110 protein-coding genes and 5 pseudogenes (2 of these 115 only partly in view) are annotated in these 113593 nt (G+C 56.2%); 56 read left to right on the plus strand and 59 right to left on the minus strand.

Annotation, left to right across the window (positions count from 1 at the left end; genetic code table 11):
- The 9 genes from mdcH to CWM58_RS02565 all read right to left on the minus strand — a co-directional run.
- On the minus strand, positions 1–418 hold the 5' end (the start) of the coding sequence (gene mdcH / locus CWM58_RS02525; RefSeq protein WP_100680141.1) for a malonate decarboxylase subunit epsilon. It extends 485 nt beyond the left edge of the window; the window shows 418 of its 903 coding nt (coding positions 1–418); the start codon lies at positions 416–418; the stop codon falls past the left edge of the window.
- Positions 418–1035: a malonate decarboxylase holo-ACP synthase gene (locus CWM58_RS02530; protein ID WP_100680142.1), complete on the minus strand. Its 618-nt coding sequence runs from the start codon at positions 1033–1035 to the stop codon at positions 418–420. Before CWM58_RS02530 ends, mdcH begins: the two co-directional genes overlap by 1 nt.
- A 3-nt stretch (positions 1036–1038) precedes the next feature.
- Positions 1039–1998: an AEC family transporter gene (locus CWM58_RS02535; RefSeq protein WP_012541868.1), complete on the minus strand. Its 960-nt coding sequence runs from the start codon at positions 1996–1998 to the stop codon at positions 1039–1041.
- A gap of 136 nt (positions 1999–2134) precedes the next feature.
- Positions 2135–2935, minus strand: coding sequence for a biotin-independent malonate decarboxylase subunit gamma (mdcE, locus tag CWM58_RS02540; RefSeq protein ID WP_061154710.1), 801 nt, complete (start codon positions 2933–2935; stop codon positions 2135–2137).
- Positions 2935–3768: a biotin-independent malonate decarboxylase subunit beta gene (locus CWM58_RS02545; RefSeq protein ID WP_012541866.1), complete on the minus strand. Its 834-nt coding sequence runs from the start codon at positions 3766–3768 to the stop codon at positions 2935–2937. Before CWM58_RS02545 ends, mdcE begins: the two co-directional genes overlap by 1 nt.
- Positions 3761–4060: a malonate decarboxylase acyl carrier protein gene (gene mdcC / locus CWM58_RS02550; RefSeq protein WP_012541865.1), complete on the minus strand. Its 300-nt coding sequence runs from the start codon at positions 4058–4060 to the stop codon at positions 3761–3763. The genes CWM58_RS02545 and mdcC overlap by 8 nt, the downstream gene beginning before the upstream one ends.
- 17 nt (positions 4061–4077) lie before the next feature.
- A complete protein-coding gene (locus tag CWM58_RS02555) occupies positions 4078–4920 on the minus strand; it encodes a triphosphoribosyl-dephospho-CoA synthase (protein WP_100680143.1) in 843 nt (280 codons plus the stop codon).
- Positions 4920–6575: a malonate decarboxylase subunit alpha gene (mdcA, locus tag CWM58_RS02560; RefSeq protein ID WP_100680144.1), complete on the minus strand. Its 1656-nt coding sequence runs from the start codon at positions 6573–6575 to the stop codon at positions 4920–4922. Before mdcA ends, CWM58_RS02555 begins: the two co-directional genes overlap by 1 nt.
- 225 nt (positions 6576–6800) lie before the next feature.
- Entirely contained in the window at positions 6801–7835 is a 1035-nt protein-coding gene (locus CWM58_RS02565) for an AI-2E family transporter (RefSeq protein ID WP_100680145.1), read from the minus strand.
- Between the two features lie 441 nt (positions 7836–8276).
- On the opposite strand from CWM58_RS02565, the gene kpnE reads away from it, so the two are divergent.
- Both kpnE and kpnF read left to right on the plus strand, forming a co-directional pair.
- Positions 8277–8639, plus strand: coding sequence for a multidrug efflux SMR transporter subunit KpnE (kpnE, locus tag CWM58_RS02570; protein WP_008805029.1), 363 nt, complete (start codon positions 8277–8279; stop codon positions 8637–8639).
- Complete coding sequence (gene kpnF / locus CWM58_RS02575; protein WP_061154707.1) at positions 8626–8955, plus strand: multidrug efflux SMR transporter subunit KpnF; 330 nt, start codon at positions 8626–8628, stop codon at positions 8953–8955. The genes kpnE and kpnF overlap by 14 nt, the downstream gene beginning before the upstream one ends.
- Positions 8956–9011: 56 nt before the next feature.
- On the opposite strand, the gene CWM58_RS29510 is transcribed toward kpnF, so the two are convergent.
- A complete protein-coding gene (locus CWM58_RS29510) occupies positions 9012–9101 on the minus strand; it encodes an ArsR family transcriptional regulator (protein ID WP_407028635.1) in 90 nt (29 codons plus the stop codon).
- Here CWM58_RS29510 and CWM58_RS02580 point away from each other — a divergent pair.
- Positions 9061–11217, plus strand: coding sequence for a putative bifunctional diguanylate cyclase/phosphodiesterase (locus tag CWM58_RS02580; RefSeq protein ID WP_100680146.1), 2157 nt, complete (start codon positions 9061–9063; stop codon positions 11215–11217). The genes CWM58_RS29510 and CWM58_RS02580 overlap by 41 nt on opposite strands.
- Here the strand turns inward: CWM58_RS02580 and CWM58_RS02585 are convergent, their stop codons facing one another.
- Positions 11218–12030 carry a trypsin-like serine peptidase gene (locus CWM58_RS02585; RefSeq protein ID WP_012968314.1) on the minus strand — a complete coding sequence of 271 codons (813 nt, stop codon included), beginning with the start codon at positions 12028–12030 and terminating at the stop codon, positions 11218–11220. It lies immediately after the preceding gene.
- A gap of 626 nt (positions 12031–12656) precedes the next feature.
- Between CWM58_RS02585 and CWM58_RS28320 the strand changes: the two genes are divergently transcribed.
- Positions 12657–12794: a hypothetical protein gene (locus tag CWM58_RS28320; RefSeq protein ID WP_153690771.1), complete on the plus strand. Its 138-nt coding sequence runs from the start codon at positions 12657–12659 to the stop codon at positions 12792–12794.
- Positions 12795–12967: 173 nt separating this feature from the next.
- Here the strand turns inward: CWM58_RS28320 and asr are convergent, their stop codons facing one another.
- Positions 12968–13387 carry an acid resistance repetitive basic protein Asr gene (gene asr / locus CWM58_RS02590; RefSeq protein ID WP_043875352.1) on the minus strand — a complete coding sequence of 140 codons (420 nt, stop codon included), beginning with the start codon at positions 13385–13387 and terminating at the stop codon, positions 12968–12970.
- 175 nt (positions 13388–13562) lie between these two features.
- Entirely contained in the window at positions 13563–15050 is a 1488-nt protein-coding gene (locus CWM58_RS02595) for a carboxypeptidase M32 (RefSeq protein WP_100680147.1), read from the minus strand.
- Between the two features lie 226 nt (positions 15051–15276).
- Between CWM58_RS02595 and CWM58_RS29125 the strand changes: the two genes are divergently transcribed.
- Entirely contained in the window at positions 15277–15369 is a 93-nt protein-coding gene (locus CWM58_RS29125; RefSeq protein WP_004206050.1) for a KPN_01571 family protein, read from the plus strand.
- A 30-nt stretch (positions 15370–15399) separates the two neighbouring features.
- Here CWM58_RS29125 and CWM58_RS02600 read toward each other — a convergent pair whose 3' ends face one another.
- Complete coding sequence (locus tag CWM58_RS02600) at positions 15400–16650, minus strand: MFS transporter (RefSeq protein WP_008805023.1); 1251 nt, start codon at positions 16648–16650, stop codon at positions 15400–15402.
- Positions 16651–16780: 130 nt separating this feature from the next.
- Here CWM58_RS02600 and CWM58_RS02605 point away from each other — a divergent pair, with 130 nt between their 5' ends.
- From CWM58_RS02605 to bioD, 3 genes are all read left to right on the plus strand, one after another.
- On the plus strand, positions 16781–17683 hold the full coding sequence (locus CWM58_RS02605) for a LysR family transcriptional regulator (protein WP_100680148.1): 903 nt from the start codon (positions 16781–16783) through the stop codon (positions 17681–17683).
- 124 nt (positions 17684–17807) lie between these two features.
- Complete coding sequence (mlc, locus tag CWM58_RS02610; RefSeq protein WP_044649713.1) at positions 17808–19028, plus strand: sugar metabolism global transcriptional regulator Mlc; 1221 nt, start codon at positions 17808–17810, stop codon at positions 19026–19028.
- A 127-nt stretch (positions 19029–19155) separates the two neighbouring features.
- Positions 19156–19851: a dethiobiotin synthase gene (gene bioD, locus CWM58_RS02615; protein ID WP_061154702.1), complete on the plus strand. Its 696-nt coding sequence runs from the start codon at positions 19156–19158 to the stop codon at positions 19849–19851.
- On the opposite strand, the gene clcB is transcribed toward bioD, so the two are convergent.
- The 6 genes from clcB to CWM58_RS02645 all read right to left on the minus strand — a co-directional run bounded on the left by clcB (position 19804) and on the right by CWM58_RS02645 (position 26225).
- Entirely contained in the window at positions 19804–21099 is a 1296-nt protein-coding gene (gene clcB / locus CWM58_RS02620) for a voltage-gated ClC-type chloride channel ClcB (protein ID WP_100680149.1), read from the minus strand. The two genes, bioD and clcB, sit on opposite strands and share 48 nt — an antisense overlap.
- Positions 21100–21232: 133 nt before the next feature.
- Positions 21233–21841, minus strand: a complete 609-nt coding sequence (dmsD, locus tag CWM58_RS02625; protein WP_008805018.1) for a Tat proofreading chaperone DmsD — start codon at positions 21839–21841, stop codon at positions 21233–21235.
- Positions 21842–21882: 41 nt separating this feature from the next.
- Positions 21883–22740 (minus strand): dimethyl sulfoxide reductase anchor subunit family protein, encoded by an 858-nt coding sequence (locus CWM58_RS02630; RefSeq protein WP_100680150.1) that lies wholly within the window; start codon positions 22738–22740, stop codon positions 21883–21885.
- A gap of 1 nt (position 22741) precedes the next feature.
- Positions 22742–23359, minus strand: a complete 618-nt coding sequence (locus CWM58_RS02635; protein WP_008805016.1) for a DMSO/selenate family reductase complex B subunit — start codon at positions 23357–23359, stop codon at positions 22742–22744.
- Between the two features lie 10 nt (positions 23360–23369).
- Positions 23370–25805, minus strand: coding sequence for a selenate/tellurate reductase subunit YnfE (ynfE, locus tag CWM58_RS02640; protein ID WP_100680151.1), 2436 nt, complete (start codon positions 25803–25805; stop codon positions 23370–23372).
- A gap of 150 nt (positions 25806–25955) precedes the next feature.
- Complete coding sequence (locus tag CWM58_RS02645) at positions 25956–26225, minus strand: DUF1161 domain-containing protein (protein WP_008805014.1); 270 nt, start codon at positions 26223–26225, stop codon at positions 25956–25958.
- A gap of 101 nt (positions 26226–26326) precedes the next feature.
- Between CWM58_RS02645 and CWM58_RS02650 the strand changes: the two genes are divergently transcribed.
- Entirely contained in the window at positions 26327–27037 is a 711-nt protein-coding gene (locus CWM58_RS02650) for a YnfC family lipoprotein (RefSeq protein ID WP_100680152.1), read from the plus strand.
- On the opposite strand, the gene speG is transcribed toward CWM58_RS02650, so the two are convergent.
- Positions 27031–27591 (minus strand): spermidine N1-acetyltransferase, encoded by a 561-nt coding sequence (speG, locus tag CWM58_RS02655; protein WP_008805012.1) that lies wholly within the window; start codon positions 27589–27591, stop codon positions 27031–27033. The two genes, CWM58_RS02650 and speG, sit on opposite strands and share 7 nt — an antisense overlap.
- A gap of 78 nt (positions 27592–27669) precedes the next feature.
- A complete protein-coding gene (locus tag CWM58_RS02660; RefSeq protein ID WP_004206035.1) occupies positions 27670–28011 on the minus strand; it encodes a DUF1283 family protein in 342 nt (113 codons plus the stop codon).
- Between the two features lie 108 nt (positions 28012–28119).
- Between CWM58_RS02660 and CWM58_RS02665 the strand changes: the two genes are divergently transcribed.
- From CWM58_RS02665 to CWM58_RS02680, 4 genes are all read left to right on the plus strand, one after another.
- On the plus strand, positions 28120–28482 hold the full coding sequence (locus tag CWM58_RS02665; protein WP_162493261.1) for a YnfA family protein: 363 nt from the start codon (positions 28120–28122) through the stop codon (positions 28480–28482).
- Between the two features lie 114 nt (positions 28483–28596).
- The gene (locus CWM58_RS02670; protein ID WP_100680153.1) at positions 28597–29880 is read left to right on the plus strand and encodes an MFS transporter; all 1284 of its coding nucleotides are present in this window, start codon (positions 28597–28599) and stop codon (positions 29878–29880) included.
- A gap of 286 nt (positions 29881–30166) precedes the next feature.
- Positions 30167–31630: a mannitol dehydrogenase family protein gene (locus CWM58_RS02675; protein ID WP_100680154.1), complete on the plus strand. Its 1464-nt coding sequence runs from the start codon at positions 30167–30169 to the stop codon at positions 31628–31630.
- Positions 31631–31896: 266 nt separating this feature from the next.
- A complete protein-coding gene (locus CWM58_RS02680) occupies positions 31897–32328 on the plus strand; it encodes a universal stress protein (protein WP_100680155.1) in 432 nt (143 codons plus the stop codon).
- Positions 32329–32379: 51 nt separating this feature from the next.
- Here the strand turns inward: CWM58_RS02680 and CWM58_RS02685 are convergent, their stop codons facing one another.
- A complete protein-coding gene (locus CWM58_RS02685) occupies positions 32380–33066 on the minus strand; it encodes a GntR family transcriptional regulator (RefSeq protein ID WP_008805006.1) in 687 nt (228 codons plus the stop codon).
- A gap of 91 nt (positions 33067–33157) precedes the next feature.
- Positions 33158–33907, minus strand: coding sequence for a bifunctional NADP-dependent 3-hydroxy acid dehydrogenase/3-hydroxypropionate dehydrogenase YdfG (gene ydfG, locus CWM58_RS02690; RefSeq protein ID WP_061154691.1), 750 nt, complete (start codon positions 33905–33907; stop codon positions 33158–33160).
- A gap of 130 nt (positions 33908–34037) precedes the next feature.
- On the opposite strand from ydfG, the gene dcp reads away from it, so the two are divergent.
- Positions 34038–36083 carry a peptidyl-dipeptidase Dcp gene (dcp, locus tag CWM58_RS02695; RefSeq protein ID WP_100680156.1) on the plus strand — a complete coding sequence of 682 codons (2046 nt, stop codon included), beginning with the start codon at positions 34038–34040 and terminating at the stop codon, positions 36081–36083.
- A gap of 153 nt (positions 36084–36236) precedes the next feature.
- On the opposite strand, the gene CWM58_RS02700 is transcribed toward dcp, so the two are convergent.
- The gene (locus CWM58_RS02700) at positions 36237–36707 is read right to left on the minus strand and encodes a GNAT family N-acetyltransferase (protein ID WP_050887873.1); all 471 of its coding nucleotides are present in this window, start codon (positions 36705–36707) and stop codon (positions 36237–36239) included.
- Between the two features lie 480 nt (positions 36708–37187).
- Here CWM58_RS02700 and CWM58_RS02705 point away from each other — a divergent pair, with 480 nt between their 5' ends.
- The 4 genes and pseudogenes from CWM58_RS02705 to CWM58_RS29515 form a co-directional block, all read left to right on the plus strand.
- Entirely contained in the window at positions 37188–38867 is a 1680-nt protein-coding gene (locus CWM58_RS02705) for a ShlB/FhaC/HecB family hemolysin secretion/activation protein (RefSeq protein ID WP_100680157.1), read from the plus strand.
- A 53-nt stretch (positions 38868–38920) separates the two neighbouring features.
- A complete protein-coding gene (locus CWM58_RS02710) occupies positions 38921–44266 on the plus strand; it encodes a DUF637 domain-containing protein (protein WP_100680158.1) in 5346 nt (1781 codons plus the stop codon).
- Positions 44267–44275: 9 nt separating this feature from the next.
- Positions 44276–44641 (plus strand): DUF596 domain-containing protein, encoded by a 366-nt coding sequence (locus CWM58_RS02715; protein WP_100680159.1) that lies wholly within the window; start codon positions 44276–44278, stop codon positions 44639–44641.
- A 315-nt stretch (positions 44642–44956) separates the two neighbouring features.
- A pseudogene (locus CWM58_RS29515) lies at positions 44957–45106 on the plus strand (DUF637 domain-containing protein); the annotation flags it as partial.
- Here the strand turns inward: CWM58_RS29515 and CWM58_RS02730 are convergent.
- From CWM58_RS02730 to CWM58_RS02740, 3 genes and pseudogenes are all read right to left on the minus strand, one after another.
- Positions 45101–45454: pseudogene (locus CWM58_RS02730) on the minus strand (SOS response-associated peptidase family protein); the annotation flags it as partial. The pseudogenes CWM58_RS29515 and CWM58_RS02730 sit on opposite strands and share 6 nt — an antisense overlap.
- Before the next feature lie 84 nt (positions 45455–45538).
- Entirely contained in the window at positions 45539–47032 is a 1494-nt protein-coding gene (ltrA, locus tag CWM58_RS02735) for a group II intron reverse transcriptase/maturase (protein ID WP_050484414.1), read from the minus strand.
- 591 nt (positions 47033–47623) lie between these two features.
- A pseudogene (locus CWM58_RS02740) lies at positions 47624–47941 on the minus strand (SOS response-associated peptidase family protein); the annotation flags it as partial.
- 276 nt (positions 47942–48217) lie between these two features.
- Here CWM58_RS02740 and CWM58_RS02745 point away from each other — a divergent pair.
- From CWM58_RS02745 to CWM58_RS02765, 6 genes and pseudogenes are all read left to right on the plus strand, one after another.
- Positions 48218–48466 (plus strand): annotated as a pseudogene (locus CWM58_RS02745) (M3 family metallopeptidase); the annotation flags it as partial.
- Between the two features lie 483 nt (positions 48467–48949).
- Positions 48950–49591: an SLATT domain-containing protein gene (locus CWM58_RS02750; RefSeq protein WP_227520694.1), complete on the plus strand. Its 642-nt coding sequence runs from the start codon at positions 48950–48952 to the stop codon at positions 49589–49591.
- Positions 49592–49846, plus strand: a complete 255-nt coding sequence (locus CWM58_RS29130; RefSeq protein WP_227520695.1) for a hypothetical protein — start codon at positions 49592–49594, stop codon at positions 49844–49846.
- Between the two features lie 18 nt (positions 49847–49864).
- Positions 49865–51376, plus strand: coding sequence for an alkaline phosphatase D family protein (locus CWM58_RS02755; RefSeq protein WP_100680164.1), 1512 nt, complete (start codon positions 49865–49867; stop codon positions 51374–51376).
- Between the two features lie 19 nt (positions 51377–51395).
- A complete protein-coding gene (locus tag CWM58_RS02760) occupies positions 51396–52319 on the plus strand; it encodes an alpha/beta hydrolase (protein ID WP_100680165.1) in 924 nt (307 codons plus the stop codon).
- Positions 52320–52798: 479 nt separating this feature from the next.
- Positions 52799–54493 (plus strand): thiamine pyrophosphate-binding protein, encoded by a 1695-nt coding sequence (locus CWM58_RS02765; protein WP_100680166.1) that lies wholly within the window; start codon positions 52799–52801, stop codon positions 54491–54493.
- Here CWM58_RS02765 and CWM58_RS02770 read toward each other — a convergent pair.
- The 3 genes from CWM58_RS02770 to CWM58_RS02780 form a co-directional block, all read right to left on the minus strand.
- On the minus strand, positions 54490–55410 hold the full coding sequence (locus tag CWM58_RS02770) for a LysR family transcriptional regulator (protein ID WP_100680167.1): 921 nt from the start codon (positions 55408–55410) through the stop codon (positions 54490–54492). The two genes, CWM58_RS02765 and CWM58_RS02770, sit on opposite strands and share 4 nt — an antisense overlap.
- A 67-nt stretch (positions 55411–55477) precedes the next feature.
- Complete coding sequence (locus CWM58_RS02775; protein ID WP_100680168.1) at positions 55478–56110, minus strand: histidine phosphatase family protein; 633 nt, start codon at positions 56108–56110, stop codon at positions 55478–55480.
- Positions 56111–56402: 292 nt separating this feature from the next.
- On the minus strand, positions 56403–56807 hold the full coding sequence (locus CWM58_RS02780) for a carboxymuconolactone decarboxylase family protein (protein ID WP_100680169.1): 405 nt from the start codon (positions 56805–56807) through the stop codon (positions 56403–56405).
- A 101-nt stretch (positions 56808–56908) separates the two neighbouring features.
- On the opposite strand from CWM58_RS02780, the gene CWM58_RS02785 reads away from it, so the two are divergent.
- Positions 56909–57820, plus strand: coding sequence for a LysR family transcriptional regulator (locus tag CWM58_RS02785; protein WP_100680566.1), 912 nt, complete (start codon positions 56909–56911; stop codon positions 57818–57820).
- Positions 57821–58512: 692 nt separating this feature from the next.
- On the opposite strand, the gene CWM58_RS02795 is transcribed toward CWM58_RS02785, so the two are convergent.
- Positions 58513–58794 carry a hypothetical protein gene (locus CWM58_RS02795; protein ID WP_206056618.1) on the minus strand — a complete coding sequence of 94 codons (282 nt, stop codon included), beginning with the start codon at positions 58792–58794 and terminating at the stop codon, positions 58513–58515.
- A gap of 97 nt (positions 58795–58891) precedes the next feature.
- On the opposite strand from CWM58_RS02795, the gene CWM58_RS02800 reads away from it, so the two are divergent.
- From CWM58_RS02800 to CWM58_RS02810, 3 genes are all read left to right on the plus strand, one after another.
- On the plus strand, positions 58892–59473 hold the full coding sequence (locus CWM58_RS02800; protein WP_100680567.1) for a cytochrome b/b6 domain-containing protein: 582 nt from the start codon (positions 58892–58894) through the stop codon (positions 59471–59473).
- 53 nt (positions 59474–59526) lie between these two features.
- Positions 59527–60216: a VIT family protein gene (locus tag CWM58_RS02805; RefSeq protein ID WP_100680170.1), complete on the plus strand. Its 690-nt coding sequence runs from the start codon at positions 59527–59529 to the stop codon at positions 60214–60216.
- Positions 60217–60361: 145 nt separating this feature from the next.
- Positions 60362–60955 (plus strand): LysE family translocator, encoded by a 594-nt coding sequence (locus CWM58_RS02810; RefSeq protein ID WP_100680171.1) that lies wholly within the window; start codon positions 60362–60364, stop codon positions 60953–60955.
- Between the two features lie 4 nt (positions 60956–60959).
- Here CWM58_RS02810 and CWM58_RS02815 read toward each other — a convergent pair whose 3' ends face one another.
- Positions 60960–61853, minus strand: a complete 894-nt coding sequence (locus CWM58_RS02815) for a LysR family transcriptional regulator (RefSeq protein ID WP_100680172.1) — start codon at positions 61851–61853, stop codon at positions 60960–60962.
- 219 nt (positions 61854–62072) lie between these two features.
- Here CWM58_RS02815 and CWM58_RS02820 point away from each other — a divergent pair, with 219 nt between their 5' ends.
- Both CWM58_RS02820 and CWM58_RS29520 read left to right on the plus strand, forming a co-directional pair.
- Positions 62073–62612, plus strand: a complete 540-nt coding sequence (locus tag CWM58_RS02820) for a GNAT family N-acetyltransferase (protein WP_100680173.1) — start codon at positions 62073–62075, stop codon at positions 62610–62612.
- 344 nt (positions 62613–62956) lie between these two features.
- Positions 62957–63079, plus strand: coding sequence for a small membrane protein (locus CWM58_RS29520; RefSeq protein ID WP_012541799.1), 123 nt, complete (start codon positions 62957–62959; stop codon positions 63077–63079).
- Here CWM58_RS29520 and CWM58_RS02825 read toward each other — a convergent pair.
- Positions 63076–63705 carry a helix-turn-helix transcriptional regulator gene (locus CWM58_RS02825; RefSeq protein WP_100680568.1) on the minus strand — a complete coding sequence of 210 codons (630 nt, stop codon included), beginning with the start codon at positions 63703–63705 and terminating at the stop codon, positions 63076–63078. The genes CWM58_RS29520 and CWM58_RS02825 overlap by 4 nt on opposite strands.
- A gap of 428 nt (positions 63706–64133) precedes the next feature.
- Complete coding sequence (locus CWM58_RS29445) at positions 64134–64229, minus strand: YnaM/YnfT family protein (RefSeq protein ID WP_272482055.1); 96 nt, start codon at positions 64227–64229, stop codon at positions 64134–64136.
- On the opposite strand from CWM58_RS29445, the pseudogene CWM58_RS28330 reads away from it, so the two are divergent.
- The 3 genes and pseudogenes from CWM58_RS28330 to CWM58_RS02845 form a co-directional block, all read left to right on the plus strand.
- Positions 64189–64281, plus strand: a pseudogene (locus CWM58_RS28330) (hypothetical protein); the annotation flags it as partial. The gene CWM58_RS29445 and the pseudogene CWM58_RS28330 overlap by 41 nt on opposite strands.
- Before the next feature lie 444 nt (positions 64282–64725).
- Positions 64726–65199, plus strand: coding sequence for an Hsp20 family protein (locus CWM58_RS02840; protein ID WP_100680175.1), 474 nt, complete (start codon positions 64726–64728; stop codon positions 65197–65199).
- A gap of 168 nt (positions 65200–65367) precedes the next feature.
- Positions 65368–65880, plus strand: a complete 513-nt coding sequence (locus tag CWM58_RS02845; RefSeq protein WP_061154672.1) for a 2-oxo-tetronate isomerase — start codon at positions 65368–65370, stop codon at positions 65878–65880.
- A 20-nt stretch (positions 65881–65900) separates the two neighbouring features.
- Here CWM58_RS02845 and CWM58_RS02850 read toward each other — a convergent pair whose 3' ends face one another.
- The 7 genes from CWM58_RS02850 to ltnD all read right to left on the minus strand — a co-directional run bounded on the left by CWM58_RS02850 (position 65901) and on the right by ltnD (position 73603).
- Positions 65901–67118, minus strand: a complete 1218-nt coding sequence (locus tag CWM58_RS02850; protein ID WP_100680176.1) for a diguanylate phosphodiesterase — start codon at positions 67116–67118, stop codon at positions 65901–65903.
- 445 nt (positions 67119–67563) lie between these two features.
- Positions 67564–68175 (minus strand): helix-turn-helix transcriptional regulator, encoded by a 612-nt coding sequence (locus CWM58_RS02855; protein ID WP_100680177.1) that lies wholly within the window; start codon positions 68173–68175, stop codon positions 67564–67566.
- 426 nt (positions 68176–68601) lie between these two features.
- The gene (locus tag CWM58_RS02860) at positions 68602–69966 is read right to left on the minus strand and encodes a GntP family transporter (protein WP_008804987.1); all 1365 of its coding nucleotides are present in this window, start codon (positions 69964–69966) and stop codon (positions 68602–68604) included.
- A 57-nt stretch (positions 69967–70023) separates the two neighbouring features.
- Complete coding sequence (locus tag CWM58_RS02865; RefSeq protein ID WP_040968490.1) at positions 70024–70806, minus strand: HPr family phosphocarrier protein; 783 nt, start codon at positions 70804–70806, stop codon at positions 70024–70026.
- 4 nt (positions 70807–70810) lie between these two features.
- The gene (locus CWM58_RS02870; RefSeq protein WP_100680178.1) at positions 70811–71431 is read right to left on the minus strand and encodes an aldolase; all 621 of its coding nucleotides are present in this window, start codon (positions 71429–71431) and stop codon (positions 70811–70813) included.
- Positions 71424–72689: a 3-oxo-tetronate kinase gene (gene otnK / locus CWM58_RS02875; RefSeq protein ID WP_100680179.1), complete on the minus strand. Its 1266-nt coding sequence runs from the start codon at positions 72687–72689 to the stop codon at positions 71424–71426. Before otnK ends, CWM58_RS02870 begins: the two co-directional genes overlap by 8 nt.
- An 11-nt stretch (positions 72690–72700) precedes the next feature.
- The gene (ltnD, locus tag CWM58_RS02880; RefSeq protein ID WP_100680180.1) at positions 72701–73603 is read right to left on the minus strand and encodes an L-threonate dehydrogenase; all 903 of its coding nucleotides are present in this window, start codon (positions 73601–73603) and stop codon (positions 72701–72703) included.
- Between the two features lie 260 nt (positions 73604–73863).
- Between ltnD and CWM58_RS02885 the strand changes: the two genes are divergently transcribed.
- Positions 73864–74625 carry a DeoR/GlpR family DNA-binding transcription regulator gene (locus CWM58_RS02885; protein WP_074385925.1) on the plus strand — a complete coding sequence of 254 codons (762 nt, stop codon included), beginning with the start codon at positions 73864–73866 and terminating at the stop codon, positions 74623–74625.
- Positions 74626–74643: 18 nt separating this feature from the next.
- Here the strand turns inward: CWM58_RS02885 and blaLEN are convergent, their stop codons facing one another.
- The gene (gene blaLEN / locus CWM58_RS02890; RefSeq protein WP_100680181.1) at positions 74644–75504 is read right to left on the minus strand and encodes an LEN family class A beta-lactamase; all 861 of its coding nucleotides are present in this window, start codon (positions 75502–75504) and stop codon (positions 74644–74646) included.
- Positions 75505–75798: 294 nt separating this feature from the next.
- Here blaLEN and CWM58_RS02895 point away from each other — a divergent pair, with 294 nt between their 5' ends.
- Positions 75799–76059 (plus strand): hypothetical protein, encoded by a 261-nt coding sequence (locus tag CWM58_RS02895; RefSeq protein ID WP_008804980.1) that lies wholly within the window; start codon positions 75799–75801, stop codon positions 76057–76059.
- 87 nt (positions 76060–76146) lie between these two features.
- Positions 76147–77235, plus strand: a complete 1089-nt coding sequence (locus tag CWM58_RS02900) for an AAA family ATPase (protein ID WP_100680182.1) — start codon at positions 76147–76149, stop codon at positions 77233–77235.
- A gap of 30 nt (positions 77236–77265) precedes the next feature.
- Here CWM58_RS02900 and CWM58_RS02905 read toward each other — a convergent pair whose 3' ends face one another.
- Together CWM58_RS02905 and CWM58_RS02910 are read right to left on the minus strand one after the other, a co-directional pair.
- A complete protein-coding gene (locus CWM58_RS02905) occupies positions 77266–78531 on the minus strand; it encodes an MFS transporter (RefSeq protein ID WP_008804978.1) in 1266 nt (421 codons plus the stop codon).
- Positions 78532–78585: 54 nt separating this feature from the next.
- Complete coding sequence (locus CWM58_RS02910; RefSeq protein ID WP_100680183.1) at positions 78586–81693, minus strand: beta-galactosidase; 3108 nt, start codon at positions 81691–81693, stop codon at positions 78586–78588.
- 196 nt (positions 81694–81889) lie between these two features.
- On the opposite strand from CWM58_RS02910, the gene CWM58_RS02915 reads away from it, so the two are divergent.
- Both CWM58_RS02915 and CWM58_RS02925 read left to right on the plus strand, forming a co-directional pair.
- On the plus strand, positions 81890–82954 hold the full coding sequence (locus tag CWM58_RS02915) for a LacI family DNA-binding transcriptional regulator (protein WP_100680184.1): 1065 nt from the start codon (positions 81890–81892) through the stop codon (positions 82952–82954).
- Positions 82955–83219: 265 nt separating this feature from the next.
- Complete coding sequence (locus CWM58_RS02925) at positions 83220–83660, plus strand: GNAT family N-acetyltransferase (protein ID WP_100680186.1); 441 nt, start codon at positions 83220–83222, stop codon at positions 83658–83660.
- A 52-nt stretch (positions 83661–83712) separates the two neighbouring features.
- On the opposite strand, the gene CWM58_RS02930 is transcribed toward CWM58_RS02925, so the two are convergent.
- Positions 83713–83928: a DUF4177 domain-containing protein gene (locus CWM58_RS02930; RefSeq protein ID WP_004205985.1), complete on the minus strand. Its 216-nt coding sequence runs from the start codon at positions 83926–83928 to the stop codon at positions 83713–83715.
- On the minus strand, positions 83897–84994 hold the full coding sequence (gene ftrA / locus CWM58_RS02935; protein ID WP_100680187.1) for a transcriptional regulator FtrA: 1098 nt from the start codon (positions 84992–84994) through the stop codon (positions 83897–83899). The genes CWM58_RS02930 and ftrA overlap by 32 nt, the downstream gene beginning before the upstream one ends.
- Positions 84995–85061: 67 nt before the next feature.
- On the opposite strand from ftrA, the gene CWM58_RS02940 reads away from it, so the two are divergent.
- The 7 genes from CWM58_RS02940 to urtE all read left to right on the plus strand — a co-directional run bounded on the left by CWM58_RS02940 (position 85062) and on the right by urtE (position 92368).
- Positions 85062–85460, plus strand: a complete 399-nt coding sequence (locus tag CWM58_RS02940; protein ID WP_100680188.1) for a rhodanese-like domain-containing protein — start codon at positions 85062–85064, stop codon at positions 85458–85460.
- Positions 85461–85608: 148 nt separating this feature from the next.
- Entirely contained in the window at positions 85609–86712 is a 1104-nt protein-coding gene (locus tag CWM58_RS02945) for a cobalamin-independent methionine synthase II family protein (RefSeq protein WP_100680189.1), read from the plus strand.
- Positions 86713–86882: 170 nt separating this feature from the next.
- A complete protein-coding gene (gene urtA, locus CWM58_RS02950; protein WP_012968272.1) occupies positions 86883–88154 on the plus strand; it encodes an urea ABC transporter substrate-binding protein in 1272 nt (423 codons plus the stop codon).
- A gap of 61 nt (positions 88155–88215) precedes the next feature.
- Complete coding sequence (gene urtB / locus CWM58_RS02955) at positions 88216–89790, plus strand: urea ABC transporter permease subunit UrtB (RefSeq protein WP_061154657.1); 1575 nt, start codon at positions 88216–88218, stop codon at positions 89788–89790.
- On the plus strand, positions 89790–90863 hold the full coding sequence (urtC, locus tag CWM58_RS02960; protein ID WP_100680190.1) for an urea ABC transporter permease subunit UrtC: 1074 nt from the start codon (positions 89790–89792) through the stop codon (positions 90861–90863). The genes urtB and urtC overlap by 1 nt, the downstream gene beginning before the upstream one ends.
- Positions 90863–91660 carry an urea ABC transporter ATP-binding protein UrtD gene (gene urtD / locus CWM58_RS02965; RefSeq protein ID WP_002904321.1) on the plus strand — a complete coding sequence of 266 codons (798 nt, stop codon included), beginning with the start codon at positions 90863–90865 and terminating at the stop codon, positions 91658–91660. Before urtC ends, urtD begins: the two co-directional genes overlap by 1 nt.
- A 9-nt stretch (positions 91661–91669) precedes the next feature.
- Entirely contained in the window at positions 91670–92368 is a 699-nt protein-coding gene (gene urtE / locus CWM58_RS02970; protein ID WP_008804968.1) for an urea ABC transporter ATP-binding subunit UrtE, read from the plus strand.
- 35 nt (positions 92369–92403) lie between these two features.
- On the opposite strand, the gene CWM58_RS02975 is transcribed toward urtE, so the two are convergent.
- Both CWM58_RS02975 and ydeE read right to left on the minus strand, forming a co-directional pair.
- Positions 92404–92886, minus strand: a complete 483-nt coding sequence (locus CWM58_RS02975) for a helix-turn-helix domain-containing protein (RefSeq protein ID WP_100680191.1) — start codon at positions 92884–92886, stop codon at positions 92404–92406.
- A gap of 140 nt (positions 92887–93026) precedes the next feature.
- Entirely contained in the window at positions 93027–94220 is a 1194-nt protein-coding gene (ydeE, locus tag CWM58_RS02980) for an efflux MFS transporter YdeE (RefSeq protein ID WP_100680192.1), read from the minus strand.
- A gap of 194 nt (positions 94221–94414) precedes the next feature.
- Between ydeE and eamA the strand changes: the two genes are divergently transcribed.
- Positions 94415–95314 (plus strand): O-acetylserine/cysteine exporter, encoded by a 900-nt coding sequence (gene eamA / locus CWM58_RS02985; protein WP_061154654.1) that lies wholly within the window; start codon positions 94415–94417, stop codon positions 95312–95314.
- Positions 95315–95359: 45 nt separating this feature from the next.
- Here the strand turns inward: eamA and marB are convergent, their stop codons facing one another.
- Genes marB through marR form a run of 3 tightly spaced genes read right to left on the minus strand, consistent with a single transcriptional unit; the run spans position 95360 to position 96447 of the window.
- Positions 95360–95578, minus strand: a complete 219-nt coding sequence (gene marB / locus CWM58_RS02990) for a multiple antibiotic resistance protein MarB (protein ID WP_038422522.1) — start codon at positions 95576–95578, stop codon at positions 95360–95362.
- A gap of 40 nt (positions 95579–95618) precedes the next feature.
- Positions 95619–95993, minus strand: a complete 375-nt coding sequence (gene marA, locus CWM58_RS02995) for an MDR efflux pump AcrAB transcriptional activator MarA (protein WP_002904397.1) — start codon at positions 95991–95993, stop codon at positions 95619–95621.
- 19 nt (positions 95994–96012) lie between these two features.
- Positions 96013–96447, minus strand: coding sequence for a multiple antibiotic resistance transcriptional regulator MarR (gene marR, locus CWM58_RS03000; protein ID WP_008804963.1), 435 nt, complete (start codon positions 96445–96447; stop codon positions 96013–96015).
- Between the two features lie 261 nt (positions 96448–96708).
- Between marR and CWM58_RS03005 the strand changes: the two genes are divergently transcribed.
- Complete coding sequence (locus CWM58_RS03005; protein ID WP_002904403.1) at positions 96709–97377, plus strand: MarC family NAAT transporter; 669 nt, start codon at positions 96709–96711, stop codon at positions 97375–97377.
- 70 nt (positions 97378–97447) lie between these two features.
- Here CWM58_RS03005 and CWM58_RS03010 read toward each other — a convergent pair whose 3' ends face one another.
- Positions 97448–98647 carry a sugar transporter gene (locus CWM58_RS03010; protein ID WP_008804962.1) on the minus strand — a complete coding sequence of 400 codons (1200 nt, stop codon included), beginning with the start codon at positions 98645–98647 and terminating at the stop codon, positions 97448–97450.
- A 201-nt stretch (positions 98648–98848) separates the two neighbouring features.
- On the opposite strand from CWM58_RS03010, the gene CWM58_RS03015 reads away from it, so the two are divergent.
- Positions 98849–99643: a PhzF family phenazine biosynthesis protein gene (locus tag CWM58_RS03015; RefSeq protein WP_100680193.1), complete on the plus strand. Its 795-nt coding sequence runs from the start codon at positions 98849–98851 to the stop codon at positions 99641–99643.
- 45 nt (positions 99644–99688) lie between these two features.
- Here the strand turns inward: CWM58_RS03015 and CWM58_RS03020 are convergent, their stop codons facing one another.
- The 4 genes from CWM58_RS03020 to CWM58_RS03035 all read right to left on the minus strand — a co-directional run bounded on the left by CWM58_RS03020 (position 99689) and on the right by CWM58_RS03035 (position 104153).
- Entirely contained in the window at positions 99689–101008 is a 1320-nt protein-coding gene (locus CWM58_RS03020; RefSeq protein ID WP_061154652.1) for an MFS transporter, read from the minus strand.
- A 63-nt stretch (positions 101009–101071) separates the two neighbouring features.
- Positions 101072–102022, minus strand: coding sequence for a phosphoglycerate dehydrogenase (locus CWM58_RS03025; RefSeq protein WP_100680194.1), 951 nt, complete (start codon positions 102020–102022; stop codon positions 101072–101074).
- 84 nt (positions 102023–102106) lie between these two features.
- Positions 102107–102991 (minus strand): dihydrodipicolinate synthase family protein, encoded by an 885-nt coding sequence (locus CWM58_RS03030; protein WP_100680195.1) that lies wholly within the window; start codon positions 102989–102991, stop codon positions 102107–102109.
- 13 nt (positions 102992–103004) lie between these two features.
- Positions 103005–104153 (minus strand): iron-containing alcohol dehydrogenase, encoded by a 1149-nt coding sequence (locus tag CWM58_RS03035; protein WP_061154649.1) that lies wholly within the window; start codon positions 104151–104153, stop codon positions 103005–103007.
- A 175-nt stretch (positions 104154–104328) separates the two neighbouring features.
- On the opposite strand from CWM58_RS03035, the gene dtnK reads away from it, so the two are divergent.
- The 3 genes from dtnK to CWM58_RS03050 are packed head-to-tail and all read left to right on the plus strand — an operon-like array spanning position 104329 to position 107306.
- Positions 104329–105564 carry a D-threonate kinase gene (gene dtnK / locus CWM58_RS03040; protein WP_100680196.1) on the plus strand — a complete coding sequence of 412 codons (1236 nt, stop codon included), beginning with the start codon at positions 104329–104331 and terminating at the stop codon, positions 105562–105564.
- Positions 105557–106543, plus strand: coding sequence for a D-threonate 4-phosphate dehydrogenase (locus CWM58_RS03045; RefSeq protein WP_008804955.1), 987 nt, complete (start codon positions 105557–105559; stop codon positions 106541–106543). Before dtnK ends, CWM58_RS03045 begins: the two co-directional genes overlap by 8 nt.
- A gap of 1 nt (position 106544) precedes the next feature.
- Complete coding sequence (locus CWM58_RS03050) at positions 106545–107306, plus strand: DeoR/GlpR family DNA-binding transcription regulator (protein WP_012968265.1); 762 nt, start codon at positions 106545–106547, stop codon at positions 107304–107306.
- Between the two features lie 14 nt (positions 107307–107320).
- On the opposite strand, the gene CWM58_RS03055 is transcribed toward CWM58_RS03050, so the two are convergent.
- A complete protein-coding gene (locus CWM58_RS03055; RefSeq protein WP_061154647.1) occupies positions 107321–108265 on the minus strand; it encodes an L-lactate dehydrogenase in 945 nt (314 codons plus the stop codon).
- Positions 108266–108410: 145 nt separating this feature from the next.
- On the opposite strand from CWM58_RS03055, the gene CWM58_RS03060 reads away from it, so the two are divergent.
- Positions 108411–108893, plus strand: a complete 483-nt coding sequence (locus CWM58_RS03060) for a GNAT family N-acetyltransferase (RefSeq protein WP_100675614.1) — start codon at positions 108411–108413, stop codon at positions 108891–108893.
- Here CWM58_RS03060 and ptrR read toward each other — a convergent pair.
- A complete protein-coding gene (ptrR, locus tag CWM58_RS03065) occupies positions 108847–109725 on the minus strand; it encodes a putrescine utilization regulator PtrR (protein ID WP_012968263.1) in 879 nt (292 codons plus the stop codon). The genes CWM58_RS03060 and ptrR overlap by 47 nt on opposite strands.
- Before the next feature lie 106 nt (positions 109726–109831).
- On the opposite strand from ptrR, the gene sad reads away from it, so the two are divergent.
- From sad to CWM58_RS03085, 4 genes are all read left to right on the plus strand, one after another.
- On the plus strand, positions 109832–111217 hold the full coding sequence (sad, locus tag CWM58_RS03070) for a succinate-semialdehyde dehydrogenase (RefSeq protein ID WP_100680197.1): 1386 nt from the start codon (positions 109832–109834) through the stop codon (positions 111215–111217).
- Positions 111218–111297: 80 nt separating this feature from the next.
- A complete protein-coding gene (gene glsB / locus CWM58_RS03075) occupies positions 111298–112224 on the plus strand; it encodes a glutaminase B (RefSeq protein ID WP_061154644.1) in 927 nt (308 codons plus the stop codon).
- Complete coding sequence (locus CWM58_RS03080; protein WP_061154643.1) at positions 112224–112592, plus strand: DUF4186 domain-containing protein; 369 nt, start codon at positions 112224–112226, stop codon at positions 112590–112592. The genes glsB and CWM58_RS03080 overlap by 1 nt, the downstream gene beginning before the upstream one ends.
- 114 nt (positions 112593–112706) lie before the next feature.
- A protein-coding gene (locus CWM58_RS03085; RefSeq protein WP_165785673.1) for a GGDEF domain-containing protein crosses the window boundary here: on the plus strand, positions 112707–113593 show its 5' portion. It continues 538 nt past the right edge of the window; the window shows 887 of its 1425 coding nt (coding positions 1–887); its start codon is at positions 112707–112709; its stop codon lies off the right edge, out of view.

Here is a 113593-nt window from a genome sequence, read left to right on the forward strand (position 1 = left end):
GGCCCTGCATCAGCGCCTCAACCCGCGGGCGGGTCAGGCCCATAATCGCCGTCAGTCCGTAACCTTCAGGATACGCCTGTTCCATTAAATCACCGCGGAGCGCCACCAGCCGCAGCGCGCTGGCGAAATCGAGTGCGCCGGCGATCACCGCGGCGGGAAAGGCGCCGATTGACAAGCCGCTGACCATCTGCGGATCCACGCCCTGGCGCTGTAGTTCACGCGCCCAGGCGACACCGGCGATCAGCAGACAGAGCTGTACCGCACGGGTGTGTTTTAGCGCAGCGGCGCTATCGAGGCTATCGACTTCATCCCCCAGCACGGCGCGCGCCTGGGTGAAGATAGCCTCGCGATCGGGGATCGCCGCCAGCATGCCGGGGCGCTGGCCGCCCTGACCGGGAAAAGTAAATAAAATCTTCATCATTCCTCCCTGTGCCACGGCGTCGTGGTTAAGCGCGCGCCGCGGGATGTTTTCAGCAGCGCACGGCCATCGCGCAGCCACTCATTAAGGGCGAAGGCGCCATACGGTGTTTCTATCTGGGTATCGGCGCGGCACGGCAGTTGGGCCACGCGGGCCTGCCATTCCAGCAATGCCTCGCGGTCCAGCGGCTGCGGCGCGCGGATCAGCAGATCCAGATCACTTGCCCCATGCAGAACCGGGATTTCGGTTGCCAGCGCGTAGCCGGTACTGCCGGTGACGCCCCAGCGCCAGGGCCAGTTGTGCAAGGTAAGGGCGATAGCCGCCTGGACCGGCGGCTGTGAAACAAAAGGCGAATGGAGTAAGACCTCACGATCAACAAGCATCTCCGGGGTGACGCTGCGCACGATATTGTGCGCCTGTACCCAACCGGCGGCACGTTGCTCGCGTTTCATGCCCCGCACCCCAACCGGGATGCGGGCCTGGCCGTCAACGTCGCGCCTCACCACTACCGGCAGCGCGGCCCGCCACTGTTGAGCCACCCACGGCTCGGCAATAGCTTCCAGGGCGCTGGCGTGGTTTAACCAGATTAAATCGTGGGGACGCGGCGTTGATGACATGGTTTACAGTCCTGAAGTCAAAGAGATAAACAGCGGTAGCGACAGGATACACAGAACCGAGCTCAACAGCAGCACGGCTTCAGCATCCGGAGACTGGACGCCGAAACGGTTGCCGAAGACCACGCCGAAGAAGCCGGCGGCCAGGGCAATCATCAGGATCGCGGTAATGGCGATGGATCCGTGCAGACCCAGCAGCATTACCAGACCCCAGGCAATAAACGGCTGCACCAGCAGTTTCACGATGGTGGAGGTGGCGATCAGCGCATTGAGCTGCAGTTTACGTGCCGACAGGATCACCCCGGTGAGGAACAGCGCGGCAGCGGTGGCGGCCAGGCCCAGCGGTTTGATGGAGGCCAGCAGCATTTCCGGCATTTTAATGCCGATAGCGGAAAGCACCACCCCAAGCAGCGGGCCCCAGACGATCGGTTTTTTCACCGACCGCCACATCAGCACTGGCAGCATCGCCAGCGTAGAGCCGCTGTTTTCACCCGCGGCGCGGGCTTTCTCACGTTCCAGAATCAGCAGGCAGAACGGGGTCATCAGTACCGAGCCGCAGGCGATAGAGACCGCTACCGACAGCGAGGTTGACGCGCCTTCACCCAGCACGCTGCCGAGGATCGGCAGACCCAGCGCGGCATAGTTTGGCAGGGCGACGGTGAGGGTCAGCACTGCGGCATCCTGCGGCGTGCGTTTGAACACGCTGGTGGCGAGGAAGTAGATCGCGGCATAGGTGATCCACATCGCGCCGGTCAGTACCAGCACCAGCGGCGACTGGGCGACGATACCGGCCCACGGCGTTTGTACCGTGGCGCTAAACAGCGTGGCGGGTAAGGCAAAATCCATTACAAAAATATTAAGCAGCGAGACGTTTTTGTTATCTACCATCCCGGCCTTTCCGGCCCAGAAACCCAGCAGCATGATAACGAAAATGGGCGCGAGAGCATGAATAATCACATAAGTCATAAATCACCTGTAAATAAAATAGAGTACTGGCGCGATTGTTATTTTTTCTAAAAGCCATCCCTTCCCGGAGCACTTGTTTCGCGCCCCGGGGGACGACTTCCGGCAGGTTTTCTTCTACTACTTACGTACGAACGTCTTACCAGCTGGCGCGCATGCGATCGCGAACCAGTTGTGAGCTGCGGCGGTTTTCCGCGCCCAGGCGGCACTTCAGCGAGGTATCTTTGCGCGCGTCAGCGATGGCGTCGCGCAGCGTGTTGCTGACCAACGACAGATCGTGGTCGTCAGGGGCATCCGGATTATTAATATCCAAAAGGGCGGAGAGCAGGCCGAGCGTCGCATAGTTGCTGACGTCGTAGGCCATCGGCGGAATTGTCGCCGCTAATTTCTCCAGCGCTTCTACGGTACGCAGCGTAATGCGCGCTGCCGACTCTTTACCCATGGCGTGAACCAGCACGCCGCTATCGTTAAAGGCGATCAGGCGGTTGGCCTGGTAGCCATGGGCCAGAAACGCCCCGGACATCGCTTTTCCGACAATCAGACCAACCACCGGGTGGCCGGCAAGACGGGCTTTGGCGTAGGCGCCCGCGGCTCCGGCCAGTGCCTGGTGGATGCCGAAAGCTTCTTCGCGGCGGCCATAGGCCTGGCTCGGTACATCGATCACTGCCACGATTGGCCGTTTGATAGCCTGGTCGGCGTCGGCAGCGATGGTTTCGTTGACCACTTTCGCCAGCGTCCAGCCTTCCAGCAGGCCGACTTCGCCGCCGGCGGCGCGCGGGTAGTGGTTGTTGGCGTCAGGCACCACGGCGATAAAGCGGACGCTTTCGCCATCAATTTGGCCATCTGCGACCTGCACCGACGGGCACAGACCACTCATCAGCGGCGCGTCGGGCGCCAGTTTATTCAGCCACAGCGCGGCGCGGTTTGGGAACTGACTCATTATTTATCCTCCCGGGCAAAAAGCTGTTTAATCTGCGCGGTATCCGCCTGCTGGCGGGTATCGAACTGGCTCAAGCGACGCAGATAATCGTCATAGTTGTCGCTGCGGTGCTGGGCCGGTACGCCTTTGGCGATCGCCTCATTCATTGCGGTTTTAACGGCGTTAACGCCATCGTTAACCAGCGCGTCGACCAGTCCGCTGGCGGCGCGAATTTCACCCCCGGTCATGCTCCAGATAAACGGCCGGTTACGGGAGTCGTACTCTTCAATGCCGGCTTCCTGCTCGATAACCTGCGGGCCGTTGAGGCCGAGACGGGCTTCACGGGTGACGATAAGGTAGCTGCACAGCGCCGCGGCGATGGACATGCCGCCGAAGCAGCCGACGGTACCGGTGATAATGCCGACCACCGGGGTGTAGCGGCGCAGGTCGACAATCGCGGCGTGAATATCGGCGATGGCGGCCAGACCAAGGTTGGCCTCCTGCAGACGTACGCCGCCGGTTTCGAGGCACAGTACCGCCTGCGTCGGGATACCGTTGCGGTTATCTTCCGCCGCCAGTTCCAGCGCGGCGGCCATTTTGGCGCCGGAGACTTCGCCCATGCTGCCGCCCTGGAAGGTGCCTTCGATGGCAATTACCACCGCAGGTTGCCCGTTGATAGTGCCTTTGGCGACCACCATACCGTCGTCGGACTGCGGGACGATGCCCTGCGCGCCGAGCCACGGCGACATAATGCCTTCAAACGGATCCAGCAGTTCGCGGTAGCTGCCGTCGTCCAGCAGGGCGTGGGCGCGTTCGCGAGCGCGCAGTTCGATAAAGCTGCGATCGTTACGCATGAGCGGCCTCCTCAAAGACTTGTTCAATACGAATACGGGCGACGCCCGGCGTGGCACCGAAGTCGTGGATAATCAACTGCCCGGCGGGCAGACCGTTGATCAGGTTCAACCTGTCGAACAGCGCCTGCCAGCGCGCCTGGCTGTTATCCACGGAGGTGGTGATCTGTACGTTGAGCGTGGCGCTCTGTGCGGCGGTATAAAGCACTTCCATATCGCCTGAACCTACGACCCCTGCCAATGCTTTGCCGCTGAGGGCGCGGTTGGCAGGAAATGACAATGTAATCTGTTCCATAACATCCTCTGAATGCGTTAGCCGGAAACCCGGTCGAGAAACAGGGTGGCGGCAAGGAGATCGGCCGCGCCACCCGGCGAGGCGTTTTGCGCCAGCATCTGCGCATCAAGGCGCGCCAGCGCGGCGCGACCGGCGACGCTGGCGCAACCGCCCGCCGCCAGAACCTCGCGAGCGCCTTGCTGCATAGCGTGCAGGCCGTTCATGCCGGCGCGCGACAGCACACAGGTATCGCTCAGCGAGGTCATGATGGCCATCAACGCGTCGAGGCGCGCCTGCGGCTCGCTGGCGCCTCGCGCCCGGCTTTGCTGCAGTTGCGGCAGCGCCAGGGTGGTAACATGCGGAAATCCGCGCTGCGCTTCCTCGCGTGCGCCCGGCACCTGCCAGCGGCGGCTGGCGCGCAGCCCCTTACTAAAGCTTTTCGGCGCGAAGCCGTCAGGCAGACGGGCGAGGGCGGCGGCGGTCCCGGCGATCGCCTGTGATTGACCCTCCCCACCCAACATCGCCACCGCGCTGACCAGCAGGCCCAGCGCCCAGATGGCGCCGCGGTGGGTGTTAACCCCACCCGTCGCCATCATCATCTGCGCTTCACCTTCGCGACCGAGGCGGCCGACGGTTTCGCGCAGGGCGATATCCGCCGGACGCTGCCAGCTTTGCTGTGCCAGCGCGTGAAAGGTCGGCTGCAGGCTGCGGGCGGAGCGTTCCATCAGGTCCAGATTGAGATCCTGATGCGCGCCGTTGCCGCGACTATCGACCAGACCCGGTTTCGGGCTCAGACGGGCTTCGTCAATCAGACACGCGCTGGCGGTATGCGCCAGCCAGCTGACGCGGCTTTCTGCGAGTTGGGGAGAGAGATTTTTCATTACCAGCTCCGGAATTTTGCCGGTGGGTTGTACAGTCCGTCGGACCATTCCACCAGGTCGGCGACGCTGCCGGCCGCCAGCAGCGAGCGGGTGGCATCGCTGCGGCGAATGCCGATATCTTCCGGGTAGACCACTTTGCCGCTCTGGCGCAGGGCGGCGACACGTTTGGCGTCCACCCCGAGGCCAATATCGGTGATCCCGGCCACCGCGGCGACCATCGCCCGGCGCTCTTCAAGGCTCTCCGCGCGGTACAGGTAAGCGATACCTTCTTCGGTCAGCACGTGGGTCACGTCATCGCCATAAATCATCACCGGCGCCAGCGGCATGCCGGAAGCTTTCGCCACCTCAACCGCGTCGAGGGTTTCAACGAAGGTCGGTTTCACGCCGGCCTGGAAGGTTTCGACCATCTGTACCACCAGTTTTTTCCCGCGCTGCATCGGGTCTGGTTCAGTGATCATATTGAGCCAGGCCGGGGTAGCGTGGCGGCGACCGTGCGGGTCGTGGCCCATATTCGGCGCGCCGCCGAAGCCGGAAAGGCGGCCGCGGGTGACGGTGGAGGAGTTCGCCAGGCCATCAACCTGCAGGGTCGAACCGATAAACATATCTACCGCGTACTGACCTGCCAGCTGGCAGAAGGCGCGGTTAGAGCGCATCGAGCCATCCGGGCCGGTAAAGAAGATATCCGGGCGGGCGCGGATGTACTCTTCCATCCCCAGTTCGCCACCGAAGCAGTGCACGCTCTCCACCCAGCCGCTCTCGATGGCCGGGATTAAGGTCGGATGCGGGTTCAGCGTCCAGTGTTTACAGATTTTGCCTTTCAGGCCGAGCTGCTCGCCGTAAGTGGGCAGCAGCAGCTCGATGGCGGCGGTATTAAAGCCAATCCCGTGGTTGAGCGACTGCACCTGGTGTTCCGCGTAGATGCCTTTGATCGCCATCATCGCCATCAGAATGTGTTCTTGCTTAATCAGGCGCGGATCGCGGGTGAACAGTGGCTCAATAAAGAACGGTTTATCGGCGACCACCACGTAATCGATCCACGAGCCGGGAATATCGACCCGCGGCAGATCGCATTCGTCGTCCACCAGTTCGTTGACCTGGGCTATCACAATGCCGTCGTGGAAGGCGGCGGCTTCGACCAGCGCCGGGGTATCTTCGGTACTTGGCCCGGTATACAGGTTGCCTTTACGGTCCGCTTTATAGCCGGCGATCAGCGCAACGTTTGGCGACAGGTCAACGTACAGGCGGGAGTAGAGTTCGATATAGGTGTGGATGGCGCCGATTTCGAGCAGGCCATCTTCCAGTAGCTGCGAGATGCGCAGGCTCTGGGTGCCGGAGAACGAGAAATCCAGTTTACGGGCAATGCCTTTTTCAAACAGGTCCAGATGCTCGCTGCGTCCTACGCTGGGCATAATCATATGCAGGTCGTGAATTTTTTGCGGATTGACCTCGGCGAGCATGCGGGAGAGGAAATCAGCCTGTTTCTGGTTGTTGCCTTCCAGTACCACCCGATCGCCCGGGGCGAGCAGATTTTCCAGTACGCTGACCAGCTGGTCAGTGGGGATGACTTTGCCGGCGATCTTCGCTTCGGCCAGCCGCCGCTGTTTTTCCGTCCGGCGACGGTTCCAGACCCGCGCCGTCGTTTGTTCAGCATTCATTGTTAACCTCCTGATTCGACAAATCGTTTCGTTTGTCCTGGTGGAAGTTAGTGTGCGATGCGTGGCGCTGCGCATCAATTAAGCACGGCGGCTGATTGTTAGCTTTAGAGTAACGATTGGGTCTTACCGTTTGTGATAGGGATCAATAATACGAAAGGCGTAGTGGTCTACGGGGAGAGCGCAGGTGAGGAAGCCGGCCGGTACACGGCCGGCCGTGGGAAGGGGTTATTCTTTACTGACATCACTTAATAAGAAAGCAATACTCTGACCGCCGCTGGTCTGCTCGAGGGCAATTTTGGCGATAATCGTCAGTGGCACCGACAACAGCATGCCGACCGGACCCAATAGCCAGCCCCAGAAGATCAAGGACAGAAACACCACCAGCGTGGAGAGCCCCAGGCCACGTCCCATCACCCGTGGCTCCAGAATGTTGCCGAACACCAGGTTGACGATCAGGTAGCCGGCCAGGACCACCAGCGCCTCGTACAGCCCGCCAAACACCAGTACCTGCAGGATCGGCGGGATAGCCGCCAGCACGGAGCCAATATTGGGAATATAGTTGAGCGCGAAGGCCAGCAGTCCCCACATAAAGGCGAAGCGCACGTCCAGCAGCACCAGCATGCCCCAGACCACCAGGCCGGTCACCAGGCTAATCGCGGTTTTCAGCACCAGATAATGCGACACGCTGTCGATGGCGCGCTGAATGGCGCCCATCCCTTCAACCGGACGGGACATCAGCTGTTGCAGCTTGGCGGGAAGCTGGGGGACCTCCAGCAGCATAAATACCACCGTCAGCAGCAGCAGAAAAATCGAGGACATCGCGTTCGACAGCTGAGTGAGCAGGCTGGTGACCAGCGTCATCACCGCGTTAGGGTCGATGTATTTATTCAGCTCCACCACCGAGACGGTGAACCCCATGCGCTGCAGCCAGGGGGCGATGGTTTGCATCGGCTCGTAGAGATAGTTGCGATACTGCGGTAAGGTGCGCGCCAGCTCGTTAAGCGAGGTCCCCAGCGAGGCCAGCAGCACAATGGCCAGCATGACGATGAGGCCAATCAGTATCGAGATCGCCAGCACGCGTGGGACCCGGCAGCGGACCAGCAGTTGTACCAGCGGATTAATGATCACCGCCAGAAAGAGGGCGAGAATAAAGGGGACAATAATGTCCGCCGCAAAGCGAATGCCGGTAAGGATGATCACCAGCATGCCCAGCATGATGACCATCTTTAATCCGTTAAGTGTAATAATGGGTTTAGCCATAGGTCCCGACCTCAATCTTCCTTGCCTATTAACAGGTTGCGTTACATTAGCATAATGACGTTTTTTTGCAGAAAAAACGCATTGAAGCAAAACGGCGGCGTAAAGAACTGCAAATTCTTTGAATTAAATGTAGCACTATGCTACAAATTTACCTGTGTATAACTACTGAGGACAATTTTCATCCGCAACGGACGAGAAGCAACACCGCGGATAATTGTAATTTTATGGACAATCAGTTCAGGATGTATATTTTAAACCACCCCGCAGTCTCTCTCTCTTTTTCCCGTTTTGCCGGCGAGCAGCACTGGCATTCGGCGCTATAGTCACCTTCTCTCTGCCTGAGCTGGCGCCAAGCGCACAGCGAAATCTACGTCAGAAATTTTCCTGTTTACGCCTCGCGTAAACGGTAATGGATTATATTCTCAAGCAGGAGAAGGGATCATGTTTTATTGGATTTTATTAGCTTTAGCTATTGTTGCTGAAATTACCGGCACCTTGTCGATGAAATGGGCAAGCGTGAGTGGCGGGCACACCGGCTTTATTTTAATGCTGGCCATGATTGCTCTGTCATATATTTTTCTTGCCTTTGCGGTTAAAAAAATTGCCCTGGGTGTGGCCTATGCGCTATGGGAAGGGATCGGCATTTTGCTGATTACCGTGTTCAGCGTGCTGTTGTTTGATGAAAGCCTGTCGCCGCTGAAGATCGCCGGCCTGACCACCCTGGTGGTGGGGATCGTCTTAATTAAATCCGGCACCCAGAAAAAAGCGTCGTCAAAGCAGGAGGTGGCCCATGCAGCAGTTTGAGTGGATCCACGCCGCCTGGCTGGCGATCGCCATCGTGCTTGAAATCATTGCCAACGTCTTTTTGAAGTTTTCCGACGGCTTCCGCCGCAAGGTCTACGGCATCCTGTCCCTGGCGGCGGTGCTGGGCGCATTCAGCGCCCTGTCGCAGGCGGTCAAAGGTATCGATCTGTCGGTCGCCTATGCGCTGTGGGGCGGCTTCGGTATCGCGGCGACCATTGCCGCCGGTTGGGTACTGTTTGGTCAGCGCCTGAATAACAAAGGCTGGGCGGGGCTCATCCTGCTGGTGGCCGGCATGGTATTAATTAAACTCGCCTGACGTCTCGCCGCCTGCAAAGCCAGGCGGCAAAACAGGTCCTCTGTAGTATGCTTATCTCAAGACCGGCCCCGCTGAGTTTGTGTCCGGTGACGATGAGGACTGCGCATGTTCAATGCTTTCGGCTGGCGGAAAATTCCTTCCGCCAGGACGTTGTCGATAATGATTTTTCTCGCCGGCCTCGGACTCACCGCGTCGGTCATTTCCCTGCTTTATCTTTCGCAACACCTCATTGCCAGTAAATCCAATGAAATTGACCAGCAGCGGTCAGTCCTCTCGGTGGAAGGGGCCGTGCAGACCTCGGTCAATCGGGTGCTGTCGCTGGTTCTGGATAATGCCATCTGGGACGATGCGGTCACGCAGACTTACGCGCCCTCGCTGGATCAGAAATGGCTGTACGACTCGTGGGGGTCAGGCTTTAAAATCAATAATCTGTACGATGGTACCTTTGTCCTGGACGAACACTATCGCATCCTGTGGGGCGCCTTTCAGAGCCAGGTCATGCCCCGGACCGACCTCTCATTCCTTGGAGCTGGCCTGACCAGTCTGATCCACTATCATGCGCAGGCATTGCGTGAGGGAAAAAACGCCTTTGCCGGTATCACCCGCACGGAGGCCGGGATCGCCTTTGTCGGTATCGGTCTGATACGCCCGACGACAGGTCGGCTTCAGGTATTTGATGCGACGCGGCGCTATCTGGTGATTACCCGGCATATCAACCCCCAGCTGCTGGAACGCCTGGGCGACACCTTCCAGATAAGCCATCTGCATCTCGCCGAGGGCCCCGGCGCCTACCGTATTCCGCTGCGAACGCGGTCGGGTGAGGTACTGGGATACCTGGCCTGGCAGCCACGCCTGCCCGGAGCCGAAGCGGCGCAGGCCTCGTCAGGCAGTATGCGACTGATCGCCGGTGTGGCGGCCAGCCTGATCCTGCTGTTTATCCTTTTTAGCAGTCTGGGCATGTATAAGCTGGCGCGCGGCGAACGTCAGGCGCGGGAGATAGCCATGATTGACTGGCTGAGCCGTCTGCCTAACCGGCGAGCGCTTCTGCTGCGGTTAAGCCAGGTATGCGAGACGGGGAAACACGACATTCAGTGCGTGGTGTTTATCGATCTGGATGGTTTTAAGGACGTCAATGATAACTATGGTCATGATGTCGGCGACGCCCTGATCCGCCATATTGCCAGCGCCCTACAGACGCGGGTACCGGCGGGGGCCATGCTGGCGCGAATGGGCGGGGATGAGTTCGCCATGGCGGTGAGCGGCGCAAAAGCGATTGACCGGGCGGCGGCGTTCGCCTGGGCAGCGCTGGAGCTGCTGAAAGCGCCGGTGACGCTCAGCAAACGCAAAATTTATATCGGCGCCAGCATTGGCATCGCCAGCGGCGCTCCGGCGGAATGCTCCAGTACCGAGCTGTTTCGCCGGGCGGACATCGCTATGTACCATGCCAAGAAGAGCGGCAAAGGTCGTACGGCCTGGTATGACGATGCGCTGGATGCCGTGCGCCGCCATCAGATGACGATTGAGAATGGCATCCGCCAGGGGCTGGAGGAGGATGAATTTGAGGTCTGGTATCAGCCGGTGGTTGATGCCGATACCCTGGCGATGATTGGCGTGGAGGCGCTGCTGCGCTGGCCGCGACGCCCGCAGGGGGCGCTGGCGCCGGACGCATTTATTAGTATTGCCGAGAGCAGCGGCCTGATCGATGCCCTCGGGCAGTTTGTCCTGCAACGCGCCTGCAGCGATCTGCAACCGATGGACGATCTCCTCCTGTCGGTGAATATCTCGCCGGCGCAATTTCGCGACCCGGCCTTTGAAAACCGGGTAATGAAGACCGTCGCTGCTTGCCGCTTTCCGCCGTCGCGCCTGCAGGTGGAGGTGACGGAGAGCTATGTGCTGGAAAATCCGGAGCGTTCGCTGGCGGTGGTAGAAAATCTGAAGGCCCAGGGCATCGCCGTGGCGCTGGACGATTTCGGTACCGGCTATTCGAGCATTGGCTATTTACGCCGCTTTCGCTTCGACAGTCTTAAAATCGATAAATCTCTTGCCGGGCGGGTGGAGCGTGATGAGCAGGCGGCAGAAATGGTGCGCGGGACGGTGCGGATAGCCCGCGCGCTGGGAATGACGGTGGTCGCGGAAGGGGTGGAGGATCCGCAACAGCTGACGCTGCTGCGGCGGGCCGGCTGCGACCGGCTTCAGGGGTACTATTTCAGTAAACCGATGCCGATCGCCGACCTGCTGCAGCGGCGTCAGTCGCAGGGGTGATTACTCTCCGGCCAGTGCTTCCAGCTTATCGCGAAAGCCGGTAACCGAAATGGCGCGGTTGTCAGCCCGCCAGCGATCCTGCGGACCGGGAGCGGAGCTTTGCACGGCGATCACTTGCCAGCCGTCCTCCGTTTTCAACAGCAGCGGCGACCCGCTGTCACCTGGCAGCGTATCGCACTGATGCGACAGCACGCTGTTTTGCGCCCAGCCGGTCACGATGCAATCCTGATGGCTGTACAGATTATCCAGATGATCCTCCGGATATCCCGATTGGGTCACTTTCCGGTCCGCTGCCTTCAGCGCAGCGGTGAGATCGGCCTTGCTACCCGGGAAGAGTGGGATCGGCGTGATGCCCGAGGGAGCATAGCGCAGTACGATCAGGCCAAAATCTGACGGCGCCGCGGCGGAGGGCACGATCCAGCCATCGCCATCGGCCTTCAGGCGCTTACCTAAGGCCGGATCCACTCGCCCTTCAATGCCGTGAATTTCATATACCCAGCCGCCCTTGCGCGAAATAAAGCGCAGAGCAACCGCTTTGTCCGGTTTGCCGCGCGGAGGCGTCAACAGACAGTGGCCAGCGGTCAGCGCCAGGTGAGGGGAGATAAGCGTCGCTGTGCACAGATTGCCGCTGGCGGTTTCCAGTTGGCCGATCGCATCCCACGGGCTTTCCTCGGGGTGGCTCACCGCTTTTCGGTCATCATGGCCGAAAAACAGCGTCTTAATATCTTTGGCGCTCAGTCCGCTATCATCGGCATGTGCGCCCAGAGGTAACAGATAAAATGAACACAGCAATAACAGAACGTCTCTACGCATATCACTCTCTGGGGAGGCTATGATGTCTATTGACAGTAGCAGGAGATTTAAGTTTTTGAAAGTAAACAATAATTCTAATCAGACCAAACCGCTGCCATCAGGCGAGGCGGGCTGACGCTGCCGCTGGCAAAACCGTCTGATTTCAAACGGTTAATGCCAGCTGATTGCTTTAGCTATTTCCGCAGAAAGCGACGTCCGACGCAACAAAATTCGTGTATCAGAACGTACTGAACCCGGCGAATAATTCATCAGTCTGGCATTGAGATTATTCCTGGTTTGCCAGCGATTCGCTGAAAAATAATGCGCTTACCCGCCAAAACTTCACCAGAATTCGCACTTCTTTACGCCTCTCGTAATTATTTTCAATGCGAAACATTTTCTCACCTAAAACGTTGTTACCGTCACTCCGCCGTTGAGTAAATAGAGAGGTAACACCGGCGATGATAGCCTGAATTCTATTTCCCCGACGTTGGGAGGGTATATGTCTAAAAAAGGTATTCGCGCACTGGTTTATGTTTCCCTGGTCTCAGTCGCTATCTGGGGCGCGACCGGTTATCTGGTGATGGAAGCGGTGCGCGTACTGTGAAGCGTCTGGTCACCACGAGGTGGCCGGCGCGCGCTAGTTTATGACTACAGTGTCTGGCGTCTTCGGACGCCGGGCATTTTTTGTGCCGCAGGAATTTCAGGGTAATGAGACGCGGGAAGGTGTCGTCAGCGATCGCCGTACGGTATTTATTATTCTGCAAAGCCAGCAGAAGCAGTAAATGAGAGCGTGGCGGAAATGATTAATAGAGGAAAAAGCGGGTAGCAACCACTGCGCAAATGATTAACAGGATCAGGATGAGCTCGAAACGATAGCGCCGCAGCATAGTGCTCTCCAGAAAAAACGGCGCTGAAACAGCGCCGATTATTAAGAAGGTTAGTTCACCGGGAGGAATTATGCTGCCGGCTGTGCAGCAGGTTTAGCGGCCTGGTGTTTAGTGGTTTTGTGGTGTTTTTTTGCAGCCTGCGCTTTCTGTGCTACCGGTTTAGCCGCAGCTTTGTGGTGCTTTTTAGCCGCCTGAGCTTTCTGCGGAGCAGCGGGTTTAGCTTCTACTTTTTTGTGTTTTTTAGCGGCCTGGGCTTTCTGGGCAGCGGCTGGTTTAGCTTCTGCTTTTTTGTGTTTTTTGGCAGCCTGAGCTTTCTGCTCTGCAGCTGGTTTTGCCGCGGCTTTGTGGTGTTTTTTGTGATGGGTGGTCTTGGCAGCAGTGCTGTGGGTAGCAGCCGGTGCCTGAGTGGTGCTTACTGCGTCAGCAGCGAAAGCGGCGGAAGAGAGACCCATAGCAGCGGCAACGACCAGAGCTAATACTTTTTTCATTCTGATATCCTCGAAAAGTTTTCTTAATTTCAACCCCACTGCGGGGCCGGTGAAATCACTATATGCTTGTCTTTTCGAGCTTTCCGTGAGTGTTTGGTATCGGCGTGTAACCGAATGTACAACACGCCTGGCCGTGGGGAGTGGAAGGACGCGCCGGGTAGCCCGGCGCGTACGATCACAGATAGCGGGCGGTAAGGTGTTCGCGGAAGTAGCGGCTGTTGAGATCCTCGCCGGTGGCCTGCTGGATCAGCTGCGAGGTGGAGAAGCGGCTGCCATGCTGCCAGATATTCTGCCGCAGCCAGTCGAACAGGGCGCTGAAATCTCCCTCCGCAATATCGCGGTCTAACGTCGGCAGCGCGCGCCGGGCGGCGGCCATCAGCTGGGCGGCATACATCGCACCCAGCGTATAGGAAGGGAAATAGCCGAATCCGCCGTCGGTCCAGTGAATATCCTGCATGCAGCCGTCCCGGTAGTTGCCGGTGGTCGACAGCCCCAGCCAGTGCTGCATCTTCTCGTCCCACAGCGCCGGGATATCATCTACTTCAATCTCGCCGTCAATCAGCGCGCGTTCAATTTCATAACGCAGGATCACATGCGCCGGGTAGCTGACCTCATCGGCATCGACGCGAATAAAGCCCGGTTTCACCCGCTGATTCCAGGCGACAAAGTTGTCGCTGCTAAAGGCTGGTTGATCGCCAAAGCGCTCACGCACCGCCGGTAACAGGCGGTTAAGGAAACGCTCGCTGCGTCCCAGCTGCATTTCAAAAAACAGGCTCTGCGACTCGTGGATAGCGGTGGAGCGGGCGAGTCCTACCGGCTGGTCGACCCACGGGCGAGGCAGATTCTGCTCATAGCGGGCATGGCCGGTTTCGTGGATCACGCCGAACAGGGCGCTGAGCAGGTCGTTTTCATTGTAGCGGGTGGTGATACGCACATCCTGGGGGACGCCGCCGCAGAATGGGTGGGCGCTGATGTCGAGGCGCCCGCCGTCGAAGTCAAAGCCGAGGATGCGCATGGCCTGCAGGCCCAGCTCGCGCTGATCGGCAATCGGGAAAGGCCCCTGCGGGGCGAGTAATGTTTGCGTCGCTTGCTTATCGACCGCTTGCCGCAGGAGGGAAGGCAGCCAGGACTTGAGGTCGGCAAACAGACTATCCAGCCGGGCGCTGGTCATATCTGGTTCGAAAATATCGAGCAGCGCGTCGTAGCGTGAGCCGCCTCTGGCCTCGGCGCGGATCTGCGCTTCCTGACGGCTCAGCTTGACCACCTCGCGAAGATTGTCGGCAAAGCCAGCCCAGTCGTTAGCGGGACGCTGGCTGCGCCAGGCATGCTCACAGCGGCTGCCGGCAAGGGATTTTGCCTCCACCAGGCTCTCCGGCAGCAGCGCGGCCTGATCGTACTGACGCTGCATTTCACGCAGGTTGGCCTGCTCGACGTCGTTGAGGTCCTGCTGGCGGGCTTCCTGCAGCCATTGGCCCACTTTTTTATCGGTCAGGATCTGATGCTGCAGCACGCCGAGCTCCGCCAGCGCTTCGCCCCGGGCGGTGCTGCCACCCGGAGGCATCATCGCAAACATATCCCAGCCAGCGATGGCGGAGAGATGCGAAAAGCGCGACAGGCGCTGAAAGGTACGGGTAAGCTGCTGATAAGGCGTATTTTCAGTCATAGTGGCGTTCGGTCCGTGACAGGTGAATGAACAGGTTATCGGTATGCTTCTACACTATCCTGATACGCCTGGCGGGTCGAGCATTGTGCGCTGGAGGACCGGAAAAACGTCAGCCCCGAGCGGGAAAGAAAAAAAAGTGACTCTGTGAGCAATATTGCAGAAAACGGTAACATATCGGAACTAAACTGTGATCTATAACGCAGGTCTGGAGGTTCGGGGGTGGTTTATGAATCCGTTCACCTGGCTGTTTATTGCACTACTGTCCGTTGATGCCGTCAGAGAGCTGATGGGCTTGTCTTCCATTATGGGCATGTGGTGAAACGTGGCCCGCAGGCCACGTCACACACGACTATTTCAGTCGTTGATGTAAGCAGGTGCCGGTCAACAGCGCGGCAAGGAGCAGCAGCGCGATAAACCCACCGACGCCATTCCAGCCGTAGTGATGCCAGAACACTCCGCCTAACGTTCCCGCAAGACTTGAACCCAAATAATAGCTGAACAGATACAGCGATGACGCCTGACCGCGGGCACGGCGGGCGCGTGGGCCAATCCAGCTGCTGGCGACGGAATGCGCGGCGAAGAAGCCAGCGGAAAACAGCAGCATGCCGATGAAAATAAGCCACAGGGAAGAAAAGAGCGTCAGCAGCAGGCCGCAGAGCATGACAGCGGTAAAGCCGAGCATCACCGGCCCGCGGCCAAAGCGTACGGTCATGGCGCCCGCCTTCGGTGAACTCCAGGTGCCGGTGAGATAAGCGACCGACAGCAGGCCTACCACCGCCTGGCTTAGCGACCACGGCGACATCATCAGGCGGTAGCCAATATAGTTAAACAGGGTGACAAAAGCGCCCATCAGCAGAAAACCTTCGACGAACAGCAGCGGCAGACCGCGGTCGCGCCAGTGCAGACGGAAGTTGATCAGCAAGTTTTTCGGTCGCAGCGAGGTCGAGCGGAAATGGCGCGACTCGGGCAGAATGCGCCAGAACATGATGGCCGCGGCCAGCGCGAAGCCACTGATCACCGCCAGCGCCACGCGCCAGCCGAAGAAATCGGTAAAGACCCCGGTCAGCAAGCGGCCGCTCATGCCGCCGATAGAGTTGCCGCTGATATATAAGCCCATCGAAAAGGCGACGAAGCTGGGGTGGATCTCCTCACTCAGGTAGGTCATGCCGACCGCCGCCACGCCGCTCAGCGACAGGCCGATCAGGGCGCGCATAATGAGGATGCCGTGCCAGCTGGTCATCATGGTCGACAGCAGCGAGCAGCAGGCGGCCAGCAGCAGGGCGGTGACCATTACCGGCTTGCGCCCGATGGCGTCGGACAGCGGGCCGGTAAACAACAGGCCCACCGCCAGCATCGCCGTGGAAATGGAGAGTGAAATACTGCTGCTGGCCGGCGATACGCCGAACTCGTTCGACAGCACCGGCAGGATCGGTTGCACGCAGTAGAGCAGAGCAAAGGTGGCCAGACCGGCGGAGAACAGCGCGAGGGTGACGCGCATAAATTGCGGGGTGCCGCGCTTAATAAACTGATCCGGGCGGGATGCACCAGCGACGCTGACCTCGCCCGCCGGCACGGTGTCAACGGTTGTTGTACGACTCACAGATAATTCCTTGCGTAGAAGTTGCTGCTTACCAACAGAATGTTGTGACCATTCAGCTCACATTTTTAGGGTATGAAAATGTAAATATTCTGTCTAATATATTAATAATCTCAAATAAGACGTTTTAAATATGAATATCGAGTTGCGTCATCTGCGCTACTTTGTCGCCGTCGCCGAGGAATTACATTTTGGCCGCGCCGCGGCGCGACTGAATATTTCTCAACCGCCGTTAAGCCAGCAAATTCAGATCCTTGAGCAGCAGACCGGCGCCCGCCTGTTCGCGCGCACCAATCGCAGCGTCAGCCTGACGGCGGCTGGAAAGCAGTTTCTCGCCGATAGCCGACAAATTCTTGCCCAGGTGGATGACGCGGCCGCCCGCGCTGCGCGTCTGCATCACGGTGAAACTGGCGAACTGCGTATCGGCTTTACCTCCTCGGCCCCCTTTATCAAGGCGGTATCCGATACGTTGTCGATGTTTCGTCAGCGCTACCCGGATGTGCATATTTTGACCCGCGAGACCAACACCCGCGAACAGATTGTGCCACTGAGCGAGGGGGCTCTCGATCTGGGGCTGCTGCGCAATACCCAACTGCCGGACACCCTGGCATGGGAACGAGTGCTGCGCGAGCCGTTGCTGGCGATGGTCCCGGCCGACCATCCGCTGGCCCGCCAGCCCTCGGTCAGCCTGGCGGCGCTGGCGCGCGAACCCTTCGTCTTTTTCGACCCGCACGTGGGTACCGGCCTGTATGACGATATCCTCGGCTTGCTGCGTCGTTACGGCCATACGCCGGTGATTGCCCAGGAGGTGGGGGAGGCGATGACCATTATTGGTCTGGTGGCCGCCGGACTGGGGGTGTCTATCCTGCCGGCCTCCTTTCAGCGCGTACAGCTCAGTGAAATGCGCTGGCTGCCGATCGACGAACAGGATGCGGTCTCGGAGATGTGGCTGGTGTGGTCGAAACATCATGAACAGGGGGCGCTGGCAAAACGCTTTCGCGAGTCGCTGCTGGCCTGGAAAACCGAGCAGAATTGAGGCGAAAAGGGGCTGGAAATGTGCGGTAAATCACAAGGCTAAGTAAAAATTTGACGTTCACCATCGAAGTGCTTCACCATAGCCGAAAGTTTATTTCGAAGCGCGAAAATAAAGGGAGTCAATGGTGGTAGCGGATAGTCAACCAGGCCATATCGATCAAATTAAGCAGACCAATGCGGGCGCTGTGTATCGCCTGATTGATCAGCTCGGCCCGGTATCGCGTATCGACCTCTCCCGATTTGCGCAACTGGCTCCCGCCAGCATCACCAAGATTGTCCGTGAGATGCTGGAAGCGCATCTGGTGCAGGAGACGGAGATCCAGGAGCCCGGCAGCCGTGGCCGCCCGGCGGTAGGGTTGATGGTGGAAACCGAGGCCTGGCACTATCTCGCGGTGCGCGTCAGCCGCGGCGAGATCCACCTTTCGCTGCGTGATTTAAGCAGTCAGCTGGTGGTGGAGGATCAGCTGGAGCTGGCCCTCACCGACAGCACGCCGTTTCTGACGCGCATTATTGACCACATCGATCGGTTCTTTATTCGTCACCAGAAGAAGCTGGAACGTCTCACCTCCATCGCCATGACGATGCCGGGTATTATTGATACCGAAAATGGCATTATTCATCGCATGCCGTTTTATGAGGATGTCAAAGATGTGCCGCTGGGCGATGTGCTGGCTAACCATACCGGGGTGCCGGTCTATATTCAGCATGACATCAGCGCCTGGACTATGGCGGAATCGTTGTTCGGCGCCTCGCGCGGCGCCCGGGACGTCATCCAGGTGGTTATCGATCATAACGTCGGCGCCGGGGTTATCACCGACGGGCGCCTGCTGCATGCCGGCAGCAGCAGCCTGGTGGAGATCGGCCATACTCAGGTCGATCCCTATGGCAAGCGCTGCTACTGCGGCAACCATGGCTGTCTGGAAACCATTGCCAGCGTAGAGAGCGTGCTGGAGCTGGCGCAGATGCGAATGGCCCAGTCGATGAGCTCGCTGCTGCACCAGCGTCCGCTGAGCGTGGAGTGGCTGTGCCAGGCCGCGCTGCAGGGCGATCTGCTGGCCAGAGACATTATCAGCGGCGTGGGTAACCACGTCGGCCGGATTCTGGCGATCATGGTCAATCTGTTTAACCCGCAGAAAATTCTGATTGGCTCGCCGTTTAATCTGGCGGCAGATATCCTTTTTCCGGCAATTTCCAGCTGCATTCGGCAACAATCACTCCCGGCCTACAGCCAGCATATCGCGGTTGAAAGCACCCAGTTTTCCAATCGCGGCACGATGGCTGGCGCGGCGCTGGTCAAGGATGCGCTCTATAACGGATCCTTACTCATACGACTGTTACAGGGTTAACATTTTTTCATAGTCGCACCAAAAATTGCGCTATCTCAAGCCGACCTCTGGCGGCATCACGTAGACTTTGCCCACTGTTGATTATTTCTCTCCCGTATATTTCATCGACAAAACTGTGGGGTTAGTGATGTTTAAGCGTTTCTTTATTACAGGTACAGACACCTCTGTCGGGAAGACAGTGGTTTCCCGTGCGCTGTTGCAGGCACTTGCTGCCAAAGGCAAAAGCGTGGCCGGGTACAAGCCTGTGGCGAAGGGCAGCAAAGAGACGCCAGACGGTTTGCGTAACAAAGACGCGCTGGTGCTGCAGAGCGTCTCCACGCTGGCGTTGCCGTATGAAGCTGTCAATCCCATAGCGTTAAGCGAAGACGAAAGCAGCGTGGCGCACAGCTGCCCGATCAACTATGGTTTGCTGTCGGATGGTTTGCAGCGACTGGCCGGCCAGGTCGATCACGTAGTGGTTGAAGGTACCGGCGGCTGGCGCAGCCTGATGAACGACCTGCGCCCGCTCTCCGAATGGGTGGTACAGGAGCAGCTCCCGGTGCTGATGGTGGTGGGGATCCAGGAGGGGTGTATCAACCATGCGCTGCTGACGGCCCAGGCGATCGCCAATGACGGACTGCCGCTGATCGGCTGGGTGGCCAACCGCATCAACCCCGGTCTGGCGCACTACGCCGAAATCATCGATGTCCTCAGCAAGAAGCTGCCGGCGCCGCTGATTGGCGAGCTGCCGTACCTGCCGCGCGCCGAACAGCGTGAGCTGAGCCGCTATGTCGACTTAGACATGCTCGGCAACGTGATGGCGATAGATCGAATCCCGGCGTAACGTCCGCGACAGCACCGACGCCACCACGCAGGTGATCAGCAGGCCGGGCAGCAGCGTATACTGCCCGGTCATCTCACATATCATCAGGGTCGACATGATTGGCGCATGGGTGGTGGCAGCCAGAAACGCCGCCATGCCGGTTAGACCGATCATCATAGCCATCTCTTCATTCCCGGGTAGCCATAGCCCGCTGACGCTGGCAAATAGCATGCCCATCGCCAGGCCGACAAACAGCGTGGGGGTAAAGACCCCGCCCGGCGCGCCGGAGCCGCTACTGGCCAGCACCGCCAGCAGTTTGCACAGGAAAACGCCGGCCAGCAGTAGGCCAGACGGCGGCACCTGCAAATAGCTTTGCACCACGCTGTAGCCGTTGCCCCACACCGCCGGGGTGATGAGCGATAAGCTGCCGACAATCAGCCCACCCAGCGCCAGCTGCCACGGCGGTGCCAGTTTCAGTTTGACGAAGCCACGGTGGCTGTAGTCCATCAGCCAGATAAACAGCGGGCCGCATACCCCGGCCAGCAGGCCAGTCGCCAGCATTAAACCATAGTGCAGCGCGCTGAGGTTTTGCTGCAGGACGACGTGGTACAGCGGCGTGGCGCCGCCGTTGAGAAACTGCGTCAACAGCAGGGCGATCACCGCCGAGATAACGACCGGCCCGAGCGAGGCCAGCATCAGCGTGCCAAAGAGAATTTCAGCAATAAACAGGCTGCCGGCCAGCGGGGCATGATAGGCGCTGGCCATCCCGGCAGCGGCGCCGCAGGCGACCCACAGCTTCCATTCAGTCTGCGGCGTGAAGCGGCGGGCGAACAGCGACGCCGCCAGCGCGGCCAGCAGGATCATGGCGCCTTCCCGGCCAATCGCGCTGCCGGTGACCACGACCAGCAATGACGCCAGCGATTTCACCAGGCTTGCCGGCGTATCGAAGCAACCGTCGCCGGTCTCCAGGGCTTCCATATAATCGGTGGCGGCATGCGGGCGCGCGATGCTGCGTCGCTGCCACAGCCAGAGAAGTGTCCCTGCCGCCAGGCCGCCCAGCGCCGGGGTAATCAGCCGCCGCCACGCCGGCAGCGACTGCGCCGCGTTGACCAGGCTCCCGCTGTCATTGCCAAGAAACAGCGTTTCCAGCACCACCATCGCATGGCGAAACAGCGCCACCGCCAGGGCGGCGAGAAGGCCAATCAGGGTGGCGATCAGCAGGCGGCGAAACATCACCTGCACATCAGGATAGGGATGAAGACGGTGCATCAGTTACGGCGAGGTTCGGAAAACATGGCCTTATTGTGATAGGGAATAACCTTAGATGCAAAAGCGATAAGTGCGGGTGAGGGGCTGGGAAGCGACGAAATAAAACCGCGCCGGATACCGGCGCGGTGAAGGGTTAACGATAGAGCGCTTTTTCCGCCACGGCGATCGGCAGATTCTCCTGCCACTGCGCCAGCGTTGCCTGCGCCAGCTGACCCAGCGCCTGGTAGAAGGGGTGGGCGGCATGGTCGACAAAGACGCTCAGGAAGCGCCCGGACCACGGCAGCAGGTGCCAGGCCAGCAGCTGGGCAAACAACGCATCCTGCTCCGTCTCGCACAGCCATGCCGCCAGCAGCAGCAGGGTGCCGAAATGATCTTCCGGTTCGTTACGCTCGGCGTCCAGTGCGATGCCGTTCGTGCGCATCCACTCGCGCAGGGCCAGCGTGGAATCGCCAAACAGCACTGACTCTTTATCCAGCCAGACGGATCCCCATGGCGGCGCCGGCAGGGCCCACGGGCCGATAAACAGGCGTTGCCAGGCTTCTGGTAATGACTCTTCCGTCGACGCGGCAAAGGCTGACGCCAGTGGGGCGGTTACCGGGAAGGGCCACTGTTGCTGCCAGCTGCCGTCCTGGAAGGCGGCGACCAGCGGCGCAATGTGCGCGCTATTCGGCGCATAAGAGAACAGCGCGCCCAGGGTGCGGGCGCTTAACGCGACAGCGTCGCGGTTTGGGATCGGCATCATTACTTATTCCTTTCTGCGGCGCGCGCCAGCGCGCCGTCTCATTAACCGGCAACCGCCATACCGACGGTCATATGCAGACCATAAAACAGGCCGCGACCAATACATTCCGCGATCAAGACCAGCAGCAGGCCGATCAGCAGCGCCGTAGCGCGCGGCGGTTGGCGGCGGATCAGCGGACACAACCAGCAGCCAAGACCGAGAGCCAGCAGTATCAGGCGTAACGCCTGGAGTGTGCCGTAATCTGGCAGCAGGGTGGCTGCCTGCTGGACTGAACTGTGTATGGTACTGAGTCCGGCGCTTTGCATGATGATAACGGCGGCGCCGATCGCCAGCGCGGCCACGCTGAGTCCGGCAAAAAACCAGCCGTTAAAGTCGACTTTCGCCAGCCGCAGCAGCAGGGCGGCGAACAGCGGCCCGCTGAGGAGCACCGTCAGGAAGAACGCGCTGGTAGTGTAGCCATTGTACCATGTTGGCACGGTATCGATTTGGTAAACCCGGGTCATCGCCAGAACAAACAGCAGCCCCAACAGCATGGCGATCACCAACCAGACTTTACCCAGCGCCGCTGGCATTTTGCCCAGTACCGCCAGCAGCCACCAGAATCCCCCCACTGCGAAGAACAAGGCGCCGCTGGCGATTTCATTGCTCAGCGCCGAGGCGCCGACGCGGTTCAGCGAGTTAAACGCGCGCAGCGGCGAACCGAGATGCATCACCGAAGCCAGAAAACCAATGCCCATCAGCAGCCAGATAAAAAACATGCTGCGCGCCAGCCGCTGCTGCGCTTCGCGCTGATCTGTCAGCGATAGCCAGCCCAGCCCGCTGACGAGGGTCGCGCCGACCACGCATTGCCCCAGTACCGTAAACAGCACCAGCGGCCATTCATGCCATCCGCTTCCCATCTCACACCTCCTTTGGATTTGCCAGATAACCGGTGGTATCGCCACACGGCCGGGCATTGGCGTTAGGTTTAATAACGATACTCGGCCTGGTAAAATGCGCCGAGGGCAGCGGGGCCACTGCGGCCAGCTGGCCGTGCTTGGCGCGCAGCTCGGCAATCGGCCCGAAATCGAGCGCCCGCAGCGGGCAGGATTCGACGCAGATCGGCTTTTTCCCCTCGGCGACGCGCTCGTGACAGCCGTCGCACTTGGTCATATGACCTTTGTCGGCGTTGTACTGCGGGGCGCCGTACGGGCAGGCCATATGGCAGTAGCGGCAGCCAATGCACACCGCTTCGTTGACCACCACAAAACCATCGTCGCGCTTGTGCATCGCCCCACTCGGGCAGACCTTGGTGCAGGCCGGATCTTCGCAGTGGTTACAGGCGATGGAGAGGTAGTAGGCGAACACATTCTGCTGCCAGACGCCGTTGTCCTCCTGCCAGTCGCCGCCGGCATACTCATAGATGCGACGGAAGCTGACCTCCGGGGTGAGATTCTTGTAGTCCTTACAGGCCAGTTCGCAGGTTTTACACCCGGTACAGCGAGCGGAATCGATAAAGAATCCATATTGCGTGCTCATGGTTTACTCCTTAAACCTTCTCTATGTCGACCAGGTTGGTATGCTGTGGATTCCCCTTCGCCAGCGGCGATGGGCGGTGGGTGGTCAGCGTATTCATGCAGGCGCCATGGTCGATCCGGTCTCCGGCCATATTCGCGTCGTGCCAGGCGCCCTGGCCCATCGCCGACACGCCCGGCATGATGCGCGGCGTCACTTTCGCCGGAAGACGGACTTCGCCGCGCTGATTAAAGACGCGCACCATATCGCCGTTTTTAATCCCGCGTTTTTCCTCATCAAGCGGATTGAGCCACACCTCCTGGCGACAGGCCGCTTGTAATACATCGACGTTGCCGTAGCTGGAGTGGGTGCGCGCTTTATAGTGGAAACCAAACAGCTGCAGCGGATATTGGCCGCGCAGTGGATCGTCCCAACCTTCAAATGTGGAGGCGTAGACCGGCAGCGGGCTGATAACTTCGTCTTTCTCCAGCTGCCAGTGGGCGGCAATCTCGGCGAGCCGGCTGGAGTAGATTTCAATTTTGCCGGACGGGGTTTTGAGCGGATGCGCTTCAGGATCGCGGCGGAAGTCGCGATAGGCGACGAAGTGGCCGTTCGGATCTTTACGCTTGTAGATGCCCATCTGCTTCAGGTCGTCGTAGCCAGGTAGCGCGGGGTCTTTCGCCACCATTTTGGCATACAGATGCTGCAGCCACTGCGCCTGCGTGCGCCCCTCGGTAAAACGTTGATGCACGTCGTCGCCGAGCCGTTTCGCCACTTCACTTAAGATCCAGTAAATCGGTTTGCGTTCGAACTTCGCCGAGGTAGCGGGCTGGATAAAAATGAGATAGCCCATATTGCCGGCATAGTCGTTGGGAATAATATCTTCCTGCTCAACGGTCATCAGATCGGGCAGCAGCAGGTCGGCGTATTTCGCCGACGAGGTCATAAAGTTGTCGATAACCACAATGGTTTCGCACTTGCTTTCGTCCTGCAGGATCTCGTGGGTCTTATTGATGTCGGAGTGCTGGTTGATGATGGTGTTGCCCGCGTAGTTCCACAGGAACTTGATCGGCACATCCAGCTTCTCTTTGCCGCGCACGCCGTCGCGGGTGGCGGTCATCTCCGGGCCTCGAGCGATGGCGTCGGTCCAGGTGAAGCAGGAGATGGCGGTCTTTACCGGATTTTCCAGCACCGGCAGACGTTCGATAGTGATGGTGTAGGTTGATTCGCGGGCGCCGCTGTTGCCGCCGTTGATGCCGACGTTGCCGGTTAAGATCGGCAGCATGGCGATCGCGCGGGCGGAGAGTTCGCCGTTGGCCTGGCGCTGCGGTCCCCAGCCCTGGCAAATATAAGCCGGTTTACTCATGCCGATTTCGCGCGCCAGCTTAATGATGCGATCGGTAGGGATGCCGGTAATACGCGAGGCCCACTGCGGCGTTTTGGCGATCCCGTCGTCGCCCTCGCCAAGAATATACGCTTTGTAGTGGCCGTTTGCCGGCGCCCCGACCGGCAGCGTTTTCTCATCGTAGCCAACGCAGTATTTGTCGAGGAATGGCTGGTCGACGAGCTCCTCGTTTATCAGCACCCAGGCGATACCGGCGACCAGCGCGGCGTCCGTGCCGGGACGAATAGGGATCCACTCATCTTCCCGACCGGCAGCGGTATCGGTGTAGCGCGGGTCGATAACGATCATCCGCGCGTTAGAGCGCTCGCGAGCCTGCTCCAGATACCAGGTAATGCCGCCGCCGCTCATCCGGGTTTCCGCTGGGTTATTGCCGAACATCACCACCAGCTTGCTGTTTTCAATATCCGAAGTACTGTTGCCGCCGTTGCTGCCGTAGGTATAGGGCATCGCGCAGGCAATCTGTGCGGTGCTGTAGGTACCGTACTGGTTAAGCGAGCCGCCGTAGCAGTTCATCAGCCGCGCTACCGGCGACGCTGAAGGCGACGAACGGGTGATGTTGCCGCCGACGATCCCCGAAGAGTAGTTAATGTACACGGCTTCATTGCCATACTGGGCAACGGTGCTTTTCAGACGGTCAGCGAGGATATCCAGCGCCTCCTGCCAGCTGATGCGTTCAAATTTGCCTTCCCCGCGTTTGCCGACGCGCTTCATGGGATAGTTAAGGCGATCCGGGTGATTGATGCGCCGACGAATCGAGCGCCCGCGCAGGCAGGCGCGGACCTGGTGGTCGCCGTAGCGGTCGTCGCCGGTGTTATCCGTTTCGACGAAAACCACTTCATCATCACGCACGTGCAGCCGCAGGGCGCAGCGGCTGCCACAGTTGACCGAACAGGCGCCCCAGACGACGCGGGTGTTGTCGCCGGTAGCCTGTTGTACTGCTGCCGCGGCGCTGCGCAGTGTAAAGGGTAGGGTCAGCCCGCCGGCGGCCAGCGCCAGAGAGCTGAGGGCTGTGGATTTGAGTAGCGCGCGTCGGGTGACGCCGCCGGGGGATTCCTGATTCGACATTGCTCACTCCATGATAGTTATGCTGTGCGGAGAAGGGCCGCCACGTCATTAACAGACGCAGGGGTGAGCGATAATACGTTATAGGTAGCCAGCCGATCTTATCCCTGGTCAATGCAGGGATAAGATCTTTCATTTGAAACCGAAGTGGGCTTACTGAGCGTCGTTTTCGGCGGGACTGTCGCTGTTACGCGTATAGGTGATTTTGAAGGTGTCATTGGCGCAATGGCCGACCACCTGAACCCCGGGCTGGTCTGCCTGATCGTTTGGCACAATGGCCAGGCTGAAGGCAGTTTCCGGTACGCCATTGTTGATGATCTTCTGCTGGATGTCACTTTTAACCCGTTCACAAGAGTCGGGGGCCGCCAGCACGGTCGTGGAGCACAGCAGTAGCGCGGCGCCTGTCCAGAGGGATAGTTTCATCTTACACTCCTTATCGATGTTATCCAGAATTAAGCATAGCAGAACTGGTGTAAACAATTGTATTTGCTAATATGATCTGATGTACACAAAAGGAATCGCCTGTGAAAAGATTGTATTGGCTGATCCCGGCAGCGCTGCTGCTGACGGCGTGCGACCGCAAAAGCGCCCCGGAAGCCTTCACCCCCGAGATGGCGAGTTTTTCCAATGAGTTTGAGTTCGATCCGCTGCGCGGGCCGGTGAAAGATTTTAGCCAGACGCTATTGGATGAACACGATGTGGTGGTCAAAAAAGTGAGCGCTCAGCTGTCAAAAGAGGGATGTTTTGATCTGCTGACCCTGGAAGATGTGGAGAACAATACCGGCGCCACGCTGCTGCTGGATGCCAACTATTACGTCGATGGGCGCACCCACGAGAAGCGACTGCGCCTGCAGGGCAAGTGTCAGCTGGCAGAGATGCCTGCCACCGGGGTGAGCTGGGAGACGGATGATAACGGTTTTATTATCAGTGCTCGCGGCAAAGAGACCACCGCCACCTACCGCTATGACAGCGATGGCTATCCGCTGGGAAAAACCACCACCGCCAAAGAAGAGCAATTTACCGTCGCCTCCACGCCGTCGAAGGATCCGCGCAAGAAAATGGACTATACCGCCATCAGCACCTTCAACGAACGCACGCTGGGCACGGTGCGTCAGACCTGCGACTACGATCGCCGCGACAATCCGCTGAGCTGTGAGCTGCAGGTTATTGATGAAAGCGTACAGCCGCCGCTGACTCGCCACTACACCATCAAGAACCGCATTGATTATTACTGAGCCGTCGGCTTCAGCAGGGCCGGACCAGGGGTTTTGTGTTCGGCCAGATACTGGTGCTGGAACAGACACATGCGGATGGTGTTGCGGTACTCGCCGTTAATGAAAAATTCATGGATCAGTTCACCCTCGACGATAAAGCCGAGCTTGCGGTAAATATGGATCGCTTTTTCATTCTCTTTATCGACAATTAAATACAGCTTATACAGATTAAGAACCGTAAACCCGTAGTCCATGGCCAGCCGCGCCGCGCGAGTGGCAAGGCCTTTTCCCTGGAAGTCCGGTGAGATAATGATCTGGAACTCGGCCCGCCGATGAACATGGTTGATTTCAACCAGCTCCACCAGCCCGGCTTTATCGCCATTGCATTCGATCACAAAGCGACGTTCACTTTGATCGTGAATATGTTTGTCGTACAGATCGGAGAGCTCAACGAAGGCCTCGTACGGCTCTTCAAACCAGTAGCGCATGACGCTGGCGTTGTTATCGAGCTGGTGGACAAAGCGCAAATCTTCCCGTTCGAGGGGGCGGAGTTTGACGTGTAGCGCGTCGGTCATGGGTAATCCTGTGGTTAAAGCTGAACAGCGCGTTATGAAAGGCGGCGCCCGCAGGCGCCAGCGTTGACAGGAAGCGGATCAGGGATTGATAGCCCGGCCGGTGCGGCGGTCAAGGCAGCGCAGGGTGTTCGGCTCCCAGTAGGCATTGACGTTGGCGCTTTTCTGGCAGTTATCCTGCGCGTCGAAGGCGACATCGGTTTTGTCCCACTCTTTTTCCGCCCGCTTATTGACCTTCTGGCGCAGGCTGCGGGTGTCGTTCCATTGCTCTTTTTCCATCGACGCCTGCTGACGGCTTTGCGCGCTGTCGCCAGATTCAATCACCAGCCGGTCGGTGGCGGCGAAGGAGCTGGAGGTATAGACCACGGCGCTTAACGCCAGAATGGCGGTCAGGCACCAGCGTTTGTTCAGTGTCATGTTCATCACGATTTCCTTTAAGTGATGGGTTAACCCTCAGGTTAAGTTTACTACAGCTCTTATGCCGGGCATAGCCGACAAAACAGCGTAGGGAAAGGGCTATTATCGCGTAGAATGGTTCAACGCTTTGTCTCATTTACGAATCTTTTAATGCTCAAAACAACGCTATTGTTCTTTGCCACTGCCTTGTGCGAAATCATCGGCTGCTATCTGCCGTGGTTATGGTTAAAGCGCGGGGCCACGCCGCTACTGTTGATCCCCACCGGCCTGGCGCTGGCGCTGTTCGTCTGGCTCCTGACGCTCCATCCTGCCGCTAGCGGGCGGGTCTATGCCGCTTACGGTGGGGTGTACGTCTGTACCGCCTTGCTCTGGCTGCGGGTCGTGGATGGCGTCAAGCTCAGCCATTACGACTGGGCCGGGGCGATCATCGCTCTGTGCGGCATGCTGATCATCGTGGCGGGCTGGGGTCGAGCCTGAGCTCGCCTTGTGTGATCGCTGCCACTTTTTTAAACCCTAATTCTTGTATGGTAGTCGACCTGTTGCCTTACTTATCAGACATTCTCTTTTGTTATGACTCTGTAAGGAACAACGATGGCTATCGAGACACTTGCCGCCCGGACGGGGGCGACGCCGCTGCGTATCCGTCGGGTGCAGAAGATCACCCTGACGCTGCTGTTTATCGCCGGTATCGTCAACTTTCTTGACCGCTCTTCGCTGAGCGTCGCCGGGGAGGCGATACGCGCCGACCTGGGACTCAGCGCCACCGAGTTCGGGGTGCTGCTCTCCGCCTTTTCGCTCTCCTACGGCTTCGCACAATTGCCATCGGGAATACTGCTGGATCGCGTTGGACCGCGCATTGTGCTCGGCGCCGGACTGATTTTCTGGTCCGCAATGCAGGCCCTGACCGGGATGGTCAATTCGTTCTCGCATTTTATTCTGCTGCGCATTGGACTCGGGATTGGTGAAGCGCCATTTATGCCGGCCGGTGTGAAATCAATCAATGACTGGTATGCGCAAAGAGAGCGCGGTACGGCGGTGGGGATATTTAACTCCTCGACGGTGCTGGGGCAGGCCATTGCGCCACCGGCTCTGGTTATTATGCAACTGGCCTGGGGCTGGCGAACGATGTTTGTGGTGATTGGCTTAGCCGGTATCGTGGTCGGTCTGTGCTGGTATGTGGGTTACCGAAATCGCCGGCACTTCACCCTGCAGGAAGAGGAGCAGCAGTATCTGGCCAGCGAGGAGGTGGCCCGCCCGGCGCTGAAATTTAGCGAATGGCTGGCTCTGTTTAAACGGCGCACCACCTGGGGGATGATTCTGGGCTTTTCCGGTGTGAACTACACTGGCTGGCTGTATATCGCCTGGCTGCCCGGCTATTTGCAGGCGCAGCAAGGGTTAAGCCTGGCCCGTACCGGCTGGGTGGCGGCGATCCCGTTCCTTGCCGCGGCGGTGGGGATGTGGGTCAATGGCCTGGTGGTCGATGCCCTGGCGCGCAGAGGTTACGATCTGGCGAAAACCCGCAAAACGGCGATCGTGATCGGTCTGGCGCTGTCGGCCCTGGGCACCCTGCTGGTGGTGCAATCCTCCACGCCGACCCAGGCGGTGGCTTTTATCTCCATGGCGCTGTTTTGCGTCCATTTTGCCGGGACGTCGGCCTGGGGGCTGGTGCAGGTATTGGTGGCGGAGCATAAAGTGGCCTCGGTGGCAGCGATCCAGAACTTTGGCAGCTTTGTGTTTGCCTCCTTTGCGCCGATCGTCACCGGATGGGTGGTGGATACCACCCATTCTTTTAATCTGGCGCTGGTGATCGCCGCCGGCGTGACCTTCACCGGGGCGTTGTGTTACTTCTTTATCGTTAAAACCCGTATCGACTAACCGCCAGACCGGACTCCCGGTTAAGTGACAGGCCCGCAGGGACGCGTGGCCGGTGTGTCATTCGTCGACTTCTTTTATTTCCTCGCGGCGACTGTTTCCCATTCCATCAGTGATGATTTTGTGACGGTTCACTCCCGGCAGCGAACCGGCTGCATCTTCTTGTATGGTAGTTGACAGAAATCAAAGATGTTATACCAATTGCGTGCGATGGTTGAGACACAAAGGCATTCTCCTCGAGAGTTCTCCCCGAGAATGGTTGATGAGACACATAACAACGAGAGTCATCATGGAAAACACCTTTTTAACCGCCAACGCCATGCTGCCAGGCTACGATCGCAGCGCGCTGATCCCCCGCATCGTACACCTTGGTTTTGGCGCATTCCACCGCGCCCATCAGGCGGTATATGCCGATATTCTTGCCAGTGAACATGGCAGCGACTGGGGCTATACCGAAGTCAATCTTATCGGCGGCGAGCAGCAGATCGCCGACCTCCGCCAGCAGGATCGGCTGTACACTGTGGCCGAAATGTCCGCCGACGCCTGGACCGCACGCGTGGTTGGGGTGGTGAAGCAGGCGCTGCACGCCCAGGTTGATGGCCTCGAAGCGGTGCTGGCGGCGATGTGTGAGCCTCAGGTAGCCATTGTCTCCCTGACCATTACCGAGAAAGGTTATTGTCATTCGCCGGCCAGCGGCGAGCTGCAGCTCGATCACCCGCTGATCGTCGCCGATCTGCACAACCCGCACCAGCCAAAATCGGCGCCGGGCGTGGTGGTGGAGGCTCTGGCTCGCCGTCGGGCGGAAGGCTTGCCGGCTTTTACCGTGATGTCCTGCGACAACATGCCGGAAAACGGTCACGTGATGCGCAATGTCGTCTGCGCCTACGCCCGGGCGCTGGACGCGGAGCTAGCGGCCTGGATTGAACAGAATGTCACCTTCCCATCGACCATGGTGGACCGCATTGTCCCAGCCGTTACCGCGGAAACCCTCGATAAAATTGAGCAACTGACCGGCGTGCGCGACCCGGCCGGGGTGGCCTGCGAACCTTTCCGTCAGTGGGTGATTGAGGATAACTTTGTTGCCGGACGTCCGCAGTGGGAAAAAGCGGGAGCGGAACTGGTCGCCGATGTGGTGCCTTTTGAAGAGATGAAGCTGAGGATGCTCAACGGTAGCCACTCGTTCCTGGCGTACCTGGGCTATCTGGCCGGTTATCAGCACATCAACGACTGTATGCAGGATGACAACTACCGCCGCGCGGCGCTGGCGCTGATGCTGGACGAACAGGCGCCGACGCTGAAAGTGCAGGGGGTGGATCTACCGCGCTACGCCAGTCTGCTGATTGACCGCTACTGCAATCCGGCGCTGAAGCACCGTACCTGGCAGATAGCCATGGACGGCAGCCAGAAGTTGCCGCAGCGCATGCTGGACTCAGTACGCTGGCATCTGGCGCACCAGCAAGATTTCACGCTGCTGGCGCTCGGTGTGGCGGGCTGGATGCGCTATGTCGGCGGCGTTGACGATGCCGGCCAGCCGATTGAGATTTGCGATCCGCTGTTGCCGGTTATCCAACAGGCGGTGGCGGCCAGCGCCGAGGGTGAAGCGCGGGTGAAAGCGCTGCTGGGTATTGAGGCGATCTTCGGCCTGGCGTTGCCGCAGGAGCCACGCTTCGTCTCGGCGGTGACCCGCGCCTATCTGGCGCTGCAGCGGCAGGGGGCCAAAGCCACCGTCGCCGCGTGGGCTGCCGAGCAATAATCCGCTTCCGGTGTCGGCCTCGTCGTCGACACCGGCTATTTTGTTATCTCTGCCACCTTCCGCTGATATTTCTTTTTTTTGCAGTCGATCGGTTTTGGCGTGCTGAAAGTATGATCGAACGCAATGTCTATACATAACTCTATATTTCCCTGATTTACTAAAGATAAGTAGCTGTTATTTTTCCGAATTATGGCTGGTAATTTACTGCCATAATGGCATAGTTAAGTCATTGAAAAAGAACTTTCTCTGGAAAAGGAGTACGGGCCATGTATAAAAAAATTTTATTGCCTGTTGATGTCTTTGAAATGGATTTAAGCGATAAGGCTGTGCGTCACGCGGAATTCCTCGCCACTGCAGAAAACGGTGAAATCACATTGCTCAACGTTCTGCCGAACAGCAGTCGTTCACTATTACGTGGTTTTACGGCGGATATTCGTAAATTCGAAGCCTATATGAAAGAAGAGTCGGAGAAAAAGATGCGCGAGGTGGCGCGACGGTTCGACATCCCGATGTCGCGGATCCATACCCGGGTGGTCTTTGGTAACGTGCGCGACGAAATTCTGGCTATCAGTAATAATGAAGAGTTCGATGTGATAGTGGTTGGCTCCCGCAAACCGGGCATCTCCACCCATCTGCTGGGCTCCAACGCCGAGTCGATTCTGCGCTACGCCAAAACGCCGGTGCTGGTCGTCCGTTAATCCCCTCAATGACGACGGCTGCGTCAGCCTCGCTGGGCAGCCGTCTGACCATTAATCTTCGCTAAACCAGTCGCGGTTCTCCTGGCGGATCAGTAACACGGACTCGCTGATTTCATGCAGATGGACATTCATTGCCTGCTCTACTGCCTCCGCGTCGCGTTTTTCCAGCGCGGTGAAAATCTCATGGTGCTGACGCAGGAGCATCTCCGGCGAGGTGATATGGTCCAGGCTCATGTAGCGCACGCGGTCGATGGCGGCTTTTATATTTTCCACCGTATCCCATGCCAGCTGACAATCGGCAATGATCGACAGCTTCTGGTGAAACTCATCATCAAGCAGGAAAAAGTCGTTTGATTGTTGTCTGTCGACGGCAATACGCTGCTGATGGAGATTCTGCTCCAGCTGATAAACCTGCTCATCGTTAATCATGCCGGCAGCCCGGCGGACCACCGCGCACTCAATCGCCTGGCGGACAAAGCAACCATTGCGCACCTGCGACAAGGAAATTTTATTGACGTAGCTGCCGCGCTGGGGACGTATCTGGATAAGCCCATTTTCCGCCAGCTTGATGAAGGCCTCGCGCACCGGCTGACGCGACACATCGAAACGCACGGAGACTTCTTTCTCGGACAGCGGTGTGCCAGGCGGGATCAGGCAGTGAACGATATCCCGGCGGAGGATGCGATAAATTTGCTGATTGACGGGTTGCGTCGGATTCAGTTGCGATTCTGCGGCCATTGATGGTTACTTTTTAAGGGATTATGCGCACTATTTTACGCGTTTTTTGCGGTTCCGCCCATACCCGGCCCGCAGGCCGGGTGGCTGACGGTTAGCCCTGACGGTGAATACTGAGTCCGGCAAAGCTCTGGCTCACCGGCATCATCTCCAGGGTGTTGATGTTGACGTGCTTCGGCAGGGTGGCCACCCACCAGACCGCCTCGGTCACATCTTCCGGCGTCAGGGCTTCGGTGTTCTCATAAGTTTTCCCGGCCTTGGCGTCATCACCTTTAAAGCGTACGTTGGAGAACTCGGTGCCTCCCACCAGACCCGGCTCGATGTCGGTGACGCGCACCGCGGTGCCGTGCAGGTCGGTACGAAGATTCAGGCTGAACTGACGGACGAAGGCTTTGGTCGCCCCATAGACGTTCCCCCCGGCATAAGGCCAGCTGCCTGCCGTGGAGCCGATGTTAATGATATGCCCGCGATTGCGCTCCACCATACCCGGCAGAACCGCGCGGGTCATGTACACCAGCCCTTTATTATTGGTGTCGATCATATCTTCCCAGTCTTCCACGCTGGCGCGGTGCGCCGGCTCCAGACCCAGCGCCAGGCCGGCGTTATTCACCAGGACGTCAATCGCCTGCCACTCAGCGGGCAGATCGGCAATCAGCGTCTCAATGGCGGCGCGGTTGCGGACGTCAAGCTGGGCGATATAAAGGTTATCACCGAGGTCGTCTTTCAGCGTCTTCAGGCGCTCTTCACGACGTCCGGTGGCAATCACTTTATGGCCGTTAGCGACGAAACGGCGAGTAATACTTTCACCAAAACCGGCGGTGGCACCGGTAACCATGATAATCATCTTACTGTTCCTCAACGCTTTTTGTGTTTTCATACCATAGCACGCACAGACGGCGACCGGTAACGGAAATCATTGCGACCCCTTAAGGAGAAGCCTAATCTTACAGGATTAGCCTGTGCAGGAGAGAAAGATGTCTGAACAAAATCCCTTTTTTAGCGTCAGTTTGCTGCCTTACCAGGCACCCCCGTTTAATCTCATCCAGGACTGCCACTATCGCCCGGCGTTTGATGAGGGTGTCCGGCAGCAGCGCGCGGAGATCCGCGCGATAATCGACAACCCGGAGCCGGCGAATTTTGCCAACACTCTTGAGGCCCTTGAACAGAGCGGACAGCTGCTGGCGCGAGTGACGCGGGTCTTTTTCGCCATGGCTGGCGCCCACACCAACCCGTTCATTCAGTCTCTGGATGAAGAATTTTCCGCTGAGCTCGCCGAGCTGGGGAATGACATCTGGCTTAACGAGGCCTTGTTTCAGCGAGTGAACAGCGTCTATGAGCAGCGTGACGCGCTGGCGTTAGACAGCGAATCTCATCGTCTCCTGACCCTCACCTGGCAACGTTTTGTTCATGCCGGGGCGACCCTGGCGCCGGCGCAGAAGGCGGTGCTGCGCACGCTGAACACCGAAGCGGCGACCCTGCAAAGTCAGTTCCAGCAGCGGCTGCTGGGGGCGACCAAAAGCGGTGGCCTGGTGGTTGATTACCGACATCAACTGGATGGCCTGGCGGATGAGGAGATAGCGGCGGCGGCCGATGCGGCGCAGGAAAAAGGGCTCAGTGACCGCTGGCTGCTGACGCTGACCAATACCACCCAGCAGCCGCCGCTGCTCTCTTTGCGCGACCGACAGACGCGGGAGAATCTCTTTGCCGCTGGCTGGACGCGCAATCAGCAGGGCGATGAGCATGATACACGTCGCCTGGTGCTGCGACTGGCGGCGATCCGCGCGCAGCAGGCGGAGCTGCTGGGCGCGGCCGATTACGCCAGCTGGGCGCTGACCGATCAAATGGCGGCCTCTCCGGCGGAGGCATTAACTTTTATGCGCCGGATCGCGCCGGCAGCGCGGGCGCGGGCGGAACGAGAGCTGGCTGACATCCAGCAGGTGATTGACAACGAGGGCGGGGCGTTTCGCGCCGCGGCATGGGACTGGCTCTATTACAGCGAACAGGTGCGGCGAGCTGCCTTTGCCATTGATGATGCGCAGCTTAAACCCTATTTTGCTCTCGAGCGCGTGCTGCAGGATGGCGTCTTCTGGACGGCCACGCAGCTCTTTGGCCTCCGCTTTGTCGAGCGCTTCGATATCCCCGTCTATCACCCGGATGTTCGGGTCTGGGAGATCTTCGATCACAACGGCGAAGGGATGGCGCTGTTTTATGGTGACTACTACGCACGCGACTCAAAGAGCGGCGGTGCCTGGATGGATGTGTTTGTCGAACAGTCTACTCTGCGGGAGCAACGACCGGTTATCTACAATGTCTGCAACTACGCCCGGCCGCAGGCAGGGCAGAGCGCGCTGTTGTCGTGGGATGAGGTGATCACTCTGTTCCATGAGTTTGGTCATACCCTGCATGGGCTGTTCGCCAGCCAGCGTTACGCCAGTCTCTCCGGAACCAATACCCCGCGCGATTTTGTCGAATTTCCTTCGCAGATCTTCGAACACTGGGCCAGCCAGCCGCAGGTGTTTGCCCACTACGCGAAGCACTACCAGTCCGGGGAGCCGATGCCGGAAGCGCTACGCGACAATATGTTGCGTGCGGCAACCTTCAATAAAGGGTACGACATGAGCGAGCTGTTGGCTGCTGCGTTACTCGATATGCGCTGGCATAGCCTGTCGACCTCGGCAATACCGGAGGACGTGGATGGGTTTGAGCAGAAGATATTGCAGGAAGAACACCTGGATCTGGCGGCCGTTCCGCCGCGCTATCGCAGCAGCTATTTCTCCCATATCTTTGGCGGCGGCTATGCGGCAGGTTATTACGCCTATCTGTGGACCCAGATGCTGGCCGACGACGGCTATCAGTGGTTCGTGGAGCAGGGCGGTTTGACCCGTGAGAACGGTCAGCGCTTCCGGGAAGCGATTCTGTCGCGCGGTAATAGCACTGATTTAGCTGAACTTTATCGCCAGTGGCGCGGGCACGATCCACAGATTGAGCCGATGCTGAAAAATCGCGGGTTGAATACGTAGGGCCATTTCGGGCTGACACGATAACCGGGCGCGATGCCCGGTTTTTTTCGATTTTTTTCGTAAAACCGCTGCAAAAGTCTTTCCGAAAATGAATCCTTAAACCAGGGAAAATTTGCAGGAGGATAGAGCCCCATTTTTTCACGTAGCTCAAATTTATAGTGTGATGGACATATCCATGCAACGTAGATCTGTTTGGGCAAGTCTTGATGGGGATGTCGTTTCCTTGATAAACATAAAGCCATGCTTTTCGTAGAAAGTTTGCGCGTTTGGTGTTGAGGTCAGGGTTAGCTGTTTCAGCCCTCTTGTCATCGCCTCTTCTTTAATCGTTTCAATAATCAGGCTAGCAAAACCTTTACCAAAAAAATCCGGCAATGTAAAAATAGCTTCTACGCTACCCTCGGTAAGATCCAGATACCCCGTTGCCACCAATCCTGTATCTGGCAGCTCGACAACAAAGAAAGGATTTTCCGTAATTACCTCCCTGTAATGTTCAGGCATCGCTTCGGGTGTCCAGGCTTCAAGTACCTTGGCGCTATAACTTGGCTTACATCCTTCCCGAATAGAAAGGTTCCTTATATTCCAACATTCCTCTGCCTCTTCTGGTACAGCAAGTCTGATTTTCATTTGTTCTTCCTTTTCGTCTTATTATCTTTAAAGAATCATCATGAAATGGATTTATTTCAAGTTTGTTAAATAAAAAAGTAAAGTTCGCTTCTGGCACAGAGTGAATAATTCATCTTTTTACAGCTCCGGTTAAAAGGATCGCAGCCCGAATGTCAGGCAATGCTGACACTAGCGGTATCGCTAAAATCTGTCTCTATCACATGCGATTCTACAATAACGTCCTTGCTCCCGGACTGCGAGACGTCCGGCGTTAGGTTGTCTGACCAGCTTCTCAGTGCGTGTTTTGTTGCATGGCACCGGGCATCAGAATTGCCACGCAAAGATCACTTTTAGTTCATCTCTGCTGCGTTCCAAACCCGGTACAGTATCTCTGCATTAACCTGATGAGAATAAATTTCACACAATTGTGAGATTTTAATGGATATTTAATTACAAACAATTACATTGAATTGCACAACATTTCAGAAAATGGAGTTTTTGATGTCGTGTTTATCCTCTGCCAGGTATGGGCTTCTTTTAGCAGCTTTAATATCAGCAGGTCTATCTGCAGCGCCGCTGAGTCCTGCTGATCAGAATGCTATTGAGCAACAACAAAAGGCATTACTGGAACAGTCGCAGCAGCAGCGCGACATGCTCCGTAATTCCACACCGGCCCCCACACTTCCGACAACAGCCTCTGCTGAGGCGGGAGGGAAGTGTTTTGAACTCTTTCGTATTCGTCTGGGTAACGTCACGGTTCTCCCGCGTTCTGTACAACGAAAACTAACAGCAATTCCGGCAGAGGGGTGTATGACCCTTAAGGATATCCAACTGCGGGTGCGGGATGTCACACAGGATTATCTTTCCCGGGGATTCATCACTTCACGAGCCTGGCTGCCAGAACAGGATATTTCCGGAGGGAGTCTGGTCATTGCCGTGACGGAAGGGCGTGTGGAGACCGTTACTCTGGATGGTCATCAGGAAAAGGCTCTGAAAATGGCTTTCCCTCAGGCTGAAGGGCAAGTACTGAATCTCCGTGATATTGAACAGGGGCTGGAACAACTGAACCGTATGAGCTCACGTGCTCTGACCGTCGATATTTTGCCGGGGAGCCGTGAAGGTTTTTCCCGGGTTGCATTGGTGCCGGTCAGTCAGCGTTTTCCCATCAGTCTGGATGTGAGCGCAGATAACAGCGGGCAGAAAAGCACCGGTAGTGGGCAGATGAATGCTCGCCTGACGGCAGACAATCCGCTGGGGCTGGCAGACCAATGGACACTGGCAGCTGGAAGGGATAGTGAGTTTCACCATGACAGACGTAGCCGCAATATGCTGGGGAGCGTTTCGATTCCTTATGGATACTGGTTGTTCAGCGCGCAGTATGGATGGTCTGATTTTTATCAGACACTTTCTCTTGGTGAATCTCCGCTGCGCTGGCGTTATGAAGGTACCGTACAGTCACACCGACTGGGTGCCAGTCGTACATTACTGCGTGACGGCAAACAACGCCTTGTGCTCGATATTGCCCTGTCCCGTAGGGAAACCGAAAACCGATTGGGCGGTGTACGCCTTGACGTCAGCAGCCCGACTCTGAGCAGCGTGACCGCCGGGCTGAGCTATAGCAGGAGTATCGGCGGCGGTTATCTGACTTTCGGTCCTTCCCTTTCTCACGGTCTCTCTCTCGCCGGAGCAACAAGGGATGATCCTGCTCATCCCGACCTGCCGCGCAGTGAATTCCGGCGTTTCAGTGCCAGCACAAGCTGGTTTTATCCGCTGACCAGCTCTATCTACTGGCTTACCTCGGCATACGGACAGACCACGCCGGACAACCTCTATGCCAGTGAACGTCTGTCAGTCGGGGGGCAATATTCGGTGAGAGGTTTTAAAGAGCAGTATCTCTCCGGAAACCGGGGTGGATACTGGCGAAATGAGCTGACCGGGCAGTTGCTGACGCTTCCTGTTACAGGAGGAGGACTGTCAGCTACCGGTGCGGTAGACATTGGACATGTCATCAGCCAGAGAGGAATAACAGAAGGTGGCACGCTTACTGGAGCCTCATTTGGCTTTGAATTGTCAAACGCATGGTTGTCCCAGTCACTGACGCTGGGTGTCCCTTTGTCCTGGCCGGGTTCCATTCGTCCGGATAAACACGTGGTTTACTGGCAGGCCACGGTTTCACTTTAACTGCCGGCACACAGCAGGGGCTTTTGCGGCCCCGTAATACAGGATGTTCAGAAATGGAAAAACTAACTCATCCGCTGGCTCGTGGGGCCAGCTGGTTGTTGATATACCTCACAGCCGTTCAGCCTTTACATCCTGCTGTTGCGGCAGGTATCGCCGCCGCGAATGGTAACACCCAGGTCGTAGTTAAACCCGGAAATGTACCGGTTGTGAACATCGCCACACCCAACGCAGCAGGCATATCGCATAACGCCTACCAGGATTTTAATGTTGGAACACAAGGCGCCGTGTTAAATAACGCCACCCAGGGAGGGAAAACACAGCTGGGTGTAACAATCGATAACGGTAATGCCGGACTCAAGGGAAAACCAGCAGAACTGATTATTAACGAGGTGACCAGCGGTAACCGCTCTGAACTGAAAGGAAAGCTGGAAGTTTTTGGTAATAAAGCTGGCGTGATGATTGCCAACCCGAATGGCATCACCTGCGATGGATGCGGATTCATTAATACACCTTCAGTGACTCTGACAACAGGCAAGCCACAGTTTGATAAACAGGGGGCGCTCGATGCGCTTGAGGTTAAAAAAGGTGCGGTGATTATCGGCGGTAATGGTCTGGATGGCGCCAGTGCTGAATATGTCGATGTCATCAGTCGAGCAACCGAACTGAACGGTAAAATTAACGCTAAAACGCTCACGCTGACCCAGGGGGCAAACAGAGTCAGCTTCAAGGATGGCTCGGTAAAACCCATTGCTGGCGAGGGAGCAAAGCCTCAGCTTGCTGTCGATACTAAGGCGTTGGGCGGGATGTATGCCGGAAAAATCCGCCTGGTTGCCACTGAGAACGGTGTCGGGGTCAACCTGAACAGTATTACCTCTACTCAGCGGGAAATTTCCCTGACGACCGCCGGAAAAATAACCCTCAGCAACGTTAAAGCGCAGACAGACCTCAATGTCAGCGGGCAGGAGATCGTCACACCTGCGGGCAGCAGCGTGCGTGCAGAGCGTGATATGACACTGGCGGCCACTACCATCGATAACCGCAGCAGCACTACTACTGCACACGGGGATATGCGGGTATTTGCTTCTGTGGTGCACAATACCGGTAACGGTGCGACCTTACACAGCCAGAAAAACCTGTGGATACAGAAAGATGCTCAGGGTAATAAAAGCAATCTGGTGGAGAACCGTTCGGCCACTATCAAAACCAATACAGGTGACCTGGTTATCCGAACTGATCGGCTGGAAAATATAATCTCAAGGGCTGATACCATTATCAGTACAGAACGTCCTACGACAGCACTGGTATCAGACTCCCGACTGGGCTGGCATCCTATGAACAGCGGTATGGGACAGGGAATAGCTCATGTCGTAGGGGAAATGGAAACAGGGGAGCCAGATAAGTGGTTTGGCAGTATTGATTTTAAAAATCTGACTTACCTTCAGACAGAAAAGCAACACTATACAGTGCTGACAGAAGGCGCCCGACCGGTTATTAGTGCAGGTAATAATCTGTACCTCAATGCCGGGGACCTGATTAACCGCCTTGGGGATATCTCAGCAGGTAAGGATGCGGTTCTTACAGGTCGTAATTTTATCAGTGAAAATCGTTATGAGGGGACGCTGGGTAAATATTTAATCTATCAGCAGGATCCGTATATAGAGACGCTGAAACCAGAGCCAATGGAAGGTGGGGCTTTTCCCGGAGGTTTGTTTCATACGAGACAAATTATTAAATATCGCCACTCTGGAGAAATGAATGACTGGACACCTGGCCGGCTGTTGGTCTCTCGCCTCAGTACAGGGGGAAATCTGGTTGCTGATTTTTCAGAACGTATCGAAAGTAATGAACCCTATTCCACGAATGTCGGTTATTCAGGCGTTATGGCACGGCCGGACACAATTACGGCCAAAAATATCCTGCTGCGTGCCGGAAATATTATAACCACCGATGTGATGAAAGCTACCGGAGACATCATCTTACAGTCAGACGGTAGCACGAAAATGGCACTGGCTTTAATGACGGCCGGAAAAGATCTTTCCGTTCTGGCAGGAGGCGGTGTTGAGGCATGGCAGAGTGAACTGAAAGGGCAAAATATTACACTGGTCAGTCGCGGCGGTGATGTCATATCTCATACCAGCGAGTGGCCAAACTATTTCCATTCTGATGGAGTGCGCTGGCTGGGGAGCCTGGAGGCATCACGTGATTTATCAGTAACAGCCGGTGGAAATATTCTGCTCAGGAACACGCGTTTTCCCGTTCGGAGCCAGAATATTTCTCTGGTTGCCAATGGTGATATCACCATGGATAAAAATGAAGCAATGCTGGGCCATGAGAGACCGGGCGTTGTCATGGACCAGGCTCGTAAACAGGAATTATTTAATCGTATGCTCCCCGGAGAGCCACTGCGTGCTTCCGGTGATATCACTCTGAGTGGCAAACGGCTGTCTCTGTATGGAGCAGGACTTGAAGCCGGAGGTAATATCAGTCTCTCGTCGGCTGCAAATACAGACCTCAATATGCGGAGTCTCAGTGACCGCTACAGTGAGTTTTTCCCGAATAACCGGATACCCGAGTTACGCAGTCATCTGAATGCAGGAGGCAACCTGTTGATAAACTCTGCAGCAGATATCGGTCTGCAGGGCGCCGATATTGTTGCCGGGAAAAACGTGACACTGCTGGCCGGGAAACTTGTCTGGCTGGGGGCCTACGGATATGGCGTAACGGACAGCGGTAATGACAATAACAGAGATGAACTTAACGTACTGACCCGTATTCACGGTGCAAATAGCGTCACGCTGGCGGCAAATGGCGCTATTCAGGCTACCGGCAGTACGCTGACATCGAATGGAAACATTACGCTGACTTCCGGCGGGAATATGCAGTTTCAGTCTGCACGGGGCACTGTTTATCGCGAGTCCGGCAATTCCTGGACTGAAAGCGTCAGTCAGACGGGAGTCATGTTGAATGCCGGTGGTGCGCTAACGATCATCTCAGGCGGAAGCATCCTTTTCCAGGCATCGCGTTTGCTGGCAAAGGGAGCCATGGATGTTGCAGCAAAAGGTGGCTGGCTCTATGCACAGGCGATGGAGGAGTCCAGTCATTACCAGCGAGAAACCACGAAGAGAAAGTGGTGGGGTGAGAAAACTACTGTTAAACAGACTAAGCATACTACCACTAACAAGGTTACGGAGTTTACAGCTGGCGGCAATCTCAGCCTGATGAGTCGTGATGACAGTACCTATGAAGCCAGCAAAATTGAGGCGCAAAAGAATGCCACGCTAACCAGCACAAACGGAAAGGTCAATTTTCTGGCAGTAAAAAATACCACCTTCGAGCAAACCGTAAGCACCTCGAAAGGGTTCTATATCAAACAGGGAAATAAGGGCTACAGCGAAGGGAAATGGGTCCTGCCTTCCGTTTACGCCGGCGGTACGCTGACGGTGGATGCGGCAGGCGGTATCAGTGCTGATGTTAAAACCAAAAATGGTCAGGCGCTGCAGGGAGCCATTAGCGCACTCGCCGTTCAGCCGGGTACCGAATGGCTAAAAGGATTAAACACCCGCAATGATGTACAGTGGAACATGGTCAAGGATGCCTACGACAGCTGGAACTATAAAAGCCAGAGCCTGAATCCGGCCGTTGCCGCGGTGATTGCGATAGCGGCTGCTGCAGTGACTGCCGGAACGGGGCTCGCAGCTTTGGCTGGAAGCGGCGCGATTACGGCAACCGGCGTCACAGGCGCAACGGCTTCCGCGGCAGTGTATGGCTCAGCCTATGCAGGTATGACATCCCTGGTTTCCCAGGCTGCCGTCGCGCTGGTTGAAAACCAGGGCAATCTGTCAAAAACCCTGTTGGCACTGGGAAGCAGCAGTTCGGTCAAATCGCTGGCCACCTCCATGGCTATAGGCGGGGCGCTGGCCGGATTCGATGAGGTGATGAACGTCAGTGTGTCGCCGGACAAGGCGCGTCTGCCGGCTCTGGCGAAGGATGAGGGGTGGAGCAAGGTTGTCCAGCGCGTGGCCGGGCAGTCGGTTATCAGCTCCAGCCTCAACACCGGCATCAATGGCGGCAGCTTTAAGGACAATCTGGTCAATGCGCTGTTATCAAATATTGGTAATCAGGTTCAGGCCGAAGGCGCAGGGCTGATTGGGGACAACGGGGAAGTGTTAGGTGTGGCCGGAAAATCGGTCAGCCATGCGGTGCTGGCGGGCATCAGTGCGGAAATCGGGCGGGGTGATGGTAAAGGCGCGGCCGCCGGTGCGCTGGCCGCGGAACTGGCCGGGGTCATCATGCAAAGCTCGTTGTTCGAACCCGCAAATCTAAATGAACAAGAGCGCCAGTTGCGGCGTCTGCAGGAAGCGCTGAACGGTAATGAGGCAAAAGAGCAGACGGCCCGTGTTATTGGCGCGTTGACCGGGGCGCTGACTACGCATACGCCCGAAGGCGCGTATAGCAGTGCAGACAGCGCGCAAAATGTTTACCGTTACAATATGACGGAGCATATGCTGCAACAATATACTCTGGATAATCAGCGGGATATTCTTGCGGCAGATAAAGGGGACAAGGAAGCAGCTAAACGCGTTCAGGCCCGGCGGGAAGCGGCGATTATCGTGGCTGCTGCCAGCGGTGGAGGTATGGCGCTGACCGCAGGTGGGATGACCCTGGTAGGTTCGGCCCCCGAGCTGGTTCTGGCGGCAAGACTGGTCATCGCTAGTTGTAAAACAAATCCTGCGCTTTGCCTGAATCAGGCGGGTATTTATGCGGCAGATATTGTGGCACCAGAGGCCATCATTGGTACAGGCGCTGTAACGACCGGCAGCACATTGATTCTGGGTAAAACCGAAGACAGCTTGAAGAAGCTTTCGCAGCAGTTGGTGAAGGCCTATGATGAACTGAATATAACAAAAACATTAAATATACAGCCTGTTGCCGGTTTCATTAAAGGCGAAACAGCAGCCGGAGCTAATCTGTCGACGAAAACGGCAGATTATGTCCGCGATATTCAGAAAACCAATACTGGCCAGTTAGTTAAAGTGTTTGATCCAAAACAGAGTAGCGATAAGCTCAATGTGTTCGGGAAGGAGTTTGCGCAGGTGTTGGGTGACGGGGGAGGTAATAAGTACGGAACGACCAAGGTCTTTGCGACAGAGAAACTTTCCGACCGAGATATCATTGATTATGCGCAATCTTTGACGGGGGGAGAGCCATTTAAAGAAGTCACGACTCCTTTAGGTACAGTTTATTTTTCAAAAAAAGATGGTGTAACAATAAGCTTGCGTGACTATTCCGCCAGCGAAGAAAAAACGAATGCTCGCTGGACAATAGAAATTTTAGGTAATAAAGACTTACAAGCCTTACAGGGCAAGGTTAAGAAAAAAGTTGAGATCAAGTTTCGGTGAGGTGTTTATATGTTATATAGCGATGATGAATATAAGATGTTTGCTGAGGAACTGGAAGGATCATCCATAGGTACCGTATGGTCTGCCATGAGGGCGGATAATTTTGGGAAAGAAGCGTTATCATATAAAGAAAAATGTGACTATTTTTTTGAACTTATGGAGCGCCTTCTTCGGGAAGGAAAAATAAAATTAGCAAGTCGAGGAAAATATCTGGAAGGAAGCATCGACGAACAAATTTCTTTGTATCGTGAAAACTTTCCCCTAAACCAGGAGGAAATGGAAGAGGATGCTTTCGATAGTTTCTGGTTTCTGACGGAAAAATGCCCTGGCGGCATAGTCTGGATCCATGACAATGGCTATGAAGACTGGACCTGATGCACCGCTAGTCATAACGGCTCTTCGGAGCCGTTATCCTTGATGGTTAGGAATTTGGAAAAACGTTTTAAAAACTCACTGACCATGAACACAGGATCCCGAAACGCAGTGATGGTAAGTTATCGGGGGATTATGGCGATAAGATGCTTTTTTTGTTGTGTTTTTAACCGGAGGCTCATTTTTCGGCCGCACTTATCTTGCAGCCTGTGTCAGAAGCCATCGTTGTCTGGCGATCTCGTGGAGCCTTTCCGCCACTAATTCCGTGGCATGCCTGCCGGCCTTTGCGCCGACAAAGCGCAGCCGGTTGCCACATAGGATAATCTCACTAACGCCCTGCTAGCAAATATCGGCAATCAGATCAACACCGAGGGTGTAGGTCTAATTGTCGACAACGGTGAGGTTCTGGGACTGCCTGGCAAAGCGCTGAGCCATGCAGTGGTCTCGGGAATCAGTGCAGATTTAGGTGAGTTTTTGTATCAATTCCGGCCCCTGATTCTTAACATTACCCACCGCGCGGGAAACCGGGTGCCATTTGAAATGGTCTGCTGACAGAGCTCCATCTGCAATTATTTCCTGTGCCTCTTTCCCTCCGACATCCTGCCGCATCCATTCTCGCGCTGCTTCGGGCGCCAAGACCAGCGGCCGGCGGTCGTGAATATCCACGAGTCCTTGATCAACTGCGGCGGTCACAATCAAAAATCCCTCTGCTTCATCCCCACGCTCGAAAGGAACGCTGACGATCACAGCCATGAATATTGGCTGGCCATCAGCACGATGAATGAAATAGGGCTGCTTCTTGTCACCTTCCTTTTTGTCGAGTAGGGTGCCGAAGTTACCTCCGACACCCCCTCTAAGAACCGTGCGTGAGAGTTTCCAGCTCACACGGCTCAAGCCTTATCAAACACCACTATGAAATGATGCAGCAGGTGCAGTCAGTCGCGAAGATCTGGCTCGGGCATAATCTGCCCAATTCGTGTCATAGGGATTAAGTGCTGAGGCAACAAGTCTGTGACGGACAATTTTGATGCTTTGAGCGTTAATTAATCTCAAAGTCATAATTTGTCCCGTGACAGTATCCCGATATAGACCGCTGAAAACCCAGTCTCGGGATTTCACCTGAGCGAAGTATTTCTTTTTAATCCATCTGAGCCCTTTACGGGGATGTCTGGCCTTGGCCCACCTCCGGATAATTTCAAAGATCAGGTGATCCACATAAGTGAATGCCCGCTTGGAAACAACATGACGATGGTAGTTGGCCCATCCCCTGATCACAGGGTTTAGCCTCGTGATCAATGACGCAACAGGTTGAGCTATCATTTGATTAGCAATTGCTTTGACCTTCGAGATCAACGTGTTGATGCTTTTTCTGGACGGTTTAATGAGAAGTTTTCCGTTAGGATAACGTCTTATGTTCTGGCCGAGAAAATCGAAACCTTCAGAGACATGGGTAACCCGGGTCTTTGCTTTAGAAAGCTCCAGCCCACGTTCTGCAAGGAATGCTTCGACGAGAGGTATGACTTTATTAATCGTGTCCCGGCTGTCACCGGTAATAATAAAGTCGTCGGCATAACGGATCAGATGCACTTTGGCTGCTTTTCCCGCCCCTGAACCTTTTCCCTGCCGTGGATATTGCGTCCTCAGCAGGTGTTCCAGTCCATCCAGCGTCAGGTTTGCCAGCACGGGTGAAATGATCCCTCCCTGAGGAGTGCCTGCAATTGTTGAGTGATAAACCTGTTTTTCCATAAAGCCTGACTTTAACCATTTACCGAGAACTGTTTTGTTCATTGGAACGTGGTCAATGAGCCACTGGTGGTCGATATTATCGAAACAGCCTTTAATATCACCTTCAAGAACCCATTCCGGGCTGCTTTTTCGAGCGAGATTAGTAAAGCATCTCTCGATCGCATCAGCGCACCGTCGCATGTTCCTGAATCCATAGGAACCGCCATCTGCTGTAGTTTCCGCGACAGGATCAAGCGCCAGCAGAAATAGTGCCTGCATAGCCCGATCCTTAATCGTAGGGATCCCAAGCGGACGTCGCTTACCATTAGCTTTAGGAATGTATATTCTTTTGAGCGGAGCGGGCGAGTAGCCCCTTGATTTGAGGGATTGAGCCCCAGCAAATCTTTTCGCTGGAGAGTCCCAGATGATACCGTCAACGCCAGCGGTATTTCTGCCTTTGTTGCTGGTCACTCTGCAAGCCGCCAGAAATTTACCGCTCATCGAACGCGTCAGCAGATAACTCAGGACACGAACTTTATTCCAGCGATTTTCCTGCACTGCCTTCACGATACGCGCCTGTAGCCGACTGACATTTGCCTCAATGTTCAACCAGTTAATGGCATCCCATTGCTGACCTTTGCCCGAGGCTGCACCAGCTTTCGCCATCATCTGCTTTTCCTCGCACGTCGTTAATCAGGTTATCTCGTGACGTAAGACCACGGGGAAGTCTGCCCGCTTTCGCGCCGGGTAATCTTTCAATCCGTATCCTGTTCATTACAAACAGGCATTCGCTTTTTCCCCGATCCTCTACCCACATAGCTATCACTTCACCTTGCGGTGAAGCTTCCTTAATAAGGAGCTATTTGGGCTTACCATGTTCCGCATAAATGACAAGAATGGTTTAGGTTCCTCTTACGCTACCGGCGGTCACTTTGCCCATGGCGGATGAGAATGGGACATCCGCTCCGACCGCAATCGAGCCCTGTCAGCATCTTTGGGCCCTTCATGGTTGACGATAGTAAACGAGGTTCGCATATGCTAACCATGCCACTCACCCTAGCTCCGACCCGCGTTGATGCTCGCAGGCATGCCGTTTTCTCACGATTCTGGCACTTACCAAATGGTAAAGGCTACATTGTCCGAGGGCTTTTGGACGGCCTGTTACCAGTCCGCCCTACCTCGTAGGGTACTGCCGATGGGACGGCAGGTTCGGTAATAATATATATTCCGAACAATCACTTATGCGACTTCACGTCGCACCCATTCAAACCATCCATCAGAGAAACAGATCGCTCGACCTTGCTGCCAAAGCGGTTTAGACATCCTGCTGGTGGCAGCGGTCTCAATCCGTGCATTAATCAGCGGTGGTTTATCCCACCATCCCGGTGCATAGCCCCAGTGAACGGGATCGAGATGCAATTGTTCGTCGCGTTCGCTCAGAAGCAAAACTTTGGTACATGGTGCGACGTTGTATCGACCAATCGGCGCCGGGTCATACGCGATGCCGCGCTCGGCTTCATCTGCCAGGTATGCCAAGTATTCTTCACGGGTTTGAGATTGAGCAAAGCGCCCGCACATGGTTACCTCCAGTCAGATGCCAGACTTAAAATTATAAGTCAGAAGAATAGAGTCGTTACCTCATCCTTACAGGACACTATTTGATAGTTATCAGTATGAAAATGAACTGATAAAGGTGCTGATTAGGCATTATTGAGAGAATGTCTTCCCCAAAACGATATGCAACTGACTGAATTGTATGAGATTGTATTTATGCTTAAATCAACGGGATTTTCATGATAAAAGAAAGTTAACTTTATGATTTTTATTGGTAAATGCGCCCATTGAAAAGGATGCTTCTCCCATATCTTCGGCGGCGGCTATGCGGCAGGCTATTATGCCTATCTGTGGACCCAGATGCTGGCCGACGACGGCTATCAGTGGTTTGTGGAGCACGGCGGTTTGACCCGTGAGAACGGTCAGCGCTTCCGGGAAGCGATTCTGTCGCGCGGCAATAGCACTGATTTAGCTGAACTTTATCGCCAGTGGCGCGGGCACGATCCACAGATTGAGCCGATGCTGGAAAATCGCGGGTTAAATGCGTAGGGCCATTTCGGGCTGACACGATAACCGGGCGCGATGCCCGTTTTTTTTTGACTTTTTCATTCAGGGTACCTGGCTACTCGCTGTAACGACCGGCAACGCTATGGCGGCGATTTAAGGGGGGAGGACTGAAAAGTGTCTACCCAGAATCTCCCGACCACAATTATCAGGTCTTTTTAATGCTGCCTGAAGTAATTATTCATCATTTTCAACCACGTCCAGCAATAAACGTAGAATTAAAATTTTAATTTCCAGAGAACTTGATATTCTCCGAGAGAGAATTAACACTCTTTATTATAACTGGGATTGATTATTTAAAGCTGTCGCAGTGTGCACTTAACTATGAGGTGCTTCGGGGCAATTGCTGCCTATTATTTTGCGTTGACAGAACGTCCTTCTTATTATTTTTTACACCGTCTCATTCTACAGGTTCACATTTTTGTAGGTTGTGCTGTGATCCTTTTCTTTTCTGTAAGGAAGAAGAATATGTCATATGCTGCCTGTGTTAAAAATATCTTTCCGCTGGCAAATATCAACGCACTGACACCAGCACAAAAGATTGAAGAATTATATCGTTATGCAAATGGATACAAAGAAGGCCTTTGTCAATGGTATTGGCGAGGTATTACCAGGAAAAGAAGAGCGGCATTTTCATTGCTAATTATAGTGTTCATTCTGGTGATATTGGCCACATTTATACAAACAGTAGTGGTTAATTATTATCAGGGAGATGCAAAAAAACAGTTCTTTTTTAGCCAGCTAGCCTTTGGTTTATTCGCACTATCCATAGTTTTCCTTTTAATTGACAAGGTGTTCGGTTGGACGAGTGGTTGGGTTAGATATATTAAGACAGTGCACGACATTGAAATGAGCCATAGTGATTTCACATCAAAATGGATATCTAACAATTGTTTGAATGAACATGATTTTAACACATGTTACAAAAATGCTCTTCAACTGGTAAAGGAATTTATTCAATCAGTAGATGATTTTCAGAAGCGTGAAACGGATGAATGGTCAATGCAGTTTGGTGATAGTTTGAACCAGCTAGGAGCAATGCTTAAAGCAAACCAGAAAGAGAGCAGCAAAAGTACACCAGAACAGAATGGAAATAACCAGAAAAAATAATTGGATGGGATGCTATTGTCAGGTGTTGTTAATATTTGCGTTACTAATTCATCATCAACAAAAATAATTAAAGTTTCTATGAGAAAAGGAATGAATACCATCAATGAGAAGGATTTTATTGCAGGTTGCTGGGGCGTAATTGATATTTCACCGGGTATTTATTTGCTTGAGGTTTTTGATGGTTTAAATTTGCTTGTTTCACAAGCGATAAAAATAACTTCGGGGGAAGTGTTTCGGGTTGATTTTTCTATCTAACCACGAGTGGGGGGAATTATGAACATCATTCTCGGTCCAGTATTGAGTCTCAGAAAAGTGAATGTAAATTATTTTCATGTTTCTGCACTTATTGTTGTGCCCAAAGATTACAGCGAGATTGATTGCTCACTGAGTCATGGTGTGGTTGAGCAGGTTGTGAAAATAGCTAGTGTGCCATTTTGTAATCCTATTTGGGATGTAATAAGGCTGGATTTTAATATCCCATTGTTAGATGTTCCGCAAACAATTAACTATACAATCGAAAATAATAAATGGCAGTTTGGGCTACCCGCGGTAGGGCAAAGCCCGGCTATTGCTTATGTATCATGTAATGGCTTTTCAGATGCTAAAAAGATGAAAGATGTTGGTTATATCACAGATCGCTGGAATGATCTTTACACCACACATCAATCAAGACCCTATCATATTCTTATTATGGGTGGCGATCAGGTATATACTGATGGGTTATGGCAGCAAGTTAAGTCAATTTTTGAGTGGAATGTCAGCTTTGCTCTTGATCGCTGGCATAAGCCCTTCACGAAAATGATGAAAGAAGAACTAGATTTATTTTTATGCAATATTTATTTTAACGCCTGGAGTTCATCCGAAATAATAAATGCCATGTCGGCAATCCCAAGCATTATGATGTGGGACGACCATGATATTTTTGACGGTTGGGGGTCCTATCCAACGACATTGCATAATAGTGACATTTATCAGGGAATATTTTCCTTGGCAGAGCAATATTTCCGCGTGTTCCAACTACAGTTAGCTGCGACGAGTGATGAGAAACACCCATCAGCGATACCTGGATGTACAAACTACAATCTTGGTTTTTCTTCCATTGGAAAAATATCTATTCTGGTGGCAGATTTGCGCAAAGAGCGACAGCCGGAACCGATGCAAATTATGTCGGAGTACAACTGGACATTATTTTATCAGTATCTTAATGCTCTTCCCGAAAATGGTCATGTGTTGCTGCAATCCAGTATTCCTGTGGCCTATCTTAATCTGAACAATCTTGCCAAATTACTCAAAGTTCTACCTGGACGAAATGAACTGGAAGATGATTTACGTGATCACTGGCGGGATGAAGCTCACCGGGGGGAAAGGATTCGCCTGGTGCACAATTTACTTGATTTTACCCGGGTTCACAAAAGTCGTGTCACCATCCTTTCTGGAGACGTGCATGTTGCTGCAAGTGCCGTCATTGAATCCTCACGCTATCCTAATTCAGGTTTTGCTACGAGAGTAAACCAACTGATCTCTACCGGTGTTGTTCATCCCGCCCCGCCGGCTATCGCTCGTTATATGCTGGAATGTAATGCTGATAAAGTCGACATTATCGACTCAGGTATAACGGCAACTATGTTACCCATCGCATCAGATGGTGGTTATTTGATCGGTGAAAGAAACTGGCTGGCTATTGAACCAGACGATAAGAACCGTTTATGGGCAAACTGGCATGTTGAATTTGCCAAACAATTAACAACCAGGGTCATACATCCTTATGGGGATGAGATAAACTAACTGGTTTCTGGAGGTGTGTATGTTATTTATAACCAATCGTTCTCCGCAAGGATCATTTGTTACAACCCCAGGGCGCGATTTTATTTTTGATCTGTTAGATAATACGCCTTCAGCCTCGGTATATTATTGCCAGCGGGATAGATTAAACAACAAGGACATCGAGTTGGGCAGCGATAATTTTCTGCAGGCAATAGAGACATCACAAATTAAATCAATTTTGTTCTATCTGCATGGATTCAGGAACTTGCCCGAGGACGTCTTCACGGCCGCTCAGTTAGTGCAAAATCTCTGTGATACCCTTGCAACCTTTAAAATCATGGTTATCCCTTTAATCTGGCCCTGTTGTGGCGAAAAAGGAATCATCCAACGTTATTATGATGATCGTGATGCAGCAAACGATAGCGGAAGTTCATTTTCACGTGTTATTCAAAGGATTGTTGACTGGGGAAGAGGGCGTAAAACAGCCTGTAAAAGTATAAATCTGCTGGCTCATTCGATGGGGAATCAGGTGCTATGCGCGACGCTGAATAACTGGTATCAGTCTTCAGTAGAACGGAGGCGTTTATTTGATTTTAGTTTCATGGTTGCACCCGATCTGGAAAGTAACGCACTGGAAACTAATGAACCAGCCGAAGTAATTTGCGAGGTCACTCGTGATGTAATTCTCTATCATGCGCGAGATGATCTTGCTCTTAAAGCAAGCAAAATAATCAATTTTAACGCATTACCACGATTAGGAAGTTTGGGGCCTGCCTATATGACACGTATTCCTAATAATGTGACGGTAATTAATTGCGGGAGTGTCAATCAACCTGCTGATAGCCTCATTGGTCATAGTTATTTTGAGTCATTAGCGGATGATGCGACCAAGCCCAGCCTTGTGATTCAGCATATTATTAATTGTATGATAAAAGGTGAGATTATTCAGAACCCTTTTTCTTGACAGAAGAAACATATGCTTTCAGCCCAGGCGGGTTGTCTGGGCCGTGTCATGATGTCTGGATGACGAAAAAGTGAAACAAAGTGATATTTTCAGCATAGCTAGTAATAGCGCCCTCCAATTTTTATAAGGTAAATATAATACATTTGTAAATAATTTCAGGCTTCAGCCGATCTTCACCGTACTTTTTTAAAGTGCCTATTTTTGTTTTTCAGTTCTCTCACACGTCTCATCATCGCGGTATTCATCTCACTAAATATTGCGCGCCATTTATAAAAACTGGTCCTGTGCAGACGGAGCGTGGAGCCAGCGCTTCGACGCAGAACACTTTCCATCTCCTGGCGAACAGCGAATGACTTCCCATACCTAAAAGGGTATGGCTGGGCATCAATATAGTATTGGAAAGGGGGTTAGACCCGTGATTAAGATTGAATCACCCGCCAGACAGGGCGAACGAATACCCAGACAGAGGTGATCATTCTATGAGTAACACAATAACTAAAGTTCAGAACGCCAATGCACGCCGTGGCGGTGATGTATTGTTAGAAGTTCTGGAAAGTGAAGGGGTGGAATATGTGTTTGGTAATCCAGGTACCACCGAACTGCCGTTTATGGATGCGCTGTTAAGAAAACCGTCAATTCAGTACGTGTTAGCTCTGCAGGAAGCGAGTGCAGTCGCCATGGCGGACGGTTATGCGCAGGCAGCAAAAAAACCAGGCTTTCTGAATCTGCATACCGCCGGTGGTTTAGGCCACGGCATGGGAAATCTGTTGAATGCAAAATGCTCACAGACACCACTGGTGGTGACGGCGGGGCAGCAGGATTCACGCCACACGACAACCGACCCATTATTGTTGGGTGATCTGGTCGGTATGGGTAAAACGTTCGCGAAATGGTCACAGGAGGTTACCCACGTTGACCAGTTACCGGTATTAGTTCGCCGGGCTTTCCACGATTCTGACGCTGCACCGAAAGGCTCCGTTTTCCTGTCGCTTCCGATGGATGTGATGGAGGCGATGAGTGCTATCGGCATCGGCGCGCCTTCTACTATCGACCGCAATGCCGTCGCGGGTTCGTTACCTTTGCTGGCGAGTAAGCTGGCGGCATTTACTCCGGGTAACGTCGCACTGATTGCCGGCGACGAAATCTATCAAAGTGAAGCGGCCAATGAGGTTGTTGCTCTTGCTGAGATGCTTGCCGCTGACGTGTACGGTTCAACATGGCCGAACCGGATCCCCTACCCAACAGCACACCCTCTCTGGCGGGGCAATTTGTCCACGAAAGCGACGGAAATTAACCGAGCATTAAGCCAGTACGATGCTATTTTTGCCCTTGGCGGTAAGTCGCTTATCACTATTCTTTATACCGAAGGTCAGGCAGTGCCGGACCAGTGTAAAGTGTTCCAGTTATCAGCTGATGCAGGCGACCTGGGACGCACCTACAGTAGTGAACTCTCAGTGGTTGGCGATATTAAATCCTCGTTAATGGCACTACTACCTGAACTGGAGAAAGCCACGGCAAACCATCGCCGTGATTATCAACGCCGTTTTGAAAAGGCGGCTAATGAGTTTGAATTAAGCAAAGAAAGTCTGCTCGGGCAGGTTCAGGAACAACAATCTGCTACGGTAATTACGCCGTTGGTGGCGGCGTTTGAGGCAGCAAGGGCGATCGGACCAGATGTGGCCATTGTTGACGAGGCGATTGCCACCAGCGGCTCGCTTCGCAAATCTCTCAACAGTCACCGTGCGGATCAATATGCCTTTTTACGCGGCGGTGGCCTGGGATGGGGAATGCCCGCGGCTGTCGGCTATTCACTCGGTTTGGGAAAAGCGCCTGTGGTGTGCTTTGTGGGAGACGGCGCGGCGATGTACTCCCCTCAGGCTCTCTGGACGGCCGCACATGAAAAACTGCCAGTCACCTTTATTGTCATGAATAACACGGAATATAACGTATTGAAAAACTTCATGCGTTCTCAGGCAGATTATACGTCGGCCCAAACAGATCGCTTCATCGCAATGGATTTGGTTAATCCGGCAGTGGATTATCAGGCACTGGGTGCATCGATGGGGCTGGAGACCCGAAAAGTTATCCGTGCCGGCGATATCGCCCCGGCCGTTGAGGCCGCACTGGCGAGTGGCAAGCCTAATGTCATCGAAATCATCATCAGTAAAAGTTAATCGTTTATCCGTCCGGACTGTGCCGCATCCAGTTTATCCTTGATACTGCGGCACAGGTTCACAAAACCCGGTAAAGCCGGATTCGTGTTCTTTGCCGACCACATCAGCATATTCTCCACCATATTCGGATTTTCCAGCCTCCGGTAAACCACACCGCGTAATTGAGCATTTTCCATACTGGCAGGAATAAGCGCGACACCAACACCATGGGCCACAAAATTCATCACAGTCTGCTGCACGGAGGCTTCCAGACCTATTTGCGGACTAAATCCAGCTTTGAGGCACTGATGAAGGATGGAATCATAGAGCATCGGCGCGCTCTGGCGCGGAACCGTGATGAACGGGTCATCACAGAGTGATTCAAGCCTGAAATGCTCGCGTTGAGCCTGAGGGTGGTTGGCAGGAAGGGCGGCGATGAGCGGCTCACGCAAGAGCACCAGTGAATGAATTCCCGGCGTGGCCGTCTCGGAGAAGCTAATTGCCGCGTCCAATCTGCCATCCTGTAATGCGGCATGTAAATCAGAGGGGACCCTCTCCTGAAAATGCAATTCCACGTCGGAACAGGTATTCCTGTGCTGCATCGCAACATGCGGCACAACGCTATAGCTGGCATACATTGTTGCGCCTAATTTCAGAACCCCTTTCTGCCCTGATTCTATTGCCCGTACGTTATTACAGGCCTGCTCCAGCATTGCCAGCATCGCACGACAGTCCAGCAGAAATTGCTCACCGGCAAGGGTTAAACTGACCCCTTTAGCGGCCCGGTTAAATAGCTTTGCACCGAGGATGGTTTCCAGCTGGGCTATTTGCCGGCTTAAGGGAGGCTGCGAAATATTGAGTTTACTGGCGGCTTTGCCAATGTTTCCGGTATCAGCAACAGTGCAAAAGTTAATCAACTGATTAAGGGTCGGTTTCATAAGCATTCCTGAAGCAGGTTCATACCTTCCAGGGTATCACTTGTTTGCCGCAGAGAGGCATATGAAATTAAGCGTTCTGGCGTTCGAGTTGAAGCAGGTGTGTGGCAATTCCCCATCTGATTGCCAGGCATTTCCCACCCCGGAAATCGAACACAGCGTAACTTGCATTAGGGTGAGCGTACCGCGAAAAGTTTTCAATAGTTCCTTCTTTAAGCACCGCCAGCACGCCCTGGCTGACTTGCCCGTGCGTGACAATACAGACGCGCTGATGTTCTGTGGTTTCTTGTAGGTTTTGTATGAAACCTGTTACTCGTCGGGTTGCTTGTGCTAATGACTCTCCCTGTGGCGGGCAATACTCGGCATCATGTGTGAATAACGCATGTGCATCGTGGGGGCGTTGTTGCATGAGCTGTGACGTTAACATACCTTCGAACTGGCCAAAGGCCTGTTCTTTGAGGGCCGGCTCAGCTATCAATGGGCAACGAAAACGGTCAGCCAGGCGCTGTCCCATTTGCCAGGCACGACCAAGCGGAGACGTGTAAACGCAGTCTACCCGGTAATCACTCGCTGCAAACGCGGCAAGTAAAGCTGATGTTTGGCGCTCCCCGCGGGGGGTTAACGCACTGTCACTCTGTCCCTGAATTATTCCTCTTATATTCCACTCTGTTTCCGCGTGTCGAACAAGTATCACTTGCATCATTAAATGGCCATGTATATTGTTGATTTAAATGCTACAGTTTAGACAAATCCCTTTAATAGAATGGGATTTTTAGCACTGGACGAAGACAGATTCTGCCTCCCCGCTTTCCTTGTATCTGACAGTATGTCGTGATGAGATACCGTCTCTGAAATCGAGTGAGCCATCCCATTCGCTTAATCAGTGACGCCTGGTTCGGAATGTGATGCAGACAATCCAAAAAACGCGCCAGACAATGACCCGAGCCAGCACGCTTGTCAAATGGGATGGCTAGAATGGCAAACAGCAATTTTCGTCAGGACATTTTCGCTTCGACGTTTAATTCAGCATTTAAAATATCGCGTATATTGACGAGTGCATTGCGCACCGCGGCGCCTCCTGCATAAAACAATAATTGCAGGACAACCTCGATGATTTCTTCTCTGGTTGCCCCTGCATTTAGCGCTGCCTGAGCGTGCGCCCTCAATTGTGGAATCGTATGACCCAGAGTGACACAGGAAGCAATGACAACCAGCTCCCGCGTTTTAGCGTCCAGCCCCGGGCGTGCAAGGATGCCTCCCATAGCCCATTCGATCGAGATATCAGTAAAATCAGGGCACAAATCGGCCATGTCCTTTCGTAGTTCTTCTCCTGCACCATTTCCATACAGCTCATTAAACAATCTCATTCCTCGCTCACGGAGCTCTGTATTAGTCATCATTTTTAACCCTCCTGCACTAAGTGAAAACAGATTAAAACCCGCTGGTGAAATTTGATAAACAGCGTTATGTTTTTATCTTTAACAAGCCAGGCTTGATAATAGTGAATAAACTGGAAAGTATGGCGGTGTTTGTCCGCGTCGTGGACAGGGGCAGCTTTAGCGCTGTTGCTGAAGAGATGCGAATCAGCGGAACCATGGTTGGGCTGCATATCAAAGCGTTAGAGGAACATCTCGGCGTTCGCTTACTTAATCGCACAACGCGTCGGCAAAGTCTGACCGATTTTGGTCAGGTTTATTATCAGAGTTGCCGTCGGATATTAGCTGATATTGAAGATAGCGAGTCACAGGCATTTGCTCTTCACCAGAAGCCACGTGGAAAACTGAGAGTAGGTTGCCCAGTCTCCTTTGGTGTCCATGCGCTTTCGCCTGTTACTGCTCAGTTTCTTACTGAATGGACTGATATGGCAGTAGACCTGGTACTGAGCGATAAATCGATGGATATGGCAGATGAAGGTTTAGATGTCATGATTAAGATTGGTGAGCTCCTGCATGTCAATACACTTGTTGCCCGTCCGATAGCGCCATATCGCTCAGTCATGTGTGCATCTCCGGCCTATATAAAACGGGCAGGGAAACCCATAACACCTGAAGAATTATGCCATCATCGATGTCTTGGGTTTGCCCATCCCATTGCAGCGAATGAATGGACACTTCAGAGGGAAGGCAAACCTGTCAGAGCTCTGGTAAACATCACGATGACCTGTAACAATGGGGAAGCATTGCGAAGGGCAGCATTGAATGGATTGGGAATTATTATGCAACCCGAGATCCTGTTGGCTGAAGATTTGCAACATGGCCGACTGCTGCCTCTGATGTCTGAATTTCAACCATTAGCTAAGCCAGTGTATATATTGACCTTTGCAAACCGTCAACAGTTACCAAAAATCCGTTTATACGTTGATTTTTTATTGAAAAATTTCAGTACATCACTCTACGCATTGAATCTCGAATAAATAATAAATTGTACGCGGCTGCGGTTGACCGGATGCCGCGTCGGTGGCAGAGAGGCGCCATCTGACGTTGATAATACGTAATAATTCGCCTCTGTTCCCGAACACTCCCGAGCGCGCGTCACTTTTTAATGTTGACTTTGCATAAGATTGCTCGGTATGTTTCTCATCGTAGTGTATTATGCCAGATGAAATAAAGCCGTCTGAGCGTGGATTATATCGTTCAAAGGATATATTCGCGCTAATGATTTTTTTAACCAAGGAAGCAATGAATAAGGAAGTGCGCGAGTGTCTGATTGGAATATTATTGTGCTGTCTCTATTTTCAGCGACGTACCTCCCTTTGTTCTGGTTCGTAGGCATGCGGATAGCCTCTGAGGACATTCTCAGAAAGAATAAATTTTACGAAGCGGATCCAAATGTTTTAGTCCCTGGATGGGCGAAGACATGCACGACGGTATTCTGTGTTTTGCACTACTGCCTATTCCTCATACCGTTGACTATGATTGACTGGTTACATGGTTTGGCTGCATTTGGTGCAGGGATTCTGTTGCTTGTGTTTCTCCCTTTCTTCAGGAAAAGCTATATGCCTGTTTTTAAAGCACACGCTATGCGCGTTCACAGGAGGGACCCTTCAACAGGACGATTATTAATTCGTGTGTTGAAGGCTAAGACTTTTGGTTGAAAATGGTCTGTTTAGCCTTTATTCATATTACGTAAGTCTTCTGGCAAACCAGGTCCATCCGGTAACCAACCTGGCTGAATCTGGGTAGCTTTGCCTGGAGCACCAGGATCAACATGAGCCAGCGCCAAACGAACCACGATAATGTTTACCCCTTGGGCCAGCATTGAGGCAGCGGCTTCTTCTGTCGCTCCATGGGGAAATAAGGCGGAGGAGACAGGCGCATCAATTTCACGAGTAAGTCCATGGATGCTATTAGCTGCTGAGATAGACGGTATGGTTTGCCTTTTATTCACACATCATTCAGTGCATTTCAATATCAAGGCGTTAAGGTTGCGTTAACAAACAGACGCAATACTGATGTGGCCGAACAACTCATAAAATGGCCAAATGATGAACGAAAAACTACGCAATGCACTTCCGCACAAAGACACCCCTTTTTTCCGCCTGCTGCATATTATTGTCGCCACCCTGATTCTATTGCAGATCATTAGCTCTAATCTCACCGAAAGTGAGGCGCTTCGCGACGTATCTCTGACCGGGGTCGTGACATGGTTCCATGTTATCTCTGGATTAGCGCTGATTGTTCTTGGTGTAGTGATGCTGGTATGGATGCTTAAACAACGTGGGTTTCGTTACTATTTTTCCTGGTTGTCCCTTGATTTTCGCGGTGTAGTTGAAGACATTAAAATACTAATGACATTTCGTCTTCCTGAAGCACATGCCGGTGGCATAGCGGCGATGATCCAGGGGCTTGGCGTACTTGCTTTGCTGGCGGTCGCACTCTGTGGAGGGCTCTGGTTTGTACTGGACATTGCGCCAGGGGCGTCATCGGCGCTGGCAGAAGCGGTCCTGCATTTGCATAAATTTCTGACGGTGTTCATTGAAACCTATTTCTGGGCACATGGTGCGATGGGATTGCTGCATATCTTCCTCACCTTTCGCAGTCAAAGGAAACATCCCGTTGCGGAGTAATCTTGTGCTCTCTCGCTAATCCCGATGAGGATGCGTATTAAAAGGAAAAAGGCATGCATCTTGAACGACACAGCATTGAAAAAGTCGGTTGGTTAAGGGCGGCGGTACTCGGGGCGAATGACGGGATTGTCTCTACCGCCAGCCTGGTGCTCGGCGTGGCGTCTGCAAATACCAGCCCTTCGGGTGTGTTGCTGGCCGGTGTCGCCGGGCTGGTTGCTGGAGCCATGTCGATGGCAACAGGGGAATATGTTTCGGTATCATCCCAGGCGGATACGGAAACCGCCGCGCTTGCCGAGGAAAAAAGTGAGCTGGACGCAGATTATCAGGGAGAGGTACGGGAACTGACGTCTCTTTATATCCAGGGCGGAGTGGAGCCTGCGCTTGCCCGCCAGGTTGCAGAGCAGCTCATGGTCAAAGACGCCCTGGAGGCTCATGCCCGCGAAGAGCTGGGACTAACGGACACTCATTCTGCGCGACCTTTGCAGGCGGCCCTCTTTTCGGCCGTGAGTTTTTCAGCCGGGGCGGGGTTGCCCTTGATCGTTGCAGTGCTTTCGCCAGCAAAACTGATTTTTATCGCTATTTTCCTTTCCACTCTCTTTTCACTGGCGGCTCTTGGCTATCTCTCTTCCATGGTGAGTAACGCACCGCCTGTCAGAGCTATCAGCAGAATTACGTTCTGGAGCACGCTGGCCATGCTTTTTTCGATGGGGATTGGGCGTATAGCCGGGCAGGTACTGTTGTAAAAATAGCTAAATTATCAAACACACCTTTAGAGAAAGAGCCATTTAATCTAACGTCCATATCGGGGTAGTCTTTAAATATAGCGAAATAACTTGTTATATAAGTTTCGCTACACCGATATCTTTCATTGGAAAAGTGGATGTAAAAATGGTTTTGATTGCTACTATGTTTCTGTACTCTCTGGCTCTGTCGTTTTCGCCTGGCCCGGTCAATATGGTCATTATCTCTTCCGGTGTTATGCATGGCTTTAGAAAAACATTCGCCTTCGTATCCGGTGCGACGCTTGGTTTTACCTTGTTACTTATCTTTGTTAGTTTTGGGGTATACACAGTCATTGCCACGCATCCACAATTTTTCAAATGCCTGAATGTTCTCGGCTCGATTTTTATACTGTATCAGGGCTATAAAATTGCTACATCACACCCTGATTGGTCATTAAAAAAAGAAAATGCCCCCGGATTTGTTCAGGGAGTGTTAATGCAATGGCTCAACCCAAAAGCCTGGGCTGCCTGTACCTCTGGAACTACCTTGTTTTCTGAGCCATCAACTAGTCTGCCGCTAATACTTTTTATTATTATTTACTTTTTTATCTGTTATATCTCATTATCCATTTGGGCAATATTTGGTGATAAAATGTCAATATTTCTTCAGGGAAGGGTACAAATCCGCGTCTTTAATTTATTGATGGGCGGTTTTTTATGCGTTATCGCATTCTATATGCTTTATCCACAATTATTTTAACGATTCAAAGCCTATGTTGTTCCATAGAATTATAAATGTAATTGATTAGTTTATAGGCAGCGCTGCTGGTTGATATATTGGCAGGCCAAATGGCATAAACTTTTAGCGGCTCTAATGACCAGTCAGGAAGTACGTCATGCATCTCCCCGAGTTTAACATCATTTTCACAGAGGAAACGGGGAGGTACGACAAGTCCTATGTTTTGTTTGGCAAGGACATAGGCAGCTTCAATGTTATCTACGCATACCATAGGAGCATACTTAATGACCGCCAGTTCGCCGTTTTTGTGCCTGAACTCTCGAATGTTCTCTCTCATTGTTAACCCAATCCACGGCAGGGATCCCAGTTCAACGGGATGGTTAATGGGCTTGTGCTGCATGAGCAAGCCCTTTGACGCTACCAGTTGTCGTGGCAGAACAAATAGATGCCTTGCTTTGAGTGAACTGTCGGGAAGTTCGCCAATACGGAAGGCGACATCAATGCTATCGGCGATGATGTCCTCACGCAGATCACTATAAGAAATACTCAGGGAAATATCCGGGTTTTCTTTAATAAAATTCGCGAGATGGCGGGTGAATGGGCCGTTTAAAAAAACAGCAGGGAGGGAAATGCGCAGCTTGCCGACGGTAGAAATAGAGCGTTGTTTAAATTCAATGACGCCCTTTTCATACAACTCCAGCATCGATCTGGCGGTCTCCAGCAAACTGATGCCATCCTGGGTTAGGGAAATCTTCCGCGTATTTCTGTACAGCAAGGCGCTATTGAGGTTTTTCTCAAGTCTGGATAAATGTGTGCTTGCCGTGGCGGTCGTCAGGCCTAACGCTGCGGCGCCACCTGAGATTGAACCTCGTTCTACAATTTTGGCAAATACTATCAGGTAGCGGATGTCATCGATCATTTACAGTCCTGTGTTCACTCAGTCATGCTGTGCGTAGAGCCAGCAAAAGCTTAAATCCATCATAGAATTAACATATCTTATTTTCATCACCGGCAGCATATTTTTTCAAGCGCTTCACAACGCGGGCTAACCGGTTCCCGGGTATGCAAATTTGTGCTTAAATGAGCAGGCATAAATCTTCGAAGCATCATTGGTAATACTCCCCGTCAGGAGGTAAGTTTGCACATTGATACCCATCGTTTGCATCTTCGCCCGGTCATGGCTTCTGATGTCGACGATCTGTACCGAATTTATGGCGATCCCGCGACCAATACCTTTAACCCCGCCGGGCCATACCCGAATGTTGACCATGCGGAAGTCGTTCTGAGGCGCTGGCTCGCGCATTGGCAAACTTACGGCTTCGGAAACTGGGCAATAGCACCGCGCTCTACCCCAGAACATATCATTGGCTTTGGCGGCGTCAGTCTTCGTAGCTATAATGATGTCACCATTAACAATCTTGGATATCGGTTTTCCACTGAGGCATGGGGAAAAGGACTGGCCACCGAGTTTGCGATTGGTGCGATAAAATATGGCTTCGAGGAGATTAAGCTTGCAGAGATGTCAGCGGTTGTCAGGGCTAACCATCTGGCTTCGCAGAAAGTCCTCGAGAAAGCAGGGATGAGGTACATCAACGATATTGCTGATGTAAAAGATGCGCCGCCGAGCCTGCTTTATTCATTGACGTTAAACGAGTGGTTAAACCAGTCTACTAACTGAACCAAACGTTCTGCTTAACCCTCGCGACGGATAATGACACCGTTGCTTTGGGGGCCTTTCCGGCAAAACAGGCAGGCCTGCCCACGACGTTACTCTTTGACTTCAGACCCTAAATTTACCGTGATTAACCGCAGACCGTCACGCCTGGCTTTACCCGGTGTAGTTGCTCGCTTTTATTATCCAAATGCGCACATAATAATAAAAATGAGGTCTTCAGCATTATTCATTTTCAGAATTATCGCACAAGGTATTACCTTAATCTGAAATGGCTGTTGGATGGTTGTTTTCGAAAACTTATACCCCGTATTATTTGATAATCATCTTTATCTCTGAAAAGGTCGTGTATGAGTAATTTTCTGCTATTAGCCCTGGCGGTGGTATTATTGTTAACATCATTATTTTGTGGTCTGTCATATGTTAAAGACAGAAGGAAACTTAAGATGCGTTTTAACAAAACCCGGCGTTAATTGATCGCTCTTGAGGATAGTGCAAGAGCGATGGCCGAGAATCGCGCCAGCTCTTGCTTTGTATCAATCTGGAATTTTTTCATGATGTTGATTTTATGAGAAAAAACGGTCTTATGGCTGATGCCCAGTTCTTGCGCTATCTGCTGATTGTTCATTCCCGTTTTTATCGCATCGATAATATAAAGCTGCGACTTGGTCAGTGTTAATCGTGGGCATTTAAGACACCGTTTGCTGTCTTTCTCCGGCCCCCCAGCAACGGGTTTGCTTGACGCTGTCAGACGGTTTGCGATTTGATTTTTTATGCTGCGCAGATCGGCGTTAATACTGATAAAAGTGGCATCACGCAGACAAAGCGGCAAGCGGTCAACCCGCGCGCCGCTGTCGCTGGGGACAAAAACAAAAATAGGTGTCTCCTGTGGTACCTTTTTGAAGCACGGGTGGCACAGGTAATGTTCACCGATTTCCATTTCTGTAAAAAGCACATCAGTCTGGCTAATGATCTCAGGTGAATATTCGTGAAGAGAAAAGGGTGTACGGATATTTTCTTCGATGGCGATCTCGAGAAGCAGTTCGCAAATTCCCCGCTTCAGATAAATATTTTCAGTGTTAATTAAAAAATCAGTCATAGTAGTGATGAACACGAAATGGATAAAGGTTGATAGAATATTTAAAGCAAAATTGTTTTGCGAATATGGGCTTAGGATATTTCTAATAACCAATAAAAGCAACAAGTCCAAAATTGGACTTTTTGCGATGTTGTTGATATAAAAGTTTTGAAATCAGTAAGTTACAAATCTTAATCGCGTGTGCACTGTCAGCAATTTGGCACAAACTGCTTAAATTGCTTATAACGCATGCGTTAATTCTGGACTCAAATATATTAATTAAAGTTACTTATTCACAGTGTGAATTGCTATTTCAAAAAATACGGTGTGCAGGCCCTGATCTACGGTTAAATGTCACCAGAACGAGGCCTGCGGTTGTCATTGACGAGAAGGACGCTGGGTATAGACGCGCCGCTGCGGAGGGTGAACAGCAACGGCGTACAAAAGGATCAGTTATCAGGATTGTTGGAAATGCCTTTCCAGACCATCCCCAGGCCGATCAACATCGACGCGAAGAGGGCGAACAAGGTGGTGGAGATAAAAATGCCGGTCATGGTGATGCCTCAGAAAGTGCGTATGCAGGTTATTAGGCACGGGACTGCGAGAAAGGTTCCTTGTCGGGCTGAGTATATTTCCATCAGTGGCTTTTCGGCTGGTGCCAGCAAGGCTAATGTCTTGTCAGCGCGCCTCGGGCGGGAGGTGATGTATGCGCTCGTCCCCACGCTGTCGCAAGGGGCAACTGTTGACAGGTGAGGCGGAGCGGTCCTGGCGTTGACATTCCTCTGAGCAACTTATATATACATGTCGCTTCTGTTTATTGCATGTTAAACAACATCAGTTATGGGACTCAGAAGCGCCACGGCCCCCGCCGTCGGGTGGGGGTTACTCTGCCACCTGGCCTGGTTATTTTTTTCCGGTGGCGAGTGATAAAAAAATTTATTTCCGCTCTTGAAAAATGCGCTGCAGATATTATTTTATATAGCGGACAAGCCATGCTTGCCTTTATGTTGAGCTTTTGAATGGATATTCAGGAGGTTAATTATGGCACTCAAAACCTTGTCAGCACTCCCCGTTTTCGCTGATTCTCTTTTTGCCGATCGTTTCAACCGCATTGACCGTCTTTTCAGCCAGTTAACTGGCGATACGCCGGTGGGCACCTTGCCGGCCTATGATTTGCAGAAAATAGATGACAGTAATTTCCTGCTCAGCGTCAGCGTGCCCGGCTGGAAAGATGAGGAACTGGAAATAGAGACCGTCGGCGGTAATCTGCATATTACCGGTAAACGTGCAGAAACTGATCCCGGGACCGACGGTAGCCAGCGCTGGATATATAAAGGCATCCGCCGCGCCGATTTCCAGCTGAGTTTCTCGCTCCCTGAACATGCTCAGATTAATCAGGCGCAACTGGATAGTGGGATCTTAAAGTTGACTATCCACCAGGAGATCCCGGAGAGCGAAAAACCGCGAAAAATTGCCATTGAGAATCAGGGCCGGGTGATTGAACACAAAGTCTGATTCGGCAACAGTTTAAACGAGTATCCTGCTAAGGCCCGCGCTGCGGGCCTTTATTTTTCCCCCCGCACTGACGCAATCGGTCTACGGCCGGCGAGAGAACTCGATATGCTATTCTTTTAACTGGCGCGATGCTGCTGTTATTCCTTTGATATTTTGCGAGGGGGCTGAATGACAGACGAAATGAGTTACGATGCAAAACCGACCTCAGCGCTGACGACGGAAGTGGCTCAGATGCTGGTTGCGCGTGGCTGGCGGCTAACCACGGCAGAGTCCTGCACCGGGGGCAATCTGGCGGCGGCGCTCTGTGCTCAGGCGGATACCGCGGCGTTTTATGATACTGGCGTCGTCACTTTCAGCGATGAAGCCAAACGAAACGTGCTGCAGGTTCGTGCGGAAACCCTGGCGGTACACAGCGCCGTCAGCGAAGCGTGCGTCCAGGAGATGTCGGCCGGTATTCTGGCAATGGCTGACGCCGATATCGCCATCGCCATCAGCGGCTACGCTGGACCGGAGGGCGGGGAAGATGGTACCCCCGCCGGCACGGTATGGTTTGCCTGGAATTTTCGCGGTCAGACCGAAACCAAACGGATGTGCTTTGCCGGCGACTGTGAGACCGTGGTGGCGAAAGCGGTACGATATGCCCTGGCGGCGTTGAGCGAAAAGCTTGCCCACTGGCAGTGACGATGCCCGGGGGCGTGGCCCTACAGGTCCGTTGCCTGGCGTGCTACCGGCCAGCAGATCTCCCCGATGCCGTTAAGGCACGGTCGGGAAAAGAGAAACCCCTGAAACAGACGAATGCCTACCGACTGCAGCCAGCACCACTCCTCAATGGTTTCGACGCCCTCGGCGACAACGGTGATGCCGAGATCTTCACAGCAGCGGACGACCGAGGCGACAATCGCCTGTTTGGTGCCGCTAATATGAATATCGCGCACCAGCTCCGCATCCACTTTGATTTTATCAGGCTGAAAGCGGGTCAGGAGCGACAGACCGGAGTAACCGGCGCCAAAGTCGTCGATGGCCAGCTTCATGCCAGCCACGCGCAGCGCTTTGAGTACTCTACGGAACTGGTCGAAACAGGAGATAACCTCCGTCTCTGTCACCTCGATCAAGACCTGTTCTGGCCTGAGACCTGCCGCCAGCAGGTTGTCCATCAGCCAGCCTACGGCGTCAGGATGGTGATACAGCGAGCCCGGCAGCAGGTTGATCGCCAGCTGCTGTTTGCCGAGCGAAAGGCGGGCGGCAAGAGAGAAGGCGAACGCTTTGCTCTCGAGGTCGAAACGGTAGCGATCTTCCGCCGCAATGGCGGCAAACATTTCCACGGGTGAGCCGCCGGTCGGGCTGCGGATCAAGGCTTCAAAGGAAGAGACCCGCCTTTTAGCCGGCTCGACGATGGCCTGCAGGGCGAACTGGCAGGGCTGGTCCGCCAGGTTGCGCGGCGAGGCGTTGCCCATTGCGGGAGTCATCGTCCAGCGAGAGGGTTGCAGAGACTCGGGCAGGCAATAGCGTCCGCCGTCGGCGATAAAGGCGCTAATCAGCCTGAACATGCGGTCGTTGATCGGCTCGGTTTCACCGAAGGTGCTGAAGCGCAGTATCGCTTCTACCGCGGCGTCGCTCTCATAATGGCGGAGATCCAGCATGCGCATCCCGACATCCCGGAAGCGGCGAAAGGCCGAGTAGTCGCGCATCAGCTCCACCACGTCGCGATGGCGGGGATCGCATTGTATTGCGCTGAATAACGACTCGAGGATTTCCTCATTTCCTTCCAGCACCTGGAAGAACTGCTGGCCATTAAACAGCAGAATGCCGGTTATCCCGAGGGGCATATTTTTCCCGCTGGCGCGATGAATAAGGGCGTCAAGATCGATCAGTGGCCAGGCAGGATCAACCTGGCTGCGGTAAATCAAGGTGGTTAGCATAGTCATTCCGTTCGCTGTAGCAGAGCCCGATGGCCTGTACAGAGCGAAAATAGGGAGGTTTGGCCTTACCCTCAAGGAGGAGGCCGGCATTTTCTGACATTCAACCAACCGTGATGTCCGCTACGCGGAACGGGAGATTCACATTGTGATTCCCTCCACTCTACAGGGAATCGGATGTTTAGCTATCTTTTTATTACTGCGGTGATTCACGGGCGTTAAGGATGTCGCTAACCGTCAGGTTTGGCGGTAAGTCATATAATTGTGCCAAAAAAGCGGTTTGTTCTAAGCAAGAAGAGAGTATCCAGGATATACACCAGGTCGTATTCTTTCCAGAGAACTCGTATATTTCCGGGTGCAGAAAAAATGTAATTTGCAACAGCGCTGCAGGTAATATCACTTCCCGGGCACAAGAGAAATCCCGAGGATAATAGAATACTGTGAAGGTTTAATGTCTGGCTAATATCTGAATAAAACTATTAAATTGTTGCTGGCTCTGTAATTTAAACTTATGCATAATATGCTGTTTGTGTGAGTAAATGGTCTTATGACTAATATTTAATGCGGCCGCGATTTCATGCGGGCTGAGGCCAATGCTGAATGCGTATATCACTCTCAATTGCGCTTCACTAACCGACCTACAAGAGCAGTTAATACAGCGTCTGAGACGATTAAAGGAATGGGGGACACTCGGGGTAGCGCAAGACATCACCGCCTTGGCTATTTCTTTTTTTAGAGTAGACGTCGTAGTCTGTTTATCAATAAATACCGCATTCTGAAGGCAATTGGGTAATTCAGAGGTGGTAAGGTCTTGTTCACTGGATTGCAGGATAAATAGTTTAAAACATTCGTTTGTCTCTTTGAATATGTCATGGCACAAGTACCACTCCCCTGCAATCATCTCTGTGAAAATAATATTCGCACTGGCAATGCCCTGTACGTCCCATTGCTGGGAAAGCGTGTATGTTGTCTGGTGGGAGGTATTCATAACCTCATGAATGAGCTCTGCAATCGCCATTCTAAAATAGTGATTTTTTATATTAAACAGACAAGTGAGCATGTGACATCCCTGTTGGGCATAGCGAATGGAGGTCAGGTAAAATAACGAAAAATAGTAATCCAGTTGCTATTAGACGGCGTAATCTAGGTCATATACTTCTCTAATGCAATATTTATCAGGGAAAGTGAGATAAAGGCTGGTGTGTGTAGGAATTTTCTTAGTGATTACCTGGCTGGTGAATATATTCCTGTATTTTCACCAGGGTAAACTTCTCTTACGGTAGGTTAAGGCAGGCTGATGAGGAGGGAGTGAGTAGCTTAAACAGAAGCCGTAATAACATGGCGAAAGACACCTGCTGGGCTTGATGAACAATGGGGCAAAAACGCCCCAGCGGTACGAAGTCAGTTTGCCTCGGCCATCTTCCATTGCGTGAAGTCCATGGGGAGCGGATCGTGAAAGGTGGCCTGGCGGCCACCTTCGCGAATATCACAGTACAAACCACAGCAGCCAGGTGATCAGAAAGCCCGTCACTCCCATGATGGTCGTCAGCACGGTCCAGGTTTTTAACCCGTCCGGCACCGAGAGCCCGAGATAGCGCGTGACGACCCAGAACCCGGCATCGTTGACGTGCGATAACCCAAGCGAGCCGAAGCAGGTCGCCAGCGTCACCAGCACCAGCTGAATCGGATCCAGCCCGATAACCGCCTGAGACAGCAGACCGGAGGTGGTGAGGATCGCCACGGTAGCCGATCCCTGCGAGGCCCGGAGTACCAGCGAGAGCAGGAAGGCGGCGGGCATCAGCGGCAGATGAATGGTCTCCAGCGCCTCGGCTAAGGCATTGCCGATGCCGGAGGCGACCAGTACGCCACCAAAAGCGCCGCCGGCACCGGCGACGAGGATCACATCCGCCGAAGAGGGGATCGCGCTGCCGGTGACTTCGCCCAGCTTTTTCAGGCTCATCCGCCGACGGATGCCCAGCGTCCAGCTGGCCAATCCCAGAGAGATCAGCAGGGCGACCGGCGGGGTACCAATGACGGTCATCAGCTGGCGAACCGCGTTTTCCGGCAACAGCAGCGCCTGACACAGCGTCCCGGAAACAATCAGCATGATGGGCACCACGATCAGCCCACCGATAACCAGCGCATTCGGCGGCGGCAGACGGGTCTGCTGCGCGTTAACCGAGAGGTCCGGCACTTCAGCCGTTTGCTGCTGCTCCAGCACGTTAATCGACAGATGATAATGGCGCCGATTGATAAACCGGGCGACAAAATAACCCACGATACCGACGACTATCGATACCCCAATTCCCGCCAGCATCAGCCAACCGACATCGCTATGCAGAATGCCTGCCGCCGCTGCCGCGCCAGGGTGAGTGGGCAGCGCGACGTGCACGGTTAACATCACTCCGGCCATCGGCAGGCCAAACTTCAGCGGTGATACGTGGGCGACTTTGCTGAAGCCGTAAATTAACGGAATGATGATGATAAAGCCGACTTCAAAAAAGACCGGCGTGCCGAGAATAAAAGCCACGATGGTTAAGGCGGCAATGGTCCGTTTTGCACCCAGTACGCCGGTCAACGTTTTCGCCAGCGATTCGGCGCCGCCGGACATTTCAATCAGCACCCCCAGCATAGAGCCCAGAATAATAATGCTGGCGATGTGACCAAGCAGGCCGCCCATGCCTTTTTCAATGGTGGTAATAATTTTATCTGCCGGAATGCCGGTGGCGAATGCCACCAGCAGGCTGACGATCAGGAGCGCCACAAAAGGATGTGCTTTCGCTTTGATCACCAACAGGAGCAACAGCACTACGCTGGCTAACGCAATAAGTAACAGCGCCGATGTCGACATAGGTTTGCCTCGGGTATTAACAGGTGTACAGAGAGTTATTTTTTTAGAAAACGGCGTTTATTTTTTCCGGTAGGGCGAGAACCACCCCAGCCCGGAAAGCGTGTCTGCTCGGGGGATATATTCGCAGCCGATCCAGCCGTCATAACCGGTTTTATCCAGTAGCGCATAGAGCCACGGATAGTTTATTTCGCCCTCATCCGGTTCATGACGGTCGGGCAGGGAGGCAATCTGAATATGGCGATACTGGCCGGCATATTCGGTAATGAGATGGCTTAAATTGCCGTCTACCTTCTGCGCGTGAAACAGATCTAACTGCACCGCGACGTTCGGCCTGTCGACCCGTTTCACCATCTCCAGCGTTTGATATTGGCTGTGGTAGAGATAGCCCGGTTTGGTCTGAGGATTCAGCGCTTCGATGAGTATCCGCTTGTCGTGGCGGGCAAAGCACTCCGCCGCGTAGCGCAGATTATCGATAAGCACGGCCTCGCAGGCTGCGCGATCCATCCCCGGCTGTACCACGCCGGCCATGATATGCACCTGCGGGCAATCCAGCTGGCAGGCATACTCCAGCGCCAGCTGGATCTGCTGGCGGGCCTCGGCGCTTCTGCCTGGCACCGCGGCGAGCCCCCATTCTCCGGCGTTGACGTCGCCGGGTGGGGTATTGAACAGCACCAGCTGCAGCTGGTTCTCCTGCAGGCGCTGTTTAATTTCCCCGGCGTCATACTCATAGGGAAACAGAAACTCCACGGCCTCAAAACCCGCGCGGGCAGCGGCGGCGAACCGGTCCAGGAACGGCAGCTCGGTAAACAGCATGGTTAAATTAGCAGCAAATTTTGGCATGGTTTTATCTCAGTTCATCCACTTCGTCAGTGGTCAGGTAGCGGATCTCACGGTTGCCGAGGGTAAATATCAGCCGCGCGGTCTCTTCCAGCTCTTCGGTATTGTTGGTGGCTTCACGCAGCGATGAGCCGGTGACCACCGGACCGTGGTTGGCCAGTAAAAAGGCGTTATAGCGCGGCGCCAGCCCGGCCAGCGCCTGGGCAATACGGTCATCGCCCGGTCGGTAGTAGGGAACCACCGGGACGTCGCCGACACGCATCACCACGTAGGGGGTAAAGGGACGAATACAGTTGTGCGGATCGAGCCCCTGCAGGCAGGAGAGCGCGGTCAGATAGTGGCTGTGCAAGTGGACGATCGCCTTGCAGGCCGGGTTGTGCAAATAGACCGCCCGGTGAAAAGTGACCTCTTTCGACGGTTTGTCGCCGGAGATCCATTCACCTTGCAGCGTCACCACCGACAACCGATGTGCCTGCAGTTCGCCGAGGCAGGAGCCGGTCGGCGTCGCCAGCAGGTTGCCGTCCGGCAGCAGCAGCGACAGATTGCCGGCGGAGCCAGTGGCATAGCCGCGGCTAAACAACGAGGCGCCAATCTGCACCATTTCATCTCGCAGCTGTTGCTCAGTCATGACGAAACTCCTGCTGGGCACGGGCAAAGAAGTGAATATCGCCGAAGTTACCTGACTTCAGCGCCAGGGAGAGCGGCTGGCGGGTGTCACGCACCCACGGCACGCCGGGGGAGATGGTCGGCCCAATATGGAACGCCTCGACCCCCAGCGTCTGCGCCACAATGCTTGATGTTTCGCCTCCGGCCACAATAAACCGGGTAAATCCTTTCGCCTTCAGGGCGGCGGCAAGGGCGGCAAACAGCTGTTCCACCCGTTCGCTGCTGGCCTTGTCGCCATACTGCGCCTGGATCCGCTGCAGCGTTTGCGGCTCGGTGGTGGCATAGATCATCGGCGCCAGCGGGGCATCGCGCTGCGCGTCCACCCAGTCTGTCAGCGTCGCGACATAGCTCTCCAGATCGGTAAAGCAGGCGCTTAAGTCGACGGCGCGGGCGGGGGCCTGTTCACGATAGGCCGCCACCTGGCTGTTGGTCATCACCGAGCAGGAGCCCGAGAGCACCACCGCCGGGCCGGCCAGCGGCATGCCCGCCTGAGCGCTTTCACCCCGGGCGCCATGACGTTGCGCCCAGTCGCGGGCGAGGCCGATGGCGAGACCGGAACCGCCGGAGACCAGCTTCATCTCTCGCAGCGCTGCGCCCTGGGTGAGCAAATCCTGTTCACTGAGGGCGTCGAGCACCACATAGCGCACCGCCGGATCGCTGATTGTCGCCAGCGCGGCGGCGACCGCCTCCGGTCCCCGGTCGACAATCGGCCAGGCAATCAGCGCGGCTTTTCCGCGCCCCTGGCGCTCAATTAAGCGGCCCAGGTGCGCATCCTCCATCGGCGTCACCGGATGGTGGCGCATCCCGGACTCATTCAGCAGTTGCTCGCCGACAAACAGATACCCCTGATAGACCGTGCGGCCGTTCACCGGCAGCGCCGGGGAAATCACCGTCCGCGTCTCGCCCAGCTCGGCCAGCAGGGCATCCAGCACCGGGCCAATGTTGCCCTGCGCGGTGCTGTCGAACGTGGAACAGTACTTGAAGTAGAATTGCTGACAGCCCTGGGCCTGCAGCCAGCGCAGCGCGGCCAGTGACTGGCTGACGGCGCTTTCCGCCGGGCAGGAGCGGGTTTTCAGGCTGATGACCACCGCCTCGCTGGTCAGCGGAAGATCGCGGGTCGGCACGCCATTCAGTTGCACCGTCGGCATGCCGTTGCGCACGAGAAAGCTGGCGATATCCGTGGCGCCGGTGAAGTCATCGGCAATGACACCAAGCTGCATGTTATCTCTCCTCACTGTTTGTGGCCCGGCAGAGTGATGCCGTTGAAAATCTTGATCACCGCGCTGTCATCTTCCCGGCCGAATCCGGCATTGCTGGCGGAGGTGAACATATTTAGCGCGGTGGTAGCGAGCGGCAGCGGGAAGGTCAGCGCCCGGGCGGTGTCATTCACCAGACCGAGATCTTTGACAAAAATATCGACGGCGGATTTTGGCGAGTAATCGCCATCCAGCACGTGCTGCATGCGATTCTCAAACATCCAGGAATTACCCGCCGCGTGTGTCACCACGTCGTACATCGTCTCCAGCGGGATCCCGGCGCGGGCGGCCAGCGCCATCGCTTCGGCGGCAACGGCGATATGCACCCCGGCCAGCAGCTGATGAATAATCTTTACCGTCGAGCCAAGGCCAATGTCGCTCCCGATGCGGTAGACTTTGCCGGCCACAGCGTCCAGCACCGGCGCGAGGCGGGCAAAGGCGGCATCGCTCCCGGAGGCCATCACCGTCATGTCGCCAGCGGCCGCTTTCACTGCGCCGCCCGATACCGGCGCGTCAAGCATCAATAGCTGGTATTCTGCCAGCGCCGCGGCCATCGCCTGGGCATCGGCGGAGGCGATGGTGGACGACACCATCACGACGGTGCCCGGCTTCAGATGGGCGGCGAGGCCGGTTTCGCCGAACAGGATCCCCCGCACCTGGGCGGCATTGACCACCAACAGCACGACCGCATCCAGTTCAGCGGCGAAAGGCACCGCGCTGGGTCCCGCGCCTTTGGCGCCCGCCTCCAGCAGTGCGCGACAGTTGTCGGGGTTGATGTCAACGCCCCAGGTGTTCAGGCCCGCCTGCAGGCAGGCGCGGGCGGCGCCCATGCCCATTGAACCCAGTCCAATCACGCAGACGTTAGTGTGTGCAGCCATGATGGTCTCCTTGTGAATATTAGTTAATTAATGTGATTTAATGATAGAATAAAGCGTTATCATGTGAAGTTATGTGAGAGCTATCACGAATAACCTACATGAATATAAAAAATTCACAGGCGGAAAGAGGCTGCACAACGGCGATTCTTGCCCTAAAATAGCGTAAAAACAGCGGCAAAGCGCGATAACAACACAGCGTGTCGCCAGGTCCGCAGCCCGAGTGGTGATGCCTGGTGTGAAAAAATGGTAAGGGGAGAGCGGTGATTCCAATAGAACGACATCAGCGTATTTTAGCCCTGGTGGAGCAGCGTGGGGCGGTAAGCATCAATGAGCTGACGGAGATCCTCGGCGTGTCCCATATGACCATCCGTCGGGACGTCAGTAAACTGGAGGAACAGGGGCTGCTGGTCAGCGTCTCGGGCGGCGTTCGCGCCGTCAGCCGGCTGGCCACAGAACCCAGTCATCTGGTGAAAAGTACCCTGCAGAGTGAGGAGAAACAGGCGATTGGCGCACTGGCGGCGAGTCACATCGCCAAAAACAGCTGTATCTATCTGGATGCCGGGACCACCACCCTGGCGCTGGCGCGGGCGATCCTCGACCGGGATGATCTGCAGGTGGTCACCAATGATTTTGAGATAACCCAACTGTTGATCGATGCCAGCCAGTGCGGCGTGATCCACACCGGTGGTACCCTGTGCCGGGAGAACCGCTCCTGCGTGGGCGAATCGGCGGCGCGAACGTTACGCCACCTGGCTATCGATACGGCCTTCATCTCCGCCAGCGGCTGGGACAGTCGCGGTATTTTCACCCCTGATGAGAACAAGGTTACCGTCAAGGAGACCGTCAGCCAGGTCAGCGCAAGAAGCATCCTGCTGTGCGACAGTTCGAAATACAATCAGGTGGCCACGTTTATGGCGTTACCCTTGACCCGGTTCACCACCATCATTACTGACCGGAATCTGTCCGATGCCGCCGCCAGTCATATCGCCCGGCACGCCTGCGAGGTGCTGAGGGCCGGATAACGCGTGCCTACCGCCGGGTTAGCGTTGCCAGTGCTCTATCAGCGCTGCGCCGATCCCGGCGATATGTTGATTACGCTCGGCCATACTCGCCGGGGTATCCCGCAGATAGATTACCACAATGCGCTCCGCTTTGCCGTCCGGGCCGAGCAGGGCGACAATGCCGCGCGCACCCCGTTCGCCAGCCCCGGTCTTGTCGGCGATAAACCAGCCCGCCGGCAGCACGGCGCGGATCAGCGGGCCGGCAACCCGATCGTCCACCATCCACTGCAGGAGCTGGTGCTGTGAACGGGCGCTCAGATGCTGCGCGGTCAGTAGTTTACGCAGCGTGGCGGCCATGCTGGCCGGGGTAGTGGTGTCGCGCATGTCGCCGGGAAGCGCCTCATTCAGTGCCGTTTCCCAGCGGTCAAGGCGGGTGACGTTGTCACCGATTTGGCGCAGAAAGGCGGTCAATCCCGCGGGGCCGCCGATGGTGGCCAGCAGCAGATTGCCGGCGCTGTTATCGCTCAGGGTGATGGCGGCGGCGCAGAGTTCGCCGATCGTCATCCCGTCGACAAGGTGTTTTTCGCTGACCGGGGAGTAGTCCACCAGATCCTGCTGGCGGTAGTGGATCCGCCGATCCAGTTGTTCGACCCCGGCATCCACCCGCGCCAGCACCGCGCCGCACAGCAGCACTTTAAAGGTGCTCACCATGGGAAAGCGTTCATCGGCGCGCCAGGCGGCCAGCGTGCGGCCGCTGGCCAGATCCATTTCCACCATCCCCACGCGGCCCGACAGCTGGCTTTCGCTTTGTTTAATCTGCTCAAGCGGCTGTGGACCGGCGTCTACCGCCAGTGGCAGGGTGGCTAACAGGGAGATAACACACAGGCGAACATAACGCATAACCGCAATACTTCCTTGAGTGAGGGCCGATAAAGGCGAGCAAAGGAGCGACAAATAAGAATAACCCGGCGTTTTGCTGATTCACAATTCCTCTTTTTTCCTTCATCATTTGTCATCTTTTATTTCGAATAATCAATATTTAGCCCAGCCTCAGCACGCTATTTTTTGACTCAAGGCCGCGATGAACTATAAGAAAGTACGTAATACCGCACTCTGGCTGGCGCCGCTTGCTGACGATAACGCCCGCCGGTCTCCGCGGTTCGCCAATGATATACGCCATCCCGGGAGGAACTGGTGCACCCGATAATTAAGGTCATGCTGGTGGGAGGTAAGGCCGACGGGCTGTTGGTCAGCGTCGCCGATGACGCGACCGAGGTCTCGGTGACGCCTGCGCAGTACGGTGCCCCATCCGGGCAACCGCTGAGCTATCGTATTGTCAGTCAAACCATTGACGATGAACGCTATTATTTTGGCGTCTTCAGTGAAGCCCATCAGGATAGCGACAAGCTGACGCGGGTGGCGTTGACCCGTGGAATGAAAAAAATGTTCTGTTAAGCCATGCCCGAAAAGGGAGCATGAGAAGGTAACCCTGGCGCCGCTATGCTACTGTGGCAGCCTTCTATTTCCAGGGCAGGACCTATGATGATTCAGTACATCCGTATTCAAAACTTTCGCTCGGTCAGGGATATCGCGCTGGAGCTCGGGCCGCTGAACATTGTCTTCGGCCCCAACGGCTGCGGCAAATCCAATATTTATAACGCCATCCACCTGCTGACCGCCGCCGCTGACGGCAAGCTGTCGGGGTTTATCAGCGAAGAGGGCGGCCTGGAGAATATGATGTGGTCCGGGGAGCGTTCGCCCGTTGATCGTCATCCCCGCCGTCTGCAAATCGCCTGCCGGACCGACAGCTTCGATTATGAGCTGCAGATAGGCTTCCCGGAAAAATTGCCCTATCCGACGCAGTTCATGCTCGATCCCATCGTTAAAGAAGAGAACATCTGGCTGGCCGGCTACTCCCGCCGGCCTTCCTCCCGCGTACTGCAGCGTAAGAATCAGGCGGCGTTTCTCGTCGATGTGACGGGGGAGAAAAGTACGTTCACTGAGAGCATCTATGAAAACGAGTCGGTGTTCGGTCAGCTCGGCGAACCGCATCGTTTTCCCGAAGTGTCGCGGGTGCGGGAGACCCTGCGCCGCTGGCGGTTTTATCATGAATTCGCTATCGGCCGCCATTCGCCGTTGCGTCAGCCGGCCGTGGGGTACCGTTCGCCAGTGCTCAACAGCGACGGCCATAATCTGGCGGCCGCCTTTCAGACCATTGTCGAAATTGGCGCGGAAGAGATTTTGCACGAGATCCTCGCCGACGCCTTTCCTGGCTGCCAGTTTTACTGTGAAAACGAGCAGTCACGTTTCGCCCTGAAAATGCGTCGCGAGGGGATCCGCCGCCCGCTGCTGGCGGCGGAGATGTCTGACGGTACGCTGCGCTTTCTGTGCCTCGCCGTTGCGCTGCTCAGCCCACGCCCGCCGGCCTTTCTGGCGATCAATGAACCGGAGAACAGTCTGCATCGCGACATGTTGCCCGCGCTGGCCCGGCTGATTATCGAGGCCTCGCGCTACAGCCAGATCTGGCTGACCAGCCACTCGGCAGAGCTGGCGGAGCTGATTGCCACCGGAGCGCCTTGTCAGCGCTATGCCCTGGAGAACCGCGGCGGGGAGACGCGGATTGTCGAGTGAGTCCCGTCGTCCCTGACGGGGGCGCCGGAGTCAGGCGGGGGTCTGCGTCCCCGCAGCAGGCAGCAGATTTTTCCCGCCCCGTAAGGTAAAGAACGAGAGCAGGGTGAAGCTCAGGGTGATACACCCGAGGATCAGATAGGCCTGATGGAAGCCGACGGTGTCGTACATCCGGCCGACCCAGGCGGAAAGCACCACCCCGGAAAGCTGTTTCGACAGGTTAAAGCCGATCAGAAACAGGGTGGCCGAGAGCCGCGGGTTAAAGGCGGAAGAGATATATTTAAAGGTCCCAACCAGCAGGAAGGGGATCTCAAACATATGCAGCATCTTGAGGATCACCACCTCCACCGCCGATGAGGCAAAAGACGACCCGAGAATACGCACCGACATGATCATCCCTGCGGTCAGCAGGGCGTTTTTGGCGCCGATGCGGTTAACGATGGCCGGGGCGCAGAACATAATTAGCGCGTTGAGCAGCTCGCCGCCGGTGGTAACAAAGCCAAACACTTCGGTCCCGCGCTGCGGGCTGGCGAAAAAGCTTTTGAAAAAGTTGGCGAACTGCTGGTCAAACACGTCATAGACGCTGGCGACGCCGATCACATAGACGATAAAGCCCCAGAAGCGCGGCATACGCAGCAGCTCTGCCGCCGTGCGCAGCGAAAAGGCCTGGCGATTGGCGCCCAGCGCCTCGATAACCTCGGCGCTGTTGCTGCTTTCCGGTCGCGACAACCAGAGCAGCAGACCGAGCACCAGCGCAAAACCGGAGGCGATCCAGAAGGTGATGTTGGGATCGATGCCGAACAGCACGCCGGTTATCGAGGCGCACAGCGCCCAGCCGACGCAGCCTGCGACCCGCACTTTGCCATATTCAAAGCGGTTGGCCCGGCTGACGCGTTCGATATAGGCTTCCACCGCCCCGGAGCCGCTGGAGAAAACAATCCCCAGATAGATCCCGCCCGCCAGCGCCCCGGCGATAATATTCATTTGCAGCAGCGGTGAAAAAACGAAAATAAAGAACGGTGCGAAAAGAATTAACAGCACCGTAATAGTCCACAGCAGATGTTTGCGCAGGCCGAGCTTATCCGACATCAGGCCAAACACCGGCTGAAAAATAATGGCGAATAACGAAATAGACGAGAAAACGATCCCGGTTTCCGTTTTGGTTAAATGGTTAACGTCCGCCAGCCACACCGGAAAAAACGGAAAGTAGGCCGACATAATGAAATAGTAAAAGAAAAAAAACAGCAGGAAATAGACAAAATTATGCCGTTCTCGTGGCGCCAGTTCAGAGAATTTCATCACCATGATCCCTTGTTATTCTGTTTGTAGGGTGGGGGCTGTCGCCCCCACGGATTAAAGGCAACGCAATGAGACCTCGTACTGCCAGCGCGTTTGGCTCAGGAGCCACTGCGGTAGCACGCTAGGGGTCCAGGAGTCATCGCCGCCCACCCCCATATGCAGGCCGTCGAGGGTGATCCACACGCCGTCTTCGGCCTGCATCTTGTGCCAGTGGTCGGTCTCTATCAACTGACGGGTACTCCACGGCTGAACGGAGAAGTGGAAATGACCGCTGACGTGCCAGCGTCCCCAGTCCAGCGTCTGGGTATCACAGCGCAGGCCGTTTTCCGTCGGGAAGATGTAGGGCGTCGTCATCGCCGCCAGCGGCAGCTCCCAGCGGGCGAAGCAGGCGCTGCTCCGCCGGTCGGGGTAGTTCTCATGCGGCCCCAGCCCCAGCCAGCTCACCGGCGCCTGCTGATCCGCCACCTGGAAGTGCAGCCCGACCCGCGGCAGCGGCGGTAGGGTTTCTGCCCGTTCGCCGTCCACCGCCAGCCGCAGCGTACCGTCCGCGGTGAAGTGCATGCGCCAGTGGCTGACAATCACTACCTCTTCGCCGCGCAGATAGTGCCAGCGGCAGTCGACGAGGGTTTCATTTGCCAGGCGCTGCGCATCGCACTGGACGCAGTGCGCCTCAAGATCGTACAGACCGGCGCTTTTCCAGCGCTCCACCCAGGCGTTGGGGTCGATGCGCTCTACTTCGCTGACCCCGATGTCGTTGTCGAGCGGCGCGCGAATAAACTGGTCACGCAGGGGGGTCAACAGCTGCTCCTGACCGCCAACCAACCAGCGGCTCAGCAGACCCGTCCGGCGATCGATGGTCCAGCATTGCGAACCGGCGCGGATCTGCCAGACCTCGTCGCTGACGATAAGATCCGGAGCGCCGGCAGACACCGTGGGCGCCGGCAGCGCCAGCGGGGCGGGCAGGGGAAACTGTTGCCAGGCGACGCGGTGTTCCGCTTCTGACCAGGCGGTCGCCCGGGGCTGGGTCACCTCCAGCGTCAGCCACACCGCGCGGGCGCCTTCAGGCAGGATCAGGCTATCGAGCAGCGTTATCTCGTCGCTGCCCTCAGGGGGCAGCGCCAGGGTCAGGTTGCCGTGATACAGGGTTTCACCGGCCGACTGCACCTGCCAGCGCACCACTTCGTTATCGGTTGGACGGAACAGGTATTCGCTGGTGATGCGCACCCGCAGCGGCGAGGTCGACAGCAGCGTGAACTGAAAATATTGCTGGGCGTGCTTCGCCTCCACCAGCGACGGATGCGGCGTGCGATCGGGAAACACCAGACCGTTCATACAGAACTGGCGATCGTTAGGCTTATCGCCAAAGTCGCCGCCATAGGCCCAGCCGACGCTGCCGTCGTCAAAGATTTTGCGGATCGCCTGATCGGCCCAGTCCCAGATAAACCCGCCCTGCAACCGCGGATACTCGCGGAAGGCCTGCCAGTAATCGGCGAAGTTGCCGAGGCTGTTGCCCATCGCGTGGGCATATTCACAAAGGATCAGCGGCCGCTGCTCGCCGGGCAGGCTGATCCATTTTTTGATCCCCCATTTGGGTACCGCCGGGATCGGCTGGTCGCGTTCGACGCGGGCGTACATCGGACAGATAATATCGGTGGCGGTGGTATCCGCGCCGCCGCCCTCGTACTGCACCGGACGGCTCGGGTCGTTGCGTTTCAGCCAGTGGTACAGCGCTTCGTGGTTACCGCCGCCGCCGGACTCGTTGCCCAGCGACCAGATGATAATGCACGGATGGTTGCGGTTGCTCTGTACCATCCGGGTGATGCGGGCGCTGAAGGCTGGCAGCCACGCCGGATCGTCGGACAGCCGATTCATCGGCACCATCCCATGGGTTTCAATATTGGCTTCATCGACCACGTACAGACCGTAGCGGTTGCAGAGTTCATACCAGCGCGGCGCGTTGGGGTAGTGAGAGCAACGCACGGCGTTAAAGTTGTTCTGCTTCATCAACAGAATGTCCTGCACCATATCCGCCTCGGTGACCACCTGACCGCGCAAATGATGATGCTCATGGCGGTTAACGCCGCGGATCAGCAGCGGTTTGCCGTTGAGACGCAGCAGGCCATCGGCAATCTCGATGCGGCGAAAACCGATGTCCCATGCTTCGGCCTCCAGCAGTTCGTCGCCGCGCCACAGGGTGACCACGGCGCGATAACAGTTCGGAGTTTCCGCGCTCCAGTGCGCCGGCGTCGCCACCGCCAGGGAGAAATCGACCCGTTCCGCGTAGTGGCCGCGTTCATCCACCGCCGGGGTGCCTAATGGCTGCCGCCCGGCGGCGACCTGCTCCTCGCCGCGCCACAGGCTAACCCCGACGCTGAGCCCGGCAAGCGCCGCCTCTGTCGCTTCGATCGTCGCCTGGACCTGCAGAGTGCCATCGCGGTAGAGGGCGTCGAGGGCTGGCGTCAACTGCACGTCGCATAGCCGTTGCTGCGGCTTATTCAGCAGCCACACCGAGCGGAAAATGCCGCTCATTCGCCACATATCCTGGTCTTCCAGCCAGCTGCCGGCGCTCCAGCGCATGACCATCACGCACAGGCGGTTGTCGCCTGGACGCAGGAAGGGGCTGAGATCGAACGCTGCCGGCAGGCGACTGTCCTGTGAATAGCCGACCCAGACGCCATTGCACCACAGATGAAATGCCGAGTTGACGCCATCGAAAATAATCTGCGTCTGTCCATCCGCGCGCCAGGCTTCTTCGATCTCAACGTGCAGGGAATAACAGCCGGTCGGGTTATCCTCCGGCACCCGCGGTGGCGTGGTATCGATGGGATAGCGGACGTTGGTGTAGATCGGCGCGTCATAACCCTCCATCTGCCAGTTGGAGGGCACTGGCGTGCCGCGGCTGTCCGGCAGATCCTGCGTCAGCCACTGCGCATCGACGGCGAACGGGCTGCGGGCGTAAGCGAACTGCCACTCACCGTCCAGCTGACGGCGGCGTGTGGAGGGATGGTTATCCCGGGCGGCAAGCTCATCGCGCCAGCTGGCGAAAGCGGGATGCGCCGGCAGGCGGTTAAGGTGGGTAATGGTTTGGTTCTGCCAGTCTTCACGGGCGAGGACGGCGTGAAAGTCGGGCGTGTGGCTGTGGCCGGTATCGCAAATTTGTATTTTAATCCCCGGTAAGTCAGAAAATGTCGTTCGCTAAACAGGATGATTAACGTTATCGGGTAATTTGTTTTTTCCAGCAATCACGCTGAAAATGAAATGAACAGACGATCACGAAAGCGGGGGCAAAACGCTGTTTTTTGTCGCGCGTTAAACATAAAATGTTAGCGCACGACATTGTTATCGCTGAGGAGAAAATATGCCGCGTCGTACCGCAACCCTGGAGGATGTCGCCCGCGCGGCGGGGGTCTCCCAACAGACGGTCTCCCGGGTGCTGAACCGTCCTGAGGTGGTGTCAGCCCGCACCCGGGAACAGGTGATCCGCGCGATGCAGACGCTGCACTACGTGCCTAACCGCTCGGCGCAACTGCTTGCCGGCAAGGCGGCGCCCTCCATCGGGCTAATTACCGCCTCGCTGACGCTGCATGCCCCCTCGCAGATCGCCGCCGCGATAAAAAGCCATGCCAGCCTGCATCAGCTGGAAGTGGCGATAGCGATGCCGGCGCAGGCCGATTTTGTCGCGCTACAGGCGCGGCTGGATGAGCTGCGCGCTCAGCATATTCGCGGGGTGATCGTCAGTCTGCCCCTGGAGAGCGCCACCGCCGAGCGGCTGGTGCAAGAGAACCCGGATATGGCCTGCCTGTTTCTTGATGTCTCTCCGGAGGCCGATGTCTGCTGCGTGCGCTTCGACCACCGCGACGGCTGCGGAGCCTGCGTGCGCCACCTGTGGGAGCTGGGGCATCTCGAATTCGGCCTGCTGGCGGGCCCGGAAAGTTCGGTTTCCGCCCGTCTGCGCCTCGCCAGCTGGCGCGAGGCGCTGCACAGTCTGAATATCGCTCGCTCAACAACGGTGTTCGGCGACTGGAGCGCCGCCAGCGGCTGGCAAAAAACGTTCGAGCTACTGCATCTGCAGCCGCGGATCAGCGCCATTGTGGTGGCGAACGATCAAATGGCGCTCGGCGTGCTCAGCGCGCTGGCACAGCTTAATCGCAGCGGTAGCCGGGCGGTATCGGTGACCGGCTATGACGACACTGCCGACAGCCTCTATTTCCAGCCGCCGCTCACTACGGTGGCGCAGGACTTCGATCTGCTGGGCAAGCGGGCGGTGGAGCGGCTGATCGCCCTGATGGCGGCACCGCAGCTGCGGATCCGCGAGCTGCTGCCGACCCGGCTTATCGTGCGCCAGTCGGCCTGGCCTGCCGCCGTCGCGGAGGACCAGCAGCAGACCCTCGCGCAGCTGAAAGCGCTGGTGGAAAAACTTTAGCGCAGGCCGTTGAGGCTTTATTGAGGTTGACTCTGTTATCCTCGGCATCAAACGTAGAGAGGTCAGGATTATCTGTCTGCGGAAAATGCAAAACACAATCTATCCATGCAAGCATTGATTTACCGCCAGTCATATGGCGGTTTTTTTTTGCCGTCGCCAGCCTCTATCGTTTTCTTCCGTTCGCCTTTCCGCCTGGCATATCCTGCCGCGGCATGCTAGATCTTGCTTCCGGGGATCCATCCGCGAGACGACGGGAGGCAAGGTTATGATGGTGATAGAGGGTAAAGAGGCGATCGCGCGGGTGGACTGGCAGCGGGTGCGAACCATTATCGCCGAGGCCGGATTGAATGAGCGCGATGTTCAGCAACTGGAGCAGGCGTTCCGCCAGAGCACCTTCTGCTGGTTTGGCTATGAGAACGGTCAACTGATTGCCGTGGCGCGAGCTATCAGCGACTGTACCTGGAGCAGCTATCTGTCGGATGTGGCGATCGTCCCCGCCCGTCAGGGGCAGGGTTACGGACAACAGTTGATGCTGGCCATCCGGGAGCAGTTGCTTCCCTTTGGCAAAATTTTTATCTATGCGGTCGCCGATAAAATTACATTTTATCAGCGCTTTGGTTTTGCCATGCTGACCACTGGCATGGTCTGCGCCAGCGAGGAGGGCATGCACAACATGCAGGAGCAGGGTTATATCCGTCAGCCCTGAAAGCAGGCGCTTAGAAACGCCTGGCTTAAACGTGTAAACCAGGCGCAGGCTGTCAGAGGGGGCGTTCGAGCACGAAAAGATACGCTTCCCGCGACCAGAACAAAGCGGTGCGGCGGCGCTCCACCGACATGGTTTTCACTTCCCATCCTTCACGGGTATAGCTGCTGAGAAACTGGCTCATTTTGTCAGGGTCAGCCTTGGCTTCGCCAAAAAACAGGCTGCCCAGCAGCCCCTCTTTATAGATCACTACCCGACACTCTTTCTTCATCATCGACCCTCCTGGCGACCCGTTTACTGTTGCTGTCTATTGTCCGTTGCCGCGACGATTTTGCAATCGGAGAAGTAGCAAACTGTTTCCGGTACTGCAGCGGGCTTAGCGCAAACTGCTGGCGAAAATGGTGGCGCAGGGTGCCGGCGCTGGCAAACCCGCAGCGCTCAGCGATCTGATCGATGGACATCGTGCTCTCCGTCAGGTGCTGGCGGGCGCGCAGCAGCCGCTCGTCCAGTAGCCAGCGGGCGGGCGTTTTACCGGTGGCCTCCTCAAAGCGGCGCAAGAAAGTGCGTGGTCCCATGCCGGCGCGCTGGGCGAGGGAAGCGACGGTATGGCTGGCGGCAAGATGCTGGTGCAGATAGTCAAACAGCTGCCCAAGGCGCTGGCTCTCCCGGCTGCGGGCAACCGGGCGCAGGACCTGCTGCGCCTGACCGCCATCGCGATGGGGAGAGACCACCAGGCGGCGGGCGACGACGTTGGCTGCTTCGCTGCCGAAATCCTCGCGCACCAGGTGCAGACAAAGGTCGATCCCCGCCGCGCTGCCCGCGGACGTCATCAGCAAATCATCGCCCACGTAAAGCACATCTTCCACCACCTGGATCTGCGGGAAACGCGACTGCAGCGCCGCGGTGTAGCGCCAGTGGGTGGTCGCCTGCCGGCCATTGAGCAGCCCGGCGGCGGCGAGAACGAACACCCCGGAACAGATGGAAATAATCCGGCATCCGCGGGCGTGGGCGGCAACGAGGGCGGCGCACAGCGCCTCCGGGACCGGGGCGTCGACACCGCGCCAGCCGGGGACCACGATGGTCTCCGCCTGGGCGAGAAGTTCTGAGCCGCCGTCAGCCATCAGGCGGATGCCGCCGGTGGCGCGCAGCGGACCTTCATCGACGGCGGCGACCGCGAACTGGTACCAGTTGTCGCCCATTTCCGGGCGCGGCAGGCCGAAGATCTCCACGGCTACGCCAAACTCAAAGGTGCAGAGTCCATCGTAGGCGAGGGCGATCACCTGATGACGTGACGGTGTCACCGAAGGGGTTGTCAGGATGTTAGCGTTTTCTGTCATGGTTGCCGGCAGATCAGGGTGAGAGGCGTCAGTAAAGTAGTGTTATCACAGACAAGGAGAAGACGCCATGAGTGTAGTAACCCAATTTACCCCCGCCGCTTCCGCTGAGGCTATCCGCTGGTTCCGCCATAAGTTGCATCTTGAGACCGACTGCGCCGATGTGCACAGCGCCCAGCGTGCCGGCGAGGTCGACTTTGTCCTGCTGCACGTGGTCGGCAGCGAGGAAGCCTTCGCCAGACGTCACTTACCAGGCGCGCAGCATCTCCCGCACAGCCAGATCACCGCCGAGCGAATGGCCGCCTGGCCGGCGGAGACCCTCTTTGTGGTCTACTGCGCCGGGCCGCACTGCAACGGCGCCGATATGGCCGCGCTGAAGCTGGCCGAGCTGGGACGGCCGGTGAAAATGATGCTCGGCGGGCTCACCGGCTGGGAGGATGAAGGATTTGCGTTCGCCGACGCTGAATGAATTATTTTCATGTACCATGAAATATTCTCGTTTGCGACCCGCCAACCTGCATGCCAGTATCTGGACATATAGCCATCCAGAAGTCTAAAAATTCAAATAATGAACTATCACGGTGGGCAACTAACGCGCCCACCGCTAAGGAGACAGCATGCAACGTCAACAGGCCCCGTTCCGCGCAGACATCGTCGGCAGTTTTTTGCGCCCGGACAGCATTAAACAGGCGCGTCAGCAGCTGGCTGAGGGGATTATCGACGCCGGTCAGCTACGCGAAATTGAGAATAACGCGATCCGTCATCTGGTTCAGCAGCAATGCGACTGCGGCCTGCATGTGGTCACCGACGGTGAGTTTCGGCGCGCATGGTGGCATTTCGATTTCTTCGATGGCCTGCAGGGCGTTGAACGTTACGATGCCGAGCAGGGGATCCAGTTTAACGGCGTGCAGACCAAAGCGCACGGCGTTCGCGTCACCGGCAAGCTGGCGTTTGGCGACCACCCGATGCTGGAGGACTTCCGCTATCTGAAAAGCATCAGCGGCGACGCGCAGCCGAAGATGACCATTCCCAGCCCGAGCGTGCTGCACTTCCGCGGCGGGCGGAAAGATATTGATGCCACCGTTTACCCGGATCTTAGCGACTACTTCGACGATCTCGCCACCACCTGGCGCGACGCGATCCGCGCGTTTTATGACGCCGGCTGCCGCTATCTGCAGCTGGACGATACCGTGTGGGCCTACCTGTGCTCCGATGCCCAGCGTCAGCAGGTACGCGAGCGCGGCGACGATCCGGATGCGCTGGCGCGCATTTATGCCCGGGTGCTGAACCAGGCGCTGGAAGGTAAGCCGGCCGATCTGACGGTGGGCCTGCACGTCTGTCGGGGTAACTTCCGTTCAACCTGGATCTCGGAAGGCGGTTACGAGCCGGTTGCCGAGGTGCTGTTTGGCGGCGTTAATGTCGATGCCTTCTTCCTTGAGTACGACAACGACCGCTCCGGGGATTTCGCGCCGCTGCGCTTTATTCGTCCCGGCCATCAGCAGGTGGTCCTCGGGCTGATCACCACCAAAAATGGCGAGCTGGAAAATCCGCAGGGGGTAAAAGCGCGTCTCACCGAGGCGGCGCAGTACGTGCCGCTCGAGCAGATCTGCCTGAGCCCGCAGTGCGGTTTCGCCTCCACTGAAGAGGGCAATGCCCTCAGCGAAGACCAGCAGTGGCAAAAAGTCCGTCTGGTGACGTCGATCGCCGCCGACGTCTGGTAATGACTTTCATAGCGCAGCGTTGCACCGTGATGAGGCAACGCTGCCGTCCCCACCGTCTCCGCCGCCCACCTGTCCCGCATCCTGCTGCTTTCACAACCTGGCACCGTTTTTGCCTTATCACCTCTGGTTAGCTGTTAATTCTTTATTTTTGCGCTACTCAGGAGTGAATCATGCAACGTAGAACGTTATTAAAAGCTTTTGCACTCTCCGCCTCTGTTATGGCTATGGGCCTCTCATTCCAGGCCTACGCCGCCGACACCATCAAAGTCGGGATCATGCATTCGCTCTCCGGGACGATGGCGATTTCCGAAACGCCGCTGAAGGACGTCGCGCTGATGGCCATCGACGACATCAACGCCAAAGGCGGGGTACTGGGCAAGAAACTGGAGCCGGTGGTGGTCGACCCGGCCTCCAACTGGCCGCTGTTTGCCGAGAAGGCGCGCCAGCTGCTGGCCCAGGATAAAGTGGCGGTGGTGTTTGGCTGCTGGACATCGGTCTCACGTAAATCGGTGCTGCCGGTGTTTGAGGAGCTGAACGGCCTGCTGTTCTACCCGGTGCAGTATGAAGGGGAAGAGATGTCCCCCAACGTCTTCTATACCGGCGCGGCGCCTAACCAGCAGGCTATCCCGGCGGTGGAATACCTGCTAAGTGAGGATGGCGGCGGCGCCAAACGTTTCTTCCTGCTGGGGACGGACTACGTCTATCCGCGCACCACCAACAAGATCCTCCGCGCCTTCCTGCATGCCAAAGGGATCCAGGACAAAGATATCGAGGAGGTCTACACCCCGTTCGGCTACAGCGATTACCAGACCATCGTCGCCAATATCAAAAAATTCTCCGCCGGTGGCAAAACGGCAGTGGTCTCCACCATCAATGGCGATTCCAACGTGCCGTTCTACAAAGAGCTGGCTAACCAGGGTCTGAAAGCGACCGATGTGCCGGTGGTGGCCTTCTCGGTAGGGGAAGAAGAGCTGCGCGGCATCGATACCAAACCGCTGGTCGGCAACCTCGCGGCATGGAACTACTTTGAGTCCGTCGATAATCCGACCAACAAAGCCTTTGTCGCCGACTATCGCGCGTACGCCAAAGCGCACAAGCTGCCGAATGCCGATACGGTGGTGACCAACGATCCGATGGAAGCGACCTGGGTGGGTCTGCATATGTGGGCGCAGGCGGTGACCAAAGCGGGCACCACCGATGTCGACAAAGTGCGCGAGGCGATGGCCGGGCAGACCTTCAACGCGCCGTCCGGTTTTACCCTGACCATGGATGCCACCAACCATCATCTGCATAAGCCGGTGATGATCGGTGAAATTGAAGGTAACGGTCAGTTCAACGTGGTCTGGCAAACCGATAAACCCGTCCGCGCGCAGCCGTGGAGTCCGTGGATCCCCGGTAACGATAAGAAACCTGACCATCCGGTGAAAACCGTCAGCCAGTAAGCGCCAGGGCCGGCGGGGCTGGAGCATAGCGCCCGTCGGCCGCTGACCAGAGGAGAACGACATGAACGCATTGCGTCTCATGAGTGTGTTGGCGCTACTGCTGATCCTGCTGCCGTGGCGGGCGCAGGCCGCGGAGGCGGACGACTTTGTTGCCGCCAGCCGCAGCCAGCAGGCGCAGCTGTTGACCCAGTGGGCGGCAGCACCGCAGGCGGATCGTCTGCCGCTGCTGCGGGCGTTGACCACCGAGAGCCTGGTGATGGACGACGGAAAACATGCTTTCCGCACCCGACAGGGCGGATTACAGCCATTGGGCGCTGCCGCCGCGCCGCAGGGCGAAACCCGACCGGTCCGTCTGACCAACCGGCTACGCAATCTGGCTGCTGGCGCGCTGGCCAGCCACCTTATTTTAAGTGACAACGTCACGGAGAGAGCTTCCGCCGCACGAACGCTACAGCGGGAAGCGACCCCGGCCATGGCCGCGCTGCTGCAACAGCGGCTGCAGGCGGAAACCGATGAAAATGTGCGGGGCCTGCTGGAGGTGGCGCTGGCGCGCCTGCAGCTCACTCAGCCTGAGGCCAGCGCGCGACTGGCCGCCGTGACGCTGCTCGGCCATTCCGCGGACCCGGAAACCCAGGCGCTGCTGATCCCCTTTACCGATGCCCAGCATGAGCCGGATGCGGCGGTGCGCGAGGCGGCCAGCGACAGCCTGCAAAAGATCAAACATCGTTTGCTGCTCGGCGATCTGCTGGGCCAGGCCTTTATGGGGCTGTCGCTGGGATCGGTGCTGCTGCTGGCCGCGCTGGGGCTGGCGATCACCTATGGCCTGCTGGGGGTGATTAACATGGCCCACGGCGAGATGTTAATGATCGGCGCCTACAGCTGCTGGCTGGTACAGCAGGCGCTGGCGCAGCTCGCGCCGCAATGGCTGGCCTTTTATCCTCTGGTCGCGCTGCCGGTGGCGTTTCTGGTGACCGCCGGGATCGGCATGGCGCTGGAGCGCACCATTATTCGTCATCTGTATGGTCGGCCGCTGGAAACGCTGCTCGCCACCTGGGGGATCAGCCTGATGCTTATCCAGCTGGTGAGGATGCTGTTTGGCGCGCAGAACGTGGAGGTGGCAAACCCGGCCTGGCTCTCCGGCGGCGTGCAGGTCCTGCCGAACCTGATCCTGCCGTGGAACCGACTGGCGGTGCTGGCGTTCGTCCTGCTGGTGCTGTCCTTTACCTGGCTCATCCTGAACCGCACCCGTCTGGGGATGAACGTCCGCGCCGTGACGCAGAACCGGGCGATGGCCGCCTGCTGCGGCGTGCCTACCGGGCGAGTGGATATGCTGGCCTTTGGCCTCGGCTCCGGTATTGCCGGGCTGGGCGGCGTGGCGCTGTCGCAGCTTGGCAACGTCGGGCCTGAACTGGGTCAGGGATACATCATCGACTCGTTTCTGGTGGTGGTGCTGGGCGGCGTCGGCCAGCTGGCCGGCAGCGTGGCGGCGGCCTTTGGGCTGGGGATTTTCAACAAAATTCTCGAACCCCAAATGGGCGCGGTGCTGGGCAAAATCCTGATCCTGGTGATGATTATTCTGTTTATTCAGAAACGCCCGCAGGGTCTGTTCGCGCTGAAAGGGAGGGTTATTGACTGATGAGCCAACCAATCACCTTAACGCTGGCGCAGCGCGCGCCGCGGCCTCTGCGCTGGCTGGGGATCCTGCTGGTGCTGGGTCTGCTGAGTATGCCATTCCTGGCGCTGCTGCCGGCCTCGCATCCGCTGGCGGTGCCGAGCTGGCTGCTGACGTTGAGCGGCAAAATCCTCTGCTACGCCATTGTGGCGGTGGCGCTGGATCTGGTCTGGGGCTATGCGGGTATGCTGTCGCTGGGGCACGGCATTTTCTTTGCCCTCGGCGGGTACGCCATGGGGATGTACCTGATGCGCCAGGCGGCGGGCGACGGTCTGCCGGCGTTTATGTCTTTTCTCTCCTGGAGCGAGCTGCCCTGGTTCTGGTGGGGCACGCAGCATTTCGCCTGGGCGATGGCGCTGGTGGTGCTGGTTCCCGGTCTGCTGGCCCTGGTTTTCGGCTGGTTTGCCTTTCGCTCGAAGATCAAAGGGGTCTATTTCTCGATCATGACCCAGGCCCTGACCTATGCCGGTATGCTGCTGTTCTTTCGCAACGAGACCGGGTTTGGCGGCAACAACGGCTTCACCGGTTTTACCACGCTGCTGGGTTTTCCGGTCACCGCCACCGGCACCCGCGCCACCCTGTTTATGGCCACGGTTTTGCTGCTGTTGCTGACCCTGTGGCTGGGCTCGTCGCTGGCGCAGAGTAAGTTTGGCCGGATCCTCACCGCGGTGCGTGATGCCGAAAACCGGCTGATGTTCTGCGGGTACGACCCGCGCGGCTTCAAGCTGCTGGTATGGACGCTGTCGGCGGTGATCTGCGGTCTGGCGGGGGCGTTATATGTCCCGCAGGTCGGGATCATCAACCCCAGCGAAATGTCGCCGACCAACTCCATCGAGGCCGCCATCTGGGTGGCGCTCGGCGGGCGCGGCACCCTGATCGGCCCGGTGCTTGGCGCCGGGCTGGTCAACGGCGCGAAAAGCATTTTCACCGTGGCGATGCCAGAGTACTGGCAGCTGTTTCTGGGCCTCATCTTCATCATCGTGACCCTGTTTTTACCCCGCGGGGTGATGGGCCTGCTGCGTCGAGGAGACCGCTAATGCAACCGGATGAAGGACTGTTTACCCGTCAGCTGCCCGGCGATCGCTTTCGCGAACAAACCGATCCAGTGCTGCAGCTGGAGAACATCAACGTCAGCTTTGACGGTTTCCGGGCGCTGACGGATCTGTCGCTGGCGATAGGCGTCGGCGAACTGCGCTGCGTGATCGGCCCCAACGGGGCGGGCAAGACCACCCTGATGGACGTGATCACCGGCAAGACCCGGCCGCAAAGCGGCAAAGCGCTCTATGACCAGTCGGTGGATCTGACCACCCTTGACCCGGTGGCCATCGCCCGCCAGGGCATCGGGCGCAAGTTTCAGAAGCCGACGGTCTTCGAAGCGCTGACGGTGGCGGAAAATCTCGCCCTGGCGATGAAGGGAGATAAATCGGTGTGGGCCAGCCTGCGCGCCCGGCTGAGCAGCGAACAGGACGATCGGCTGAATGAGGTGCTGCGCCTGCTGCGTCTCGATGGTGAGCGCTACCGCCAGGCCGGTCTGCTGTCCCATGGCCAGAAACAGTTTCTTGAGATCGGCATGCTGCTGGTGCAGGAGCCGCATCTGCTGCTGCTTGATGAGCCGGCGGCCGGCATGACCGATGCGGAAACGGAGTATACGGCGGAGCTGTTTCGTACCCTGGCTGGACAGCACTCCCTGATGGTGGTGGAGCACGACATGGGATTTGTCGAGACCATCGCCGACCGGGTGACGGTCCTGCATCAGGGCCAGGTGCTGGCGGAGGGATCGCTGCGGGAGGTGCAGGCCAATGAGCAGGTCATTGAAGTTTATCTGGGACGTTAAGGAGCGCCAATGTTACAGGTGAGTCAGCTACATCAATACTACGGCGGCAGCCATATTTTGCGTGGGGTGGATTTTTCCGCCCGCCAGGGTGAAGTCACCTGCCTGCTGGGGCGCAATGGCGTTGGTAAGACCACGCTGCTGAAATGCCTGATGGGGCTGATCCCGGCGCGCAGCGGTGAGGTACGCTGGCAGGATCAGAACATCACCCATCGCAAACCGCACCAGCGGGTGCAGGCCGGGGTCGCCTACGTTCCCCAGGGGCGCGAGATATTTCCGCGCCTGACAGTGGAAGAAAACCTGCTGATGGGGCTGTCGCGCTTTCCCGCCCGCGAAGCGCAGCAGGTGCCGGAGGAGATCTACCAGCTTTTCCCGGTGCTCAAGACCATGAAGCAGCGGCGAGGCGGTGACTTATCCGGCGGTCAACAGCAACAGCTGGCGATTGGCCGCGCGCTGGCCAGCCGTCCGCAGCTGCTGATCCTTGATGAACCCACCGAGGGGATCCAGCCTTCGGTTATCAAAGAGATTGGCGAGGTGATCCGCCAGCTGGCGAGCCGCGGGGATATGGCGATCCTGCTGGTGGAGCAGTTCTATGACTTTGCCGCCGGGCTGGCGGACCACTACCTGGTGATGTCGCGCGGCGCCATCGTCCAGCAGGGTAAGGGCGGTGATATGGAGAGCGACGGCGTGCGCGCCATGGTGACCATCTGACCAGGCCGGCGGCGTGCGCGCCGCCGGTTTGCGGGCTATTTGCGCAACAGCCGCTGCAGGCGCGCCTGGCGCCAGTTTTTGATCCATTCGCCGAACACGAACAGGCGTAATCCTCTCACCACCAGCAGGGCGCCCCAGATCAGGGCGACCCAGCCGGACCAGTAGTACTGTGGATTAGTGAAGCGGTTAAGCACCGCCAGCAGCACGCAAACCACCAGCGCCACCGACAGCGAACGGAAAAAGCGGCTCTCCTGATGCACCCGCGCTTTGGCTTCCTCTATGCGCAGATCCAGCGAGGCTTCCGGGCCCGACGCGCCCTCCCGCGAGGCTTCGCCGCCGATCTCGGCCACCGTGACCTCAAAGACCGCGGCGAGGGCGCTGAGAGTCTCCAGCCCCGGGCGTTCGCCATTCTCAATGCGCTGGATCGTGCGGACGCTGAGACCCGCCATTTCGGCCAGCTGTTCCTGGGACCAGGCGCGCTGTAGCCGTAATTGTTTGACCTGATTGTTGCTGTTCATATTCGTATGCTCCATGACGTTCTGCGGATGTAAACCTGTGATGGAGTATGGTGAACCGGGCCGCCAGCCACCACGACAGCGACCCGACAGCGGCCCGACATCAACCCGACATCAACCCGACAGCCGCATGCCAGCTGGCGTCAGGCGTTGGCCAGCGGACAATCCGGCTGCCAGGGACGGGCATTCATCCCGCGGAAAATCATCAGCCAGGCGGCGACAATCGCCACGATAAGAATGACAAAAAGCGACCAGTGCGGCAGATGGGTGAGGATCATCCCGGTGAACATCGGGTTAAATGCCGCGCCCAGCCACCCCAGCGACTGGGCGGAGAAGTAACTGGCCTTCATCCCCGACGGGGCAATATGGTCAATCAGCATATACTCCCCGGGGGCATAAATCACTTCGCCGAGGGTGAAGATCGCCGCCGAGATCCCCCACGCCCACAGGTTGGCGCCAGAGAACATAAAGCCCACGAGGCCGATAACAAAGCAGACGGTGCCGAAGGTCATCAGCGGGCGAATATTTCTGGCGCTCAGTCGTCGGCCAACCGCGTACTGCAAAGCGACCACCACCGCGGCGTTAACCGGGAGCACGACGGCCACCACTTTCTCGGCGAAGTCACTGCTGGCGACCACCAGTACATACTGCGAGAGACAGGAGGCGAAAGCGCCGCTGACGAAGGAGGCCAGCAGCCCGGAGCAGGTAAACCACAGCAGCGCCCGGTCATGCAGCAACACTGAGGGAGACCAGGCGGCAGCACCCGGCTGGGCCGCGGCCACCTCCCGCTGGAGAAACAGCTGAATAAACACCAATGGAAAGGCGGCGCAGGCGGCCGCCAGCCAGAACGGCAAATTGATGCTGTGCATCACCAGCAGCGTGCCGATGGGCGGCCCGACGGTCCAGCCGATATTGAGGATGGTATAGTTCAGCGAGAAGATACGCGCTTTTTTCTCCGGCGTCAGTCGGTCGGCGAACCAGGCTTTTAGCACGGTGGAAAACACCGAGTAGGCGCAGTTGATCAACGCAAAGAAGATCACCACCAGGATGGGATTATCGACCAGCGGTATCGCGCTAAATCCCAGAATAAACACCAGCACTGACCACACCATATAGCGCTTTTTGTCGAACTTATCCGCGAGGATGCCAAAGCCCATGCTGAACAGCACGCCGACCACCAGCGCCAGCGACAGCGCGTAGCCAATCACATCGACATCCAGCTGATAACGTCGGGTGAGGTAAATAGTCATAAACGGCAGTGTGGCCCCGCGGCCAATAGTTAACAGTAACGACGATGCCAGCAGCGCGATGGTGGAGCGCCTGAGAGTGGTGATCATGATTTCCTTGCCTGTCATGTTGTTATAATTTTATGTCTTCGATCACAAATAACATGCTCATTACGCCTTGTACAGGTCAGCCCGGTCGCCGGGCGCACTTCCTGGCCTGCCAAAAATAATGATCTATCCCGACGGCCGCTTTTTGGTTACTTTGATTTTGTTCACAAAAATTCTAATAACGACAGAGGCAGGGTATGACGAGGAAAGATGGACTGCTGGCGCTGCTGGTAGTGGTGGTGTGGGGGCTTAACTTTGTGGTGATTAAGCTGGGATTACACAATATGCCGCCGCTGATGCTGGCGGGGCTGCGCTTTATGTTGGTCGCCTTCCCGGCGCTGCTGTTTGTGTCCCGGCCTGCCATCCCGCTGCGCTTGCTGCTGGGTTATGGCCTGACCATTAGCTTTGGTCAGTTTGCCTTTCTGTTCTGCGCTATCGGCCTGGGTATGCCTGCCGGGCTGGCTTCGCTGGTACTGCAGGCGCAAGCCTTCTTTACCATCATTCTCGGCGCCTTCGTCTTTGGCGAACGTCTGCAGGGCAAGCAGCTGGCGGGGATCGCGCTGGCGATCTTTGGCGTGCTGGTGCTGGTAGAGGGCAGCCTCGGCGGGGAGCATGTGCCGCTGGTGGGCTTTATGCTGACCCTGGCGGCAGCGCTCAGCTGGGCCTGCGGTAATATCTTCAACAAGAAAATCATGTCGCATGCCGCCCGGCCGCCCATTATGTCGCTGGTGGTGTGGAGCGCGTTGATCCCGGTGCTGCCGTTTATGCTGGCCTCATGGCTAATTGATGGCCCGCAGACCATGCTGGCGAGTCTGCAACACATCGATCTGCTGACGATACTGTCGCTGCTCTATCTGGCGTTTATCGCCACTATCGTCGGCTATGGTATCTGGGGATCGCTGCTGGGGCGCTATGAGACCTGGCGGGTGGCGCCGCTGTCGCTGCTGGTGCCGGTAGTGGGGATGGCCAGCGCTGCGCTGCTGCTGGGGGAGACGCTGAGCGGACTGCAGCTCACCGGGGCGGTACTGATTATGGCCGGGCTCTATATTAACGTCTTCGGCTTACGTCTGGTGCGGCCGGGTATAGCGCGCGGATAAAAAAAGCCCCGAAGAAGGGGCTACACAATTACGCGTGTAATGGCATCACAGGTCGTGCTGCTGGTAGTACGGCACGCCCAGTTCGTCGGATTTATCACTGCCAGCCGCCATATGATTGAAATCAAATGGCGAATCGTTATGTTCCGAAGGGATAATCATTGTATCACGCTGGTTTTGACGCACCGGCGTGGTGTTTTGCTCCGCATAGCTGAGGCTGGAGACCAGCGACAGGAGTACGATAGCTGCGGTAGCGAATAATTTCATGATTTCCTCAATACGTCTTTGATAATGCAGGCGATTAACATCAGTTATTTAGCGGATGCAGATAGCGGGATTCGCCAGGTACATTCGTTATGCGATACTTGTGGGGCGGAACATCGAAATAGTTCTTGAACGTTCGCGTCAGGGTCTGCTGCGACTCGAAACCGTAGCGTTCCGCCAGGTACAAAATGGGCTCATTGCTCTGCTTGAGCTTTTGCGCAATCTCCGTCAGCTTGCGGCTGCGGATGTACTGGCCGAGGGAATGGCCGGTCTCTTTCTTAAACATTCGTTGCAGGTGCCACTTGGAGTAACCTGAACGCTCAGACACTTTTTCCAGCGACAGGGGCGATTCCAGGTTATCCTCGATCCACGACAAAATACTATGGATAGTGATGGCGTCATTATTACGTCTGGACATCATCTTACCTCTTCTTATTTTACGGCAGGACCTTCTTGAGTAGTTGCTCAAGCGCGACGACTTCGTCCGCCGACAGATTTTTTGTTAACTCCTGGTGTAACTTCTGACCCACAACCTGATGACACTGCTCGCAAAGGGCTGCGCCGTCCGGTGTCAACTGCACCAGCACGCCGCGCTTGTCAGCGGGGTTGGGTAACCGTTCAATCCAGCCTTTGCACGCCAGGCGGTCGAGCATACGCGTCATCGCGCCCGGGTCGACGGAAAGCACGGTTTTCAGCTCAACGGGGGTAATACATACTTCGCAACGAATGGAACAGAGCACGCGAAACTGGGTCGCGGTAATATCCATGGGTGAGAGGTAGTCGTTGAGCAGGCGATCTTTTTTCTGGTTAACCATCTGGATCAAGCGGCCCAACGGGATCATTTCATTAAACAGGTCGCTGGTACTTTTCATGATGGTTGCCCAGGCAATTAATTAGTTGCAAGTGATACTATTGCCCAGGCAATCATAAGTCAACATTATGAATTGGCCGATGCCACGATTTGCTAAAATAAAAAAATCTGACGTGGGTCACTGTTTGTGGTTTTGCTAACGCTTGTTAATTTTTAGCGGAAGTGGTTTATCAGCAGGCTGGCGGCGAAAGTGTCGAAGCCGGTATACTCACGGAACGAAACAATACTTAAAAAATGAATATTAACGGGACTTTAATTAACTATGTTCGATTTGTTTAAAGCAATAGGGCTTGGCCTGGCGGTGCTTTTACCGCTGGCAAACCCACTGACCACCGTGGCGCTGTTCCTCGGCCTGGCGGGCAATATGAACAACGCCGAGCGGAACAAGCAGGCGTTGATGGCATCGGTGTATGTGTTCGCCATCCTGATGGTGTCGTGGTATGCCGGTCAGGTGGTGATGAATACATTCGGCATATCAATACCTGGGCTGCGTATCGCCGGGGGATTGATTGTAGCTTTTATCGGTTTCCGCATGCTGTTCCCCCAGCAAAAAGCCCACGATTCGATGGAAGCGAAGATCAAATCGGAAGAACTGCAGGATGAACCGACCGCCAATATCGCCTTTGTGCCGCTGGCGATGCCAAGCACCGCCGGTCCGGGCACCATCGCGATGATTATTAGCTCCGCCTCGACCGTTAAGCACGGCGTGGACTTCCCGGAGTGGGTGGTACTGGCGGCGCCGCCGATCATCTTTTTGCTGTTAGGGGTGATTCTGTGGGCTTGTCTGCGCAGTTCCGGCGCGATTATGCGTCTGGTAGGCAAAGGCGGCATCGAGGCCATTTCGCGACTGATGGGCTTCCTGCTGGTCTGTATGGGCGTGCAGTTTATTATTAATGGCGTGCTGGAGATCATTTCGACCTGGCACCCCTGATCGCCCCGGATGGGATGAGAGACAACAGCCTGCCGGTAGCAATGCCGGCAGGCTTTTTTATCGCTGTAACTCAGGAGTGGTGCGGTTGATGGTCTTCCAGCGATACCGGCCAGCGGCGGAAGATCATCAGAGACCATACCAGCGCGGCCAGCGCCGGGATGGCACCGATGTAGCCGATGGAAGCCATCGACAGATGCAGACTCACCTGGCTGCCCACCAGCGCGCCAGCGCCAATACCAATATTAAAGATGCCCGAGAACAGGGACATGGCGACGTCGGTGGCATCCGGCGCGGAAGCCAGCACTTTAACCTGCATACCGAGACCAATAATCATGATCGCCACGCCCCAGAAGATACTGAGCAGCATCAGATGATGTGCATTGTCCGAGGCAGGCAGGAGCAACAGCAGGCAGGCCAGCAGCAGGCCGATAGCGATGCTAATCAGCCCGGAAGCATGCTGGTTGCCGAGCTTACCGAACAGAATGCTGCCGATAATACCGGCCCCGCCGAGGATCAACAGCAGCACGGTAGCAAAGTTGCCGCTCAGGCCCGCCACCGTCTGGACAAAGGGCTCGATATAGCTGTAGGCGGTATAGTGGGCGGTCACCACCACCACGGTCAGAATATAAACGCTGACCAGCGCCGGACGGCGGAACAGCACCGGCAGGCTTTTCAGCGAGCCAGAATGTTCGCTCGGTAGCGTCGGCAGCAGTTTTACCAGACAGGCAAGGGTGGCTAACGCGCCCAGGCCAATCGCCAGGAAGGTCATTCGCCAGCCAAAATACTGGCCGATGATGCGGCCAATCGGAATACCGAACACCATCGCCAGGGCTGTACCGGTGGCGATCAGGCTCAGCGCCTGCGCCCGTTTGCCGGGAGGCGCCATGCGGATGGCCAGCGCTGAGGTAATCGACCAGAAAACCGCATGCGCAAAAGCGATGCCAATGCGGCTAATCACCAGGACGTCAAAACTCCACGCAAAAAACGACAGAACGTGGCTGGCGATAAACAGAATAAACAGGCCGATGAGCAGACGCCGGCGCTCCATTTTGCTGGTGAGCAGCATAAACGGCAGCGACATCAGTGCGACCACCCATGCATAAATGGTGAGCATCATGCCCACCTGGGCGGTTTCCATGCCGAAGCTGCCGGCAATATCGGACAGCAGACCGACAGGGGCGAATTCTGTGGTGTTGAAAATAAACGCGGCGATGGCCAACGTCACGACACGTAGCCACGCTACCTTGCGTGAGACCGTATTCGTAGTCATAAGCTCTGGATGGGTGATTCAAGGGAAGATGTGACGGTGATCTTAAAACGATTACTGGCGAAAAGACAATCATTTTGTGATCTGTATCTCATTTCGCTGCAAGTGGCTGGCCGCGGTTAAACAATTAATTTTGCTATGGATAGTGTCAGGGGAGCGCTTTTATGTCATGTTGAAGGAAAGTAAAAAAAGTAAGGACAGTGTATGCAGGAAATTCAATTTTATCTGGTCGATGCCTTCAGCGATAAAAACTTTGGCGGTAATGCCGCGGCCGTTTGCCCGCTCAGCGAGTGGTTAGCGGACGATGTATTGCTGAAAATGGCCCAACAGCATAATCAGTCCGAAACGGCGTTTTTCGTCCACACCGACGAAGGCTATGAGCTGCGCTGGTTTACCACGCTGGGCGAGATCAACCTCTGCGGCCACGCCACCCTGGCGACGGCGCATGTTATTTTCGAGTATCTTGACCATCCCTCGGCGACGATTACCTTCAGCACCCGTTTTGTCGGTGAACTGCGGGTGACCCGCAGCGGCGACTGGCTGACGCTCGACTTCCCGGCGTGGTCGACTACCCCGGTGGACAACCCGCCGGCGGACCTGCTGGCCGGACTGGGGCTTGAGTCTGCCGTCGAGGTGCGGGAAGGGCGTGATTATCTGGTCGTGCTGGCGGATCGCCAGCAGGTTGAAGCGGTGCAGACCGATATGGCACGTCTGCAGAAGCTCGGCAAAATGATCTGCGTCAGCGCGCCGGATGAGGAGTATGACTTTGTCAGCCGCTTCTTCTGCCCGGGAGAAGGGGTGCCGGAAGATCCGGTGACCGGCTCCGCCCACAGCATGCTGATCCCCTGGTGGGGCGAAAAGCTGGGAAAAACCACCATGACAGCGCGCCAGGTTTCCGCCCGCGGCGGCGACCTGCGCTGCCAGTGGCAGGGCGACAGGGTGCTGATTGGCGGCCAGGCCACCACCTATCTGCGCGGAACGGTTTACCTGCGAGGGTAACAATGTGTTTACGCCCGGTGGCTTCGTCTACCGGGCGGATTGTGCTTAATGTTGTTCTGCAGTATTCAGGACCGGTGATTTTTCACCTTGATCATTGATAGGTTCGATTTTTCCCATCAGGAACAGGTAGTTGATTATCCCGACCACGACCAGAATGGCCGAGAAAATCAGTGCCCAGTTGAATGATCCTGTTGCGGCGACGATCGCACCCGTAATAATAGGACCTACCGCGCCCCCCATATTTGACACCGTATTCTGCAGCCCAGCGACAATGGAGACACTGTTTTTGGGTGCAACATCACCCGGTAAGGCCCAAACCTGTGATGCGGCTACCGTAGTGCCTGATTTGGCGACACACAAGAGAAAGACGGTCATGAAAACCGAGTCGGTAAATGGCGCAAAACCGATGCAAAGAGCCATGAGCAAGCCGATGGTCAAAAACAGTTTACGGGTGGCCGTAAGAGACAACACTTTTTTATGTACCAGGCGATCCGAGGCCCAGCCAGCAAAAATTTCGATAACCATTCCGCATAATAAAGGCAGAGCGGCTACCATTCCCATTTTTATAAAATCCATCCCTTTTTCTTTTACCAGGTAAGTAGGAAGCCAGGTAATGAAAAAATAGGAGGTATAATTGATGGTAAAAAAGCCGATGCACATTGCCCAAATGTTACGATAACGCAAGAGCTTATACCATTTCATGGGTAATACCGTTTTGTCGCCGTGATGTTGTTTTTGTCCATCACGAATCAAACGTACTTCTGAAGCGCTAATGCGTTTATGTTCTTCAGGGTTTTCAGCATAGATAAAATACCAGGCGATAACCCACAAAATGCCCACACTACCGATTATCAAAAAGGTCAGTCGCCAGTCAAAGGTGTAGATCATCCAGACGATAAGCGGCATGGCAATCGCCCCGCCAAATTTTGACGCACTATCGAAGAGTCCGGATACGGTGGCACGTTCTTTATCCGGAAACCAGCGTGCGGCGATCCCTGCGTTGCTGGGGTAGGCTGCGGCCTCGCCAACACCCAAAGCCAGACGCAATGCCAGAAGTGATTTAAATCCGGTTGCCACGCCCATCATTGAGGTGGCAATAGACCACCAGGCGACTGCTATACCGAGTCCTTTCTTTTGACCAAAGCGGTCTGCAAACCATCCCGCGGGGATCTGCAATAATGAATATGACCAAAAGAAGGCCGCCATGATAAAGCCCATCATTTCGGGATCGAGTTTCAGTTCATCAATTAAATGAGGGGCTGCGGCAGATAATACCGTTCGGTCGATATAGTTAATGGCAATAGCCAACCACATTAATCCGGCTATCCACCAGCGAATACGAGTATTGCTAGCTGTCGTGTTCATATATTCGGCTCTGAGTAGATGTTCGTCATTTTGGTGGGAATGACATGCTTCCCACCTCGTTATTTACAGCGAATTCATAATGTTTTCAGGACGTTCACCGCGACAGACGCAGGTGATTATATTGTTGACGCAGCGCGCGCTGATATTGCTTATTGCACCATCCGTATATCCAGCAATGTGAGATGTTGGCGCAAAATTCGCCAGGGTAAACAAAGGGTGCTTAGCACAAGGCTCTTCGAGAAAAACGTCAGCTGCGGCTCCGGCGAGATGTCCTGATTTCAGTGCTTCATACAAAGCTTGTTCATCAACAATACCGCCTCTGGAAACATTAATCAGGAATGCCCCTGATTTCATCTGCTGTAGCCGGGCGGCATTAAACATATTTTCAGTTTCCGGGGTTAAAGGGGTATGCAGGCTAATAAAATCACTTTGCCCCGTCAGGGTATCCAGTGAGACATATTCAATCTGGTGTTCTTGTGCAAATTCTCTGTCTGGCCAGGCGTCGGTGGCGAGCACTCGCATATTGAATCCGCGCGCACGTCGCGCCACTTCCTTACCGATATGGCCTAAACCGACGATCCCGAGGGTTTTGCCATAAACATCAGTGGCAAAAATACGAGGCCAGTTGCCTGCTTTCGTTTCACAGATTGCCTGAGAAATCTGGCGGGCAGTATTGAGAATTAAACCAAAAGCAAAATCTGCCACCGCATGCTTGTTGGCATCAGGAACGTTGGTGACAAACACGCCTCGTTGTTGCGTAGCGTTAAGATCGATGTTATCCACCCCGACGCCGTGTTTACAGACGATTTTGAGCTGCGGAGCTTTTGCCAACAATGTTTCATTGACGTCGGTGAAAGCAACGATCATCGCCACGGCATCAGGCAGGTGCTGAGCCAGGATTTCCAGAGAGGCGTCGGCTGGTAGCATGACCAGTTCCAGATCGGCATCTTTCAGCACCGAGACGGGTGCTTTGTCGTATTTGGCGAATGAGGGTGAGGTGCAAATCACTTTCATAACCATTTCCTGTGTACTGGCGACGATGACGTCGCGAAAATAAGGTTATGCCCCAGCCGTTTACGGTTGGGGCGAGTTCCAACGTTAGTGAAGGTAGGTTTTGATGATATTTTTAATCTGCTGCAGCTGTTCGTCGCTAAACTGCACCGCGTAGCGGCTGTCGCCCACCTCATGGCCCATCAGCTGCAGGGCTTTTTTCACTGCCGCGGGTGAGAACGCCACCTTATACAGATCGGTGCGCAGGCCCGTCACGCGCTCCTGCGCCTGGCGCGATCCGGCGATATCCCCGGCGTGAAAAAGCGACCAGATCGCGTTGATTTCCGCGGGGGCGACGTTGGCAAGCCCTGAAATGCAGGCCGAGCAGCCATCGACATACCCCTGATGGATAAGCGAGTCCGGCCCGTTCAGAACGTCGAAACCGTCAATGTCGCGTACCGCGTCAAGAAAGCCTTTCAGGCTGTCGTAGCTGCCGGCGCTGTCCTTAATGCCGATGATATTGTCGTGCCGGGCCAGCTGGCGCGCCGTCTCCGGGGAAATGGTGTTCCCGGTGCGGGCGGGAATGTTGTAAAGAAAGAGCGGGACGCTCAGCGCGTCGGCGATCGCCGTATAGTGGTTTATCAACTCCTCCTGCTTCAAGGGCACGAACCACGGGGTAATGGCCGATACTGCGTCAACCCCGAGGCGGGCGATCTGCTGGCCCAGCCGGCGAGTCTCGCGGGTGGAAATCTCCCCGATATGCGCCACCACCGGCGCGCGTCCGGCGGCTTCTTCCACGCAGGTTCTGGCGACGGCGATCTTCTCCTCCTCATTGAGGACAAAAAACTCGCCGTTGGTGCCGCCGCAGAAAATACCGTTGCCCGCGGCGAGCTGACGCTGCACCTGCTGGCGTAGCGCTGGGAGGTCAAGGGCTCCCTCGGCGGTAAAGGGGGTGACGATGGCGGTGAGTACGCCGCTAATAGCTCTCCTCATTTTCTTTCTCCTGTTAGGCATGTTCTGGAAACAGCGTCTGATAGATAGCCGCAATCTCTTCGCGGCTGACGCTGCAGGGGGCGTTATTCATCAGGCGCTTGACGTTTTGCGCCGCTGCGCTGAGGGCAGGGATGCTCTCCCTGGGCACGCCGAGCGCGGCCAGGTTATCCGGCAGGGGCAATCGTTTCACCAGCGCCGCCAGCCACGCGACCAGCGCATGGGATTTCTCTTCCTCACTGAGCGTGCGATCTGCATCGGGGATCAGATCCCAGACCTGAGCGAATTTTGCCACCGCGTGGGGGCGGACCACCCGCATGCAGGGCGCCAGCAGAATGGCGTTAGCCACCCCGTGCGGCAGGTGCCAGGTACCGCCAAGCGGATAGGAGAGCGCATGCACCAGATGGGTGCCGGCATGGTTGATCGCCGCGCCGCCGTACCACGAGGCCCAGAGCATCTCCAGCTTCGCCGTCAGATCCTGCGGCTGATCCACCGAACGTTCGATATGCCGCACCAGCTTGTGTAAACCGATTAACGCGGCGTTATCGCTTACCGGGTTGGCGACGGTGGAGGTAAAGCACTCCAGCAGATGACACAGGGCATCGATGCCGGTCGACGCCGCGATGCTGGCCGGCATGCTGGTGGTCAGCTCCGGCAGCAGGGCGACATAGTCCGGCAGCAGCACCGGGGAGATGATCCCTACTTTGGTCTGCTGCTCGGGGATCGCCAGAATGGCGTTCGGCGTCGCTTCGGAGCCGGTGCCGGCGGTGGCCGGGATTAACAATGAGCTAATCCGTCGTTGTGGCAACTCGCCTGCCAGCAGGGCCGTCAGAGAGGGCGCCTCAGGATGCAGGAGCACCGAGAGCAGTTTCGCCACATCCAGCACGCTTCCCCCGCCGATGCCCACGATCATCTGGGGCTGGCTGGCACCCAGCTGGCTGACAATCTGTGCCACATCGTGATGGCTGGGCTCTGCCGGCACCGTGTCAATGACCTCAACCTTACGCCCTTCGGCTGCCAGCAGGCGATGGATCGCCTGGGTCGCTTCCAGCGCGCCAACGTTCCGGTCGGTCACCAGCAGGATGCGGGTTTTACCTGACAACAGCGGGAGCAGGGCCGTTGAGGCGCCCGCTCCGCTGATGATTGTGCTGTGTATCGTCGCCACGCGTTTCTCCTTGGTAGTAATTGATTGAATTCAATCATTCATGAATCTTGTCACTCGTCTGGTGGGGAAAAGTTATAATTTATACGGCAGTTTAATAACTTGAGCTTGCTCACATTTAATCAAATATGATTGAATATAATCAATTTCAGATTTTCATCGACCACAAGGCAGAACAATGAACGACGGTAATAACCAGGTGCTGGTGCTGGCAGATGACTTTACGGGAGCGAATGATGCCGGTGTCAGCCTCGCGGAGGCGGGCATGTCGGTGGAAGTGGCCTTCAGCGCCGGACAGCCATCAACCGCCCGGGCGCTAATTCTCAACAGCGACAGCCGGGCAATGAGCGCCGCCGCCGCCGCGGACAAGGTCACCACTCTGCTGCGCGGCGCGGCAAGATTCGTCCCGCACTGGCAGGTAAAGAAGATTGACTCCACGCTGCGCGGCAACCCCGGCGGCGAACTGGAGGCAATGATGGCGGCGCAAGGTTGCCGGCTGGCGGTGGTGGCCCCGGCGTATCCGGCGGCAGGAAGGCATACCCGGGACGGGCGCTGCTATGTGCATGGGGTGGCCCTCGATCAGACCGAATTTGCCAGCGATCCGAAAACGCCCGTGAGCCGGGCGGAGATTAGCGAAATTATCGCCATGCAGAGCCGTCTTCCCTGTCTGACCCTGAACGCTACCCAGCTTCCGGCGACATTAGCGACGGCGGGCGAGGAGAAGCGAGTGTTGATTGTCGACGCCTGGGAAGACCGCCATCTGGACCAGGTGATCGACGCCGTCGCGCCCCATGCGCGGGAGACGCTGCTGGTCGGCTCGGCGGGACTTTGCGAGGCGCTGGCGCGCCGCCTTCGCCGCAGCGAGCAGGGGCCTCTGCTGGCGCTGGTCGGGTCGATGAGCGAGATGGCGCAGCGCCAGGTCGCTGCGCTGCAGGCTCATTCCCGGGTGAGGAAGATTGAAATTGATGTCGAACAGGCCTTTAGCGGATCGCCGAAGGAGGAAGCCTCGCGGATCGCCGAGGTGCTGCGTGAGGGTCATCACTGCGTGGTGACCACCCGTCCGAATAACGCCGCCCGGCACGGGATTGAAGCCCAGTGTCGCGAACATGGCCTCAGCCGCGCGGCCTACGGGGAGCACATCTGCGCCTGGCTTGCTGACGTCACGGCGCAGGCGGTGGCGCTGTGCCCACCGGGCGCCCTGTACCTCTCTGGCGGCGATGTGGCCATCGCCGTCGCGCACGCGCTCGGCGCCACCGGATTTCAGATCCGTGGGCGGGTGGCGCAGTGTGTGCCTTACGGGCACTTTCTCGGCGGTCGCTGGTCGCGGCCGGTGATGACCAAAGCAGGGGGATTCGGCACCGACACTACGCTGTTAAATGTTGTGAATTTTATTGAGGAGAAACTGAGTGTCTAACATGATTGCAGTGACAATGGGCGACCCGGCAGGGATTGGTCCGGAGATTATTATCAAATCCCTCGCCGAAGGGGCGCTGAGCGGCGCGCCGGTGGTGGTGGTGGGCTGCGCGCAGACGCTGCGGCGGATCCTGGCGCTGAATATTACGCCGCGGGCGGAGCTGCGCATCATTGACCATCCCGCCGAGGCGCGTTTTTCCCCAGCGACCATCAACGTCATTGATGAACCGCTCAGCGACCCGCAGGGGCTGCGCCCTGGCGAAGTCCAGGCCCAGGCAGGGGACCTCGCGTTTCGCTGCATCAGGCGGGCGACCGCGCTGGCGCTGGACGGCGCGGTCGCGGCCATCGCTACCGCGCCGCTAAATAAAGAGGCGCTGCATCTCGCCGGGCACGCTTTCCCCGGCCATACCGAACTGCTGGCCCACCTGACGCAGACCACCGATTACGCCATGGTGCTCTATACCGAGAAGCTCAAGGTTATCCATATCACCACCCATATCGCCCTGCGCCAGTTCCTCGATACCCTCAACCAGCCGAGGATCGAGACGGTGATTGGCGTGGCGGATCGGTTTTTGCGCCGGGTCGGCTATCAACGTCCGCGCATTGCGGTTGCCGGTGTTAATCCGCACGCCGGAGAGAACGGCCTGTTTGGCGATGAAGAGATCCGCATCGTCGCCCCGGCGGTCGCCGCCATGCAGGCGCAGGGGATAGAGGTCACCGGCCCCTGTCCACCGGATACGGTGTTTATGCAGTGTCACGAAGGCATGTACGACATGGTGGTGGCGATGTATCACGATCAGGGGCATATTCCGCTGAAGCTGCTCGGGTTCTATGATGGGGTGAATATTACCGCCGGGCTGCCGTTTATCCGCACCTCAGCGGATCATGGCACCGCGTTTGATATTGCCTGGACAGGTAAAGCGAAGTCTGAGAGCATGGCAACCTCCATTGAGCTCGCCATGCACATCGCGCAGGAATAACATGAAGGGATATAACCGGTTAGAGCAGATTATGGACTTCCTGAAAAGCCATAATCTGGTGACAGTCGACCAGCTGGTGGCGGCGACCAACGCCTCGCCGGCCACCATTCGCCGCGACCTGATCAAACTCGATCAGGAAGGGGTGATCAGCCGCACGCACGGCGGGGTGACGCTGAACCGGTTTATTCCTTCCCAGCCGACGACGCTGGAGAAAGCCCAGCGCAGTCCGCTGGAAAAGCAGGCTATCGCCAGCGCGGCGGCCGCGCTGGTGAAAGCCGGCGACGCGATTGTGCTTGACGCCGGCACCACCATGATTGAGCTGGCGCGGCAGATCACCCATCTGCCGCTGCGGGTGATCACCAGCGATTTACATATCGCGCTGTTTTTGTCGGAATTTAAGCAGATAGAAGTGACGATTATCGGTGGGCGCATCGATGACAGCAGCCAGTCGTGCATCGGCGATCACGGCCGCCGCCTGCTGCAGACCATCTGGCCGGACCTTGCCTTCGTCAGTTGCAACGGCTGGGACCTCGAGAAGGGGATCACCGCCCCGACGGAGGAGAAGGCTGCCCTGAAACGTGATCTGATGGCTAATGCCCGGCGGCGCATCCTGCTGGCGGACAGCTCCAAATACGGCGCCTGGTCACTGTTCAATATTGCCCCGCTGGAGTCGTTGACCGATATCGTCACCGACGCCCATCTGCCGGAGGCGACCCGCGAGGCGCTGGTGACCCTTTCCCCGCAGCTGATCATTGCCGACTGACTTGCAGGCTGCCGTCAGGGCAGACGGGCGATATTGGCCTTGATCACCGCCATCGACTGGCTGAACTTCGCCTGCTCCTCGGCGGCCAGCTGCAGTTCAATAATCTGCTCCACGCCACCCTGGGCCAGCACCGCCGGCACCCCAGCCGCCGCGCCGCTGACGCCGTACTCACCGTCAAGAATGCAGGAGACTGCCAGCGCACGGTGGCTGCCGGTGAAGATATTGCGGCAGATCTCGGCGATGGTGCCTGCCACGCCATATTCGGTGCAGCCTTTACCCGCGTAGATCTCAAACCCCAGTTTTCGTACTTTTTCGGCCATTGCCTCGCGATCGAGCGGCCGGCCGGTACGTTGCTGGTAGAGGTCGGCGATCGGCGAGCCATACACCGCCGAGTGCGACCATACCGGAAACTGGGTATCGCCATGCTCGCCGAGGATAAAAGCGTCGATGCTCTGGGCGCCAATATCCAGCTCCTGCGCCAGCAGGCGACGCAGGCGAGTGGTATCCAGCCAGACGCCGGTGCCCAGCACCTGACTGCGCGGCAGGCCGGAGAGCTGCCATACCTGCCAGGTGATGATGTCGCAGGGGTTGGTGGCCACCAGAAAGATGCCGTTAAACCCGTTGGCCATCATCGTCGGCACAATACTTTTCACAATCTTCGCCGTCGTGGTCAGTTCATCCAGCCGACTCTGACCGGGGCGCAGCGCACCGCCGGAAACGGTGATCACCGCGATATCGACATCAGCGCAGTCGCTGGCTTCCCGGGTGGAGATGGTCATCATCCCCGGCAGATAGGCCGCGGCATCGCTGAGATCCTGGGCATGGGCCTCGGCACGCTGTTGGTTAAGGTCGACGAGGATCAGTTCCTCGCAAATGCTCTGGTTGAGCAGGGCGTAGGCCGCCGACGCGCCGACATTGCCGGCGCCAATAATCATCACTTTACGGGCTTTGGTGTGCATATTCAGATCTCAAGTACGAACGGCAGGAGATAAAGTTACTGTGTTTCAGTGAGTTAGCGCAAGAGGTGGGCAGCAATATAAGTTAATGCTATGGCGAAAACAGGCCGAGGCCGCGCTACAGTGGCGTAAAAAAAGGAGTTCACCTATGTATACCGTTACCGACATCGCCCCCACCGACGCCGAATTTACCGCTCTGATTGCCGCCCTCGACGCCTGGCAGGAGACACTCTATCCGGCAGAGAGCAACCACTTGCTGGACCTCAGCCAGCTGCCGCCGCAGACGGTGATCGCCCTGGTCATCCGCAGCCCGCAGGGCGAGGCCGTTGGCTGCGGGGCTATCGTCCTCAGTGAGGAAGGTTTCGGCGAGATGAAGCGGGTCTATATCGATCCGCAGCACCGCGGACAGCAACTGGGAGAAAAGCTGCTGGCGGCGCTGGAAGCGAAAGCGCGCCAGCGCGACTGTCATACGCTGCGGCTTGAAACCGGTATCCATCAGCATGCGGCCATCACCCTCTACACGCGCAACGGCTACCAGACCCGCTGCGCGTTTGCGCCGTATCAGCCCGATCCGCTCAGCGTGTTTATGGAGAAACCGCTGTTTGCCGATCTTCGTTCAGCAGCGCTATAAACGCCTCCAGCTGGCGGGTTTTGGCGCCCCGGCGCCACACCAGCCAGGTGGTTAACCAGCGCCACTCTTCGGCCAGCGGCCAGGCGGAAACCTGCTGATGACCGGGCATACTCTCCAGCATACTGCGCGGGATCAACGCCAGGCCCGCGCCGGCGATCACGCAGGCCAGCATCCCATGGTAAGACTCCATCTCGTGGATCCTGCCCGGGGTTGCTCTGTCGGCATGGAACCAGCTCTCAAAATGCCGGCGGTAGGAGCAGTTGGCGCGAAAGGCGTAAACGTTGGCCCCGTTCACTTCGCTGGCGCGGGCGATGGGCGCGTGGCCGTACGGGGCGACGATCATCATCTCTTCCGGGAACACCGGCAGCCCCTCCAGACCCGGATGCACCAGCGGGCCGTCAACGAACGCGGCGCTCAGGGCGCCCTCCAGCACGCCGTCGATCATCGTTCCGGAAGGGCCGGTGGAGAGCGCCAGGTGAATTTTCGGGTAGCGCTGATTAAAGTGGGCCAGGGTGGTGGGGATCCGTACCGCCGCGGTGCTCTCCAGCGAACCAAGAGAAAACAGTCCCTGGGGTTCATCGCCTGCCACCACCATCCGCGCCTCGTCCACCAGGGCGAGGATCTGCTGGCTGTAGCGCAAAAAGCTGTGTCCCGCAGGCGAGAGGCGCAGGCGCTGGTTCTCGCGGATAAACAGCTCTACGCCGAGGTCTGCTTCCAGCTGGCGGATGCGGGTGGTGAGGTTGGACGGCACGCGATGCACTTTCTGCGCCGCCTGGGTAATGCTGCCGGTGGTGGCGACAGCGTTAAACATCTCTAGCTGAGTCAGGTCCATTCTATTCTTCTTTTGTGAATGCGTTGCTTAATATTATTCATTTTCAATGAATGGAAAGGTAAGCCAGAATACGGTTACTTCGCAAGCAACGAGAGAGAGAATAACGATGAATTTATCTGCAACGCACGCGGTTTCCGTCAACCCGACTACCGGTGAGGTGGTCTCCTCGCTGCCCTGGGCCAGCGAACGTGAGGTTGATGCGGCTATCGCTCTCGCCGCGGCAGGCTATCGCCAGTGGCGTCAAACGCCGCTCGCCGAGCGCGCTGATGCGCTGCGCCGCATCGGGGCCGCGCTGCGCGCCCGCGGTGAACAGGTGGCCCAGATGATCACCCTCGAGATGGGCAAACCGATTGCTCAGGCGCGCGGCGAGGTGACGAAATCCGCCAATCTCTGCGACTGGTACGCCGAGCACGGCCCGGCGATGCTGGCGACGGAAGCCACCCAGGTGGAAAATAATCAGGCGGTGATTGAGTATCGTCCCCTGGGCGCCATTCTGGCGGTCATGCCGTGGAACTTCCCGGTCTGGCAGGTGCTGCGCGGCGCGGTGCCGATCCTGCTGGCCGGCAACAGCTACCTGCTTAAGCATGCCCCGAACGTGATGGGCAGCGCCCGCCTGCTGGGCGAGATTTTTGCCGCCGCCGGCCTGCCTGATGGCGTGTTCGGTTGGGTGAACGCCACCAATGACGGCGTTTCGCAGATCATCAATGACGACCGCATCGCGGCGGTGACCGTCACCGGCAGCGTCCGTGCCGGGAAGGCGATTGGCGCCCAGGCGGGCGCGGCGCTGAAGAAATGCGTGCTTGAGCTGGGTGGCTCCGATCCCTTTATCGTACTCAACGATGCCGACCTGGATGAGGCGGTGAAGGCCGCCGTCACCGGCCGCTATCAGAACAGCGGCCAGGTGTGCGCCGCGTCGAAACGCTTTATCCTCGAAGCCGGTATTGCCGACGCGTTCACCCGCAAATTCGTCGACGCCGTCGCGGCGCTGAAGATGGGCGACCCGCGCGATGAGCAAAACTACGTCGGGCCGATGGCGCGTTTCGACCTGCGCGATGAACTGCACCAGCAGGTAACGGCGACCCTTGATGAAGGGGCGACTCTGCTGCTGGGCGCGGAAAAAATCGAAGGGGCGGGCAACTACTATGCGCCAACGGTGCTGGGCAACGTCACCGCCGGGATGACTGGTTTTCGTCAGGAGCTGTTTGGTCCGGTAGCGACCCTCACCACCGCTCGCGACGCTGACCATGCGCTGGCCCTCGCCAACGACAGCGAGTTTGGCCTGTCGGCAACGGTCTATACCACCGACGAGGCGCAGGCCCAGCGCTTCGCCCGCGAGCTGGAGTGCGGCGGCGTCTTCCTCAACGGCTACTGCGCCAGCGACGCCCGCGTGGCCTTCGGCGGCGTGAAGAAGAGCGGTTTTGGTCGCGAGCTGTCGCATTTTGGTCTGCACGAGTTCTGTAATGCGCAGACTGTCTGGAAAGACCGTCGCTAATCAACGTTAGCCCCTGACGACCGTCGCCCACCTCTGCTATACTCGCCCACCAAATTTCGATGGTGGGCAAGGAGCTGCATGTGGCGGCGGTGATCAATAACGCAATGCTGGAAGCCATTCTGGCAGAAATCAGGCCGCTGATTGGCCGCGGTAAAGTGGCGGATTACATTCCGGCGCTGGCCAGCGTCAGCGGCGATAAGCTTGGCATCGCGATCAGCACGGTGGACGGGCAGCATTTTGCCGCCGGCGATGCGCATGAACGTTTTTCCATCCAGTCTATCTCCAAGGTTTTGAGCCTGGTGGTGGCCATGAACCACTATCAGGAAGAGGAGATCTGGCAGCGGGTGGGGAAAGATCCCTCTGGCCAGCCCTTTAACTCCCTTCTGCAGCTGGAGATCGAGCAGGGCAAACCGCGTAACCCGTTTATCAACGCCGGGGCGCTGGTGGTCTGCGACATGCTACAGAGCCGGCTTAGCGCCCCGCGTCAGCGGATGCTGGAGATTGTCCGCCGCCTGAGCGGCGTGCCCGATATCGCCTACGATCCGGTGGTGGCCCGTTCTGAGTTCGAGCATTCGGCGCGCAACGCCGCCATCGCCTGGCTGATGAAATCCTTCGGTAACTTCCATAACGACGTCGCCACCGTGTTGCAGAACTATTTCCACTACTGTTCGCTGGAGATGAGCTGCGTTGAGCTGGCGCGGACCTTCCTGTTCCTCGCCGATCGCGGTATCGCCCCGCACCTGGAGGCACCGGTTATCGCGCCCATTCAGTCCCGTCAGGTGAATGCCCTGATGATGACCAGCGGCATGTACCAGAACGCCGGCGAATTCGCCTGGCGCGTTGGCCTGCCGGCGAAATCGGGCGTCGGCGGCGGAATTGTGGCGATTGTGCCGCAGGAGATGGCGATCGCCGTGTGGAGCCCGGAGCTTGATGACGCCGGGAACTCGCTGGCCGGCGTGGCGCTGCTGGAAAAACTGACTCAGCGGATGGGGAGGTCGGTGTTCTGATGGTTGAGCAGGATCGGTTGTTTGCCCGTCTGGCGCGCTCGACGTTTCGTTCACGCTTTCGACTCGGGGTCAAAGAGCGGCAATACTGTCTCGATAAGGGGCCGGAGATCATCGACCAGCACGCTGCGGATTTTATCCGTCAGCGACTGGCGCCCGCCGAACCGGTGAACGACGGCAAGCAGACGCCGATGCGCGGCCACCCGGTATTTATCGCCCAGCATGCGACCGCCACCTGCTGCCGCGGCTGTCTGGAAAAATGGCACGCCATTCCCCACGGCCGCGCGCTGAGCGAGCAGGAGCAGCGCTATGTGGTGCAGGTGATCCATCACTGGCTGGTGCTGCAGATGAACGGCCCGTCTGTGCGGTAATCTGCATTTGATCGGCGCCGGAGTATGCCTGATAAATATTCTCATGTTATGATAATCCGCTAACTAATTATTAACATAATAATTGCCTGAAACAATTAGACGGATAATTACTGAATGTCTTCACTGTCGATTCGGTCATTTACGCTGTTTCGTGAAGAGCAGCCCGTGCGCGACGCACTGGTATTATTCACGTTAACGCTACTACTGCATTTTCTGGGCGCCATGCTGCGTCTGGTGCAGGAGCTCTCATTCTTCTGGCCGCTCAATGCCGTCATGGCCGGGATCTTTGCGCGCTATGTCTGGCTTAATCGCAGCTATTTTTATGCCGTCTGTTTTGCGGCAATGCTGGTTTATGACGGACTCACTTCGCGCTGGGGGATGGGCTTTGCCTCATTGCTGATTAATTTCTCCAATATTGTCTTTATTGTGGTGCTGGCGCAGCTGGTGCTGTGGGATAAACGACGCGCCGACTCCATGCCCGGCCCGATTAATGCGCTTAATTTATTCTGTTTTTGCCTGTTTGCCGCCTTACTGTGCGCCGCTGTCGGCGCCCTGGGGTCGGTGGATGTTGAACGCGCCACCTTTATTCCCCAACTGGCAGACTGGTTTAGCGAACAGTTCTCGACAGCGGTGCTGATCCTGCCGTTTATTCTGACCCTGACGTTGCCTTCGGCATTAAGCGGTTTTCGTTTTCGCCAGCTGTTGCCCGCGCTGGCGCTGGTGCTGTCGATAGCCCTCGGCGTGGCGGTGGGCGGCGCCGGCAGCATTACCTTCCCGTTGCCGGCCCTGATCTGGTGCGCCGTTCGTTATCCGCTGCCGCTGACCTGCCTGTTAACCTTTCTCACCGGTATCAGCGAGATACTGCTGGTCGCTAACTCGTTAATTCACTTTTCGCCGGATGCGCGAATGCAGCCGTGGCAGCTGTTCTCCACTCGCCTCGGCATTGCCGCTATGCTGATTAGCCCGGTGATTGTCGCTTCCAGTGTCGAAGCGATTAACAC

The sequence above is a fragment of the Klebsiella sp. H-Nf2 genome, assembly GCF_002806645.1.
GTDB classification, from domain to species: Bacteria; Pseudomonadota; Gammaproteobacteria; order Enterobacterales; family Enterobacteriaceae; genus Klebsiella; species Klebsiella variicola.

Coding starts and splice junctions, on each gene's coding strand:
- CWM58_RS02530 (WP_100680142.1), bottom strand. CDS start 1,035: ATGTCATCAACGCCGCGTCCCCACGATTTAATCTGGTTAAACCACGCC.
- CWM58_RS02535 (WP_012541868.1), bottom strand. CDS start 1,998: ATGACTTATGTGATTATTCATGCTCTCGCGCCCATTTTCGTTATCATG.
- mdcE (WP_061154710.1), bottom strand. CDS start 2,935: ATGAGTCAGTTCCCAAACCGCGCCGCGCTGTGGCTGAATAAACTGGCG.
- CWM58_RS02545 (WP_012541866.1), bottom strand. CDS start 3,768: ATGCGTAACGATCGCAGCTTTATCGAACTGCGCGCTCGCGAACGCGCC.
- mdcC (WP_012541865.1), bottom strand. CDS start 4,060: ATGGAACAGATTACATTGTCATTTCCTGCCAACCGCGCCCTCAGCGGC.
- CWM58_RS02555 (WP_100680143.1), bottom strand. CDS start 4,920: ATGAAAAATCTCTCTCCCCAACTCGCAGAAAGCCGCGTCAGCTGGCTG.
- mdcA (WP_100680144.1), bottom strand. CDS start 6,575: ATGAATGCTGAACAAACGACGGCGCGGGTCTGGAACCGTCGCCGGACG.
- CWM58_RS02565 (WP_100680145.1), bottom strand. CDS start 7,835: ATGGCTAAACCCATTATTACACTTAACGGATTAAAGATGGTCATCATG.
- kpnE (WP_008805029.1), top strand. CDS start 8,277: ATGTTTTATTGGATTTTATTAGCTTTAGCTATTGTTGCTGAAATTACC.
- kpnF (WP_061154707.1), top strand. CDS start 8,626: ATGCAGCAGTTTGAGTGGATCCACGCCGCCTGGCTGGCGATCGCCATC.
- CWM58_RS02580 (WP_100680146.1), top strand. CDS start 9,061: ATGTTCAATGCTTTCGGCTGGCGGAAAATTCCTTCCGCCAGGACGTTG.
- CWM58_RS02585 (WP_012968314.1), bottom strand. CDS start 12,030: ATGCGTAGAGACGTTCTGTTATTGCTGTGTTCATTTTATCTGTTACCT.
- CWM58_RS28320 (WP_153690771.1), top strand. CDS start 12,657: ATGACTACAGTGTCTGGCGTCTTCGGACGCCGGGCATTTTTTGTGCCG.
- asr (WP_043875352.1), bottom strand. CDS start 13,387: ATGAAAAAAGTATTAGCTCTGGTCGTTGCCGCTGCTATGGGTCTCTCT.
- CWM58_RS02595 (WP_100680147.1), bottom strand. CDS start 15,050: ATGACTGAAAATACGCCTTATCAGCAGCTTACCCGTACCTTTCAGCGC.
- CWM58_RS29125 (WP_004206050.1), top strand. CDS start 15,277: ATGAATCCGTTCACCTGGCTGTTTATTGCACTACTGTCCGTTGATGCC.
- CWM58_RS02605 (WP_100680148.1), top strand. CDS start 16,781: ATGAATATCGAGTTGCGTCATCTGCGCTACTTTGTCGCCGTCGCCGAG.
- bioD (WP_061154702.1), top strand. CDS start 19,156: ATGTTTAAGCGTTTCTTTATTACAGGTACAGACACCTCTGTCGGGAAG.
- clcB (WP_100680149.1), bottom strand. CDS start 21,099: ATGCACCGTCTTCATCCCTATCCTGATGTGCAGGTGATGTTTCGCCGC.
- dmsD (WP_008805018.1), bottom strand. CDS start 21,841: ATGATGCCGATCCCAAACCGCGACGCTGTCGCGTTAAGCGCCCGCACC.
- CWM58_RS02630 (WP_100680150.1), bottom strand. CDS start 22,740: ATGGGAAGCGGATGGCATGAATGGCCGCTGGTGCTGTTTACGGTACTG.
- CWM58_RS02635 (WP_008805016.1), bottom strand. CDS start 23,359: ATGAGCACGCAATATGGATTCTTTATCGATTCCGCTCGCTGTACCGGG.
- ynfE (WP_100680151.1), bottom strand. CDS start 25,805: ATGTCGAATCAGGAATCCCCCGGCGGCGTCACCCGACGCGCGCTACTC.
- CWM58_RS02645 (WP_008805014.1), bottom strand. CDS start 26,225: ATGAAACTATCCCTCTGGACAGGCGCCGCGCTACTGCTGTGCTCCACG.
- speG (WP_008805012.1), bottom strand. CDS start 27,591: ATGACCGACGCGCTACACGTCAAACTCCGCCCCCTCGAACGGGAAGAT.
- CWM58_RS02660 (WP_004206035.1), bottom strand. CDS start 28,011: ATGAACATGACACTGAACAAACGCTGGTGCCTGACCGCCATTCTGGCG.
- CWM58_RS02665 (WP_162493261.1), top strand. CDS start 28,120: ATGGTTCAACGCTTTGTCTCATTTACGAATCTTTTAATGCTCAAAACA.
- CWM58_RS02670 (WP_100680153.1), top strand. CDS start 28,597: ATGGCTATCGAGACACTTGCCGCCCGGACGGGGGCGACGCCGCTGCGT.
- CWM58_RS02675 (WP_100680154.1), top strand. CDS start 30,167: ATGGAAAACACCTTTTTAACCGCCAACGCCATGCTGCCAGGCTACGAT.
- CWM58_RS02680 (WP_100680155.1), top strand. CDS start 31,897: ATGTATAAAAAAATTTTATTGCCTGTTGATGTCTTTGAAATGGATTTA.
- CWM58_RS02685 (WP_008805006.1), bottom strand. CDS start 33,066: ATGGCCGCAGAATCGCAACTGAATCCGACGCAACCCGTCAATCAGCAA.
- ydfG (WP_061154691.1), bottom strand. CDS start 33,907: ATGATTATCATGGTTACCGGTGCCACCGCCGGTTTTGGTGAAAGTATT.
- dcp (WP_100680156.1), top strand. CDS start 34,038: ATGTCTGAACAAAATCCCTTTTTTAGCGTCAGTTTGCTGCCTTACCAG.
- CWM58_RS02700 (WP_050887873.1), bottom strand. CDS start 36,707: ATGAAAATCAGACTTGCTGTACCAGAAGAGGCAGAGGAATGTTGGAAT.
- CWM58_RS02705 (WP_100680157.1), top strand. CDS start 37,188: ATGTCGTGTTTATCCTCTGCCAGGTATGGGCTTCTTTTAGCAGCTTTA.
- CWM58_RS02710 (WP_100680158.1), top strand. CDS start 38,921: ATGGAAAAACTAACTCATCCGCTGGCTCGTGGGGCCAGCTGGTTGTTG.
- CWM58_RS02715 (WP_100680159.1), top strand. CDS start 44,276: ATGTTATATAGCGATGATGAATATAAGATGTTTGCTGAGGAACTGGAA.
- ltrA (WP_050484414.1), bottom strand. CDS start 47,032: ATGATGGCGAAAGCTGGTGCAGCCTCGGGCAAAGGTCAGCAATGGGAT.
- CWM58_RS02750 (WP_227520694.1), top strand. CDS start 48,950: ATGTCATATGCTGCCTGTGTTAAAAATATCTTTCCGCTGGCAAATATC.
- CWM58_RS02755 (WP_100680164.1), top strand. CDS start 49,865: ATGAACATCATTCTCGGTCCAGTATTGAGTCTCAGAAAAGTGAATGTA.
- CWM58_RS02760 (WP_100680165.1), top strand. CDS start 51,396: ATGTTATTTATAACCAATCGTTCTCCGCAAGGATCATTTGTTACAACC.
- CWM58_RS02765 (WP_100680166.1), top strand. CDS start 52,799: ATGAGTAACACAATAACTAAAGTTCAGAACGCCAATGCACGCCGTGGC.
- CWM58_RS02770 (WP_100680167.1), bottom strand. CDS start 55,410: ATGAAACCGACCCTTAATCAGTTGATTAACTTTTGCACTGTTGCTGAT.
- CWM58_RS02775 (WP_100680168.1), bottom strand. CDS start 56,110: ATGATGCAAGTGATACTTGTTCGACACGCGGAAACAGAGTGGAATATA.
- CWM58_RS02780 (WP_100680169.1), bottom strand. CDS start 56,807: ATGATGACTAATACAGAGCTCCGTGAGCGAGGAATGAGATTGTTTAAT.
- CWM58_RS02800 (WP_100680567.1), top strand. CDS start 58,892: ATGAACGAAAAACTACGCAATGCACTTCCGCACAAAGACACCCCTTTT.
- CWM58_RS02805 (WP_100680170.1), top strand. CDS start 59,527: ATGCATCTTGAACGACACAGCATTGAAAAAGTCGGTTGGTTAAGGGCG.
- CWM58_RS02810 (WP_100680171.1), top strand. CDS start 60,362: ATGGTTTTGATTGCTACTATGTTTCTGTACTCTCTGGCTCTGTCGTTT.
- CWM58_RS02815 (WP_100680172.1), bottom strand. CDS start 61,853: ATGATCGATGACATCCGCTACCTGATAGTATTTGCCAAAATTGTAGAA.
- CWM58_RS29520 (WP_012541799.1), top strand. CDS start 62,957: ATGAGTAATTTTCTGCTATTAGCCCTGGCGGTGGTATTATTGTTAACA.
- CWM58_RS02825 (WP_100680568.1), bottom strand. CDS start 63,705: ATGACTGATTTTTTAATTAACACTGAAAATATTTATCTGAAGCGGGGA.
- CWM58_RS02840 (WP_100680175.1), top strand. CDS start 64,726: ATGGCACTCAAAACCTTGTCAGCACTCCCCGTTTTCGCTGATTCTCTT.
- CWM58_RS02845 (WP_061154672.1), top strand. CDS start 65,368: ATGACAGACGAAATGAGTTACGATGCAAAACCGACCTCAGCGCTGACG.
- CWM58_RS02850 (WP_100680176.1), bottom strand. CDS start 67,118: ATGCTAACCACCTTGATTTACCGCAGCCAGGTTGATCCTGCCTGGCCA.
- CWM58_RS02855 (WP_100680177.1), bottom strand. CDS start 68,175: ATGCTCACTTGTCTGTTTAATATAAAAAATCACTATTTTAGAATGGCG.
- CWM58_RS02860 (WP_008804987.1), bottom strand. CDS start 69,966: ATGTCGACATCGGCGCTGTTACTTATTGCGTTAGCCAGCGTAGTGCTG.
- CWM58_RS02865 (WP_040968490.1), bottom strand. CDS start 70,806: ATGCCAAAATTTGCTGCTAATTTAACCATGCTGTTTACCGAGCTGCCG.
- CWM58_RS02870 (WP_100680178.1), bottom strand. CDS start 71,431: ATGACTGAGCAACAGCTGCGAGATGAAATGGTGCAGATTGGCGCCTCG.
- otnK (WP_100680179.1), bottom strand. CDS start 72,689: ATGCAGCTTGGTGTCATTGCCGATGACTTCACCGGCGCCACGGATATC.
- ltnD (WP_100680180.1), bottom strand. CDS start 73,603: ATGGCTGCACACACTAACGTCTGCGTGATTGGACTGGGTTCAATGGGC.
- blaLEN (WP_100680181.1), bottom strand. CDS start 75,504: ATGCGTTATGTTCGCCTGTGTGTTATCTCCCTGTTAGCCACCCTGCCA.
- CWM58_RS02900 (WP_100680182.1), top strand. CDS start 76,147: ATGATTCAGTACATCCGTATTCAAAACTTTCGCTCGGTCAGGGATATC.
- CWM58_RS02905 (WP_008804978.1), bottom strand. CDS start 78,531: ATGAAATTCTCTGAACTGGCGCCACGAGAACGGCATAATTTTGTCTAT.
- CWM58_RS02915 (WP_100680184.1), top strand. CDS start 81,890: ATGCCGCGTCGTACCGCAACCCTGGAGGATGTCGCCCGCGCGGCGGGG.
- CWM58_RS02925 (WP_100680186.1), top strand. CDS start 83,220: ATGATGGTGATAGAGGGTAAAGAGGCGATCGCGCGGGTGGACTGGCAG.
- CWM58_RS02930 (WP_004205985.1), bottom strand. CDS start 83,928: ATGAAGAAAGAGTGTCGGGTAGTGATCTATAAAGAGGGGCTGCTGGGC.
- ftrA (WP_100680187.1), bottom strand. CDS start 84,994: ATGACAGAAAACGCTAACATCCTGACAACCCCTTCGGTGACACCGTCA.
- CWM58_RS02940 (WP_100680188.1), top strand. CDS start 85,062: ATGAGTGTAGTAACCCAATTTACCCCCGCCGCTTCCGCTGAGGCTATC.
- CWM58_RS02945 (WP_100680189.1), top strand. CDS start 85,609: ATGCAACGTCAACAGGCCCCGTTCCGCGCAGACATCGTCGGCAGTTTT.
- urtA (WP_012968272.1), top strand. CDS start 86,883: ATGCAACGTAGAACGTTATTAAAAGCTTTTGCACTCTCCGCCTCTGTT.
- urtB (WP_061154657.1), top strand. CDS start 88,216: ATGAACGCATTGCGTCTCATGAGTGTGTTGGCGCTACTGCTGATCCTG.
- urtC (WP_100680190.1), top strand. CDS start 89,790: ATGAGCCAACCAATCACCTTAACGCTGGCGCAGCGCGCGCCGCGGCCT.
- urtD (WP_002904321.1), top strand. CDS start 90,863: ATGCAACCGGATGAAGGACTGTTTACCCGTCAGCTGCCCGGCGATCGC.
- urtE (WP_008804968.1), top strand. CDS start 91,670: ATGTTACAGGTGAGTCAGCTACATCAATACTACGGCGGCAGCCATATT.
- CWM58_RS02975 (WP_100680191.1), bottom strand. CDS start 92,886: ATGAACAGCAACAATCAGGTCAAACAATTACGGCTACAGCGCGCCTGG.
- ydeE (WP_100680192.1), bottom strand. CDS start 94,220: ATGATCACCACTCTCAGGCGCTCCACCATCGCGCTGCTGGCATCGTCG.
- eamA (WP_061154654.1), top strand. CDS start 94,415: ATGACGAGGAAAGATGGACTGCTGGCGCTGCTGGTAGTGGTGGTGTGG.
- marB (WP_038422522.1), bottom strand. CDS start 95,578: ATGAAATTATTCGCTACCGCAGCTATCGTACTCCTGTCGCTGGTCTCC.
- marA (WP_002904397.1), bottom strand. CDS start 95,993: ATGTCCAGACGTAATAATGACGCCATCACTATCCATAGTATTTTGTCG.
- marR (WP_008804963.1), bottom strand. CDS start 96,447: ATGAAAAGTACCAGCGACCTGTTTAATGAAATGATCCCGTTGGGCCGC.
- CWM58_RS03005 (WP_002904403.1), top strand. CDS start 96,709: ATGTTCGATTTGTTTAAAGCAATAGGGCTTGGCCTGGCGGTGCTTTTA.
- CWM58_RS03010 (WP_008804962.1), bottom strand. CDS start 98,647: ATGACTACGAATACGGTCTCACGCAAGGTAGCGTGGCTACGTGTCGTG.
- CWM58_RS03015 (WP_100680193.1), top strand. CDS start 98,849: ATGCAGGAAATTCAATTTTATCTGGTCGATGCCTTCAGCGATAAAAAC.
- CWM58_RS03020 (WP_061154652.1), bottom strand. CDS start 101,008: ATGAACACGACAGCTAGCAATACTCGTATTCGCTGGTGGATAGCCGGA.
- CWM58_RS03025 (WP_100680194.1), bottom strand. CDS start 102,022: ATGAAAGTGATTTGCACCTCACCCTCATTCGCCAAATACGACAAAGCA.
- CWM58_RS03030 (WP_100680195.1), bottom strand. CDS start 102,991: ATGAGGAGAGCTATTAGCGGCGTACTCACCGCCATCGTCACCCCCTTT.
- dtnK (WP_100680196.1), top strand. CDS start 104,329: ATGAACGACGGTAATAACCAGGTGCTGGTGCTGGCAGATGACTTTACG.
- CWM58_RS03050 (WP_012968265.1), top strand. CDS start 106,545: ATGAAGGGATATAACCGGTTAGAGCAGATTATGGACTTCCTGAAAAGC.
- CWM58_RS03055 (WP_061154647.1), bottom strand. CDS start 108,265: ATGCACACCAAAGCCCGTAAAGTGATGATTATTGGCGCCGGCAATGTC.
- CWM58_RS03060 (WP_100675614.1), top strand. CDS start 108,411: ATGTATACCGTTACCGACATCGCCCCCACCGACGCCGAATTTACCGCT.
- ptrR (WP_012968263.1), bottom strand. CDS start 109,725: ATGGACCTGACTCAGCTAGAGATGTTTAACGCTGTCGCCACCACCGGC.
- sad (WP_100680197.1), top strand. CDS start 109,832: ATGAATTTATCTGCAACGCACGCGGTTTCCGTCAACCCGACTACCGGT.
- CWM58_RS03080 (WP_061154643.1), top strand. CDS start 112,224: ATGGTTGAGCAGGATCGGTTGTTTGCCCGTCTGGCGCGCTCGACGTTT.